Source organism: Pseudomonas sp. QL9, from assembly GCF_041409665.1.
GTDB lineage: Bacteria > Pseudomonadota > Gammaproteobacteria > Pseudomonadales > Pseudomonadaceae > Pseudomonas > Pseudomonas knackmussii.
The window spans coordinates 5,885,141-5,998,976 of the sequence record NZ_CP166971.1; the positions used below are offsets into that span (position 1 = coordinate 5,885,141).

The window sequence follows — 113,836 nt, forward strand, 5'->3', positions numbered from 1 at the left end:
GTGCGGCGTATTCCCGTAGGAGCGGATTCATCCGCGATCTTTTTCGCGGACAAGGGCTAGGCGCACCCGTCACTCCTGCACGCCGCCACCCACGTCTTCCCCGCGAACGCGGGACAGCGCTTGCGCTGAACGCGCTTTAGCGCGGCCCGAAGGGCGAGCGGAGCGAGTCATCCAGAAACGTCTTGTGTGGTGTAGCGCGCCGCTTCGGCGTGTTCGGATGTTTCTTGTTTCGCCCCCTCGGGCGACCCACTTTGTCAAACGACACAAAGTGGGCAAAAGTCTTGCCCCGACATACGGGTCCGGCAAGCCGGACTTCCCTCGCACATCCCCACGCACCCGGAGGCCCGCCGTCGAGAGCACATCCCTGTACTCACGACGGCTCTTGCGACATCCATCTCGCATGACCTCCTCTGCGTGGGCTTTGCTCGGCCTTCTGTAAGGGGCGGTCCGGAGTGCGTGGATGTTCCTGCACTTCGTAGGATCGAGGGGGACGCCTAGTCCTTGCTCGCGAACCGCACGGCACAAATGCCGACCCTGTAGGGCGAATAACCCCGAAGGGGTTATCCGCCGTTTTCGTTCCAGGTAACGGCGCATAACCGCGAACGCGGTTATGCGCCCCACGGTTGGAATTGGCGCGGGGATTTTCGCGGATGAATCCGCTCCTACAGGATTGCGTCTATCTTCGCCGCGCACGTCGAACAGTTCCCTCTCCCGCTTGCGGGAGAGGGAACGGAGTCACACCGAAACGCCTGCGCACCCGGCCGGCGCCGACCATCCATCGCCCACCGCCCTGCCCCTGTCGATCCTCCCCCGCTCCACTCGACCAATCAGTGAATGGCACCCACGCGGGCGCCCTCACACCCATTCGCAATGGAGATACGACCATGAACTACATCGTTGGCTTCGTCCTCGCCGTGCCCACGGCCAAGCGCGAGGAGTACACCCGGCTGGCCCGCTCGGCGGCGGGCGTGTTCAGGGAGCATGGCGCGCTGAATGTCGTCGAGTGCTGGGGCGATGACGTGCCCGACGGCAAGCTCACTTCCTTCCCCATGGCCGTGAAGCGCCAGGAGGACGAGACGGTGGTGTTCTCCTGGATTACCTGGCCCTCGCGCGAGGCTCGCGATGCCGGCATGCAGAAGGCCATGGAGGACAAGCGCCTATGGCCCGAGGGCCAGACGATGCCCTTTGACGGCAAGCGCATGATCTATGGCGGCTTCCAGGTGATCCTCGACCATTGATGGCCGGAGGCGCCGGCACTGCCGGCGCCTCAACGAAACGCCATAAAGACATTCATCCAATATTTACGTATCGCTTTACTCGGCAACCGTTCGTCTCCCTGCTTCCCCCTACACCCTCGCAGCCGGCCTCCCGGATTGAGGCAAGCGCGGTCTATAAATCCGCACAAATCCTGCAAATAACCTCACGTTCTGCGAACTTTTGCGCAAACAAGACGCACAACTGCGCTCACGCCGCTGTTTACCCGGCGCCCCCTCAATGCCAAAGCGACACAAAAACACATACGACACACTATTTAGTGTTAGACATTAGATTCTGTATCATTTAAAAATACACCCATGGCCAAGGCCTCCCCCACAACAGAACAAAGGCTGGAGACACAGCATGTACGCACAACTGGTTGAGACCGGCGTGAAGCGCGTCAAGGCGCTGGACGAGATGTCCGCCGAGGAGCGCGCCTTCCAGGAGAAGATCGACGCCGAGATCAAGATCGAGGCGAAGAACTGGATGCCCGACGCCTACCGCCAGACCCTGATCCGGCAGATCTCCCAGCACGCCCACTCGGAAATCGTCGGCATGCTGCCCGAAGGCAACTGGGTGACCCGCGCACCGACCTTGAAGCGCAAGCTGCAGCTGATGGCGAAGATCCAGGACGAAGCCGGCCACGGCCTGTACCTGTACAGCGCCATGGAGACCCTGGGTGCCGACCGCGACGAGGAAATCGCCAAGCTGCATTCGGGCAAGGCCAAGTACTCCAGCATCTTCAACTACCCGACGCTGAACTGGGCCGACATGGGCGCGGTGGGCTGGCTGGTGGATGGCGCCGCGATCGTCAACCAGGTGGTGCTGCAGCGCACCTCCTACGGCCCCTACTCCCGCGCCATGATCCGTATCTGCAAGGAAGAGAGCTTCCACCAGCGCCAGGGCTACGAAATCCTCCTGACCATGATGCGCCACGGCACCCAGGCGCAGAAGGACATGGTCCAGGACGCCATCAACCGCCTCTGGTGGCCGGCGCTGATGATGTTCGGCCCGAGCGACGAGCACTCCCCCAACAGCGCCCAGTCCATGGCCTGGAAGATCAAGCGGCAGAGCAATGACGAACTGCGCCAGCGCTTCATCGACCAGACCGTGCCGCAACTGGAGCTGCTCGGCTGCACCGCCCCCGATCCGCACCTGAAGTGGAACGAGGAACGCGGCCACTACGACTTCGGCGAGATCCAGTGGGAAGAGTTCTACGAGGTGCTCAAGGGCAATGGCCCGTGCAATGCCGAGCGCGTCGCCACCCGTCGCAACGCCATCGAAAGTGGCGCCTGGGTCCGCGAAGCCGCGGTCGCCCATGCCCGCAAAAAACAACAGAAACGTGACGCTGCCTGAGCCGCGAGGAGACAACCACCATGGCTGAATGGACCCTTTTTGAAGTCTTCGTGCGCAGCAAGCACGGCCTGAACCACAAGCACGTTGGCAGCGTTCACGCCGCTGACGCCGCCATGGCCATCGAGAACGCCCGCGAGCTCTATACCCGCCGCAACGAAGGCGTGAGCCTGTGGGTCGTGCCCTCGGCGCTGATCACCGCCTCTTCGCCGGACGAGAAAGACCCGCTGTTCGACCCGGCTCAGGACAAGGTCTACCGCCACGCCAGCTTCTACGAGCTGCCGCCCGAAGTCGGCCACATGTGAGATCGCGTGCATGAACCCGAACAACGACAAGATCGAATACCTGCTGCGCCTCGCCGACAGCGCCCTGATCCAGGGTCAGCGCCTGTGCGAATGGTGCGGCCGTGCCCCGGCCCTGGAAGAAGAGCTGGCGCTGATGAACGTCGGCCTCGACCTCGTTGGCCAAGCGCGCAACTGGTACGAGTACGCCGTGGAGCTTCTGGATGACGGCCGCGATGCCGACCAGTTGGCCTTCCGCCGCGACGAGCGCGCCTTCCGCAACCTGCTGCTGGTCGAGCAACCCAACGGCGACTTTGCCGTGACCATGACCAAGCAGTTCCTCTACGACGCCTGGCACTTCCACGTGCTGCGCGCCCTGAGCGACTCCAGCGACGCGCGCATCGCCGCCATCGCCGCCAAGGGTCTGAAGGAAGTCACCTACCACCTGCGCCGTTCCGGCGAGTGGGTCGAGCGCCTGGGCGACGGTACCGAGGAAAGCCACCAGCGCATGCTCGCGGCCATCCCGCAGGTGTGGCGATTCACCGTCGAAATGACCAATGCCGACGACGTCGAGCAGCGCCTGTTCGCCGAGGGCGTAGCGCCGAATCCGGAAGAACTGGCCGCCGCCTGGCGCGCCAAGGTCGCCGACATCTTCGCCAGCGCCACCCTGCCGCTGCCGGAGCCCGCGGTGAACTTCTACCTCAGCGGCCGCCGCGGCCTCCACACCGAGCACCTGGGCATTCTCCTGGCCGAGATGCAATTCCTTCAGCGAGCCTACCCCGATGCGACCTGGTGAGCTGATCGCCAGCGACCGTGGCGCGCGCGCAGGCTCCGCTGACGACCTCAGCCAGGCCTGGAGCGTGCTCGGCCAGGTGATGGACCCGGAAGTGCCGGTGGTCAGCGTCGTCGACCTCGGCATCGTCCGCGGCCTCGACTGGCGGGACGGGCACCTGCACGTGGTGGTCACCCCCACCTACTCCGGCTGCCCGGCCACCGAGGTGATTGAACAGGACATCCAGCACGCCCTGGAGCACGCCGGCTTCGCCGCGCCGCAACTGGAGCGCCGCCTGGACCCGGCCTGGACCACCGACTGGATCAGCGAGCACGGCCGCGAAGCGCTGCGCGCCTACGGCATAGCGCCGCCGGCCGGCAGCACCAGCAAGCGCAGCCTGCTTGGCGAGAGCCCGGAAGTGTGCTGCCCGCAATGCGGCAGCGCGCACACCGAGCAGCTCAGCCAGTTTGGCTCGACCGCCTGCAAAGCGCTGTACCGCTGCATCGACTGCCGCGAACCATTCGACTATTTCAAGTGCATCTAGGAGGACGAAGACAACCTGCTGCGCTCGGCCATGCGTCGTTGGAAACGACTTCGGAATGCTCATTCACACACGTGAACTGCGCTTCCAGAGTCGCTTCCGCCTAGCCTGACCATCGCTCGCGACGTTTGTATTCGCCCCCCAAGCGGCGCCGCCGCCGGAGAAGAACAATGAGCAAGTTCCACAGCCTGAAAATCAAGGAAGTGCGCCCGGAGACCCGCGATGCGGTGTCCATCCTCTTCGAGGTGCCGGCGGACCTGGCCGACAGCTTCCGCTTCACCCAGGGCCAGCACCTGGTGATGCGCACCCAGATGGACGGCGAGGAAGTGCGCCGCTCCTACTCCATCTGCAGCGGCATCAACGACGGCGAGCTGCGCGTGGCGATCAAGCGCGTGGCCGGCGGCCGCTTCTCGGCCTACGCCAACGATTCGCTCAAGGCCGGCGCCAGCCTGGAAGTGATGCCGCCGTCCGGCCACTTCCACGTCGAACTGGACCCGGCGCGCCACGGCAACTACCTGGCGGTGGCCGCCGGCAGCGGCATCACGCCGATCCTGTCGATCGTCAAGACCACCCTGGAAACCGAGCCGCACAGCCGCGTCACCCTGATCTACGGCAACCGCTCGAGCAACGCGGCGATGTTCCGCGAGCAGTTGGAAGACCTGAAGAACCGTTACCTGCAGCGCCTGAACCTGATCTTCGTGTTCAGCCGCGAGCAGCAGGACGTGGACCTGTACAACGGCCGCATCGACGCCGACAAGTGCGGCCAGCTGTTCAGCCGCTGGATCGACGTGAAGCACCTCGACGCCGCCTTCATCTGCGGCCCGCAGGCGATGACCGAGACCGTGCGCGACCAGCTCAAGGGCAACGGCATGCCGGCCGAGCGCATCCACTTCGAGCTGTTCGCCGCCGCCGGCAGCGAAAGCAAGCGCGAAGCCCGCCAGGCCGCCGCCGCGACCGACAGCGGCAAGAGCCAGATCACCGTGATCAGCGATGGCCGCGAGCTGTCCTTCGAGCTGGCCCGCAACAGCGTCAGCGTGCTCGACGCCGGCAACGCCCAGGGCGCCGAACTGCCCTACTCCTGCAAGGCCGGCGTGTGCTCGACCTGCAAGTGCAAGGTGGTTTCGGGCGAGGTGGAGATGGACAGCAACTTCGCCCTGGAAGACTACGAAGTGGCGGCCGGCTACGTGTTGTCCTGCCAGGCCTTCCCGCTGAGCGACAAGGTGGTGCTGGACTTCGACCAGCTCTGATTCTCAGCTCTTCGTAGGAGCGAGCTTGCTCGCGAACCCGCCTGATCCTGGCGAAACGCGGACGAGGTCCGCTCCTACGAAAGCCGTGTCCCCCTGTAGGAGCGGACCTTGTCCGCGATCAATACCTCCGCACAACCTGAAACCCCGGTGGCATGCGGTTCGCGAGCAAGCTCGCTCCTACAGGTAACGCATCACGCTGTACCGCCATCGACCCACAAGGCCCCTGGCGTCCCAATCCGGCGGCTTCGTACCGCCCCTTTTCACGCGCCGCCGACGCCCACCCGGCGCGGCGGTCAACCGGCCACGGGCCGGCACCCTTGCGTAGCGATTTGGAGGAATAAGCGATGGCCCAAGAGCCCATCCTGCAAAGTTTCATCGGCGGCCGCTGGATCGGCCAGCATGGCGCCCAGGCGCTGCGTAGCGCACTCAACGGCCAGTTGGTCGCGCAGACCCACGAAGAGTCCCTGGACTTCGCCGAAGCCGTGGCCCACGCCCGCCAGCAAGGCCTGGCCGAGCTCATGGCCATGGACTTCCAGCAGCGCGCCCAGCGCTTGAAGGCCCTGGCGCTGTACCTGATGGAGCGCAAGGAACAGCTCTACGAGATTTCCCGCCACACCGGCGCCACCCGCGCCGACAGCTGGATCGACATCGAAGGCGGCGCCGGCACCCTGTTCGCCTACGCCGGCGTCGGCGGCCGCGAGCTGCCCTCGGGCAACGTGGTCCACGAAGGCCCGGCCATCCCGCTGGGCAAGACCGGCAAGTTCGCCGGCAGCCACATCCTGGTCCCGCGCGGCGGCATCGCCGTGCACATCAACGCCTTCAACTTCCCGATCTGGGGCATGCTCGAGAAGTTCGCACCGAGCTTCCTCGCCGGCATGCCCTGCATCGTCAAGCCGGCCACGGCCACCAGCTACGTGACCGAAGCCGCCGTGCGCGTCATGCACGAGTCCGGCCTGCTCCCGGCTGGCAGCCTGCAGCTGATCATCGGCGGCACGGGCGACCTGCTGGACCGCCTGCAAGGCCAGGACATCGTCACCTTCACCGGCTCCGCCGACACCGCCGCCAAGCTGCGCGTGAACCCCAACCTGATCCGCAACTCGGTGCCGTTCAACGCCGAGGCCGACTCGCTGAACTGCGCCATACTCGCGCCGGACGTCACCCCGGACGACGAAGAATTCGACCTCTTCGTCAAGGAAGTGGCCCGCGAGATGACCACCAAGGCCGGGCAGAAATGCACCGCCATCCGCCGCGCCATCATCCCCGCCAAGCACATCGACGCCGTTGCCGAACGCCTGCGTGACCGCCTGGCCAAGGTCGTGGTCGGCGACCCGTCGGTGGAAGGCGTGAAGATGGGGGCGCTGGCCTCCCACGCCCAACAGGCCGACGTCGCCGAGCGCGTCGAGGCCCTGCTGAAATCCAGCGATCTTCTGTTTGGCGCGAAGGATGGTTTCGCCCCGCGCGGCGAAGGCGTGAACGAAGGCGCCTTCTTCGCCCCGACCCTGCTGCGCAGCCGAGATCCGCACGCCGAAGGCGGTGCACACGACATCGAGGCCTTTGGCCCGGTCAGCACCCTGATGGGCTACGACGACATCGACGAAGCCATCGCCCTGGCCGCGCGCGGCAAAGGCAGCCTGGTAGCCAGCCTGATTACCCGTGATCCGCAAGTGGCGGCCAAAGTGGTTCCGGCTATGGGCGCGCTGCATGGCCGCCTGCACATCCTCGACCGCGAGTCTGCCGCCGAGTCCACCGGCCACGGCTCGCCGCTGCCGGTGCTCAAGCACGGCGGCCCGGGTCGCGCCGGCGGTGGCGAAGAACTGGGCGGCCTGCGCGCCGTCAAGCACTACCTGCAACGCACCGCGGTGCAGGGTTCGCCGACCATGCTGATGGCCGTCACCGGCGAATACGTGCGCGGCGCCAAGGTCTACGAGACCGAAGTGCATCCGTTCCGCCGCTACTTCGACGACCTGCAGATCGGCGAGTCGCTGCTGACCCACCGCCGCACCGTCACCGAAGCCGACCTGGTCAACTTCGGCTGCCTGTCGGGCGACCACTTCTACATGCACTTCGACGAGCTGGCGGCGAAAGACTCGCAGTTCGGCAAGCGCATCGCCCACGGCTACTTCGTGCTCTCCGCGGCCGCCGGCCTGTTCGTCTCCCCCGGCGTCGGCCCGGTGCTGGCCAACTACGGCCTGGACACCCTGCGCTTCATCAACCCGGTGGGCATCGGCGACACCATCCAGGCCCGCCTGACCTGCAAGCGCAAGATCGACCAGGGCAAGAAGAGCCCCAAGGGCGAGCCGCAAGGCGTGGTCGCCTGGGACGTGGAAGTCACCAACCAGAACGGCGAGCTGGTGGCCAGCTACGACATCCTGACCCTGGTGCTCAAGCGCGCCTGATTCCGCATTTACTCCGGTGTCACCCTCGACCGGCCTTCGGGCCGGTCTTTTTTTGCCTGGAGCAAACCCGGGAACTGCGCGAGGGATTGCGTTTCGTGGGAGCGCGCTTGCTCGCGATCCCTTAACCCGCTGCGAGGCGATTCGCGAGCAAGCTCGCTCCTGCAGCAATGGCGTTGCATCCGCGCGTGTTTGCGTATTTCTGATATCGCCCCAAGCCCTCCCTTCGTACCTTCTGCCCTGCCCCGCGCTTGAGAGCCGGGCGCGTGCAGTTCCCCCTACAACAACAAAAGAAGGGTTCGCTCCATGCTCAAACAAGGCGTTCTTCGCTGGCCCCAGGTCGCCGGGCTCGGCATCTCGCTGGTCATCGCCGGCCAGTTCTCCGGCTGGAACTACGGCCTGGCCGGCAACGGCTGGACCAACATGCTCCTCGCCACCCTCTTGATGGCCGTGCTCTGCGGCGGCCTGGCGCTGTGCATCACCGAACTTTCCACCGCGCAGCCACACGCCGGCGGCGTGTTCGCCTATGCGCAACTGGCCTTCGGGCCCTTCGTCGGCTACCTGGTCGGCGCCGCCTGCGCGCTGGCCCTGACCATCGGCACCGGTGCCGCCGCCAACTTCCTCGCCGCCTATATGGAGTCGGTTTTCGGCTTCGGCGGCTGGCCGGTACGCATCGGGCTATTCATGCTGATCATCGGCATCCATATCGTCGGTGTCGGCGAGGCCCTGGGCCTGACCCTGCTGGCCGGCGCCGTGGCTGCGGTCGCCCTGCTCGCCTTCGGCGGCGCCATGCTGCCGCACGTGCAGTGGGGCAACCTGGTCCCGGCTTCCGGCGACCTGCTGCAGAACGCCAGCCTGCACGGCATCTTCGCCTGCGTGCCCTTCGCCATCTGGATGTTCATCTGCCTGGAGCAGGTCAGCTCCGCCGCCGAGGAAGCCGCCGACCCCGGCCGCAACATGCCGCGCGGCATCCTCGCCGCCGTCGGCACGCTGCTGCTGACCGCCCTGCTGGTGGTGATCGCCGCACCGGGTGCAGCTGGCGTGGAGGCCGTCGGTAACGCAGCCGACCCGCTGTACGCCGCCATGACCCACGGCGGGCTCTACAGCGAACACGACTGGCTGCCGCTGCTGGTCGGCTCCGGTGCCGTGTGCGGCCTGCTGGCGACCTTCTTCTCTGTGGTCTTCTCCGCCTCCCGCCAACTCTATGCCCTGGCCCGCGACGGTTTCTTCCCCGTCGCCCTGACCCGCACCAACCGCCGTGGCTCGCCCTACGTTGCCCTGCTGGTGCTGAGCGTGATCGGCTTGCCGCTGACCCTGGTACCGCCGGAAAACCTGCTGCTGTGCGTCGTCCTGCTGCTGGGCAGCTGCCACCTGGTGCTGTTCGCCGCGTACCTGCGCCTGCGCCGCAGCCAGCCGCAACTGGCCCGTCCCTTCCGCCTGCGCGGCGGCCCCGTGGTGGCCGTGGTCGGCATGGGCCTGACCCTGATCGTCATCGCCGCCTGCTTCCAGCTCGAACTGGCCATGCTCAGCGCCCTCGCCGTCGTGGTCGCGCTGCTGGTCCTCAACTACCTGCTGCGCACCGGCAAACCCCTGGAGAACCCCGAACATGTCTGAAGCCACCCTCCTGCAACGCCGCCACCGGGTCATGGGCGACGCCTCGCCGCTGTTCTACGACGAGCCTCTGGAACTGGTGAAGGGCGAAGGCGTCTGGCTCATCGACGCCAACGGCCAGCGCTACCTGGACTGCTACAACAACGTGCCCTGCGTCGGCCACTGCCACCCCAAGGTGGTGGCGGCAATGGCCGAGCAGGCAGCGACCCTGAACATCCACACCCGCTACCTGAACGAGCGCGTGGTGCGCTACGCGGAGAACCTCACCGCGACCTTCGCCGCGCCGCTGGACGCGGTGATGTTCACCTGCACCGGCAGCGAAGCGAACGAGCTGGCGCTGCGCATGGCCCGCTACTTCAGCGGCAACCGCGGGGTGATCGTCAGTGACTACAACTATCACGGCAACACCACCAGCCTGGCCGCGGTGACCACCGCCCTGCCGAGCTCCGAGCCGTTCTCGCTGCACGCTCGCGCGGTGCCGATCCCCTGCCTGTACCAGGCCGACGGCAGCCCCGAGGCCGTTGCCGAGCGCTATGTCGCTCGGGTCGCCGCGGCCATCACCTCGCTGCAGGCGGCCGGCGTCGGCCTCGCCGCCATGCTGATCGACACCCTGTTCGCCAACGAAGGCATCCCGCGCCTGCCGGCCGGCTACCTGGAGCGCGTAGCGAAACTGGTGCGCGACGCCGGCGGCCTGTTGATCGTCGACGAAGTGCAGTCCGGCTTTGCCCGCACCGGCGAACACATGTGGGGCCATCAGGCGCACCCGGTGGTGCCGGACTTTGTCACCCTCGGCAAGCCGATGGGCAACGGCTTCCCCCTCGCCGGCGTGATCGCCAACCGCGAGCGGGTCGAAGCATTCGGCCGCAGCAACCTGTACTTCAACACCTTCGGCGGTTCACCCGTGGCCGCCGCCGTCGGCCAGGCAGTACTCGACGTGATCGCCGAGCAGGACCTGCAAGGCAACGCCCTGCGCCAGGGCGCCAAGCTGGACGCCGCGCTGCATCGCCTGGCCGAGCGTCATTCGATCATCGGCGACGTGCGCGGCAAGGGCCTGTTCTTCGCCGTCGAGCTGGTGCGCGACCGTTCAAGCCGCGAGCCGGCCGGCGCCGAGGCGCGGCGCATCGTCAACCAGCTGCGCCAGCGCGGCGTGCTGATCAGCAAGATCGGCGCCCACGACAACATCCTGAAGATCCGTCCGCCGCTGGTGTTCGAAGCCGAGCACGGCGAGCTGTTCATCGACCGCCTGGACCAGGCCCTGAGCGAACTCTGAGGAATTGCCCATGACCGATTTCTCCCATCTCGACCACGACCAGCAGGTCGCCCGCCTGCACGCCCTGGCGCAGGACGCGCTGCGCCACTGGGACGGCGACTTCGTCGGCCTGGAGCTGATCAAGTACCGCGAAAACGCCGTGTTCTGCGCCACCCGCAGCGACGGCACCCGCAGCGCCCTGCGCGTGCACCGCGACGGCTACCACAGCGAAGCCGAGCTGCGCTCGGAGCTGACCTGGATGGAGCAGCTCGCCGCCGGCGGCATTGGCGTGCCGCAAATCATCCGCACCCGCAACGGCGAGCACCTGGCTGAAGTGCGCAGTGCAGCGCTGGCCGAGCCACGCTTCGTCGACATGCTCGGTTGGCTCGCCGGCGCCACCCTGGGCTCCGCCGAGCAAGGCCTGCAAACCGAAGGCGACATCGAGGCGCTGTTCTTCCAGGCCGGCGCCGTGGCCGCGCGCATCCACCTGAACTCGGCGCAGTGGCGCCAGCCCAACGAGTTCACCCGACATGCCTGGGACGAAGAAGGCCTGATCGGCGCCAACCCGTTCTGGGGCCGCTACTGGGAGCTCGATCTGCTCAGCACGCAAGAGCGCGACCTGCTCCAGCGCGCCCGCCAGGAAGCCCGCCACGACCTGCGCCGCTATGGCCGCCAGCTCGGCAACTTCGGCATGATCCACGCCGACCTGGTGCCGGAAAACCTGCTGCTGGACGGCGGCAAGCTGCAACTGATCGACTTCGACGACGCCGGCTTCGGCTGGCACATGTTCGAGTTGGCCACTGCGCTCTACTTCTGCCAGGACGACCCACGCCTGGCGGATATAGAAGCAGCGCTGCTCGCCGGCTACGACTCGGTGAAACCGCTGACCGCCGAAGACCGCGCCAGCCTGCCGCTGTTCCTCGCCCTGCGCGGCACCACCTACCTCGGCTGGGTGCACACCCGGCGCAACAGCCGCACCGCCGAGGAGCTGGCGCCAATGCTGATCGAACGCGCCTGCCAACTGGCCGAGGCGTACCTGGCCAGCCGCGCCTGAGGTCGCGCATCTGGCAGACAGGGCAAGGCCACTGGCACGCTGCGCAAGCCGTGTACCGGTGGCCTCACCGATACTCCCCCTGGCGCCACCGCGACGAGGTCAACCCGATGCCCGGCATTGCCCGCTACCAGGCGAACGACTCCGACGAACTGGCCCGCGCCCTCACCGGCTGGAGCCAGTCCTATACCCAGCTTGGCCGCGGTCGCCTCCAGGCCGAACTCCTGCACGTACAACTGCCGGAGGCCACGCTGTTCTACGAGCACTCCAACCTGCACCTGCGCGAGAACATGGCGCCGCCGGCCGGCCAGATCGTCGTCGGCATCCCGCTGCGCGCCTGCGCCGACTCGCGCTTCAACGGCCAACCCTTGCAGGACGACACCCTGCTGGTGCTGCCCGGCGGCGAGGAAATGGAAATCTGCGCGCCCGGCGAGATCCACATGCTCGGCCTGGGCCTGTCCATGACGATGCTCGATCGCCTGCTCGGCGCGCAGGAGCAGGAGCGCTTCGAGCGCGCCCTGCAGCAACGCCGCCTGCGTCTCTCGCAACGCGCCGCCACCTACCTGCGACAGAACCTCACCGACTCGCTCGGCGCCTTCTTCCGCGCCAGTTGGTGCCCGGACGACCCGGCCCACGCCGGCACCGCCATCCACTCGGCACTGAGCTGCCTGCTGCAAGCCCTCGACGACTCCCCGGAAAACTCGGTGGCCAAGGCCCCGCGCTCACTGGAACAGCACCGCCGGCTGGTCCTGGCAGCGGTAGAACGAATGCAGGCGGACCTCGCCCAGCCGCTCTCGCTGGTCGACCTCAGCCGCCAGCTCAACACCAGTCAACGCACCTTGCAGTACAGCTTCCGCCAGCTCTGCCAAGCCACCCCGCAACAGGTCCAACTCGCCCTGCGCCTGAGCGAAGCCCGCCGCCGCCTGAAACTCGAAGCCCCGCAGAGCATCACCCACCTGGCCCTGGACCTCGGCTTCGCCAGCTCCAGCCACTTCTCCGCGCTGTACAAGCGCCTGTTCGACGAACAGCCGTCGCTGACGTTGCGCCGGCGCTAGGTCGCCGACGCGAGTCACGGTCATGTTCGTGGGTTCGTTCGGCCCCGGGGGCACACCCTGACAACGTGTCTGGTGACCTTGGGTCTTTCCTGCTGAGCTCTGACTATCTGTAGCAGCGGCCTCTGGATCGCGGCCCCCATCGCAGACGGACAGCACCATCCCTTACAGCCAGGCGCCTCCCAACTTAAGCCTCACCGAGCATCACCCATCTGACGTATTCGGGGTCTTTGATGACCTTGTCCGGCAACGGCCAGATTCGGCTGATGCGCCGCTCGATCACCGCGGTGGGCATGCGCTCACCCTGCTTGAAGCGGCGAATGGTGCTGCCTTCGACGATCGACCAGTAACTGTCGACGCCGATGATCTGCCAGTAGCCGCTGTGTGGGCAGGCTTCGCCACTGTTGCAAATGGGCTCCGGCGAACGGGCGCGAACGAAGGCGGGCGAGCCGGGCATGGGGCGACCGGTCTTCGGGTCGAGCAGCTTGGCCTTGGCCAGTTCCTGGATCAGCGAGTCGCTGGGTTTGGGCGGCTGGACGTTGGCCTTGCGTTCCTCCACCCACTTCAACTTGCCATCCCACGGCGGCAGCTTGGCCGGCGGTAGCGGGACGATTTCGTTGATCTCGGGGACTTTGGGTTGGGCGTAGGAGTAGCCAGAAAGTATCTTGCCGATTTTCTTGTAACGTTCGGAGCGCTCGAGGTCTTCCTGTTGACCTAGATAGTCCAATCGATTATCGGGGCTAGGGCCAAGGAAACCATGCTCCAAGAAGGAGGCTGATGTTTCGTGTCCAGCAGCAACTCCAAGTTGGTAGGCTTCGAGTGCCTCTTGGTAATACCCTTCATCTTGAAGGTAAATCCCCAAGGACATAGAAGCTTTCCCATGTCCCTGTTCGGCAGCGCACCGGTACATCTTTAGTGCGACTTGAGGAGCAATATCAATTGGTTCAAGTTTGTCGCCAACGTAGTACTGAGCTTCTGCATTGCCTTCGTCGGCAGCCTTTCGGAAGTAACGCAGGGCCAATGCTGGGTCCTTTTGTAGCCCAGCCGAACCCTGTTGCAGGAAGTAGCCGATGAAGAAATAACCCCGGGCGATCTTCGCATCTATCAGTTGCTGGCTCATGCGTAGGTGCTCAGCCCCTTTGAGCTTGTAGTGCCCGCTCATGGCGCCGTTCTGGAGATTGATATTGACCTTGAAATGGCCGTTTTCGCTGGCAATGCGGTATAGGCGTTCGATCTCTCCATACACGCTTGGCTCTTGTTTGAGCTGATTGTTCTTTTCCAGCCAGCGGCCGTACTGGAACAGCACATCGCTGTCCGCCGAGGGCGCGGGAATAGTCTCGTATCTGCAGGTAAAGGCCAGGTTGGCCTCAACTCGGGAAAGCCTGTCGAGCGAGACTTTCCCGGATTGATTGCCACCGCAGCCGGTCAGCACGATGCAGGCTATCCACGTGAGGTATTGCTTACGCATCGCCGTAAAGTACCCATCTCACGGATTCGGGACCTTTCGTGACCTTGTCCGGCAGGGGCCACAGGCGGGTGTAGCGACGTTCGATCACCGGGGTGGGCATGCGCTCGCCTTGTTGGAAACGGCGAATGGTTCTGCCTTCGACGATCGACCAGTAATTGTCGACGCCGATGATCTGCCAGTAGCCGCTGCGTGGGCAGGCTTCGCCACTGTTGCAAATGGGCGCCGGTGAACGGGTGCGAACGAAGGCGGGCGAGCCGGGCATGGGGCGACCGGTCTTTGGGTCGAGCAGCTTGGCCTTGGCCAGTTCCTGGATCAGCGACTCGCTGGGTTTGGGCGGCTGGACGTTGGCCTTGCGCTCTTCCACCCACTTCAACTTGCCGTCCCATGGCGGCAGTTTGGCTGGCGGTAGCGGGACGATTTCGTTGATCTCGGGGACTTTGGGTTGGGCGTAGGAGTAGCCAGAAAGTATCTTGCCGATTTTCTTGTAACGTTCGGAGCGCTCTATATCGATCAATAATCCTAGGTACTCGGGATCGCTTTCTGCTTTTTCATCACGAAAACCCTTCTCCAATACATATGCGGCAGTTTCATCACCTCCAGCGACGCCCATTTGAAATGCCTCGAGCGCCTCCTTAACTTGCCCCTTACCTTGCATGTTAATTCCCAGTTCCAAGGCAGCCTCGCCATGTCCTTGTTCGGCAGAACAGCGGCGCATCTGGCGGGCAATGTCTGGGGCAATATCGGTTGGTGACAACATATCCGCGACCTGGTACTGCGCCTCCGCATTGCCCTCGTCGGCAGCCTTACGGAAGTAGCGCAGCGCCAATTCTTCGTTTTTCTTCAAACCGGCCGAGCCTTGCTGCAAGAAATAGCCGATGAAGAAATAGCCCCGGGCGATTTTCGCATCGATCAGTTTCTGGCTCATACGTAGGTTCTCGGCGCCTTTAAGCGTGTAGTGCCCGCGCATCGCACCGTTCTGCAGATTGATATTGGCCTTGTAATGGCCACTTTCGCTGGCGATGCGGTATAGGCGTTCGATCTCCCCATACACGCTTGGCTCTTGTTTGAGCTGATTGTTCTTTTCCAGCCAGCGGCCGTACTGGAACAGCACATCACTGTCTGCCGAGGGTGAGGGAATAGTCTCGTATTTGCAGGTAAAAGCTAGGTTGGACTTGATCTGGGAAAGACGATCCACATGAAATTCCTTCTTCGAATAGGTATCTGGACTGCTGGCGCTACAGGCAGCCAGTAGCAAGCTGGAAATCAGCAAGAAGCGGTGCATTAGTCGAGATTCCAGAGAGTGGATTTGCCGTAATGGAATTCCACAATAGGGGCGTACGGCATCGATTTGTCTTTCTTGTTTTTTTGGCGCTCCTTGTTCCTTTTTATGATGTCACTCCACTCCTTAAATGCTTCTTCCGAATCATCCTGCGCCCCCTTTTTCCCCGTATGCAGCTCCCACAACCGCCGCCGCAGCGCCTGAGTCACGCTCGCCCACTCGTGGGCAATGTTCAGTTCGCTATCCACTTCCATGCTGCGGGTATTGAGGTTGGCCGAGCCGTGGGTGGTGAAGACGTCGTTGACGATCATCAGCTTGGAGTGGATGTACACCGGCATCCACGGCTTGCTCGGCGGGGAGTCGGGAGCTACCAGCGAGCAGACGTGGACCTTCAGGCCGGGGATGTCCTGCGAGTGGACGGTGCTCTGTTCGATGGCCTTGATCTCCTCGCCATAGCGAGCCTCCCACTCGGCGAGCTGCCACTTGCCATAGAAGTCCTTGGGCCCATCCGGGCGCGGCTTCGGTGGCGCCGCTTGCTTCGCCTCGTCGATGAGCATCTGCTTGGTCACCTCGGGGATGGTGTCGGCGCGGCCCAGGCATTCGAGCATGCGCTGGGTATTGACTGTGCCCTTGCCCATGCCCTCGTCGGTGTCGTTGGTGACCACGAACAGGTGCACGTTGCCGTGCTCTTCCGGCTTGCGGCCCATGCGCATCTGCGCGTCGACCGTTTTCTTCAGCGCCTCGGCGAACGGTGGCCAGCGGAAGTACTGGTTCTCGACGTAGACGAATTGCGTGGTGTTGTTGACGGTTTGCAGATAGAGCTTCTCGATGTCGCGCACGCCCACCTGCGCCTGGGTGCGCAGCAGTTGCGCCATCAGTGCGGTGCCGTCGTCCTGGTTGCCGCCGCGGAAGGGGAAGCGCTTGGCCGACTCATGCAGGTCCGAGTGCAGCGCGGGCAGGGTTTCGCCGGTTTCCTTCTGCCAGGCCTGGGCGAAGTTGCGGTGGAGGTATTCCAGGATCGGCCCGGTGACCCGGCAGGAGATGTCCTGGCGCGGGGTGAAGCCGCGCGGGCCACGGTTGGGAGCGGGCTTGTCGATCTTCTCGCGGCGCAGGGCGGAGTGCGCATCGGTGTCCCAGTATTCGTCGAGCATGTTGTGGCCCATGACGAAACCCACCGTATCCGCTGGCAACTCGTAGTCGACCAGGACCATCTTCTGGTGGTGGGTGGCGCTCTTGGCCATGGTCCAGATCGAGCTGTCGCTCAACGCCTTGTCCACGCCGTGCTCGCGCAGGTGGCCCTTGATCCGCTTGCGTTCGTCGCCATCGAAATCGCGCCCAACGAACAGCGGCCGGTGGGCCGCCGCCAGTCCCGCTGCCTCGCCGTCGGCGACCGCGTACTCGGAGAACCAGCGGTGGTCGAAGTCATGTTGCTCGGCCGTGGCGCTCTGCATCGTTGCGTCCCAGAAGTACGGGGCATTACCTGGCAGGTTGGCTTCGCCCGCAAGGCCGGCGAGGTTCCAGAACATCCGCCAGCCGAGCACACGCACTTTCACACCCTGTTTGGCCTTGCGCTCCAGCAGCTCACCAATGCACAGCTCGCTCAGGGCCTCGGGGTCATCTTGGTAACGGCGGTCGCGAACGAAATACATCGATGGCTGGAAGCCCCAGCAGATGATGTTCACCGACTGCTTGGCCTTGGCGATGGCCAGGTGCACGGCGGCGAAGGCTTCCTCGCCATTGACCAGCGGCTTGTAGCGCGCCTGCATCTGCGGGTATTCGCTGTCGGCCACGAACCAGGGGGCGGTGCAGGTGGCTTCGTTGGTGTACTTGAGGCAAAGAGGGACAACGATATCGCGTCGGCTCATGGCGCTTCTCCTTCCGGCGTCGAGGCGCTGTCGAGCACATCCGCGTAGTAGAGGCGTCGATAGTTTCGCAAAGCGTGCTTGTGCAGCCCCTTTTGCAAATGCACAGCTTTTGCATGCATGCAGAAGAACAGCGGGCGGATTTCGTTGGACAAAGTGAAACCTCCGTTTGGCAAATGACTCGAGCACCAATGACCTCTGTGAGATCTGGATGGGTGCTGCCAGGGAGGGGGCGAGGCAGATAACTCGGGGGTTAGATCAGGAAAAGGAACTGCCTTCTGAGGCAGCACGCCTGCTGTGCTCGAGGTCAGCGATGCTGCACGTACAGGGCGAATGAATCGCCGAGACACATCCGATCTATCCGTAAGGAATTTCGCACTTACTGCACCAACGAGCCGGATCGCCATGGCAAAGCGTGGAAGCCCCCGGCCCGCTCGCGCGCCTCATCTGGCAAGCACATCCAAGCACTTGGCAGACACACGCAAGGCCGGCACCGCCCATCGCCTTAGCATCCTCGGCAGTTTCGTCCCCCTGCCAACAATAACGATACGGATGCAAGCCATGACCCGACCCACCTTGCTTCGCCCGACGCTGCTCGCCCTGATGGTGGCCAGCGCAGGTTCCGCCCAGGCGTACTCGCTGTACGCGACCGACGACACCCACCTCGACGCCAATGTCTCGGCGGTCTATGCGCTGTTCCACAGCCAGGAGAACTACGCCCAGACCGGCACCAAGGACAAAGGCTCGTCGTCCTGGCAGGAAGGCTTCATCAAGTACGGCCTGAGCGGCGACCAGCGCCTGGGCGATGCCGGCACCGCTTACGGCGCCTTCGGCCTGCTCAGCTCGGGCACCTGGGGTGATGGCGACGCCGCCGGCTTCAGCGACGGCTCCGAGCGCACCACCAAGATCGAAGACGCCTACGCCGGCTGGCGTTCGGGCAAGCTGTTCCCGGTGCTGGGCGACGACGGCATCGACTTCTCCTTCGGCCGCCAGAACATCGTGGTCGGCGACGGCTTCCTGATCGACGGCGACGCCCTCAACCTGGGCAAGGGCCTGGCCGATGGCGAGTTCAACCGCGGCGGCGCCTACTACCTGGCCGGCCGGCGCAACTTCGACCAGACCGAAGTGCTGCGCATCGGCGGCAAGCAGGGTTGGCGTGGCGACATCATGCACCTGAAGTCGAACAACCGTGCCCAGGCCAACTCCGAGCTGTACGTCGGCACCCTGGAGCACGTAGCCGATGCCGGCACCGTCGGCCTGACCTACATCGACGTCACCGATATCGACGAGCAGTACGCATCCCCCCTGCAGCTCGACCGCAAGGACATGAAGACCTACAGCCTGCGCGCCCAGGGCAACGCCGGCGTACAGGACCTGTTCCTCTCCGGCGAGTACGCCGAGCAGGACAAGCGCCACGCCGACAACGAGAACGCCTGGTATCTCGAGGCAGGCTGGACCTTCTCCGACCTGCCCTGGAAGCCCTACGTGAGCTACCGCTTCAGCCGCTTCTCGGAAGGCTACGACACCCTGTTCTACGGCTTCAGCCGTGGCTTCGGCACCTGGTTCCAGGGCGAGGTGGCGGGCAACTACTCCGGCCCGTTCAACAACAACACCCGGGTCCACAACATCGGCGCCAAGGTCAACCCGGCGGACAACGTCGACATCGGCCTGCAGTGGTTCGACTTCCACACCCTGGACAACGACCTGGGCAACTTCAGCGGCCGCGAGCTGGACCTGTACGCCGACTGGATCGTGAGCCCGAACCTGACCATCACCCCGCTGGTCGGCCTCTACCAGCCGAAGAAGAGCGCCGAGGATGGCGGCACCCAAATCGGCAGCAACGACAGCAACCTGTATAGCCAGCTGATCTTCAGCACCACTTTCTAAACCACCCGCTGCAGACCCGCCCGCGCGCCACGGCCGTCCCCCATCACGGCCCTGGCGGGCCGGCGGGTTTCGCAGTTTCAAGGAGGCAATCCATGCGCAGCATCCAGTCCACCCTCCAAGGGCGCATCACCTGGCTGGCGGGCCTCTGCCTGCTGGGCGTGGCCGCCAGCCTGATCGGCCTGTCGCTCTACCAGGCGCGCCAAGACAGCCAGGTGATCAAGGACGACAGCGGCAAGCTGTTCGCCGAATCCGCCCGCGCCAGCCTGCAGACCCAGGGCCAGGTGCAGGCGCTGCAACTGCAACGCCAGCTGCAGGACAAGCTGCTGCTCGGCGAAGGCCTGTCGCGCACCCTGCAAGCCCTGCGCGAGCAGAACCACCAGGGCAACCTCGGCGCCGAGGCGCTGCGCCGCAAGCTGGTGGCGGAAATGGGCGGCACCCTGGCCGAACATTCCGAGCTGCTCGGCTTGTTCGTGGTCTTCGCGGTCGATGGCCTCGACGGCAACGACGCCGCCTTCAAGGCCCGCGAGGACCTGGGCAGCAACGAGAACGGCCGCTACACCCTCTATCTGCTACGCAGCGACGGCAAGCAGCAGAACGTGATCGGCACCGAGCAGGTGCTCGCCGACACCACCCCCGGCCCCAGCGGCCAGCCGTACAACGCCTTCTTCACCTGCTCGCGGGACAGCTTGAAGCCCTGCGTGCTCGACCCTTATTTCGACGACGCCTCGGGCCAGCGCCGGCTGGTCACCAGCATCACCCTGCCGGTGCTGGAGAACGGCAAGTTCGTCGCGGTGGTCGGCTTCGACATCGACCTCGCCGCCCTGCAGCAGAACAGCGTCGAAGGCAGCCGCCAGCTGTTCGACGGCCAGGGCCGCATCCGCATTCTCAGCCCCAACGGCCTGCTCGCCAGCGACAGCGCCAACGCTGCCGGCCTGGGCAAGCCGTTCAAGGACCCGGCGCTGCCGCAAGCGCTCGGCGACATGGCCCAGGGCCGCGCGCTGACCTACGACGAGGGCGCCGACGTCACCGTATTGAGCAGCTTGGTGCCGCTGCCCGGCGCGCACCCCTGGGGCATCCTGCTCAGCGTGCCCAAGCAGGTGCTGCTGGCGCCGGCGCAGTCGCTGAAGAACACCCTGGACGAGCAGCGCACCCACAGCACCTGGCTGGAGATCGGCCTGGGCGTGCTGGTCGGCGTGTTCGGCCTGTTCCTTGTGGCCCTCACCGCGCGCGGCATCAGCCGGCCGATCCTCGGCCTGGCGCGCATGCTCGAAGACATCGCCGACGGCGAAGGCGACCTCACCCGCCGCCTGGACTATCCGCGCGGCGACGAACTGGGCCGCCTGGCACGCGCCTTCAACCGCTTCCTCGACAAGCTGCAACCGAGCATCGCAGCGGTGCAGGCAGCCAGCGGCGAAGCACGCTCCGGCGCCGACCGCTCGGCCTCCATCGCCCGCCAGACCAGCGACGGCATCCAGCAGCAGTTCCGCGAGATCGACATGGTCGCCACGGCGCTGCAAGAGATGTCCGCCACCGCCAACGCCTCGGCGCAAAGCGCGGCCAGCGCCGCCGGAGCCGCCAGCGAAGCCGAGCGCGCGAGCCAGGAAGGCTACGCCACCATCGAGGCGACCAGCGCCGGCATCGACGCCCTGGCCGGCGACATGAACCAGGCGATGGAAGAGCTGCAGAACCTGTCGCGCAGCAACGACCAGATTGGCGCGATCCTCGAAGTCATCCAGAGCATCGCCGCGCAAACCAACCTGCTGGCGCTCAACGCCGCCATCGAAGCGGCCCGCGCGGGAGAGTCCGGTCGCGGTTTCGCGGTGGTCGCTGACGAAGTCCGCGGCCTGGCCAAACGCACCCAGGACTCGGTGGAAGAAATCCGCGGGGTGATCGAGAACCTGCAATCCCGCAGCTTGTCGGTGGCCGACGCCATGCACAGCAGCTACCGCCAGGCCCAGGACAACGTCCAGCAGGCCCGCCAGGCGATAGACGCGCTGCAACGCATCACCGGCGCGGTGAACCTGATCAGCGACATGAACCTGCAGATCGCCAGCGCGGCGGAAGAACAGAGCAGCGTGGCAGAAGAGATCGGCCGCAACATTGGCGCGATCCGCGACGTCACCCAGGCCCTCTCCGACCAGGCCGAAGCCTCGGCCCGCATCAGCCAGCAGCTCAACCAGAGCGCCGAACAACAGCATCGGCTGGTGCAGCAGTTCAAGGCGTGATGCATGGGCGTACAACCGTTCGCGGTTGTACGCCGCCCCATTCGCCGGAACTCCGGATTGACTCCCTTCCCTCTCCCCAACCCTCTCCCGCAAGCGGGAGAGGGAGCCGTTCGGAGTGTGCGGAAATCCCGGCGTAATCCTGTAGGAGCGGATTCATCCGCGAAGATCCCCGCACCAATACCAACCTGTAGGAGCGCGCCATGCGCGCGATTCGCGGCCATGGGCCGCTCCTACAAGGAAACACCGTGCCGTGCGGTTCGCGAGCAAGCTCGCTCCTACGAAGAGCGGATTCGCCTAGAATCTGCCCCCATCCGCCGCAAGGAAGCCCTGATGAAAAAATGGATTCTGCTGATCGCCGTGGCTGTGCTCGCCTGGCAATACATGGACAACCCGGCGTGGCAGGAGCGTTTCAGCGGCTCGCGAGCAACGACCGAAAGCGTCAGCCAGGAAGACGCGAGCGAGCCTACCGATCAGATGCTGCCCGCCTCGCCACCGCCCGCCGTAGCCTCACCTGCGTCGTCCCCGGTGGCCGTCACCTGCGATGGCCGGCAATACTGCTCGCAGATGCACTCGTGCGAAGAGGCAAAGGCATTCCTGCGCAATTGTCCGGGTATGAAAATGGACGGAGACAGGGATGGCGTTCCCTGCGAAGAGCAATGGTGTCGCTAGACATCGCCGCAGATCTTATCCACGAACCCTCGCCTCCCGGCACAATCGCCAACGGCGTATGACCGCGAACGGTTATACGCCCGATCAACGCACGATCCCGCAGGGTGCATAACCCCGAGGGGGGTTATGCACCGAAAGCGATTGGCCGGAGAACACCTGTAGGAGCGCGCCATGCGCGCGATTTCGCGGACCAGGTCCGCTCTCCTGCGAAGACGACGATCAGGCCGCCGCGCCTTCCAGTCGATGGAACAGGCGGTTGAAGTACACCAGGCTGTCACCCTGCTCCCGCACACCGACCTGCTCCAGCTCGACGAACAGCACCGAGTGCGAACCGACTTCCTTGCACTCGCTGATGCGCCCTTCCAGGGTGACCAGCGCGTCGCGCAGTACCGGTACGCCGGCGCTGCCTTCGTCCCAGAGGTCCCAGGCGAAACGCTCTTCCATGGGCACGCGGGTCATCCCGGCGAAGTGCCTGGCCAGCTCTTCCTGCTCGCCGCGCAGCACGTTGATGCAGAGCTTGCCGTTGGCGCGGAACGGGTCGTGGCTGGCGCTGCCGCGGTTGATGCAGACCAGCACCGTCGGCGGCGAGTCGGTGACCGAGCAGACCGCGCTGGCGGTGATCCCGCAGCGCCCGCCGGGACCGTCGCTGGTGATGATGTTTACCGCGGCCGGCAGCCGCGACATGGCGTTGCGGAAGTCGATCTGGGTCTGGCTCAGGTGGCTCATGGGACTGTCCTTGCGGCCGGTTGGCGATGACTCAAATCTACGCAGCCGCGCAAGCCCGGGGTATCCAGACGATTCCCATGCCGCCGGTGGCTGGCCTTTAGTCGTCTAGGGGGTTTCTTTATCGCCAGGTGCGGTCGGCCTGGGTATGCTGGCCCCAGGGTCGCGTTCAGGCGCTCCCGCCCTACGTGCGCCGCAGCAAAGACTGCGTGCTATTACAAGTATTAGAAAGACCGTGGCAACCCTGATGGATACCCGCAAACCCATTGTCTACATCGTCGACGACGACAAGGACCTGCGCACCTCGCTCGCCTGGCTGCTGGAGTCGGTCAGCATCCAGGCGCAGTGCTTCGCCGGCGCCGAGGAATTCCTCGCCCAGTACGACCCCAACCTCGCCGCCTGCCTGGTGCTTGACGTACGCATGCCGGAAACCAGTGGCTTCCAGCTGCAGGCCATGCTCAACGAGCGCGGCGCAGCGCTGCCGATCATCTTCGTCTCGGCCCACGGCGACATCCCGATGTCGGTGCAGGCGATGAAGAACGGCGCCCTGGACTTCGTCGAGAAACCCTACAACCCGCAGCAGATGCTCGAGCGCATCCAGGCCGCGCTCAAGGCGGCGGTGCAGGTGCAAGCCGGCGCCGAGCAGAAGCGCCAGTTGCAGCAGCGCCTCGATCTGCTGACCGGGCGCGAGCGCGAGGTGTTGGGGATGGTGGTCGATGGCAAGGCCAGCAAGGTCATCGCCCGCGAGCTGAACATCAGCGTGAAGACGGTCGATGTGCATCGCACCAAGATCAAGGAAAAGATGGGGGTTTCCAGCATCGCGCTGTTGGTGCGTGAGGTGCTGGATCTCGGAGCGCCCTGATCGCAGGAGCGCGCCATGCGCGCGAATTCGCGGCCATGGGCCGCTCCTACAGGTCTGCGCCGTACTTTCCTTCAACGTCATCCCCGCGAACGCGGGGATCCAGAAGCTTCGTGTTTCTGCGTCGCTTCGGCATGTTCGGATGTTTCTTGTTTCGCCCCCTCGGGCGAGTCACTTTCTCAAACGGTGGAAGGCCACCCCCGCAGAAAGTAACCAAAGCGCTTGCCCCGACATACGGGTCCGGCGGAGCCGGACTTCCCTCGCACATGCCCACACACCCGGAGGCCCGCCCCGAGGGTACGTCCCTGTAGCCCATCGGGGCTTTTGCGACATCCATGTCGCGCGGCCTCCTCTGCGTGGGCTTAGCTCGGCCTTCTGTAAGGGGCAGTCCGGAGTGTGCGGATGTTTCTCTGGAAGTCCGCTTTATGGGTCCCCGCGTTCGCGGGGAAGACGGAACTGCGTAGGAGCGAGCCTGCTCGCGAACGGTACGGCACGAATGTCGAACCTGTAGGGCGAATAACCCCGAAGGGGTTATCCGCCGCTTTCGTGCGGGGCTGCGGCGCATAACCGCGAACGCGGTTATGCGCCCTACGGGTGGATCGGCGCGAGGAATTTCGCGGATGAATCCGCTGCCGAACGCCCCTTCCCCCGCTTACGGGAGCGGGAACAGAACCACCCCCTAATACCTGCGTATCCGGGGTGGCTCTGTTCGCGAGCAAGCTCGCTCCTACAAGGGCTTCTCCAGATCAGAGATCCAGCACCAAGCGTGCCGATTTGGCGCGCGAGACGCACGCGCAGATCTGCTTGTTCGACGCCTTCTCCTTGGTCGACAGGCAGTTGTCGCGGTGTTCCGGCTCGCCTTCCAGGACTTCGACGATGCAGGTGCCGCAGATGCCTTCGCGGCATTCGGTGTCGATGTCGCAGCCGTGGGCCTGGAGGACGTCCACCAGGCTGCTGTCGGCCGGGACGTGCAGGACCACGCCGCTGTTCGCCAACTCCACTTCGAAGCTGCCGGCCGGTGCGCTGTTGGCGGCCGGGTCAGCCTGGAAGTGTTCCAGGTGGATGGCGTCTTCGCTGCGGCTGCGCTTGGCGACTTCCACCACCTTGTTCATGAACGGCGCCGGGCCGCAGGTATAGACGTGGGCGGCTGCAGATGCGTTCTCCAGGCAGGCCGCCAGCGCGGCTTCCAGATCGGCCGGTTCCACGCCGTAGTGGAACTGCACCTTGCCGGCGAACGCCGGACCGGACAGGAGCTCGACGAAGGCCGCGTGCTCGGGCGAACGGGCGAAGTAATGCAGCAGGTACGGCTCGCCCTTGGCGTTGAGCTTGTAGGCCATGCTCAGCAGCGGGGTCACGCCGATGCCGGCGGCGAACATCACGTGCTCGCGGGCTTCCGGGGCCAGGCGGAACAGGTTGCGCGGCGCGCCTATGTCCAGTTCCGTGCCCTCTTCCACGTCGTGCAGCGCACTGGAGCCGCCGCGCGAGGCGGATTCCTTCTTCACCGCCACCAGGTAGGCGCTGCAGTCGTCGGGCGGGCTGCAGAGGGAGTATTGGCGGGTCACTCCGGTGGGGCCGGTGACGTCGACGTGGGCGCCCGGCTCGTAGGCGTCGAACGGCTGGCCGTCGCTGCGCACGAGGCGGAAGGAACGGATGTCCTGGGCTTCGTCGACGATGCTTTGGATTCTTACCTTCATCATCTTGTTACCTACAAGGCATGGTGTATCGGGGTGGACTCGGCCGCCCTCTCCCCAGCCCTCTCCCTGATGGGAGAGGGGGTTGTACGGTGTGCGCGGGTAGTTCGGCGCCATCCGTCTCGATCAACGCATGAACAAGCCGCCGTTGATGTCCCAGCAGGCGCCGGTCACCGAGGTGGCGTTGTCCGCGACCAGCAGCAGCACGCTGTCGGCCACGTAGTCCGGATCGCCGAGGCGGCCTACCGGGATGGTCTTGAGGATCTGTTCCAGGCGCTCCGGGGCCACGGTTTCGCGCACCACCGGCAGGTCCAGGGGACCTGGGGAAATGCTGTTCACCGTGACGCCAGCCGGCGCCAGCTCGCGGGCGAAGACCTTGGTCAGGGTCGCCACGCCGCCCTTGGCCGCAGCGTAGTGGCCGCCGGTGGCGGTGCCGCCGTTCTGCCCGGCCAGCGAGGCGATGTTGACGATGCGGCCGAAGCCGCGGCTGGCGAAGTGCGCGCCGAACACCTGGCAGGCGACGAAGGTGCCGCGCAGGTTGACTGCCATGGACGCGTCGAAGTCTTCCGGGCTGATGTCCATCAGCGCAGCGACCTTCGACACCCCGGCGTTGTTCACCAGGATGTCGCAGCCGCCCCACTGCTGTTGCAGCAGGTCGCGGGCGCGCTCGAAGTCGGCCTTCTCACGCACGTCCAGCTCCAGCGCCAGGGCGCTTGCGCCGCTGGGGTCGAGCTCATCGGCCAGGCGCTGGGCGTCGTCCAGGCGAACGTCGGCCAGGGCCACGCGGTAGCCGGCGCCGTGAAGGCGCCGGGCGATGCATTCGCCGAGGCCGCGCGAGGCCCCGGTGACGAGTGCGGTACGGGTCATGGGCGGGTCCTCAGAGCAGGAAGCCGATGGCGCCGAGGGCGTCCTGGGCGTTGATCAGGCGCACCACCTTGCGCACCAGGCGCGGGCCTTCGGCGGTGAAGCGGATGCGGTGCTCCAGGTCCGCCACGAAGGGCGTGTGCACGCCGCGCTTGTAGGCGTAGAGGATCTGCGCCGAATGCACTTCGACGAGATCGCCTGCCGCTTCCACCAGGCGGAAGCGCGACACGCTGCGCACGGTTTTCGCCGCGTCCACCGCCGAGGGCGAGAAGCCGGCGCTCAGGCGTTCGATGCGCAGGGCACGCATGCGTGCGTCGTCGTAGGCGTAGTTCAGGTGGGCGTCGAAGTCATCGCCTTCGGCGATCGGCACCACGTAGATGCCCTCCTCGCTCCACAGGTCGCTCCACTGCGCGTAGTCCTTGCGGTCGAGCAGCTCGGCTTCGCGCCAGATGAATTCGATGGCCTGGGCCAGCGGGCCGGAGAAGCCGTTCAGGGTGTCGTTGCTCATTGGCTCATCATCCTTTTCCACATTTGGTAGGCCTCGCGCATACCGCCCTCGTCGGTGGCGTGGGAAACCTTGTCGCCGTTCTCGGCCACGATCTCGCGGTTCAGCCCGCGGTTGACCAGGATCGGCGCCTCGGGGCCGGCGTAGGAGCCGCGCTGCACGCGGTCCCAGGCTTCGGCGTCGTCCGGGCTGCCGAAGCCGAACGGACCCTGGAAGTGCTCGTGGATGCGCAGGCGTTCGCGGTTGGCGATTTCCGGGCCGCCGTCCATGCCGAGGGCGACGTGGCGGATTTCGGTTTCAGTGACCGAGACCGGACGCAGCACACGGAAGAACGACATCGACATGGCGACGTTGGGGAACAGGTTGAGGTTGAAGCCGGCGCCGTGCAGCGAGCGGACGATGCGGCGCACCTGTTCCGGCGGCATGGTTTTCGACAGTTCCTCGGTGACGTGGGCGAAGCGCTCCTGGAGCTGCTCGGTGCCGTCGTCGTGGTCGAGGTCGACGTGCTCGGGAACCATCACCATCACGCTGTGGCCGTTGCCCAGGGCGTGGGTCACCGCCTGCGGGTCGGTCATGAAAGAGAGCATTTCGCTGGTCTCGTCATCGACCGACGACATCCACGACTTGTGCACGATCGGGAAGTGGTAGCCGTCGGTGGTGTTCTCCAGCTGGATCTTCCAGTTGCCCTTGAAGGTGAACTTGTGTTCGCCCTGGGTCTTGATCGGGTAGCCGGCGCCCTGCTTCATGAACAGGTCCATCCAGTGCTTGGCGCCGCCGAGGAAGTCTTCCAGCGGCTCGATGTCGGCGTTGTAGCTGGCGAAGATCATGCCGGCGTAGCTTTCCACGCGCAGGCTGGTCAGCGGCAGCTCGGCCTTGTCGAGGATGTCCTCGTAGCCGTCCGGGTACGGCAGCGCGCGCAGCTTGCCGTCCAGGCCGTAGGACCAGCTGTGGTACGGGCAGGTGAAGCCGGTGGCGTTGCCCTTGTGCTTCTCGCAGACGGTGGCGCCACGGTGGCGGCAGCGGTTTTCCAGGACGTTGATGGCGCCCTTCTTGTCGCGCACCACGATGACCGGACGACGGCCGATCATGGCGGTCTTGAAGTCGCCGGGGTTGGCCACTTCGCTGACGTGCGCGACCCACACCCAGGTGCGGTAGAAGATCTTCTCCAGCTCGGCCTCTAACAGCGCCGGGTCGTGGTAGAGCGAGACGTCGACGCGGTCGGATTGGACCAGTTGCTCGGGGCTGCCCGTCTTGGCGATCAGCCGGTACTCGGGGGCACTCATGGGGTTCTCCTCATGCCATTTTCTTGTTCGTTGGCCGCTCGGCAGCCAAGGCTTGTTCCAGCTGCGCACCGAAGGCGCAGACGCGTTCGTCGTCGCCCTTGCGGCCGACGATCTGCAGGCCGACCTTGAGCCCGCCGTGTTCCAGTTCCACCGGCACGCTGAGCGCCGGGTGGCCGCTGAGGTTGAAGGGTCGCACCAGCGAGGTCAGCGCGGCGACGCTCTTGCCGTTGCGCGCCTCGGACAGCAGCGGCGGCAGGCTGGCGAGCGTCGGCAGCAGCAGCACTTCGTAATCCTCGAGGGCGGCGTCGATGGCGCGGCTGAAGCTCACCCGCACGCCTTGCGCATCCGCCAACTCCGCCGCGGTGGTGCGACCGGCGGCGAGCAGACGCTGCTCGACGTCGGCACCCAGCAGTCCCTTGCCAGTGAGCTGGCCGAGAGCCGCCCAGTTCTCGTGGTTGATGACGGTGAGCCCGGCGGCGAAGGCTGCTTCGAACTCGCCTAGGTAAAGGCTCGCCCGCCGCCAGCCGGCGCGGTCGGCGGCGGCGCCCAGGCAAGCCTGGATGTGCGGGTCGGCGGGCACTTCGAGGAAGGCCACGCGGGCGTTCGCGCCGGGCAGTTCGCGCGGGGCGAAACCGGGGCAGATCACCTGCATGGCTTCGATCAGGCTGGCCATGCCACGGGCGAAGGGCCCTACGCAATCAAGGCTGCTGTGTTCGGGGTGCACCCCTACGCGGCTGACGCGGCCATAGGTCGGCTTGAGCCCGGCCACGCCGCAGCAGGCCGCCGGCACACGCACGGAGCCGCCGGTGTCGGTGCCCAGGGCGATTTCCGCCAGGCCCGCCCCCACCGCTGCGGCCGAGCCGCTGGAGGAGCCGCCGGGTACGCGGTCGGGCGCCTGCGGGTTGACCGGCGTACCGCTCCAGTCGTTGATGCCAGTGACGCCGAAGGCCAGCTCGTGGAGGTTGGTCTTGCCGACGATCTGCCAGCCGGCGTCCAGCACGCGCTGCACCACCTCGGCGTGCCGCGTCGCCGGTGCGCTATCGGCCAGCGCACGGCTGCCGCAACGGGTCGGGTAGCCGGCGATGTCGATAGTGTCCTTGATGGCGACGCGCTTGCCGGCGCCGCCCAGTTCGAATTCGCTGACGAAGATGCTCATGCCTTGCCCTCCGCGAGCGCGCCCAGCGGCATGGCCAGCAGGCGCCGGGTACGGAAATGACTGATCTGCCAGGCCTCGCCGACGCGGCGGAAGTCGAGGTTCAGGCGGGTGCCGAAGAGTTCGCTGCGGCCGTCGGTGTAGGTCGACACTTGCTGCATCAGCCACTGGCCGCTGGCGGTATCGCCGCCCTCGCCCACTTCGATGGATTCGCTGCCGATGAAGTGCAGGTTGAGGGCGAAGTGCTCGGCCGGCGGCAGGTAGCCCGCGACGAACGCGGCGACCGCCTCACGGCCCTGGTGGCGGCCGAAGCTCTGCTCGGCGCGCGCGCCCAGGCCTTCCCAGACGGCGTCCTCGGTGAACAGCTCGGCCAGCTCGGACTGCAGTGCCAGGCTGTCGCGCGGCACGTCGCAGAGGTCCATGTAGCGGGCCATCAGGCGACGCACCGAGGCCTCGCCTTCCAGCCGCGCCAGGCGCGCTTGCAACTGCTCCAGGGCCTGGCTCATGGCTCAGCTCCGCGCCGCTTCAGGGATGGTCAGCGGACGGCCGATGCGCGCTTCGATCTTGGCGTACTTCCACAGGCTGTATTCGCCGACCGGCACGGTACGGAACAGGTTGCAGGCGTCCACCACGGTCTGGTGGCAGTCGACATCGGCCATGATGTAGACGGTCCAGGGCGAGGTGGTAGAAGCGCCGACCATCAGGCGGTCGTCGTCCAGCACACCGAGGACGTTCATGCCGGGCAGCGCGCCCAGCTCACCCATCATCTGGCTGAAGCCTTTCCAGACGCTGAGGCCTTCACCGGTGGGCAGGTCGAAGAAGTTCTGCGTGATGCCGATGCAGAACAGTACGCGCATGGGTTCGGCGGTGGGACGGGTCATGGTTGCTGGTCCTTGTGTCGATCAGAGGTAGCCGGGGAACGGCGGCGTATCGAGCAGCACCGCACCGGCGCCGTCGTACATGCCATCGCTGAGGAAGGCGTGCTGGGTCACCACCATGGCGTCGCGCAGGTAGCGCTGTAGCGGGTGGCGCAGGTAGATGGCGGTGGTGCCGGCCAGGCTGTAGGCGCGCTGCACGACTTCGGCGCCGGCGCGCGAGACATGCACGGCGGACAGGCGCAGCAGGCTGACCTGCTCAGGCGTGACCGGATTGCCGGCGAGGATCGAGGCCCAGACCTGCTCGGTGGCGTCGTAGAAGAAGCCGCGCGCGGCGTGCAGCTGGGCTTCGGCCTTGCCCATCTCGATGCGCACGTAAGCGCGGTCGGAGAGCTTCGGCGCGCCGGTCACGCCGCTGCCGGAGGCCATGCGGGCGATCTCGTCGAGGGCGGCGCGGGCCAGGCCGAGGTTGACCACCGCCAGCACCTGGGCGGCGTAGGCGATGGTCGGGTAGCGGTACAGTGGCTCGTCGATGTTGCTCTGGCCGCCGCGGATGAAGGTCCAGGCATCCGGCACGAATACATCGTTCAGGCGCAGGTCGTGGCTGCCGGTACCTTTGAGGCCGACCACGTCCCAGTTCTCGACGATTTCCACGTCACGGGCACGCAGCAGCGCGGTGCGCGGCTTGCCGCCCGGGCCGCCGATGCCGATGCCGACGCCGAGCACGTCGGCGCCCTTGCAGCCGCTGGCGAACTTCCAGGTGCCCTTGACCTTCCAGCCGCCCTCGACCTGCTCGGCCGGCTGGATCGGGAACAGACCGCCGGCGAACACCAGGTCCGGGCCGTCCTTGTACAGCTCAGCCAGGGTTTCGCGCGGCAATGCGGTGAGGTAGGTGCTGGCGCTGCCGAAGCTGGCGACCCAGCCGGCCGAGCCGTCGGCCTCGGAGATGCGTTCGACCAGGCGCAGAAACTCGACCGGCGGCAGCGCATCGCCACCGAAGCAGCGCGGGGTCGCGGCGCGGTAGATGCCGACTTCGATGAAGCGCTCGATCATGTCGCGCGGCACGTGGGAGCGGGCGTCGAACTCGTCGCGGCGCTGGCGGACTTCTTCGAGGACCTGCTCGAAAAGCGCGGCGCGGCTGGCGAGGGTCGAATCAATTTCGGCGGCGACTGAGCGCGACATGGGCGTCTCCCTGTGTTCTTGTGGGTCGACCGTCCGGGGAAGCCGGCGGTCGTCGATGGGGCCCAGTGTAGGGAGCGTGCCGAAGTGGCCTCTATTGGGGCGTGCCGCCCGCGTTCTAAAGGAATCCCCTATTCCCCGCCGGGTTGTTTCCTAGCGCCGACAAGCTAGGCTGCGCGCTATAAAGCCGCGACCCGCACTTTTGCGGAAACGCGCACCGCCACGAGTTGCCCGCCATGTTCCAGCCCGCCGAATCCGACTTCCACGCGCTCATCGAAGCCATGCCGCTGTGCATCATCCTGCACGACGCCCAGACCAAGGAGATCCTCTGGGCCAATGGCGCCGCGCTGCGCGTGCTGGGCTTCAGCCTTGAGGAACTGGTGCCGCTGAAAGCCCCGGACATGACCAGCCCGGCGCCCAAGTACCGCCGCTCCATCGGCCTGCGCTGGCTGGAAGGCGCGGCGCGCACCGGGCAGCGCACCATCGAGTGGTGCTACCGCTCCAAGCAGGGCGTGGACATCCTGTCCGAGGCCGTGGCCACCCTCGTCCACCTGGCCGAGCGCGACGTGCTGATGGTGCAGTTCCGCGACATCTCGAAAGAGGACAAGGTCAAACGCGAGCTCAAGCGCACCGAGAGCCGCCTGAAGGCGTTCATGCAGGACCTCGCCGAGGGCGTGGCGGTGCTCGGCCCGCACGGCGAGATCCGCTACATCAGCGACTCGGCCCTCGCCCTGCTCGGCGCCGCCGACCGCAAGGCACTGGGCCGCAACTTCCTCGACGCCTGCGACGAGCGTTCGCGCCAGCGCCTGCTCGAGCACCTAGGGCGCAACCCGGCCAGCCGCGAGCCCTACAGCGTGCATTACCACCTGCGCCGCACCGACGGCGAATGGCGCTGGCACCACGCGACCTGCCGCTACATCGAGCTGGAAGACGACCTGAGCGGGCACCTGCTGCTGTTCCGCGACGTCAGCGAACAGGTGCGTGCAGAAGAAGCCCGCCGGCAGAGCGAGCAGAAACTGGAGTACCTGGCGCGCTACAACGCCATGGGCGAGATGGCCGTGGCCATCGCCCATGAGCTCAGCCAGCCGCTGGCGGCCACACGCAACTTCATCGAAGGCACGGCGATCCGCCTGGGCCGCCAGGGCGAGGTCGATCCCTCCCTGGCCTGGGGCCTGGACAGCGCGGTGCGGCAGATCGAGCACGCCTCGCTGATCATCAAGAGCGTGCGCGAATACGTGGTGCGCCTGGAGCAGGCCGAGCAGCGCGTCGACCTCAACGAACTGCTCGCCGACGCACGCTATTTCATCGACCTCAAGGGCCAACCGGCAGGCGTGCGCCTGGAGCTGGCACCTTGCGCCGAGGCGCTGCCAGTGAGCTGCGAGAAAGTGCTGATCGGCCAGGTGATCCTCAACCTCGCCTTCAACGCCATCGAGGAGATGGCCGAGCTGCCCGCCGGGCGCCGTCGGCTGCGCATCCATACCTGGCGCGATGGCGACAACGCCGTGCTCTGCGTCGAAGACAGCGGGCGCGGCATCGACGCCGGTGCGCGCGAGCGCCTGTTCGACGGTTTCTTCAGCTCCAAGGTCAGCGGCAATGGCATTGGCCTGGCGCTGTGCCGCAACATCGTCTCCCGTCACCGGGGCGACATCTGGGCGCAGAACGTCGATTCCGGCGGCGCCATGTTCTGCTTCTCGCTGCCCTGCGCAGACCTCGCCGACCAGCGGTGAGGCAGGCCGCGCAAAGCGCGCCAATGCTTGTTCCGGCACGCTGGCGAAAACGCTGTCAGGGACACACAAGCGCTTGGCACGCAGAGCAAGTCAACGCAAGAACACCCGCGGCAGACTAGGACTGCAGTCTTTTGCCCAGAACCGATCCGCGATCCGACAGCCAACAAAAATCGAGGGAGCCTCCCCCCATGCGAATAACCAGGATCCTTGCCCGTACCATGCTCGCACTCGGCGTCTCGCTGGCGGCAGCAGGCGGCGCCTATGCAGACCTTCCGGCCGAAACCATCGGCCAGGAAACCCTGCCGTTCCCGCCCAGCCCGCACCGCGCCTACATCATCGACGTCGAGTTCGAGAGTTTCGTGATCGGTCGCGTGACGGTGGTCGACCCCGAGAAGAAGAAGATGCTCGGCATGGTCAGCACCGGCTTCGCCGCCCCCTCGACCCTGAGCAACGACAAGCGCTACCTGTACAGCGCTGACCTGTACTACTCGCGCGGCACCCGTGGCACCCGCACCGACGTACTGACCGCCTGGGATACCTCGACCCTGGCCCCGGCCTGGGAAGTGGTGATCCCGAGCAAGCGCTCCGAGTCGCTCACCCAGCGCTACGGCATCGGTTCCAGCAGCGACGACCGCTTCGTCTACATCTACAACTTCACCCCGTCCACCTCGGTGACCGTGGTCGACACCCAGTCCAAGGCCGTGACCAGCGAGATCGCCCTGCCCGGCTGCGTGCTCGACTACCCGGTCGGCAAGCGCGGCTTCGCCTCCATGTGCGGCGACGGCAGCATGCAGCTGGTGACCCTGGGTGAAGACGGCAAGGAAGTGGCGCGCAGCCGCACCCCGTTCTTCGACCCGAACAAGGAGAAGCTGGTGGAGCGCGGCATCGCCAATGGCGACACCTACTACTTCACCACCACCGAAGGCACCATCCACACCATCGACTTCTCCGGCAAGCAGCCCAAGGTCCTGCCGACCTGGTCGCTGACCACCGACGAAGAGCGCAAGGCTGGCTGGGCCCCGGGCGGCTGGCAGGAAATCGCCCTGGCGCCGAAGCTGAACCGCCTCTACGTGCTGATGCATGACAAGCACGAAGCGATGAAGTGGGAAGATCCGGCCACCGACATCTGGGTCTACGATCTGAAGACGCACAAGAAGATCGGCACCCTGAGCTCGCCCAACCCGATCTGGAGCATGACCGCCACCACCGATGATGCGCCGCTGCTGCTGGGCGCCGACGTCATGGGCGGGCTGAACGTCTTCGACCTGAAGACCGGCAAGCTGACCGGCACCATGGAGAAGATCGCCAAGACCCCCACCCAGGTCCTGACCCATTAAAGGGGCATGAGCATGCAACCCGATCCCATCTACGTGATCGCCGCCGCCGTCTCGGTTGCGGTGATCCTGGCCAGCGCCGCCAGCCACAAGTGGCGCGCGCCGGGGCGCTTCGTGCGCCAACTGGAGGACTATCAGCTGCTGCCGCAGGCACTGCTGAAGCCCGCCGCCCGGCTGCTGCCGCTGGTCGAGGGCGCTGTCGCCTTCGCCCTGCTGGTGCCGGCCAGCCGTTCGCTCGCCGCACTCGCGGCGGCGGCGCTGATCGCGCTGTACGCCGCCGCCATCGGTATCAACCTGTGGCGTGGCCGCCGCGACATCGACTGCGGTTGCGCCGGGCCCGACCAGGCCCAGCCGCTGCGTCCGGTGCTGCTGGCGCGCAACGCCGTGCTGGTCGCCCTGGCGCTGCTCGCCAGCGTGCATCCGCAGGCTCGCGAACTGGGCCTGTTCGACGGCTTCGTGACCCTGGCCGCCAGCGCCGTCGCCCTGCTCCTCTATGCCGCCGCCGATGGCCTGCTCGCCAACGGCCCCCGTCTGCTCAAACTCATTGGTAGGTGAACCATGGAAGCCATGATCGTTTCCAACGTACTTCTCTGGCTGCTGTTGCTCGCCCTGGCCTTCGTGGTCATGGGGCTGGTGCGGCAGATCGGCGTCCTCCACGGACGCATCGCCCCGGCTGGCGCGCTGATGGTCGACAAGGGCGTGGCGGTCAACGAGCCCGCTCCGCAAGTGACCGCCGCCGACCGTAACGGTCGCCCGGTGAACTTCGGCTACGCCGGCGACAAGGCCCAGCTGCTGTTCTTCCTCTCGCCGACCTGCCCGATCTGCAAGTCGCTGCTGCCGGCGATCAAGTCCATCGCCAAGGAACAGGCCGATCGCCTGGAAGTCGTCTACGTCAGCGACGGCGACCCGGAAGACCAGCTCAAGCTGATCACCGAGCACAAGCTCGAAGGCGCCACCTACGTGGTCGGCCCGGAAGTCGGCATGACCTACCAGATCGGCAAGCTGCCCTACGCAGCACTGGTCGACAAGGCCGGCGTGCTGCGCGCCAAGGGCCTGGTGAACTCCCGCGAGCACCTGGACAGCCTGTTCGAGACCGAGCACCTGGGCAGCGCCACCCTGCAGCAACACCTGCATGGCCAGCAGGCCCACGGTCACTCGCACTCGCACAGCCACTGACAATAAAAGGGATACCCGATGAAACTCCTCGACAAGTTCTTCGAGCGCTCCACCCGCCACGTGGCCGACACCACATCCCGCCGCAAGCTGCTGGCACGCATGGGCTCGCTGATGGTCGCCGGTGCAGCCGTGCCCCTGCTGCTGCCGATCGATCGCACCAGCAAGGCCCTGGCCGCCGACAAGCCGATGGCCGGCGACCCGGGCGATCCGAACAGCTGCGACTACTGGCGCTACTGCTCCATCGACGGCTTCCTCTGCTCCTGCTGCGGCGGCACCACCACCAGCTGCCCGCCGGGCACCGAAGTCTCCCAGGTGAGCTGGATCGGCACCTGCCGCAACCCGGCCGACGGCAAGAACTACATCATTTCCTATAACGACTGCTGCGGTAAGCACAGCTGCGTCCAGTGCGCCTGCACCCGCAACGACTCGGAAGAGCCGGCCTACCGTCCGTTCAACAACAACGACGTGAACTGGTGCCTGGCGGCCAAGTCGCACATCTACAACTGCACCGTCTCGGTGATCCGCGGCGTCGCGGTGTAGGTTCGCCATGAAGCGCACGCTGTCGAGCCTCGCCCTGCTCTGCCTGCTGGTCAGCCCGCTGACCCAGGCGCGCAGCATTCCCGATCCGCACCAGAAGCACGCACCGGGCAACGAGGCGCCGCAGACGCCGATCGCCCAGGCCGGCTACAGCAACGCGACCAACTACCAGTTGGCCTGCGCCGGCTGCCACCTGAGCAACGGCATGGGCTCGAAGTCCAACGACGTGCCGCGCATGCAGGGCTTCGTCGGCAACTTCCTCAAGGTCGAGGGCGGCCGTCAGTTCCTCGTGCGGGTGCCGGGCATGTCGATGTCCCCGCTCAACGATGCGCAGCTGGCCGACATGCTCAACTGGCTGCTGCGCAAGGACGGCATGGCCGGCGCCAGCATGCCGGCGCAGTACACGCCCTATACCGGCGAGGAAGTGGCGAGCATTCGCCACGAAACCCTGCTCAACCTGCCTGGAACGCGCGCCAAGCTGATCTCCGCCATGCGCGCCCAGGGCATCGCCATCACCGATGGCATGGGCGACTGAGTCTGCAACTCCTTTGGTTCCGCTTCGGCCCGCCTCTGGCGGGCCTTTTTTTGCCTGCGATTCGCCATTCCGTGGCGGCGCCTTGCTCTACCGCAAGGGTTTGCGCGGCCTCCGTGGAACCGCCCTTGCGGGCATGCGACAATGGCGGCATTTGCAGAATCAACGCTGCTGGAGCACCTATGCAGATCCTCGATAATCAAAACGACCTCGCCCGCTACCTCGGCCAGCTGCGCGACAAGAAAATCACGGTCGTCTCCGCCTTCGCCGCCGGTACCGAAGCGCTGGTCCAGAGCCTGCGCGACAACGGCAACCGCCTGGACATCGTCGTCGGCACGATCAACTCCTTCACCTCGCCGGACTTCATCGAGTTCTGCATCGCCGAAGGCGGCGCGGACCTCACCCTGCACGTGGACTTCCGCTACCAGAAGAGCATCCACTGGAAGCTCTACCTGGTCGAACCGGACATCGTCATCCTCGGCAGCGCCAACTTCACCGAGATCGGCGTCAGCCTGACCCGCGACAATGCCGTGGTGATCCAGGACGCCGCGCTCTACCAGGAGCAGCTGGCCCGCGTCGCGCAGCTCAAGGCCACCGAAGGCGTTCTGCTGGCCAGCGACAGCGAGGCCTTCGACGAGGAACTGGAAACCTACCGCTTCCACCACCGCCGCATGCAGGCAGGCCTGGCGCGCACCGCGCAGTACCTGGACGGCGAAAGCTGGCTGGGCGAGGACTCCAACCAGAGCATTCCGCTGTTCATCTGGTACAGCGACCACTCCGAGGATTCCGAAAGCGCTGCCGAAAGCCACCTGCGCGCCAGCAGCGGCGTGGACTGGGACGACGTACGGGAGTTCTTCACCTACGAATGCGCCGAAGGCGCCCTGCCCTACGAAGAAGGCGACGTGGTGCTGACCGCACGCTGCAACGGCTCGCACATTGCGTTCTACACCTTCGACCGCATCCTCTACCGCGACGGCACCTACTACATCTATTCGTACCGCAAGAAGCGCTACACCGCGCCCTTCAACCTGGACGACACCAAGGAAGGCCTGCGCGACGAGATCCCGCGCTGGTACGAGGAAGGCCGCACCGAGATGAACCGCGCGGACATCCTGCGCTTCATGATCTGATCCCCACCGCAAGATCCGCTCCCCGCAGGAGCGGATCTCATCCGCGAACCGCCCCGCACGCTGTATCCCCGCCGCAACACACGAATCCCCTGTAGGAGCGGCCCATGGCCGCGAATCGCGCGCATGGCGCGCTCCTACACAATGGCATCGGTGCGGGGATTTTCGCGGATGAATCCGCTCCTACAGAGTTACTCCAACCATTGCGCCCGCGCCGAACAGCCCCCTCTCCCGCTTGCCGGAGAGGGTTGGGGAGAGGGAGCGGAGCTGACCATGGATGCCAGAATTTCGCGGATAAGCTCCGCTCCTACAACGGCCTCAGGTTGTCACTTCTTCAGCGGCACCAGTGGCGGAGCCTTTTCGTCCAGCAGCAGCCACACCAGCAACTTCGCCGGCTTGCTGTTGCTGGCATTGCGCGAGATCAGGTGTGGCGTGTTCGCCGCTTCATACCAGGAGTCGCCGGCCTTGTAGGTCACCGGCTGCTGCCCTTGCAGTTGCGAGACCACCGCACCTTCCAGCACGTAGGCGAACACCGCACCCTGGTGCAGGTGCGGAATCGAGACCTGGCCGGGCTTGTAGCTGACTTCCACCATCAGGCCCTTCTTGCCCGGGACATCCGGCAGCGCGTGCTCTTGCAGGGGGGTGATCTTCTCGTGCTCGCCACTCTCGTCATGGGCCAGCGCCGGCAGGGAAAACGCCAGGGCCAGGCCGGCGAACAACAGGTGGCGCGGGGTACGGATCGACATCGTGCATCTCCTCGGGCGCTGCGCCCCTTCAAGATCGGCGGCCGTGTCGCCGCGATGGGTCCAAGCTACGCCCGCCCTCCGCCGCGCCCAATAGCCAATCCCCGGCAAAAACGGGAGACCACTGGCGATGCCCCGCGCGCACGGCATAATTCCCGGATAGCAAACGGAGCGCAGGCATGGAACTTCACGTAGTCATCGAGGGCGACAAGGACCTGACCGGCCAGCTCTATCGCCAGCTGCGCGAGTCCATCGAAAGCGGTCGCCTGGCCGCCGGTACCCAGCTGCCGCCGACCCGCCTGCTCGCCGAGCACCTGGGGCTGTCGCGCAAGACGGTAGCCGAGGCCTACGCCCAGCTGACCTACGACAACCTGCTGGTCGGCAAGGTCGGCGTCGGCACCTTCGTCAACGCCCACAGCGCCCGCCAGCAGCACAAACGGCAGCCGACCGAGCTCGCCAGCGCCAGAGTGCTGGAGCATTGGCGCGGCATTTCCAGAGCGTTGCAGCACCCGGCCCTGGGCGTTCGCCTGCGCTATTCCTTCATCGGCGGCGCGACCTCCCCCAGCCACTTCCCGCAGGATGAATGGCGTCGCTGTGTGCAGTACGCGCTGCGCCAAAGCGCACAGGCGCGCGGTCTGTACAGCCAGGCCGAAGGGCTGCCGGCACTGCGCGAGGCCATCGCCCGCCACGCAACCTTCTCCCGCGGGCTGCGCTGCTCGGCGGACGACGTGGTGGTTTGCAACGGTGCACAGCAAGCGCTGGATCTCATCTCGCGGGTACTCCTCGAACCGGGCTGCTGCGTGGCCGTCGAGGAGCCCGGCTACCCACCGGCGTATCAACTGTTCGCCTCCCAGGGCGCCCGCGTGGTCGGCGTGCCGGTGGATGCCGAGGGACTGCGCGTGGACGCCATTCCCGACGATGCCCGGCTGATCTACGTAACCCCGTCGCACCAGTTCCCGCTCGGCATGCCGATGTCAGCCGCGCGCCGCCAGGCCCTGCTCGACCGCGCCTTGGAACTTGGCGCCATCGTCATCGAGGACGACTACGACTGCGAGTTCCGCTATGAAGGGCGGCCCAACGACACCCTGCACAGCCTGGACCGCCACGGCCTGGTGGCCTACGTCGGCACTTTCTCCAAGACCCTTCTGCCGGAGTTGCGCCTGGGCTACGCGGTGCTTCCGCCGGCGCTGCTGCAAGCGGTTGGGGCTGCCCGGCAGCTGACCGACTGGCACACCTCGACCCTGATCCAGTGGGCGCTGGCGCGCTTTCTCCAGGAGGGTCACCTGCTCAAGCACATCCGCCGCTGCCACACCATCTACGCCAGCCGCCGCGAGCGCCTGCTGCAGCGTTTCGCCGGCGACCTGGCACCCTGGTTCGAGCTGGTGCCGGCGGTGGCCGGCTTCCATCTCGCGGTTCTCGCCCGCCGGCCGCTGAACATCCCGCAGCTGGTGGAACTGGCGCGCAAGGTCGACCTCGACCTGCTCGGCCTGACACCGTTCTTCCAACAGCCGCCGACGCGCGACGGCCTGCTGATCGGTTACGGCGCCATCGAGACGCTGGATATCGACCCGGCGCTGGATCGCCTGCGCGACCTGCTGCAGACCCTCGCGCCGCTGCCCTAGCCAATGAATAGGCGGTAAGCCGGGTTGTCGCTCTCGTTCCAGTAGCGGTAGCCGATCTCGCCCAGCACCGCGTCCAGCTCACCCAATTCGTGATCGGGCACCTGCAGGCCGGCCAGCACGCGACCGTCCGCAGCGCCGTGGTTCCGGTAGTGGAACAGGCTGATGTTCCAGCGCCCGCCGAGCTGGTTGAGGAAGTTGAACAGCGCGCCCGGCCGCTCGGGGAATTCGAAGCGGAACAACCTCTCTTGCTCCACCTGCGGCGCGCGTCCGCCGACCATGTGGCGGATGTGCAGCTTGGCGGTCTCGTTCTCGGTCAGGTCGAGCACCGGGAAACCCTGGTCGCGCAGACGCTCCACCAGCGCCGCGCGCGGATCGTTCTGCGGATGGGTCTGGATGCCGACGAATATCTGCGCTTCCTCGCTACGGTCGTAGCGGTAGTTGAACTCGGTGATCTGCCGCTTGCCCACCGCCTCGCAGAACGCCTTGAAAGCGCCCGGCCGCTCGGGGAGGGTCACCGCGAGGATGGCCTCGCGTTTTTCGCCCAGCTCGGCGCGCTCGGCGACATGACGCAGGCGATCGAAGTTGATGTTGGCACCCGAGTCGATGGCCACCAGCGTTTGCCCGGCGACGTCTTCGCGCTCGACGTACTTCTTGATCCCGGCCACCGCCAGTGCGCCGGCAGGTTCGGTGATCGAGCGAGTATCGTCGTAGATATCCTTGATCGCCGCGCAGATTTCGTCGCTGCCGACGGTGATCACCTCATCCACGTAATGCCGGCAGACTTCGAAGTTGTGCGCGCCAACCTGCGCCACCGCCACGCCGTCGGCGAAGATCCCCACCTGCGGCAGCACCACGCGTTCGCCGGCGGCCAGCGCGGCCTGCAGGCAGTTGGAATCGTCCGGCTCGACGCCGATGACCTTGGTTTCCGGGCGCAGGTACTTCACGTAGGCGGCGATGCCGGCGATCAGGCTGCCACCGCCGACCGGAACGAAAATGGCATCCAGTCGCCCCGGATGCTGGCGGAGGATTTCCATGGCCACCGTGCCCTGCCCGGCGATCACTTCCGGATCGTCGTAAGGCGGGACGAAGGTGTAGCCGTGCTCTTCGACCAGGGTGAGCGCTTGCGCCAGGGCCTCGGGGAAGGCGTCGCCATGCAGTACCACCTTGCCACCGCGGGACAGCACGCCCTGCACCTTAAGCTCCGGCGTGGTGCGCGGCATGACGATGGTCGCCGAGACGCCCAGCTTCTTCGCTGCCAGGGCCAGGCCCTGCGCATGGTTGCCGGCGGACGCGGCAATCACCCCGCGCTGGCGCTCGGCAGCGGAAAGCTGCGCCAGTTTGTTGTAGGCGCCACGAATCTTGAAGGAGAACACCGGCTGCAGGTCCTCGCGCTTGAGCAGCACCTGGTTGCCCAGGCGCTCGGACAGCTGCAGCGCGGGTTGCAATGGAGTCTCGATAGCCACGTCATAGACCGGCGCGGCGAGGATCTTGCGTACGTAGCTTTTCAGCAGCGCATCCTGGCTCATGCGGTCATCCCCCGGGTTCGGCTGCCAGTGGGCGCGCCATCGAGAAGGTCGCTGCCGTAGGAGTTGTCGACCGCGCAACGCCATTGGCCGTCGGCTTCGCGACGGAACACGTAGGTCGCCTTGCGCGCCTGCACCTGCGGGCCCTCTTCGGTTTCGCCAGCCACCAGGGTGCGCGCCAGGACGAGCGCGGTGTCGCCCGCCTCCAGCACTTCCATGGCGGCCTGGCGGACCTGCAGGCAACCGTGGAAGTACAGGTCGATGGCGTCGAAGGCACGGCGGATCTGCGCCTTGCCGCAGACGCTGAGGCCCGGGCGCAGCACCAGGGTGGCGTCGTCGGTATAGAAATCCATTAGGGGGTCGAACTGCCGGGCGTTGATCAGTCGATCCGCCTGTTCGATGGCCTGGGTGACGCTGTGGGGGCTCATTGCCTGTCTCCTGCTGGGCGCTTCGTTCGGGGCCCGGGAGACAGTCTCAGAAAGAACCCGCCTCCAGGGCGGGTTCGGTGGACGTCGGCTAACCCGCCAATTGCGTAATGGCGGTAATAATGATCTGGCGGACGTTCAGGGATGTGCGATGCATGGCGGTTAACTTAGGCGAAGCGCAGGAGCGCCGTCAAGCCTCCGCGTCTACCAGCGCATTCTCTGCTTCTTGTCGGAACATTCGCTCTTGTTCGAGCGAATAAGCTCAGCACACGATTGCCAAAGGCCATTACAAGGCGACAAAATTACGGCGATTCTTAAGCAAGCCAAATAAAACAGGTCATTGACGCCAATTTAATGGCTCACGAAGCCCAAAAGGCTTGCAGCGCCCCTTCGGGCCATACCTGGACCCCGCATATGGAGATGCCGCCTTGCAAAACTTCCTGCACCACTACCGAACCGCCTACCGAAAATTGCGCGGGCTGCATTGCAACGCGGCGACCTCGAGCCACCGCGCCTTCCGCTACGCCGCCTTCGGTAGCACCGGTCGCTTCGTCAACGGTTATACCCAGATGCGCATTCATCTGAGCCGCTGAGAGAATGCCGGGCACCAGGGCCCGGCGAATTGCTTCAGGTCGACAGCAGCGCGCTCAGGTCGAGGACACCGGCATTGCACGGCGCGCACCAGTAGTAACCGCCCGTGAGCGGCCGGCTGAAGCGGTAGAGGGCGTCGACGATGCCGTCTTCCAGGCCGCTCATGCGCCGCAGTTGCACCTCGAAGGCATCTAGGGTGCAACCGAAGGCCAGGAACATCAGCCCTGCGTCGTTGCCTTCGGTCCAAGGCATCGAACGGCGTACCACGAAGGCCTCCGGCTCGAAGCTCTCCTGGGCGGTGCGCTTGACGTGGGCCGACTCCGGCGCCTCTTCCAGTTCCTCGTTGTCGCTCTTGCGCCGGCCGATGATGTCGTCCTGCTCGGCCTGCGGCAGGGCGGCGAACATCTGCAGCTGATGCCGCCATTTCTGGATCGCGGCGAAGCTGCCGCCGTCGAGACCACGACCGCTGCCGGCGACTATCGCGGCGCCGATCGCATCTTCGTCTTGCGGGTTCTCGGTGCCGTCTTCATAGCCGGTCAGATCATGGCCGGCTCCGTGACGGAAGCCTTCGGTCGCATCCACCAGTTCCAGTGCCGGCGCCAGTTCGCGCTGCAGTTCATGGGTGCGCAGCAGCAACTCGCCACGCTCGGTGCCGCGCAGCCAGATCCACAGCGCGTGCTGGGTGGAGGGGTTGTCGACGCCAATTCCGGAGATTGCCGGGAAATCGCGCAGGCCTTCGATTCGTTGCCCCAAGGCACGCACCAGGGACTCGCCGAAGCCGACCACGGCGCCCATGCCATCGACCAGGCGTTGCAGACGGTCGAGGGCGGCCGGCAAATGCTCGACAGACTGCAGGTCGAAGAACAGGTGACGGGCCTGGCTGGGAACCGGGGTGGCGAGAATGCCGGGCTGGTAGTGGCTCATGGGGCGTCCTTGTGCGCAAAACCGCGATTCTACTGGCTGCGGGCGGTTTTCCATACCCGCCGGCGCGACAAACCCCAGCGGCATCCCGCAGGCCAGAGCCGCCGGACAATCGTTCTTCTTATCGAACACCCACTGTAAAAAGTTTCCGACCACTCAGCTGCCGATAAAGCGCTAAATCAACCACTTATCGGAATCAAGCCCGTCCAGCTGTCATTTTTTTCATTCAGACCCTTTGTAATTGTTTGACATATTTTACGTCTTTGGCAGACTGCTCGCCCGTTGCGAACCGGGGGCAGGCCACATCACTGCCAACCGGGTTCCGGTGCGAGCCGGGACGCCATGTCCAAAAACAAAAACGTGCCAGCTGTGTCGCCCTACCCTGCGTGCCTGGCCAGCCAATGGAAGAAACGAAACCATCATGTTGATCTGGTTTGTCTCGATCTACCTGCTGATCACCGTCATCGTCGGCATCTACGCCGCCACCCGTGTAAAGAACGCCGCCGACTACGCCTCCGCCGGCCGTAGCATGTCCTTCCCGCTGGTCGTGACCATGGTGTTCGCCACCTGGTTCGGCTCCGAAGCGGTTCTGGGCATTCCCGCCACCTTCCTCCAGGAAGGCTTCGCCGGGATTATCGAAGACCCGTTCGGCTCCTTCGGTTGCCTGATGCTGGTCGGCCTTGTGTTCGCCCGTCCGCTGTACCGCATGAACCTGATGACCATCGGTGACTTCTTCCGCAAGCGCTTCGGCCAGCACGTGGAAATCTTCACCAGCCTGGTGATCATCATTTCCTACATGGGTTGGGTTGCCGCCCAGCTGACCGCCCTGGGCGTATGCTTCAGCGTGCTCTCCGACGGCGCCATCACCACCACCCAGGGCATGCTGCTCGGCACCGTGATCGTGTTGCTGCACACGCTGTTCGGCGGTATGTGGTCCGTGGCCCTGACCGACTTCCTGCAGATGATCATCATCGTCTGCGGCCTGTTCTACCTGGTCTGGCTGATCGGCGACCTGGCCGGCGGCCCGCAAGCGGTGATCAGCCATGCGGCGGCCGAAGGCAAGTTCCACTTCCTGCAAGGCACCTCGGCCAAGGACATAGTGGCGTTCATCGGCGCGGCTGTGACCATGATGTTCGGTTCGATTCCGCAGCAGGACGTTTATGCCCGCGTGATGTCGGCCAAGACCGAGAAGATCGCCTCGCGCGCCACCATGACCGGTGCCACCTGCTACCTCGCCTTCTGCATGCTGCCGATCTTCCTGACCTACGCCGCGTCGATGATCGACCCGGAGATGGTCAAGCATTGGCTGAACGAAGATGCCCAGCAGATCCTGCCGCACCTGATCATGGAACGTACCCCGATGTTCGCCCAGATCATGTTCTTCGGCGCCCTGCTCTCGGCGATCATGTCCTCGGCCTCCGGCGCCCTGCTGGCCCCGTCGGTGACCCTGACCGAGAACATCCTCAAGCCGATGCTGCCGCACCTGAACGACCATCAGGCCCTGAAGCTGATGCGTATCAGCGTACTGGCCATGACCGTCGCCACCTGCGTGTTCGCCCTGTACTCCAACGCCAGCATCTACGAGATGGTCGGCAACGCCTACAAGGTGACCCTGGTCGCCGCCGTGGTGCCGCTGTTCTTCGGCCTGTTCTGGAAGCGCGCGACCACCCAGGGCGCCCTGACCGCCATCGCCTTCGGCCTGATCGGCTGGGTGTCGCTGGAGATGGGCTACCAGGAAGGCGACTTCTGGCCGCCGCAACTGGTCGGCCTGCTGTGCAGCGCCCTCGGCATGGTCATCGGCTCCCTGGCCCCGCAGTTCAGCAAGAACCACGGCGACCACACCGAGACCCTGACCGAGCAGGCAGCCGCGGCTGCAGCCGGCAACTGAGCCGAGCGTTCGCTATATAAGGAAGCCCCGCCTAGCGCGGGGCTTTTTCATGGCTGTAGAGAAAGCGCGGACGGAATCTGTAGGAGCGGCCCATGGCCGCGAATCGCGCGCATGGCGCGCTCCTACAGGTGAGATTGGCGCGGGAAGTTCGCGGACAAGGTCCGCTCCTACGGGATGACGCCGGTATCACCACCAACGCCGTATGGCTCCCTCTCCCGCTTGCGGGAGAGGGCTGAGGAGAGGGAGCGGCGTTCAACGTGGGTACGAGGGGTCGGAGTATTCGCGGATAAGATCCGCGCCTGCTGCGGCACGCGCTACTCCTGATTCCAAATCAAATATCCTTTGTCGCTACCGGCGTTTTTCTCAGCAGTCGAGATCCGGATACTGCGCCCCAGTGAACCCCCTTCCACTGGAGCGAACCATGCCCCTCGCCTTGCTGGCGCTTACCTTGAGCGCCTTTGCCATCGGCACGACGGAATTCGTCATCGTCGGCCTGATCCCGACCATCGCCGGGGACCTCGGCGTCACCCTACCCTCCGCCGGACTGCTCGTTAGCCTCTACGCGCTCAGCGTCGCCATCGGCGCGCCGCTGCTGACCGCGCTCACCGGCCGTGTGCCTCGCAAGCTGTTGTTGGTCGGCCTGATGGCGCTGTTCACCGCCGGCAACCTGGTTGCCTGGCAGGCGCCGACCTACGAGTCGCTGATCGTCGCGCGCATCCTCACCGGCCTCGCCCATGGCGTGTTCTTCTCGGTCGGTTCGATCATCGCCACCAACCTGGTGAGCAAGGACAAGGCCGCGAGCGCCATCGCCACCATGTTCAGCGGCATGACCGTGGCCTTCGTCACCGGTATCCCGCTGGGCACCTTCATCGGCCAGCACTTCGGCTGGCGTACCACCTTCCTGGTGGTCAGCGCCTTCGGCCTGGTGGCATTGATTGGCGCACTGCTGTTCGTGCCGAAGAACATCCAGCACAGCCCGCCGGCGCCGCTGCTGCGCCAGGCCCGTGTGCTGCTGCAACCGCGTCTGCTGCTGGTCTACGCGATGACCGCCGTGGGCTATGGCGGCTCGCTGATCGCCTTCACCTTCCTCGCGCCCATCCTGCAGGACGTCGCCGGATTTGCCCCGAACATGGTCGGCCTGGTGCTGCTGGCCTACGGTGTCTCGGTAGCGGTCGGCAATATCTGGGGCGGACGCCTGGCCGACAGCAAGGGCCCGGTGAGCGCGCTGAAGACCATCTTCCTGCTGCTCGCCGCCGTGTTGCTGGTGCTGACCTTCACCGCGCCGCACCCGGTGCTGGTGGTGCTGACCGTGCTGGCCTGGGGCGCCGTAGCCTTCGGCAACGTGCCCGGCCTGCAGGTGTATGTCGTGCAACAGGCCGAGCGCGTGGCGCCGGACGCGGTGGACGTGGCCTCGGGCTTCAACATCGCCGCCTTCAACCTCGGCGTGGCCGGCGGGTCCTGGGGCGGCGCCCTGGTGGTGAGCCACCTGGGCCTGGGCCATACGCCCTGGATCGCCGCGCTGGTCACCCTCGGCGCCTTCGCCCTGACCGTCCTCAGTGGCCGACTCGACCGCCGCAACGAAGCTACCGAAGCCGCCCTGGCGGCGAACTGAAGCAAGACCCAAAGGAGATTTCCATGAACATTCCCGACCTCGGCCTCGGCACCTTCCGCCTCAAGGACCAAGTGGTCATCGACTCGGTATCCAACGCATTGGAGCTGGGCTATCGCGCCGTCGACACCGCGCAGATCTACGGCAACGAAGCCGCCGTCGGCCAGGCCCTGAGCGCCAGCGGCGTGGCCCGCAGTGAGCTGTTCCTGACCACCAAGATCTGGACCGAGAACCTCTCCCGCGACAAGCTGATCCCCAGCCTGGAAGACAGCCTGGGCAAGCTGCAGACCGACCACGTCGACCTGCTCCTGATCCACTGGCCCTCGCCCAATAGCGCGGTGCCGGTCGGCGAATACATGAGTGCCCTCGCCGAAGCGCAGGAGCGCGGCCTGGCCCGGCAGATCGGCGTATCGAACTTCACCGTCGCCCTGATGCAGGAAGCCCTCGACGCAGTCGGCAGTGGCGTCATCGTCACCAACCAGGTGGAACTGCACCCCTACCTGCAGAACCGCAAGGTGGTCGAGTTCGCCCAGCGCCACGGCATCCACATCACTTCCTACATGACCCTTGGCTACGGCAAGGTCCTGGGCGACGCAGTGATCGGCGAGATCGCCCAGCGCCACGGCGCCACACCGGCGCAGGTGGTGCTCGCCTGGGCGATGCAGCTGGGCTGTGCGGTGATCCCGTCCTCGACCAAGCGCGCCAACCTGGCCAGCAACCTCGCTGCCCGCGAACTGCGCCTGAGCGAGGCGGACATGGCCGCCATCGCCGCGCTGGAGCGCAACGAGCGCATCACCAGCCCGGCCGGCCTGGCCCCGACCTGGGACTGAGGCGAAGCCGCTTGCACGGCGACGACGGCACGGGTAAATGGAAGACCCGGCCGTCTTGGCCGCACTCTCAACCGATTTGGAGAAGTCCCATGGATCTCGGTATCGCTGGACGTTGGGCGGTGGTCTGCGCCGCCAGCAAGGGCCTCGGCAAGGGTTGCGCGAAGGCGCTGGCCGGCGAAGGCGTGAACCTGGTGATCAACGCTCGCGGCGCCGATGCGCTGGAAGCCACCGCCGTGGAACTGCGCCAGCACAACCCGAACATCGAAGTACGCTGCGTCCCCGGCGACGTCGGCCAGGCGGACGTACGCGTCGCGCTGCTGGCGGCCTGCCCGCAGGTCGACATCTTGGTCAACAATGCCGGCGGCCCGCCGCCCGGCGATTTCCGCGACTGGGGCCGCGAAGACTGGCTGGCCGCCCTGGAGCTGAACATGCTCACGCCCATCGAGCTGATCAAGGCCACGGTGGATGGCATGGCCGAGCGCGGTTTCGGCCGCATCGTGAACATCACCTCCTCGGCCGTGAAGGCGCCGATCGACATCCTCGGCCTGTCCAACGGCGCCCGCAGCGGCCTCACCGGCTTCATCGCCGGCCTCGCCCGGCAGCCGCGCCTGGCCGCGCGCAACGTCACGCTCAACGCCCTGCTGCCCGGCTCGTTCGACACCGATCGCCTGCGCAAGGGCATGGGCGACGACAACGCCAAGGTCGGCGAATGGCTGCAGGCGATCCCCGCCGGACGCTTCGGCCACCCGGACGAGTTCGGCGCCTTCTGCGCCTTCCTCTGCAGCGCCCACGCCGGCTACCTCACCGGGCAGAACCTGCTGCTCGACGGCGGCGCTTATCCGGGGACGTTCTGAGAAACCGCCACTCCTACGAAAAGCGCATACGCGCTTCGCTCTTGGGACTTCCAGAGAAACGTCCACGCACTCCGGAACGCCCCTTACAGGAGGCCGAGCAAAGCCCACGCAGAGGAGGTTGAGCGACATGGATGTCGCGAGAGCCCCGAGGGCTACAGGGACGTACCCTCGGGGCGGGCCTCCGGGTGCGTGGGAATGTGCGAGGGAAGTCCGGCTTGCCGGACCCGTATGTCGCGGCAAGCGTTCTTGGTTACTTCTTTGGCGTTTGAAAGAAGTGACTCGCCGAGAGGCGAAACAAGAACTCTCAGAGCACACAGAAGCGGCGCGCTACACCGAACAAGGCGTTTCTGGGTCCCCGCGTTCGCGGGGATGACGAAATTAGCAAAGGAGCGAGAGGACTGTTCGCGAGCAAGCTCGCTCCTACGCAAAGCATCCGTCCCAAGGGCCACGATGAAAGTCCAATCCGACGAACTCCGCACCTTCACCACCGTCATCGACAGCGGCTCCATCACCGCCGCCGCCGACCAGCTCGGCCTCACCGCTTCGGCGGTCAGCCGCACGCTGGCGCGGCTGGAAGAGAAGCTCGGCACCACCCTGCTCAATCGCACCACGCGGCGCATGAAGCTTACCGAAGAGGGGCAGTTCTTCCTGGACAGCGCGCGGCACATCCTGGCGCAGATGGAAGACCTCGAGGAGCGCCTGGCGCTGCGCCAGCAGCGCCCCTCCGGGCGCCTGCGGATCAACGCCGCCTCGCCCTTCATGCTGCACGCAGTGGTGCCGCATATAGATGAGTTCCGCCAGCTCTACCCGGACATCGAACTGCAGCTGAACACCAACGACCTGAACATCGACCTGCTGGAACAGAGCACCGACGTCGCCATCCGCATCGGCGCGCTGAGCGATTCCAGCCTGCACGCCCGGTCGCTGGGCAGCAGCTGCCTGAACCTGCTGGCGAGCCCGGCCTACCTGGAGCGCCATGGCACGCCCAAGAGCGTCGAGGCGCTGGCCGGCCACAGCCTGCTCGGATTCACCCAGCCGGAAACCCTGAACGTCTGGCCGCTGCAGCATGCGGGAGGCGATACCCTGGCGATCACCCCCGACCTCTCCGCCTCCAGCGGCGAAACCCTGCGCCAGTTGGCCCTGGCTGGCCAGGGCATCGTCTGCCTGGCCGGTTTCATGACCTGCGCCGACATCACCGCCGGGCGCCTGGTCAAGGTACTGCCGCAGGCCATGCGGGAGGCTCGCCAGCCGATCAACGCGGTGTACTACCGGAACTCGCAGCTGGCGCTGCGCATCCAGTGCTTCCTCGACTTCATCCAGGAACGCCTGCGCGGGCACCTGGACGCCTAGCCCCGGCGCTGCGGTCAAGGCAGCACGTCATTCCTTCCTGCATCCAACGATACCCCGCGACACCGCGGGTATCGTCGCGTGTGCCTTCGGATGCAGGAGCCCTTGGCGGACCGGCATTCGTGAACCTGTCTCAAGACTCATTTGCCGTAGCTAGCGTTTTTCGCACGAATCGACGACGGAATAATGCGCCCATGCCTTCCCGCCAGCGTCGCCGCCACAGCGCCGGCCGGCCCCTACAGGAGATTGTCGCCATGCTGTTCCGTCCTTTCGAACTCGGCCAACTGCAACTGCCCAACCGCATCGTCATGCCGCCGATGACCCGCTCGCGCGCGGCCGCCGGCGAAGTCGCCACGCCCCTGATGGCCCGCTATTACGCGCAACGCGCCAGCGCCGGCCTGATCGTTTCCGAAGGCACCCAGATCAGCCGCCAGGGCCAGGGCTACGCATGGACCCCGGGTATCTACAGCGCCGAGCAGGTCGCCGGCTGGCGCCAGGTCACCGAGGCCGTGCATGCCGCCGGCGGGCGCATCTTCGCCCAGCTCTGGCACGTTGGCCGGGTGTCGCATGAGTCGCTGCAGCCGGACAACCAGGCGCCGATTTCCTCGACCAGCCGGAGCGCCGAAGGCGTGAAGGTCTTCATCGATCCGCAAGGGCACGGCCCGCAAGCCGGGGCCGGCGAGATGATCCAGCACTCGGCGCCGCGCGCCCTGCGCACCGAAGAGATCGCCGGGATCGTCCAGGACTACGCCCGCGCTGCGCAGAACGCACTGGACGCCGGCTTCGATGGGGTCGAGCTGCACGGCGCCAATGGCTATCTCATCAACCAGTTCATCGATTCGCAGGTAAACGACCGCAGCGACGAGTACGGCGGTTCGTTGAGCAATCGCCTGCGCTTCCTCCGCGAAGTGGTCGAAGCGGTAACGGCGGTGGTCGGCAAGGAGCGCATCGGTGTGCGTCTGGCGCCGTTGACCACGCTGCAGGGCGCGGTGGACGATACCCCGCAAGCCACCTACCTGGCGGCCGCGAAGCTGCTCGACTCGATTGGCGTGGCCTACATCCACATCGCCGAAGCCGACTGGGAAGACGCGCCGCACATGCCAGCTGCCTTCAAGGAAGCACTGCGCATCGCCTACGGCGGCACGCTGATCTACTCCGGCGCCTACACCAAGGACCGCGCCGAGGAAGCCCTGGCCAAGGGCTGGGCGGACCTGATCGGATTCGGCCGGCCGTTCATCGCCAACCCTGACCTGCCCGAACGCCTGCGCCACGACCTGCCCTTGGCCGCTGGCGATCGCAGCAAATACTTCGGCGGCAGCGAGGCCGGCTACACCGACTACCCACGCGCCCGGGAGGCCACGCCGGCCTGAGTCAGTCCGGCGCCGGCGCGTTCAGCACCGGCTGCGCGGGCTGGCTGCTGAGGGTGGTGCCGACCGAAGCGACGATGATCGCGGCGATTGCCAGCCATTGCAGGAAGGTCAGTTGCTCGCCGAGGAAGATCAACCCGGAGAGCGCGCCGAAGGCCGGCTCGATGCTCATCAGGGTGCCAAAGGTGCGCGCCGGCAGACGAGTCAGGGCGACCATTTCCAGGGTGTAGGGCAAGGCGCTGGAGAGCACTGCCACGCCGAGCAGCGCCGGCAGCAGATGAAGATCGAGCAGCGCGGTGCCGGCATGCACGATGCCGATGGGTGCGATGAACACCGCAGCGATGGTCACGCCCAGGGCCGCACCCTGGGTGCCGTGGTCGGAGCCGGCGCGCTGGCCGAAGATGATGTACAGCCCCCAGCACACGCCTGCCGCCAAGGCCAGCGCGGCGCCAGTGGGGTCGACGCCCTGCCCCAGGTTGCCGATGGGCAACAGCAGCCAGAGGCCGAACACGGCGATGGCGATCCACAGGAAGTCGAGCGCCTTGCGAGAGAAATACAGCGCCACCGCCAGCGGCCCGGTGAATTCCAGGGCTACTGCAACGCCCAGCGGCACCGTGCGCAGCGCCATGTAGAACATCAGATTCATGCCCCCGAGGGTGATGCCGTAGGCCAGCAGCGAAGCCCAGGACTTGCGCGCGATGGGCTGGCGCCATGGGCGCAGCAGCACCAGCAGGATGATCGCGGCGAAGGTCAGGCGCATGGCAGTCACGCCCTGGGCCCCGAGCACCGGGAACAGGCTCTTCGCCAGGGACGCTCCGCTCTGGATCGAGGCCATGGACACCATCAGCACGGCGACCGGGTAGAACAGCGAGGCAAAACGGGAGCGAGGCATGGAAGGCGACCAAAAGGGTTGAACCGTAGCCAGTGTCCTGGCGTATGCTTATGTGCAACATAATGCGCAAAATCGGACCAATGAGCAATATATTGCCCAACTCTACCGAACGCCCCAGCGTGCTGGTCCACGTCGCCGACAACGTGAAGAACCTGCGCCGCGCTGCCGACCTCAGCCAGGACGCGCTGGCCAAGAGCAGCGGGGTCAGCCGACGCATGCTGGTCGGCATCGAGGCTGGCGACACCAATGTCAGCCTGGCCACCCTCGACCGCATCGCCGCCGCGCTCGACGTCACCTTCGCCGACCTGGTGCGGCCGCCGCAGACCGTCGACCTCGCCCGCGTCGATGCTGTGGCCTGGGTCGGCCGCTCGCCGCAAAGCCGCGGCACCCTGCTGGCCAGCACCCCGGCCAGCCGCCAGGCCGAGCTCTGGCACTGGTCGCTGGCGCCGGGCGAGCACTACCGCTCCGAGCCTGACGCCGAGGGCTGGCACGACATGGTCTACGTCATCGAGGGCAGCCTGACCCTGGAGATCGACGGCGAGCGCGTGCAAGTCGAAGCCGGGGGCTTCCACGTGTTCAAGAGCAACCGCCCCTTCGCCTACCACAACCTCGGCGACCGCCTGCTGCGCTTCGTGCGCAACGTGGTGAACTGATCCACTGCCGACAAAAAAGCCCGCTCCGGGGGGCCGCAGCCGCGTCGCCGCAGGACGCTAAACGATGCGGCCCTGATCGAGCAGATCAAGCAGGCCGTCGGCGCGTTGCCCAGCTATGGCTATCGCCGGGTCTGGGGGTTACTGCGTCGCCAGCATGAGCAGCAGGCCCAGCCACCGGTCAACGTGAAGCGGGTGTACCGCGTCATGCGAGACCACGATCTGTTGCTGGAACGCCGGCGCAAACAACCGGAGGTGGCGCGGCGTCACAAAGGTCGCGTCGCCGTGGACACGAGCAATACCCGCTGGTGTTCGGATGGCTTCGAGTTCCGCTGCGAGGACGGTGAAAAACTGCGCGCGACCTTCGCCCTGGACTGCTGCGACCGCGAGGCCATCAGTTGGGTCGCCAGCCCAAACGGCTACAGCGGCGACGATGTCCGCGACGTGATGCTGGAGGCCATCGAGCAACGCTTCGGCAGCTAACTGCCGGCGTCGCCGGTGCAATGGCTGAGCGATAACGGCTCGGCCTATACCGCCGAACAGACCCGGACCTTTGCCCGGCAGATCGGCCTGCTGCCCCTGACAACACCGGTGTGCAGCCCGCAGAGCAACGCCATGGCGGAGAGCTTCGTGAAGACCATGAAGCGCGATTACATCCGCCATATGCCCAAGCCCGATCGAGTGACGGCCCTGCGCAACCTGGCCATCGCCTTCGAGCATTTCAACGAGGAACATCCGCACAGCGCACTGAACTACCGATCACCTCGCGAGCTCAGGCGCCTGGCTGAGGCATCAACTTAACGGGGTAACGGTGTCCGGTTTGATAGGGGCAAGTCCACGCAAGTGCCCCCAGTTCGGATGCATCCATTTCGTGAATTTGCCAGCATGAGGTTCCTATCAACCAAAGGAACCGCCATGCGAAGAAAACCCTACCTCCCCTCCTTCTGGAACTCCCCGACCTCGCAGTCCGGCTACCTTGCCCTCATTGCTTGGATTCCGTGCCAGGTACTCCTGAATTTGTGGTGCCAAGGCCTGCTAAATCTAGCCACGTTCATATCGACGATCTTTTTGTTTGGATGCTTTTGCTTCGCTTTGCCCTGGCTCCAGGGATCTGGAGTCCTGAGATGGATTGAACGCGAGTTCCACAGGATCGACAGCAAAATCGTCGATGCATTAGCGAATTCTGCCCTCAGTGCAGAGGAGCGAAGCGACCTTCCACATCAACGGCCGGTGTTGTGGGAGCGCTACCTGAATCGCCCCAGGTTTCGTGGAGGCCGCTTCGTTCAAGCCAGGCCGCCATGGCCTGATTTCTTTGCTGCCGGTGGATTTGCCTCAGCCTCCGCAGGTGGGATAGAGCCGATCGAGCTCAGCGGACGGTCATGGTTGTGCCGGCGCCCCCATCTCAAGGTCGCCATCTCGACAGCCTCGCAGTTTTTCCACGTTTGACTTCCAGACTCAGCAGCTCATCACGCCGGACACGACAGATCGACTCGCCCTCGAGACGGACACGATAGTGATCGAAAAACGCCTTCAGGACTTCATACGGCGGTCGAGCGCCGCCTGGGCAAAATACGCACTGGCCAGGCGCAGGGTCTCGTTCGCTTTGCACAGCTCGCGATTTTCTCGCTAAAGCACCTTGATGCATTCACGCTCTTCGGTGGTCGCGCCAGGGCGCTGCCCAGCGTCGGTCTGATGCCGGCGAATCCAGCCACGCAGGGCTTGCGCAGCGCAGTCAATCCTGGGGGCTATGGCCTCGATGGCCGCCCACTCCGAGGGGGACTCATTCAGGTGTTCCAGAATCATGCGTACAGCATGCTCGCGAATTTCGGGGGAATAGGTCGTGATCTTGCTCATGACCTCATCTGCTCAAGAGTTGAGGCCTCCACGAAACCCGGGGCGACTCACAATGCCGAAGTGCCCGGCCAGGTCATCGGCAATAATCCGGGCGTAAAAAATATCGCCGAATGCTGTAACAGGCGATTGCGCGATGCCTCTCTCCGCTCTGCTCCACGATGCCTCGAAAAGAGGCGAAAACACCTTCCGGACAAACGGCGTTTTCCACCCTGCGCAAACCAGGACGCTACGGGAATCGGCCCTTACGCGGGATATCAAAAAGCCACAAACGCACGTTCCTGGCGGGTTCCGGTCTCGCCGAGAAATTGACGGAGCCAGGCCCCGGTCCTATACCAAGTCCCAAGTTGTAGGACGGGCTCGCGACACTCCACAGAGGGATCTGGCCCATGATCGCTGACGCAGTCGAGTTCATCCGCAAGGAAGTGCGCCGCCACCTTGGTGTGGCCAATGGCGACGTCATCGCCAACTCGGCGCGCAAGCTGGCGGAGGAAGCCAGCGCCTTCGGCGCCTACATCTCGATGATCAACATTGAGGAAGAACCGGTCCTGCGCAACACGCCGCATGTCGAGAAGCGCCTAGGCAAGTCCCGCTACATCGAGCCACCAGTGTTCCTCAATCTCTACCTGCTGATCGCCTTCAAGTTCGACCCCTACGAAACCAGCCTCATCCACCTCTCGAAGACCATCGAGCTGTTCCAGTCCAGACGCTGGTTCTCCGCCGCGTCTCAGTCCGGGCCGGGCGCTACGCCCTTTCCGCCGTCGCTGGAAAAGCTGGTGTTCGAGATGGTCAACATGAACTTCGAACAGCTCAACAACCTCTGGGGCGTGCTCGGCGACGCCTACTTCCCCTCGGTGGTCTACAAGGTGCGGATGCTCAGGGTGCAGCGCGACGAGATCGAGGATGCGCCGGAAGTCACCACCATCGTACTGAACCAGGTGATCGAATGAGCCGCCCCGCCCTCTCCGCCCGCGCATCGCTGACGGCACCTGGCCGACGACGATCCTGAGAGCCTCACACCCGCAATCCTTCGCTCCGCCCGGATACAGCAGTCCCAATCCACCCCAACGAAGGGACACATCATGCCCAGCTACAGCACCCCAGGTGTCTACGTCGAGGAAATTCCCGTCTTTCCGCCCTCGGTCGCTCCGGTCGCCACGGCGATTCCCGCCTTCATCGGCTACACCGAGAAAGCTGTCGGCAAGCAGGGCGAAGACCTGACCAAAACCGCCGTCCGCCTCACCTCCCTGTTGGAATACGAAGCCTGGTTCGGCAAGCCGCCGGTGCAGGACATGGCGATCAGCGTGAACAAGCGCGTCACCGCCGGCGGCCAGCTGCTCGGCGTGGCGGTGAGCTGGACCAGCAAGCCGGCAGTGCCCGCGCAGTTCCTCCATTACGCCATGCAGCTGTACTTCGCCAACGGCGGCGGGCCCTGCTACGTCTACTCGGTGGGTGCCTACGGCAACGCCAGCAAGAGCGCCTTCACCGATGCAATCACCGCGCTGGAAGCGGTGGACGAGCCGACCCTGCTGGTGTTCCCCGACGCGGTGAAGCTGGCCAACGACGGTGACTACGGCTCGGTAGTCGACGCCGCCCTGACCAGCTGCAACAAGACCCAGGACCGCTTCACCATCGCCGACGTGCGCAACGCAGTGGTCGGCGGCACCGACGACAATGCCAAGGTGACCACCAACTTCCGCGCCAAGGTGACCAAGAACACCGTGGAGTTCCTCAAGTACGGCGCCGCGTACTTCCCCTACGTGAACACCAACATCCCGTTCGCCAGCGCCGATGCCAATGTCACCCTCACCGCCTTCAACACGGTCACGGTGGCCGACAATGGCGGCGAGACCTCGACGCCGGTGACCAACGCCGCCGGCAAGAAGCTCAATGACGGCACCCTCGACATCAAGGGCAAGGAAACCGCCGTCTACTCGGCGATCCAGGCCTTCATCGCGGAAGCCTACGTGACCCTGCCGCCATCCGGCGCCATCGCCGGCGTGTATGCCCAGGTGGACCGCACCCGCGGCGTGTGGAAGGCGCCGGCCAACGTCGGCTTGAGCCTGGTGCTCGGCCCGGCGGTGAATGCCACCAACGACCTGCAGGATGGCCTCAACATCGATGCCACCACCGGCAAGTCGGTGAACGTCATCCGCGCCTTCTTCGGCAAGGGCACGCTGGTCTGGGGCGGCCGCACGCTGGCGGGCAACGACAACGAGTGGCGCTACATCAACGTGCGGCGCTTCGCCAACTTCGTCGAGGAGTCGGTGCGCAAGGCGGTCGGTGTGTTCGTCTTCGAGCCCAACGACGCCAACACCTGGGTCAAGACGCGGACCATGATCGAGAACTTCCTGATCAACCAGTGGCGCGACGGCGCGCTGATGGGCGCCAAGCCGGAGCAGGCGTTCCGCGTGGTGGTCGGGCTCGGCCAGACCATGAGCGCCGACGACATCCTCAACGGCCTGATGATCGTCGAGGTGCACCTGGCCATCGTCCGCCCCGCCGAATTCATCGTCCTGCGCTTCATGCAGAAGATGCCTGAAGCCTAACGCCTGGAGGGATACGTAATGAGCGATTACCCGCTTCCAAAATTCCACTTCCAGGTCCAATGGGGTGGCGCGCGCATCGGCTTCACCGAAATCTCCGGGCTCGACGTGGAGACCGAGGTCATCGAATACCGCGACGGCGCGCTGCGCGAGTTTTCCAAGCTGAAGATTCCGGGCATGCAGAAGTACCCCAACGTCACCATGAAGCGCGGCGTGTTCAAGTCGGACAACGACTACTTCAACTGGTGGAACACCGTGTCGCTGAACACCGTGGAGCGCCGTGACGTGATCGTCAGCCTGCTCAACGAGGCGCACGAGCCGGTGATGGTGTGGAAGATCAAGAACGCCTGGCCGACCAAGATCGGTTCCACCGACCTCAAGGCCGACGGCAACGAGATCGCCATCGAGTCCATCGAACTGGCCCATGACGGCCTGTCCATCCAGAACGAGTAGCGGCGCCATGAGCGTCTACCTGCCACCGGTCGGCTTCCACTTCAACGCCCGCTTCGACGTGCCCGGGGCGACGGAGCGCGATGTGCGCTTCCGCGATGTTTCCGGGCTGACCATGGAGCTGGAGGAGTTCGCCTACAACGAGGGCGGCGAGAACCGCTTCTCGCACAAGCTGCCGGTACGCGGACGCTATCCCGATCTCGTCCTCAAGCGCGGCCTGCTGGTGGACTCCGGGCTGCGCAAGTGGGTGCTGGACGCCGTGCACAACCTGGTGGTGCAGCCGGTGACGGTGTGGGTGACGCTGCTCGACGAAACCCACGCGCCGCTGCAGACCTACACGGTGGTCGGCGCCTGGCCGAAGAAGTGGGTGATCTCGGACTTCAGCGCCGAGTCCTCGGAGATCGTCGTGGAAACCCTGGAGCTCGCCTACCAGTACTTCCGCGTCGACTAAGGAAAGAGCGATGCCAGTCTTCATCAATGAGGTGGTGATCCGCAGCACCGTCGATCAACCGTTGCCGGCTTCCGGGCAACAGCCGGCGCAGACGACCGGCACGCCGGTGGATCGCGAAGCGCTGGTGGCCGAAGTGACCCAGCGGGTGATCGACTACCTGGAACGCGAACTCGACCGGATCGGGGAGCGCTGACCCATGGACGGCGCGCTGCTCAAGCTGACCATCATCCCCTTCGAGGATTCCGAGGGCGCCATGGGCCCACCGGCCGGGCCGCCCTTCATCGTGCAGTTCAACCCGGAAACCTATACCGACACCACCGAATTCAAGTACGGCCCCGACGAGCCGCCACAGGGTTCGGCCGGATCGGAAGCGAAGTTCGAGCGGGTCAATCCGAAGAAGTACAGCTTCGAGCTGCTGCTCGACGGCACCGGCGTCTCCCCCGCCCCGCCGCCGGCCGGCGCGTTGGATGCGGTGGCGCCCTCCACCGGCCTCTCGGTGGTCGCGCAGATCGAGTTGTTCAAGCTCACCGTCGGCTTCGCCGGCAACGTGCACAGGCCGCGCTTCCTCATGCTGGTGTGGGGACGGCTGCTGGTGACCACGGTGCTGGAAAGCTACTCGGTCGCCTACAAGCTGTTCTCCCCCGCCGGCCTGCCGCTGCGCGCGAGCATGTCGGTTACCTTCCGCGAGCACACGCCGAAGGGCTTCGGCGAACTGCTGAAGAACCTCGCTTCGCCGGACATCGAGCACGCCCATCAAGTGCGTGAGGGCGAGCACCTGTCCAAGCTGGTCTACGACGTCTACAAGGACCCGGCACACTACCTGAGTGTCGCCGAAGCCAACCAGCTCGACACCGTGCGCCGGCTCGCCCCGGGCAGCGCGCTGTACCTGCCACCGGTGAGGTGACGCGATGCCCGGACTGCCCGAGTTCGATACCCGCGCCACCAACCTCACCACCTTCACGGTGAAGGCCGACGGTACCGCGCTGGGCGCAGAGTACGAGATCGTCTCGGTCGAGATCCGCCGAGAAGCGAATCGCGTGCCGAAGGCAACCGTCGTGCTGCTCGACGGTGATGCGGCCAAGCAGACCTTCGCCCGCTCCGAGGAAGCCACGCTGATCCCCGGTGTCGAGGTGGAAATCCTCGGCGGCTATTCCTCCGAAGAAAGCACGCTGTTCAAGGGGCTCGTCGTCCGCCAGCGCATCGAGGTCGACCAGCGTGGCGGCTCGCGGCTGACCGTGGAACTGCGCGACCCGGTGTTCCGCATGACCCTCGGCCGACGCTCGCGGAACTTCAGCGACCTCACCGATTCCGAGGTGATGGAGCAGGTCATCGGCCTGAACGCAGGACTGACCGCCGACGTCACCTCGACCAGCCTCAAGCATCCGCAGGTGGTGCAGCATCAGGCCAGCGACTGGGACTTCCTGGTGATGCGCGCGGAAATGGCCGGTTTCGCGGTGATCTGCGTCGACGGCAAGGTCAGCGTCGCGCCACCCGCCGTCGCCGGTGCGGCGGCCGTCTCGGCGGTATTCGGCCAGGGGCTGTTCTCCGCCGAACTGGAGCTGGACGCGGAAACCCAGTTCAGCGCCGTCGAGACCGGCGCCTGGGACATGGCCAACCAGGAACTCGTCACCAGCCAGTCCGACGACGTGGCCACCCCCGGCCCCGGCGACATCCCCGGCAGCGACCTCGCCAATACCGGCGGCGTGGGCTCGGCGCTGCGCCACCCCGGCGCGCTGGACCAGGCCATGCTCGACCAGTGGGCCGCCGCCGGCATGGGCCGCGCGCGGCGGGCTGCGGTGCGCGGCCGCGTGCGCGTACAGGGCAACGCCGACCTGCTGCCCGGCGTGCTGATCGACCTCGGCGGCTTCGGCAGCCGCTTCAACGGGCTGGGCTTCGTCTCCGGCGTGCGTCATCGCCTCGGCCGGGGCGACTGGGTCAGCGAAGTGCTGATCGGCTCCGATCCGAAGGCCCACGCCGAACGCTACCCGGTGGCCGCCCCCGCTGCCGGCGGCATCGCCCCGCCGGTGCCAGGGTTGCAGATCGGCGTGGTGGCCGCGCTGGAAAGCGACCCGGCCGGCGAGGACCGCATCCAGGTGCGCCTGGCCACCATCAGCGAAACCGACGGGCTGGTCTGGGCACGGCAGGCGCTACTGGATGCCGGCAACAAGCGCAGCACCTCGTTCCGCCCGGAGCTGGACGATGAGGTGGTGGTCGGCTTCCTCGACGGCGACCCGCACCACCCGGTGATCCTCGGCGCGCTGCATTCCAGCGCCAAGCCGAATCCGCTGAGCGGTTCCAACGACAACCACGAGAAGGCCATCGTCACCCGCGCCGGCATGCGCATCCACTGGGACGACGACAAGGTGATCGCCACCATCGACACCCCGGCCGGCAACAAGATCGTGCTCTCCGAGGACGGCAAGTCGATCCTCGTCGAGGACCAGAACGGCAACAGGATCGAGCTGAATTCCGACGGCATCGCCATGGAAAGCCCCGGCGATATCACGCTCAAGGCCACCGGCGACGTGAAGATCGAAGGCACCAACGTCGAGCTGTCGGCCAATGCCAGCTTCAAGGCCAAGGGCTCGGGCGGCGCGGAGGTCAGCTCCAGCGCCAGCACCGTGGTGAAAGGCTCGCTGGTGCAGATCAACTGAAGGGGGAAATGCCATGCCACCCGCCGCGCGCATCAACGACCTGCACGTCTGCCCCATGGTCACCGGCACCGTGCCCCATGTCGGCGGCCCGGTGCTCGGCCCCGGCGTCGCCACCGTGCTGATCGGCGGCCTGCCCGCCGCGGTAGTGGGCGACAGCGCCAGCTGCTCCGGCCCGCCGGACAGCATCATCGCTGGCTCCGCCACGGTGATGATCGGCGGCAAGCCGGCAGCGCGGATGGGAGACAGCACGGCCCACGGCGGCAGCATCGTGCTCGGCGACTTCACCGTGATGATCGGCTAGGAGCAGCGCTATGGCATTGGAAGATCCCTTCATCGGCAGCGGCTGGAGCTTTCCGCCGGCCTTCGACAAGAAGGCCGCCAGCGTGAGCATGAGCAGCGGCATCCGCGATATCGAGGAAAGCCTGCGGATCATCTTTAGCACCGCCCTCGGCGAGCGGATCATGAACCCGCTGTTCGGCTGCGCGCTGGACAGCTCGGTGTTCGAGGTGATGAACGCCTCGCGCATCGCCTGGCTGGAGAACCTGATCCGCACCGCGATCATCTACCACGAGGCGCGCATCGACGCCGACCAGATCACCGTCGAGCCGGACCCGCTCGCCGGCCGCCTGCTGATCGCCATCGGCTACAAGGTGCGCGGCTCCAATTCGCGCTTCAACTTCGTCTACCCCTACTACCTGAACGAGGGCTGAGACCGTGACCTGCGCGAAAGGGAATCCGCTGGTTCGCTCCGGCACGACCCAGGACGGCCGCATCCGTGCCGAACTCGCCACCGACCACTTCCTTCCCGACGAGCGCGACCTGCCCGACCTGATCCTGTTCGGCCAGCGCTTCGCCAAACACATCCAGTACTACGACGCCGGCAATGCGAAAGCCGGCGACTGGACCGCGTTCTTCGAAAGCGACGTCACCGCCAGCCTCGCCGCACTGGCCAAACTGCCGGTGGACGCCTTCCGCGGCACCCAGCTCGATCTGGAGAACTGGTTGAAGGCCGACCCCGCCCGCGACTCGGCGCAACTCGCCACGCACATGCGCCTCGCCTTCCACCTGCCGCTGGTGCTGCTGCAGATCGCCGGCCGCCACCATGAGCGCCTGCCCGCCGACCATCCATTCAGTGCCACCCTGATCGAACTCGCCGCCCGCGACCTGGCCGAGCCGTTGGGCGGGCTGATCGGCTGGTACAAGGGCGGCTTCGACGCCAGCCTCGGTATCGGCAACGAGGTGTTTGCCGACGACCCGCTGTTGCCGGCCGACTACAACATCGACGGCGCTGCGGGCGACAAGCGCCTGCGCCTATCCGCCACCATCGCCGCGGCCATCGCCGGCCAGCCGGAGTTTTCCGTGGCGCCGCTGCCGGTTTCGATTCTCGCCAAGGTCGATGCGGCCGGCTGGGCTGCCCTGTACGCCGCCACCGCCGCCGATCCGTCGCCCTATGTGGACGCCATCGGCCAGTCGAACCAGCGGTACGAGCAGATCTACGACGCCCTCAGCTACAACCTGCTGAGCACGGCGGTGGAGCACGTCTACCAGGCGCTGGAGCGCATCCGCCGCGACGCCGTCGCACACCTTGAGGAGTCGCTGGCGAGCTTCGCCGGACATGCGCCGAACTACGGCCTGTGGCTGGCCTTCCTCAAGCTGTTCCAGCACGCCCGTGGCGAAATGAACCGCTTCACCGAACGCCATCTGGACTTCTACTTCCGTGAAGTGCTGCGCCTGGACAACCGCGCCGCGCAGCCGGACCGCGTGCACCTGTTGTTCGAACTGGCGAAAGGCGTGGAAGCCCACCTGCTGCGCGCCGGAACGCTATTGCGCGCCGGCAAGGACGCACTGGGCAATCCGGTGTCCTACGCGCTGGACAACGATATCGTCGTCAACCGCGCCAGCGTCGCCGAACTGCGCGGCCTGCAGGTGCTGGCCGGCGGCACGTCATCGGCGCCGACCCGCCTACCGCTGGCCGCGCTGGTGGTGCGCTCGCGGGATGGCCTTGGCGAAGTGGAACTGGCGAAGGACGAGCCGAGCTGGCCGCCCTTCGGCCCATCAGTCAGCCCCGCCGCGCGCATCGGTTTCGCCGTTGCCGACCGCAAGCTGTTCCTGCGCGAAGGCACCCGCAGCATCAGCATCCGTGCAGAACTGAAGAGCCCGCTGGCGAGCACCTCCATCAGCCCGCGCTGGGTCGTGCGGCTGACCGGGGAAAAGGGCTGGTTCGAACTGAGCGGCACGGCACAGATCAGCACGGTGCTGGACAACAGCTTCAGCGAGCCGGCGGAAGAGGCAGCGACCCGACCTGAGAGCAAGGCCCAGTCGAAGGCCGCCGCCAGCAATGCGCGGAAGAAGAAACCCAACGCCTTCGCCGACAGGAAGACCGGCAGCCAGGACCTGCATATCCTGGAGATCACCCTCGACCTCGATCCCGACGATCCGCCCATCGTCCCGCTCGACGCCAAGCTGCACGGCGGCGACTACCCACCGGGCGTGCCGGTGGCGGAAATCACCTTCGACTTCGCCGCATCCTCCAGCGCCCGCGCCTTCGCCGTGCTGCGCGACATCCGTGCCAGCCGCCTGACCCTCGCCACCGAAGCCTCCGGCCTGAAGAACCTGATGGTGATCGCCGGTGGCGGCGTGGTCGATGTGGCCAAGCCGTTCGCCCCATTCGGCGCGCAACCGCTGGCCGGCGCGCAGTGGATCGTCGGTTCGGCGGAAATCTTCTCCAAGTCCATCGACGACTGGGCGCTGAGCCTCGACTGGGCGACCAGCTACAGCAGCACCGGCTACTTCTGGAACCGCTCGGCCGACAGCTACAACCCCGGCGAGGCGGTGCTCAGCGGCGGCAAGTGGATCGCCGTGCCGGGCAGCGTCAGCAAGACCTCGCGGCGTTTCGGCCGGGGACGAAAGCCGACCAACAACACCGATATCGGTCTCGGCGAAACCGGCGTGGGAATCGCCATGAAGAGCGCCGACCTGATCGACGGCCTCACCGAACAGACGCTGGAGAACCAGCCGCTGACCGCCACCTCGCTGAACGGCTTCGTGCGTCTGCGCCTGCCGGTGGACTTCGGCCACAATGCCTTCGTCCGCGAGAACACCCGTGCGCTGATCGGTCTTTCCGGCGGCGCCGCGTATGTAGCGAGCACGTCGGTCAACCTCACCACCCAGAGCCTCCCGCGCGAGCCCTACAACCCGCTGATCACCCGCCTCGAAGCGGCCTACGCGACCACCCGCGACCCGGTGGAGGACTTCACCCTGCTGCACCCGTTCGGCTTCTCCGATGGCACTGCCGACGGCCGCCTGTTCCCCGCCCTGCCGTTCGCGGGCGCGCTGCTGATCGGCGTGCAGGACTTCGCCGCCCCCGCCCGCCTGACCCTGCTGGTGCAGGTGGCGGACGGCTCCGGCGATCCGTTGAAGCAGGCGCCGCCACTACAGTTCCACTACCTCGACGGCGACACCTGGCTGGCGCTGGACGAGCAGGACATCGACGACAAGACGCACAACTTCAGCAGCTCCGGCGTGCTCGGGCTGAACCTGCCGGAAGCGGCGGACCGGAATCACCGCGTGCTGCCCGCCGGCCTGCACTGGATTCGCATCGCCGCCAGCCACGACGCCGACGCGCTCAACCGCCTGCTCTCGGTGGACGCCCAGGCCGCCCGCGCCAGCTTCATCGACAGCGGCAACGACCCGGCCTTCCTCGCCACCCCGTTGCAGGCCGGCAGCATTGCCAAGCTGGCGACGCCGGAACTGGCGATCAAGAAGATCACCCAGCCCTACAGCTCCTTCGACGGCCGCCCGCGGGAAGGCAATCGGGCCTTCGCCACCCGCGTCAGCGAGCGGCTGCGGCACAAGGACCGCGCGGTGACCCTGTGGGATTACGAGGCGCTGGTGCTGGAGGCCTTCCCCCGGCTGTACCGGGTGAAGTGCCTGAGCACCACCGAACTGGAGCGCAATGCGCAGAACGTGATAGTCGCCGACAACGAGCTGATGCCCGGTGCCGTGACCGTGGTCACCGTGCCCTGGACCCACGGCCAGAACGCCCGCGACCCGCTGCGTCCATACACCGACCAGGCAACCCTGACGGCGGTCGATGCCTTCCTGCGCCGGCGCATCTCGCCGTTCGTGCGGCTGGAGGTGCAGAACCCGAAATTCGAGGAGGTGCAGGTGGATTTCAAGGTGAAGTTCATGCCCGGGATCGGCGACATCGCCTTCTACATCAACGAGCTGAACAAGGCGTTGATCGGCTTCCTCACGCCCTGGTCGCGTCCCGGCGGCGGCGAGATCACCTTCGGCGGCCGGCTGTGGAAATCCACCATCATCGACTTCGTCGAGGAGCTGCCGCAGGTGGACTACGTCACCGAGTTCCGCCTCTACCACAAGGTCGACATCGCCGCCCCCGCCGGCAGCTGGACGCCGGTGGACGTGGAGCTGATCGAAGCCACCACGGCGCGCTCGATCCTGGTATCCGCCGCCCGCCACAGCATCAGCGAGGTGCCCGGCAATGCCTGAAGCCTCCATCCCGCGCCAGCCGCAACTGGCCCCCGCGTTCGACTACAGCCACCTGCGCGCCGAGGGACTGGGGCATCTCCAGCGCCTGTCCGGCCTGCTGTGGACCGACCACAACCTGCACGACCCCGGTATCACCACGCTGGAAATCCTCTGCTACGCGCTGACCGACCTGACCTACCGCACGCGCTTCGCCACGGTCGACCTGATGACCGGACCGGATGGAAAAATGGACCCGGCCAGCCTCTCCGGCCTCGCCCCGGCCCATGAGGTGCTGACCACCGCGCCGCGCACGATCTTCGACTATCGCCGCCTGCTGCTTCGCATCGAAGGGCTGCGCAACGCCTGGCTCGACCCGATGCAGAACCCGGCTGAGCCGGCCAACTACCGCCTCGCCGAAGTGCCGCTGTACGCCGACTGCCTGGCCGACGCGCTGAGCTTCGAGGCGAAGAACGCGGCGAACCAGGCCAACCATCCGGTGAAACTTTCCGGCCTGTACAAGGTGCGGGTGGAACTGGAGATCGACGACCTGCTCGGATCGATGAACGAGTCGGCGCTGCTCTACCAGGTCCGCCGTGGGCCGCTGAAGGGTGCGGTGCTGGCCTTCGACTGCGCCGACCCGGCCTTCCTCGCCGGCAGCATCGACTTCGCCGCTGGCCTCGCCAGCCTCGATTCGCTCAGCGTGTCCTCGACCCCGGGCGGCTTCAACGCCACCCTCAACCTGACCCTCGACGGCGGCCAGACGCTCACCCTGAAGCCCTGCACCCTCCGCGTGATCGAGGACCGACCGCGCCCCGACCGCCCGGCGCTGAACATCACCGCCCAGGCGATCCGCGACGTGCTGCTGGCGACCAGCGCCGACGACGACCTGCTGCCGCTGTTCTGGCGCAAGCAGCAGCGCCGCGTCCAGTCCCTCGACGCGGTGCGCTGCGTGCTGCACGCCAATCGCGGGCTGTGCGAGGACTTCCTCTCCATCGCCACGGTGATCCCCTACCGCATCGGCATCTGCGCCGATATCGAGGTGACGCCGGACGCCGATCTGGAGCAGGTGCAGGCCCAGGTATTCCACGCCATCGAGAAATACCTGTCGGCACCGGTGCGCTACCGCACCCTCGAAGAGATGCTCCGCGAGGGCCGCCAACCCGACGAGATATTCAACGGCCCCTACGTCGATTTCGCCTTCACCTGCAACGGCCAGCCGGTATTCACCAAACCCGGCTTCATCACCGACGAGGACCTTGCCAACAGCGAGCAACGGCGCAAGGTGCAAGCCTCCGACATCATTAACCTGGTGGTGGACATCGACGGCGTGGAGGCGATCAGCAATCTGCAGCTGCGCGTCTATGGCAGCGATGGCCAGCCCGTCGGCAACGCGGTGAAGTGGACGCTGGCGGTGCCCGCCGACCATCAGCCGGTGTTCTACACGGAAGGCTCAAAGCTGCTCTTCCACAAGGCCGGCATCCCCTACCGTGCGCAGGTCACCGAGTTCCAGCGCACCCTCGACTACCTGCGCGGTCTCGACCGCCGCGAGCTGTACGTGCCGCCGGACCAGGTGCTGCCGGTGCCGCTGGGACGCTGGCGCAACACCGACGCCTTCTACAGCGTGCAACATGACTTCCCGGCCACCTACAAGATCGGCACGGCGCGCATCTCGCCCACCGAAGGTGCCGAGGGTGTCGAAGGCCCCGAGGCCGCCAAACTCATCGCCGCACGCATCGCCAAGGCGCGCCAGCTCAAGGGTTACCTGACCTTCTTCGACCAGATTCTGGCCGACTACCTCGGTCAACTGGCCAACCTGCGCCGCCTCTACTCCCTCGACAAGACTCTCGACCGCACCTGGTTCAGCCCACCCCTGAGCGGCATCGCCGGCTCGCTGGACGACTTCGACAGCGAGTTCTACATCGACGCCACGCTGGCCGACGACATCGCCCGCGTGCGCCTGAACGAAACCGAGGAAGGCTTCCTCGAACGGCGCAACCGCGTGCTCGACCACCTGATCGCGCGCTTCGCCGAGCGTTTCGCCGACTACGCGCTGCTGTCGTTCCGTCTCTCCGGCGACCGCCTGAAGACCTCGGACCAACTGATCGAGGACAAGATCGACTTCCTCGCCGAGTACCCGCGCCTGTCCCGCGAGCGCGGACAGGCTGCCAATATCCGCCCGGAGGACCCGGCGCGGGTGTGGGACAGCGACAACATCTCCGGCCTGGAACGCCGCGCCGGCCGGCTGCTCGGCATCGACGACCTGACCCGGCGCGATCTGCACTGCGCCGGGCACTTCGACAAGCTCTTCCGCACCCTGAAGGTCGGCGACGCATTCCAGGTGGTGATCCGCAACGCCGGCAACCAGCTGCTGTTCGCCTCCGAGGAAACCTTCGCCGATACCGACGCCGCGCTGGCCGCCGCAGCCGCTGTCTATCCGGGCCTGCGCGAGGAGTCCGCCTTCGAGATCGCCGAAACCCAGGGCGCCGCCACCTTCACCCTGCGCATCGTTTCCGGCCCGACACCACTGACCCACCGGACCGCCTTCGACACCGAGGCCGACGCCTACCAGGCAGCGCGGGCGATCGTCGACCGCTACGACGAGATTCTCGCCTCCGACCTGTGCAACTCGGAAGGTATGCACCTGATCGAGCACATCCTGCTGCGGCCGTTCGCCAAGGGCGACGAGCTGCTGCAGGTGTGCCTGGACGAAAACTGCCGGTTCTGCGGCGAACAGGACCCGTACTCGTTCCGCGTCTCGGTGGTGCTGCCGTACTGGCCGCAGCGCTTCCGCAACCTGAACTTCCGCTCGCTTCTGGAACGCACCATGCGCGAGGAAGCGCCGGCCCACGTGCAGGTGAAAATCTGCTGGATTGGCCAGCGGCAGATGATCGAACTCGACGCCGCCTACCACGCCTGGCTCGACGCCAAGGCCGCGCCGGGTCCCGATCACGCGCAGGTCAGCGACACGGCGCGAAAGCTGATCGAAATCCTCGAATCGCTCGCCACCGTCTACCCCGCCGCATCGCTGCACGACTGCGACGCGGGTGAAGAACAACCCATAGTCCGGCTGGGCTCGACGGCCCTCGGCATCTTCTAGGGAGCGCGGCAGATGGACATCCAGACCTTCTACCCGGTGTTCGAGACCGGCCAGGTGCTCACTTCCGAGCAACTGAACGACATCATCGAATACCTCGAACCGCAGGACCGCACCACCCGCGCCAACCTCACCGGCATCGGCATCCTCTGCGGCCTGCGTCCGGACTGGAGCCCCACGGCCGGCACCCTGGCGCTGTCGCGCGGCGTCGCCGTCACCTCGTTGGGGCACCTGATCCTCGAGGACCACACGCTGTTCGACCGGGTGCGCCCCTACACGGTGCCGATCCCCTCCTCTCCCAACGCCACGCCGGAAGACAAGGCGAAGGCGCGCTATCCCTTCCTGTTCGACGGCAATACCCAGCGCGAGGCCTTCGAGCTGCTGCCCACCGATTTCCAGCCGGCGCCCGGCGAGGCCGCGCCGACGCCGCTGACGGCCGCCTTCGTCGCCGACAAGACGGTGCTGCTGTTCCTCGAAACCAACCTCGAATCGCTGAAGAACTGCGACGTCAACGACTGCTCGGACAAGGGCTCGGAGATGAACCTGACCCTGCGCCGCCTGCTGGTATCGCGCAGCGTTGCCGACACCATCCTGACCCAGGAACAGGCCATCGCCGGCCGCCCGGTGGACCGCGCCAACCACCCGCGCGTCGGCCTGCCGCGCCTGACGATGGAGAAGGTCAATCCGGCCGGCAGTGCGCTGGTCGCCCTTGCCGACCTCTACGGCCGCTACCTCGCCTGCGTCGCCAAGGCCGCCAGCCAGGCAATGCCGGCGATGAACGCCGCGTGGAACGCCTACAAGCCGCTGCTGCAGGATATCTATCCGGACGCCCGCTTCCCCGACGGGCCGATCCCCAAATACCACCTGCTCAACATGTTCGCGGCGCTGGCCGAGACGCCGGTACTGCTGCAATACCTCTACGCCGGCATGCACGACATGTTGCTCGGCTACAACGAGTTCGTCGAATGCGCGGCAACGTTCGACGCCGAGTGCGCGCCCAACCCGGAACGCTTCCCCCGACATATCCTCGCTGGTGATGTGGAACCGCGAGCGCTGGCCTTCGCCGGCGCGCCGAAGACCCTCGCCGAATACGCCAAGTACGACGCCCTGGCCGCCAAGGGCGGGGCCGCTCCGGAAGGCGCGCCGGCACGCCGCCGCCATCATTTCGTACCCTCCCCGGCGCTGGACTCCGGCTACGACAAGGCCGCGGAGCTGCGCGCACTGTTCTCACGCCTGGTGCTGCTGGCGCAGACCTACGCCACGCGCGGCCTGCTCGGCGCGGACATCGAGCTGACCCCGTCCCGCGACGGCGCCGCGCCGCTGGGCGAACGCGCGATCCCCTTCTACTACCGCTTCGATACCGGCAGCGACCTGCTCGCCAACTGGTCGTGGCGCAAGGCGCGGGCCAACCGCTTCGGCACGATCCACTCCTGGCAGTTCAGCGCCAGCGCCAATCCGCATCCGTTGCTGCTGCGCCAGGACGAGCAGGACTTCATCCGTATCGAAGGCGTGCTCGGTAAGCCGCTCGGCTCGACCATGGCCGAGCTGATCCGCGAGAAGCGTCGGCTCGGCCTGTCGTTCTCCATCCAGCCGGTGTGGGTCGCGTTAAGCGCCGATCCCCGGCAGAACGACGCCGCCCGCCAGCGTGCGCAGGCCGCCATCCAGCAACTGCTGATGTGCCGGATGCGCGACCTCGACGTGATCTTCCTGATGATCATGGCGGCGATCTTCGCCTTCATGGTCTGGCTGGTGCAGGTGCTCGGCCGTCTCGACGCCACCAAGGCGACCAAGCGCACTCCCAGTACCGCACCACCAGCCGGTGGCGCCGTTGGTGGGCTGGTACTCAACGCCAACCTGGCGGTGCTCAATCTCGAACCGCAGGAGCAGCAGAAAGTCCGTCTGATCAGCGACCAGTTCCTCAGCACGGCGCGCAATCAGAAGATCTTCGCCAACGACACGGTGAAGGTCCTCGCCCAGAGCGCCGCCGAGCAGCCGCTGCAGACCGTGGCTGTCGCCAGCATCTTCGACAAGGTGCGCGACAAGGCCATCGGCGGCGAGCTGTTCGAGCGCGTGCGCGCCGCCAGCGACACCCTCGGCGTGGCCGGCGACAAGGAGGAGCTGAGCAAGGCCATCTACCCGTCCGTGGCGCTGATGGCGCGCGCCGAGGACATGATGAAGGTAGCCAGCGCCGACTCCCTGGCCGATTTCGACGCCGAGGCCTTCGACACCGCGCTGCGCGGCTTCACCGACGCCTACGCCAACTACGCGACGCAGGCGGAAACCGACTCTGCCAGGGCCAGCGCGGAGATCGCCAACGCCAACCTGGCCATCGTCGGCAAGCGCGACATGGTCAGCGCGGCAGCGACACAGTTATCCAGCACGACCATCACCCAGGAGCTGGCCAAGCGCCTGAAGTCGATGTTCGAGGAGATGACCTTCCCCGGCTTCGCGCAGAAGCATCCCGGCCTGGAGCACAAGGGCGGTACGCCGGTGGGCGGCACCTTCGTGCTGTTGTATGCCGGGCGCGAAGAGCTGGACGCAGGCATGCGCATCGCCCTGGAGAAACTGCGCGGCGACCTTGGCGACCTGTTCGCCAAGCTGCTCAAGGCCAATGCGCCGGACCTGTCCCCGGACCAGTCGATCAAGCAGCTGTTCGCCAGCAGCAAGCCGCGCAGCGACGACCAGCTCGACGACTTCGTGGTGCTCGGTGACTTCTGCCTGCCCTACTTGTGCTGCGACAACGACTGCTCGGATATCGTGGTGGACCGGCGGATCAACCAGGGCGTCGGCACCCTCAAGGCCAATCTGGTCAATCGCGCGGTGCTGACCAACGCAGTGGTGACGCCGGCTCCGACACCGACACCGGCTCCGACACCGGGCGGACCGGCCAGCGGACCGACACCGACGCCGACTCCCACGCCTACGCCGACCACCGGCAAGGTGGTGGTCAGCGTGACCTCTGGCGATCTGCGCCGTCCCGTACCGGTGCGGGGCGCGATCCTGCTGGTCACCGACCTCGCCACTGGCAAGAGCAGCGAGCACCGCATGCCGGAAGCGACCCTGACGCTGGACCTGCCTTCCAGCAAATACTCCTTCGTCGCCACCAGCGGTACGGCCAAGTCGGCGCCGGTGGATATCGGGCTGAAGGCGGGCGCCACCATCAACGTCAGCCTGCAGTTGGTCGCGGGATAGCGCGATGGCGGGCGCGGAGCATCGCATCGGCCGGCTGGTCTTCGACCTCGCCACGCCGGACGAGGCTGCCCACGGCGGCTTCAGCGCAGTGCTGCGCAACCGCTTCGACGCGCTGATCCTGCCCGCGCTGCAAGCCGCCCTCGACCGCATCGACCGCCCCGGCGAGCTGATCCGCTTCGACCGCGTGGAGATCGACCTGGGCGCCTTCGACCCGGCGCAGCTGGATGGCGACGAGCTGGCGCGGCGGCTGGCTGCGCAACTGGCCGCCGCGCTGGTTCCGCCGCCTCCGGGCGCCGATGAAGCGCCGGATACGAACGAGCTGATCGCCTTCCTGCACAGCGGCGAACTGCCCTGGGTCGAACCGGGCAAGGCACTGGCGCTGCTCGCCGCCAATCTGCTGGCCCTGGATACCCGCGCCCTGCGCCAACTGGCCGAACACCTGCGTCCGCTGCTGATCCGCCGGGCTGCCTGCTTACGGCTGGTGCGCCAGCTGCCCGCCGCGCTGCTACGCCGTCTGCTGCGCGCGCTGTTGCCGGAGGAACTGGCGCTGCCGCTGGCGGCGGCCTTCGGCGAGGATGCGGCGGAACCGGCAGCCTCCCTGAAGCCGCCGCCGGAAGCCCAGGTCGCTGCACTGGGCGAGCTGTTCCGCGCGCTCGCCGGCGGACTGCGAATGCCGGAACTGGGCGAGGTGATCGGCCTGTATGTGGCGCTGGACAACCGTATCGCCATGCCCGCGCTGACGACCGCCGCCATCCCCGCGCCCGCTGCGCCCGGCGCAACGGAAGCCGAGCCGGCCGAAACCGCGCAATCCGCTCCGCGCCCCGTACATGCCGCCGGCGCGGTGCTGCTGCATCCCTATCTCTCGATGTTCTTCGATCGCCTCGGCCTGCTCGCCGGCCCCGGTCGCTTCCGCGATCACGCCGCGCACTGCCGCGCGGTGCTGCTCGCCCATCACCTGGCCAGCGGCGCCGAGGACGCGCCGGAGCCGGAAACCCTGCTGTTCAAGCTGCTCTGCGGATTTCCCTTCGGCGAGCCGGTGCCGCACCGTATCGAGCTGAGCGAGCACGAACGCAAGGAGGTCGACGCCCTGCTGCGCAGCGTGATCGGCCACTGGCAACGGCTGGGCAATACCTCCCCCGCCGGCCTGCGCGAAGGCTTCCTCATGCGGCCGGGATGCCTGGAGCGTCGCGGCGATGGCTGGCTGCTCTGCGTCGAGTCGAGCGGCATCGACATCCTGCTGCAGGACCTGCCCTGGACGCTGTCGCGGGTACGTACGCCGTTCATGCAGTCGATCCTCAGCGTGGACTGGCGCTAGCCATGAAGACCGCCGCGTCGCCGCAACACAAGGCCTCCACCAGCGAGGCCAAGGGCGGCGGCGGTGCGCGCAAGCCGTTCTTCAGCAACGTCGCAACGCAAGCCAAGGAGGACGAGCTGCAGGCGCGCATGAAAGTCGGTCGACCCGGCGACCGCTACGAGCTGGAGGCCGACCGCGTCGCCGACCAGGTGGTCGACGGCAAGCGCGCCGGCGTCGGTCTGGCGGCAGGCGTCACCCCGCTGGCCCAGCGCGTCGCCGAGGAAAATGAGGAGCTGCAGGCCAAGGCTGGCGAGGAAGAGCAGGCGCCGGAAGAGAAGGAAATCCAGACGAAAGCCGAGGAGGAACCGGAGAAGGTCCAGGCCAAGACCGAGGAAAAAGAGCAAGTCCAGGCCAGGGAAGAAAAGGACGAAGCAGTACAAGCCAAGGCCGATGGCAAGGAAGAAGAACTGCAAGCCAAGGGTGAGCAGCCCGATGAAGAACTGGCCCAGGCCAAGGAAGAAGACGAGGAACTACAGGCCCGCTCCAACGGCGGCGGCACGTCGCCTTCGGCCGAAGTGGCGCGTCAGATTCGCGCCTCCCGCGGCGGCGGCAATCCCCTGCCCGGCCCGGTGCGCGAGAAGATGGAAGCGCAGTTTGGCGCCAAACTGGACGGCGTACGCATCCATACCGACGCCCCCGCCGTGCTGCTGGCCCAGTCGCTCAAGGCGCAGGCCTTCACCCGTGGCAACGACATCTTCTTCAACGAGGGCAAGTTCGCCCCGGACTCCCGTTCCGGCCAGCACCTGCTCGCCCACGAACTGACCCACACCATCCAGCAGGGTGCGGTGCAGCCCGAAGCTGAAGGCGGCGACAAGGACGTGGTCAGCCTCTCCCCCACTGAGAACGCCGACAGCTACCAGGTGCGACCGGAGATCATCGAGGCGATCCGCCTGGCGCGTGGCGAGATCGGCAAGGTCAATGCGAAAAAGTCCGGCGCCGATGGCAAGCGCGTCGGCTGGGAACGCCTGCGCGAATACTTCTCCACGGCGTTCGGCGGCCCGGTCGTCAGCGAGCAGGTGATCGATAAGATCACCACCATCGAGAAGACCGACAAGGACGGTAATAAAACCCGCATGGACGCGCTGCCCAGCTGGTGCGGCATCTTCACCTGGTGGGCGATGAAAAAGGCCGGCCTGCCGATCCCCAACTGGAAGCTCGGCGCGCCGGCCCTCGACGCTCTCAAGCTGCGCCCGGCCGGCGAGCTGCCGCGCAAGGGCGACATCGCCATCGACGTGCTACCGAACAACCACTTCGCCATGGTCACCGGCCTGGAGAGCCGCAAGGACGCCGAAGGCAAGCCGCAGAAACTGACCCGCGTCGCCACCATCAACGGCAACACCGCCGGCGAGGACAACCTCGGCGGCCAGGTGCAGGAACGCTGGCACGAACTGGAGCACTGGAACCACTTCCTCGACCCGGTGGGCAAGCTCAACCTGCCACCGGCGCCAATGGTTACGGTGGGCCGCGAGCCGACGGAAATCGCCGAGGCAGGCGCGGAAGCAGCACCGTCCGCCGAAGCGAAGAAGGAGGCGCCGCCGGCAGAAGACCGTGGCCCGACCGTGGACAGCGTCGATCTCGAAAGCGAAGTGCCGCCCCCGCCCGGCGATCTGATGGGCGAAGCGCTGCCCGAACCCGACCTGAGCCTGCCGCCGCCCGCCGATGCAGGTCCGGCCGAGCAGGTGGCGGTGGTGGAAAAAGCCGAGCTATCGGGCAGCTCCGACGAGGCAACGACGAAATTCATCGACGCCAGCCCGTCGGCCATGGCCGTCACCCAACCCGAGCTCGGCCCGACCATTGACGGCAAGATGAAGTCCGAGCAACAGGAAATCGTGGATAACCCGCCGGTGCTGGAGGCGAAGACCGCCGGCAGCGTCGATGTACCGCTGGCAAGCGCGGAAGAGATCCCGATCCCCGGCGATGCCGAGCTCGGCGATGGCGTCAGCGGGCCGGACCCGGGCGGCCTGCAGACGGTGTCCGAAGGCTCGCCGCAGCCGTTCCGGGGCAACGCCGAGCGCGAGAAGGAACTGGAGGAAGAGGATTCCGGCTCGTTCTGGGATCGCTTCATGAACTTCCTCAGGAAGTTCGTCAAAGGCATCCGCACCACCGACGACAACATCGACACCTCGGCCGGCGAGCGGCCCTCCGTGTCGCTCGCCGGCGAGGCCGACCCCGGGCGCATGGACACCCCACGCGAGGAAGCGACCACGGCGATGAAGGGCCAGCGCGACGCCCAGGTCACGGCGTTCCGCAATAATCCCGGACAGGCCAACATTCAGCCGCGGATGCTCGACGAGCAGCGCCCGGTCGCCGTCTCCCCGGAAGCGGCGGCGACCATCGACCCGCAGGTCGACGACAATGTCGCCGCTTACGCCGCCGCGCCGCTGCCGCAGGACGTGCGCGACAACGCCGACGCGCGGATTGCCAAGACCCTCACGCCGAACCTCGCCGAGGCACGCGGCCAGACGGTGGACGCCGCCACCACCCGCGACACCGACAAGGATCGCGAGATAGACACCGCGCAGGAGGCCGCCGCCCAGCTCAATGCCGATACTGACGCCGCCCAGCGCAAGCTGGTGATCGACAATCGCGGCAAGGTCGCCAAGCTGCAGGGCGACGGCATCGGCGAGGCCTACGAGCACGTCAACGCCTTCAACAAGGACGCCGCCGGCGAACAGGGCAAGGCGCGCAAGGAGATCGGCGAGCACGTCAAGAGCGAGGAAGGCAAGGCCAAGTCCGAACTGGAACAGGGCGAGAAGGACGCCGAGAAGGAGAAGGTCGAGGGCGAACGCCAGGCCGCCGAGAAGAAGAAGGAGCTGGAAAAGGCGCAGGAAAACGACAGCTGGTGGGACCGGGTCAAGAGCGCGATCAAGAAAGCGGTAAAGGTCATCACCGACGCCATCGACAAGGTCTTCACCGCCGTGCGCAACGCGGTGAAGAAGATCATCGAAAAGGTGAAGAACGCCGCGATCAAGCTGATCAACGATGCCCGCAACTGGGTGGTGGACAAGCTCGACAAGTTCCGCGACTGGGCCAAGGACAAGGTCAACACCTACCTGAAGGACACCTTCCCGGGCCTCGCCAAGCGCATCAACGACGGCATCGACTCGGTCACCGATGCCGCCATCGACGGCGTGAACACCGTCGCCGACGCGGCCATCGAGGGCATCACCAAGCTCGCCGATGCCCTCGCGGCCGCCCTCGACAAGATCCTCTCGACCTTCCAGACCGCGCTGAAAACCGCCGTGCGGGTGGCCGGCGCGGTGCTCCAGGGCGATTTCGCCGAGGCGTTGCGGGCGGCCATCGAGGGGGCCTGCGAGATCGCCGGGGTCGATTCCAAGCCGGTGTTCGACTTCTTCGACCGCGCTGGCAAGGCGATCACGTCGATCCTCAAGGACCCGGTGGGCTTCATCAAGAAACTGTTCGGCGCGGTCGGCGACGGCCTCGGCAACTTCTTCAAGCACATCAAGAAGCACCTCATCGACGGGGTAATCGGCTGGCTGACCGGCGCCCTGTCCGAGGTCAACCTGACCGGCCCGTTCGAATTCAGCCCGCGCGGCATCCTCAGCATCGTCCTGCAGGTACTGGGACTGACCTACGCCAACATCAAGGCGCGTGTGATCAAGAAGGTGCCCGCCGTCGCGCCGGTGTTCGAGCTGGTGGAAAAGGGCTATGAGCTGCTGCAGAAGGTGATCGCCGAAGGCCCCGGCGTGCTCTGGGAAGAGATCAAGACGCAGCTGTCCAACCTCAAGGAAACGGTGATGGCGGCAATCCGCAACTGGCTGATCGTCACCGCGATCAAGGAGGGCGTGGTCTGGCTGCTGTCGCTGACCAACCCGGCATCGGCCATCGTCAAGGCGATCAAGCTGGTGTTCGACCTGGTGATGTTCCTGGTCGAGCGCTACCAGCAGATCAAGGACTTCATCCTCTCGGTCTACGAGGCTGTCGCCGAGGTCGCGGCTGGCAACTTCGCCAAGGTCACCCTGGCCGTGGAGAACGCTCTGGCCAGTTCGGTGCCGGTACTAATCTCGCTGTTCGCCTCGGTGCTCGGCCTGGGCAACATCGCCAAGCAGATCAAGGGCGTCATTACCACCATCACCAAGCCGATCAACAAGGCCATCGACTGGGTGGTGGACAAGGTGGTCGCTTTCGCGAAGAAGGTGGTGGCGAAGGTCAAGAGCGGGGCGAAGAAGGTCAAGGAAAAGGCGAAGGAGAAAATCGAGGAACTGGTCTCGTGGTGGAAAGAACGCCGCAAGTTCCGCTCGAAGGATGGCGGAAATCACTCGATTTACTACCGGGGCGAAGGCAAACGAGCCGACCTGATGATCGCCTCCACGCCGGACACCATCGAAAATTTCCTCAACACCAAGCTGAAGGACACGAATGCCACTGCCGACCAGAAGAACATCGCCAATGAAGCGTTGGCCCAATACAAGCTCGTAGTGAAAAGCGAAGACGATCTGGAGCGACTGCGCGCCGCTCGTGAGAAGGTGTCCACCGCGGACAAGGCGGGCTACCGAGCCGCCACCAACGCGGTAAATTCGGAGATCCGAAACTTCCGCAACCAGCTCGATGCACTCAAGCGCATCCTCGAAAAAGCCAGCTTCGAAAATGAGGACGACTCCCTGGTGCGCACGGTGGTCGCCCACAATGCCGGCGGAGACAAGTCCACCAATGCCCTGCCGCTGACATACCTGTCCGGCAATACCAAAGGCTCCAGCCCGTATCAGAACCCGCCCGGCTGGTCACACGCCGTGGCCCTGGATACCAAACCCGATGGTTCCTCCTATCACCAGTGGGTGCGCGGCCATCTGCTCAATGACAACCTCCACGGTCCAGGTACTGCCGACAACCTGGTGCCGATCACCCAAGGCATGAACCGCAAGATGGAAGCCGAAGTGGAGAGCCCGGCCAAGGCCGCCATCAAGACCAAAGGCAAGCTTTTCTTCTACCGAGCGGTCACCACCTTCTGGAATATGCCGGCGCCGCTGGACGTCTTCCCACAACGGATTGTCGTGACCTGGGGCGACGCCGAGCGAGACCCTGCCGACAGGACCAGGTTCCGCGAGAAGACCGCTCACCCACCTGTCACGATCGAGATGGCCACTCCGCCCCCGGCCACAGCCAGCTCCTTCGTGCCGAGCATCAATGGCGGCAGCCCCGGTTTGCTGCTGAAGGCAATCGAGAAGCATGGCGAGGTGACCGCCTATTTCGTCAGTGAACTGCTGCTGGCGGAGTCCCATGACCACGGCAATTACACCTCCAAGTCCAACATGAAGGAGCGCCTATGGGAGAAAGGCCCGGCCGACCAGGCCAGCAAACGCCGACGGCATGTGAATTCGACCTACAACGCGATCACTGCCGGAGACGTTCGGGTATGAGCGAAGCAACAGGTGCAGACCGCTGGAGAAACCAGAGATGAACCAACCCGCTCCCTGCTCAAACGCCGCCAACCTCGACGCGGCATTCGACGTGCTGGTACGCCTGATCCGTGCCCGCATCAAAGGCGAGGAACTGGCTCCGGACGGCGAACTTCGCCTGACCTTCTTCGACGACGGCTCGCCACTAGGCACCTTCATCCGCGACCGGCAGCCACCATTCGATGAATACGTGCTGCTCCTGCTGGCCCTCGCCCCCCACGTACGCCCCACTCTACTGGACAACGAAATCCGCACCGCCCTGGCCCGCGAGGGCGACTTCCCGGAGATCGGCGGCGTGCGCGACGAGGCCAGTCGCACCTTTATTCCCACCGGAGAGACCGCCGCCTTCCTCCTCGCCGGCGACAACCTCGACGGGCGCTTCGAGGTGCAGCAGCTGTTCTCCCCTGAGCACTGGTTCGCCCGCGAAGGCGTGCTGCTCCTTGAGGAAGCCCGAGACGGCGCGCCGATCCTTTCCGGCTGCATCGTCATGGCCCGCGACTGGGTGGAACGCCTCACCCTCGGCACAGCCCAGGCCCCCGCCTTCGGCGCCGGCTTCCCGGCTCGACGCATCGGCACCGCGCTCGACTGGGACGACCTGATTCTCGAGACGGAAGTCCAGCAGCGCATCGCCGAACTGGAGCAGTGGGTGCGCCACCACCGCACCCTGATGCACGACTGGGGCATGGCCGGCCGCCTGCGCCCCGGCTACCGCGTGCTGTTCCACGGCCCGCCCGGTACCGGCAAGACCCTTACCGCGACCCTGCTCGGCAAGGCCACCGGCCGCGAGGTGTACCGTGTTGACCTGTCCAGCGTGGTGTCAAAGTACATTGGCGAAACCGAAAAGAACCTCGCCGCCCTCTTCGACCAGGCGCGCAACCGCGAATGGATCCTGTTCTTCGACGAGGCCGACGCCCTGTTCGGCAAGCGCACCAGCGTCAAGGACGCCCACGACCGCTACGCCAACCAGGAAATCAGCTACCTGCTGCAACGGGTGGAAGAATTCGACGGCCTGGTGATCCTCGCATCCAACTTCCGCGCCAACATCGACGAAGCCTTCCTCCGCCGCTTCAACGCGATCATCCGCTTCCCCTTCCCAGCCGTGGACGAACGACTCGCGATCTGGAACCGCACCCTCCCCGCCCAGACAGATCGTGAATGCCTGGCCGGGCAGTTGGCGCGGTTCGAATTGTCCGGGGGGAACATCGTCAACGTGGTGCAGTTCGCGGCCCTAGCGACTATCGCCAAAGGGCGCAATGCGATTCATCTGGACGAGGCATTGTTGGGGATACAGCGGGAGCTTGAGAAGGAAGGGAAGGTGTTCAGGAATCTGCTGGAAGAGCCGGGGGCTTGAACGGACGCAAGAGTCTCGAGCATTGCACCCGGCCCCATGCAGTGCTTGACCCGCCATGATCCGGGGCCACAGGAGCATCACATAAGCACTTCATTTACCAAGGAAGATTTGCCATTCCTTATCGAAGCAATAGACCGGAAGGTTGGGGCTCGCCCGATGGTCGCCACCTGTGAAGGCTTCTCCGGTCTGCTCAAGCAGAAGCGTATTTCCCATCAATCGCATGGGACTCGCGACGAAGCACGAGCGGATCTATTCGACTACATCGAGCGACTTCATAACCCACGAATGCGTCATAGAGTCGCCCTGCAAGATATGAAGTTCTCAGCCCTTTTCAAACCGTCCGTGGAAATGGGGTAGAACCCATGGGTCAAAATATGGGTCAAGAATCTTTCACAACTAAAAACCCAGATACCACCCGCGATAAAGAGCATAAAAGCCCGCTCACAGAGCGGGCTTTTTGCTGATGGGCTCAACGCAGCCCGGCGACTATCTCCAGCGAGCGCAGGCGCAGCGCGTGATCGTAGATGTCGCTGGTGAACATGATCTCGTTGGCGCCGGTCTGCTCGACCAGGATTTCCAGGCGGCTGCGCACCTTCTCCGGTCCGCCGATCACCGCCAGGCCGAAGAAATTGCCCACCGCTTCCTGCTCGTGCGGCAGCCACAGGCCAGTCATGCGTTCCACCGGCGGCTTCTGCTTCAGGCTCTCGCCACGGATCAGCGCCAGCACGCGCTGGAAGGCGGTGGTCGCCAGGTAGTCGGCTTCCTCGTCGGTGGGTGCGGCGATCAGCGGCACGCCGATCATCGCGTAGGGCTCGCCGAGGATCGCCGAAGGGCGGAAGTTCTGGCGATAGATGCGTAGCGCGTCATGCAGGTAGCGCGGCGCGAAGTGCGAGGCGAAGGCATAGGGCAGGCCCTTCTCCGCCGCCAGGCGCGCACTGAACAGGCTGGAGCCGAGCAGCCAGATCGGCACCCGCGTGCCCTCGCCCGGCACCGCCAGCAGGGTCTGCTGCGGACGGCGCGGGCCGAGCAGCATTTCCAGCTCGGCGACCTGTTCGGGGAAGTCCTCGCCATCGCCCATCAGGCGGTCGCGACGCAGCGCGCGCATGGTCGCCTGGTCGGCGCCCGGTGCACGGCCGAGGCCCAGATCGATACGCCCCGGATATAGGCTGGCGAGAGTGCCGAACTGCTCGGCGATCACCAGCGGCGGGTGGTTGGGCAACATCACCCCACCGGAGCCGACGCGGATGCGCGCGGTCTTGCCGGCGATATGGCCGATCAACACAGAGGTCGCCGAACTGGCGATGCCGTCCATGTTGTGGTGTTCGGCCAGCCAGTAGCGGGTGAAGCCGAGGCGCTCGACATGACGGGCGACATCGACGGCGTTGTTCAGCGCTTCGCTGACGGTGCCCTGGTCGCGGATGGGTACCAGGTCGAGCATGGAAAAAGCAGTTTGGGACAGGGACTTCATGGGTACTCCGGTCGGGGTCAGCGCACGGTGGGTGGCGGACATGGCTTTGAGCGCGACTCTAGCCCGATGCCCCGGCACTGGCCACGCGTCGGGATCGATAGTGCTCATGAAGGCCAGTGATGGAAGCCCGGCAGTTGCCTTCGCTGGCGATTCCTGCGAAAACGCCGGCCCAACAGCGGCCGTCCGGGCCGCCCGCATCACGAGAGACGAACATGAGCGACGAACTGCGCATCGAGGACATCCAGCTGGGCGACGGCAAGGCCGTGGTCAAGGGCGCGCTGATAACCACCCAGTACAAGGGCACCCTGGAGGACGGCACCGTCTTCGACTCCTCCTACGACAAGGGTCGGCCCTTCCAGTGCGTGATCGGCACCGGCCGCGTCATCAAGGGCTGGGACATCGGGCTGATGGGCATGCAGGTCGGCGGCAAGCGCAAGCTGTTCGTGCCGGCGCACCTGGCCTACGGCGAACGGCAGATCGGCGCGCACATCAAGCCCAACTCGAATCTGGTGTTCGAGATCGAGCTGCTGGAAGTGCTCACCCGCGACGACTGAGTCCGAGGAGGAAAAGGATGTCCACCCGTCCCGCTTCCGCCACCCGCCGCTGGCTGGTGCGCTGGCTGTACGCCGCTGCCGGCGCGCACCTGCTGGTCGGCCTGGTGCTGACCTGGCTCGGCGACGCCACGCTGTTCGAGCCCTATCACCGCAGCATCGAAGCTGCCTTCTGGGGCACCGCGGTGCCCGAGCCGGCGCGCGCCGAGCAGGTCTGGTGGATCGCGCTGTTCGGCGCCACCCTGCAGAGCTACGCGGTCAGCTTCATCGCCCTGGTCTACCTCGGCCACACCAGCGCCCGCCCGGCGGCCTGGGGCGGGCTGATCGCCAGCATCGTGCTGTGGGCCCCGCAGGACATGTGGGTGTCGCTGCAGCGCGGCATCGTTTCGCACCTGTGGGTCGACAGCATCGCCCTGCTAGTCCTGCTGCCGCCGCTGTTCTGGCTGTACCGGCACGACAGTCGCGCACGCTGATCCGCAAGAGATCGCCAGCGGCCGCGCAAGGCCTTAGACTTGCCCACCTCGAACAACCCCTGCCAAGAGAGTCACCATGGGCGCCCAGTGGAAAGCCAAACATAAAGAAGCCGCAGCCAACGCCAAGGGCCGCGTGTTCGGCAAGCTGTCGAAGGAAATCATGATCGCCGCGCGCAACGGCGCCGACCCGGACATGAACCCGAAACTGCGCCTGGTGGTCGAGCAGGCTAAAAAGGCCTCGATGCCGCGCGACACCCTGGAGCGCGCGATCAAGAAAGGCGCAGGCCTGCTCGACGGCGGCGCCAGCTTCGAGCGCGTGGTCTACGAAGGCTTCGCCCCGCACCGCGTACCGGTGATCGTCGAATGCCTGACCGATAACGTGAACCGTACCGTGGCGGAAATCCGCGTGCTGTTCCGCAAGGGCCAGCTCGGCGCCTCGGGCTCGGTAGCCTGGGACTTCGATTACCTGGGCATGGTCGAGGCCACTCCGGCCAGCGCCGACGCCGATCCTGAACTGGCCGCCATCGAAGCCGGCGCCCAGGACTTCGAGCCGGGCTCGGAAGACGGCGACACCCTGTTCCTCACCGACTCCACCGACCTGGACGCCGTCTGCCGCGCCCTGCCCGAGCACGGCTTCACCGTCGCCTCGGCCAAGCTGGGCTACAAGGCGAAGAACCCGGTCAGCCTGTCCGGCGCCGAACTGGAAGAAGTCGAAGCCTTCCTCGATGCCCTGGACGGCAACGACGACGTGCAGAACCTCTACGTCGGCCTGGCGTAACGCAATACGGGCAGACCTTGTCCGTCCTTCGCGGAGAAGCTCCGCTCCTACACCCGTGATCGGGCTTGGGCACAACCCTGTAGGAGCGGACCTTGTCCGCGATCCGCGCGCAAAGCGCGCCCAAATACCCCCGCCTTACCCCACCCGCCCCATCAACACCTCTTGGCTCGACTCGGCCTTCTCGCGAAGGAAGTCCCAGGTGGTGCGCATCCTCGCGATGTCCTTGAGCTCCGTGGGCATCAGCATCCAGAACGTCCGCACGAACTCGATCTCGCCCGCCAGCACCGGCTGCAGCGAAGGGTCTTCGCTCGCCGCGAAGGCCGGCAGGATAGCCAGCCCGGCGCCCTCCGCCACCGCGCGTTGCTGGGCCAGGATGCTGGTGCAGCGCAGGGCCATGTGCAGCGGTCGGCCGATCTCGTCGAGGTATTGCAGCTCCTTGCTGTACAGCAGGTCGTCGACGTAGCCGACCAGCGCGTGCTGGCGCAAGTCGTCGCGGGTGAGGATCGGGTCGTGCTCGGCCAGATAATCCTTCGACGCATAGAGCCGCAGCACGTAGTCGGTCAGCCGGGTGACCAGGTAGGGCCCGCGGTCCGGACGCTCCAGGGTGATCACGATGTCCGCCTCGTGGCGTGACAGCTGCAGCGCGCGCGGCACCGCCAACAGGTCGACGCCCAGGTGCGGGTGGCGGCGGTTCAGCTCCACCAACTGCGAGGTCAGCAGCGTCGAGCCGTAGCCCTCGGTGGCGCCGATGCGCACCTTGCCGGACAGGTTGTCCTCGGCGCCCGCCAGGCGCTTCTCGATGACCTTGCAGGCGCTCTCCATCGCTTCGGCCTGGGGCAGCAGGCCGTGCCCCGCCTCGGTCAGGCGGTAGCCCGAGGGCTCGCGCACCAGCAGCTGCGCGCCGATGCTCTTCTCCAGCGCCTGCAGGCGCCGCGCCACCGTGGTGTGGTCCACGCCCAGGCGCCGCGCGGCCACGGTGAGCTTGCCGGCACGCGAGAGTTCGAGGAAGAAACGCAGGTTGTCCCAGTCCATAGCGCGGCCTTCAATGTGCAAAAACGCAGAGCATGCTTGCACATCACCGCATTGAATTCATCAAAAATGCACTGCTAGGATCATTCCACAGTCCTTGAGGTACGCCCCGAGGCCCATAACAACAAACCGCCACAGGCTGGGAGTTCCGATGAGCACTACTACCGCTGCCGTCCCCACGGTCAAACTCTTCATCGACGGCAAGCCCGTCGAGTCCACCAGCAGCGAATGGCGCGAGGTGATCAACCCGGCCACCCAGGAAGTCCTGGCCCGCGTGCCCTTCGCCACCGCCGCCGAAGTCGATCGCGCCGTGGCCAGCGCCAAGGCCGCGTTCAAGACCTGGAAGAAAACCCCGATCGGCACCCGCGCGCGCATCTTCCTCAAGTACCAGCAACTGATCCGCGAGAACATGAAGGAGCTGGCGGCCATCCTCACCGCCGAACAGGGCAAGACCCTGCCCGACGCCGAGGGCGACGTGTTCCGCGGCCTGGAAGTGGTCGAGCACGCTGCCGGCATCGGCAACCTGCAGCTGGGTGAGCTGGCCAACAACGTCGCCAGCGGCGTCGACACTTTCACCCTGCTGCAGCCGCTAGGCGTCTGCGCCGGCATCACCCCCTTCAACTTCCCGGCGATGATCCCGCTGTGGATGTTCCCGATGGCCATCGCCACCGGCAACACCTTCGTCCTCAAGCCGTCCGAGCAGGACCCGATGGTGACCATGCGCCTGGTCGAGCTGGCCCATGAAGCCGGCATCCCGCCGGGCGTGCTGAACGTGGTCCACGGCGGCCCGGACGTGGTGAACGCGATCTGCGACCACCCGGACATCAAGGCCGTCTCCTTCGTCGGCTCGACCCGCGTCGGCACCCACGTCTACAACCGCGCCTCCCAGGCCGGCAAGCGCGTGCAGTGCATGATGGGCGCGAAGAACCACGCCATCGTCCTGCCCGACGCGAACAAGGAGCAGAGCCTCAACGCCATCGCAGGGGCGGCCTTCGGCGCCGCCGGGCAACGCTGCATGGCGCTGTCGGTGGTGATCCTGGTCGGCGAGGCCAACGACTGGCTGCCGGAACTGGTCGAGAAGGCCAAGACCCTCAAGGTCAGCGGCGGCAGCGAGCCGGGCACCGATGTCGGCCCGCTGGTTTCCTGCGCCGCCCTGGACCGTGTCAGCGGCCTGATCGAGCGCGGCATCCAGGAAGGCGCCAGCCTGGCCCTGGACGGCCGCAACCCGCAGATCGCCGGCTACGCCAAGGGCAACTTCGTCGCCCCGACCATCTTCGCCGGCGTCACCGCGCAGATGACCATCTACCGCGAGGAAATCTTCGGCCCGGTGCTCTGCGTGATGCACGCCAAGACCATGGACGAGGCCATCGAGATCATCAACGCCAACCCCAACGGCAACGGCACCGCCCTGTTCACCCGCTCCGGCGCCGCCGCCCGCCACTTCAAGGAAGAGATCGACGTCGGCCAGGTCGGCATCAACGTGCCGATCCCGGTGCCGGTGCCGATGTTCTCCTTCACCGGCTCGCGCGGCTCCAAGCTCGGCGACCTCGGCCCGTACGGCAAGCAGGTGGTTCAGTTCTACACCCAGACCAAGACGGTCACCGAACGCTGGTTCGACGAGAACGAAGTCGGCGGCGCGGTGAATACCACCATCCACCTCAAGTAATCCCCGCCAACCCGCGGGCCGGGCCACGGAAACAGGATGTTCCGCGGTCTCCGGCCATGCGGGCCCTATTCGCAGCGACCCTCCAACGACAAGCAGAACAAGGGGATATCCCATGCGTATCGGTTTCATCGGACTCGGCAACATGGGCGGCCCCATGGCCGCCAACCTGCTCAAGGCCGGCTTCGACCTGAGCGTCTTCGACCTCTCCCAGACTGCCGTCCAGGCGGCCGTGGCCCAGGGCGCCAAGGCGGTGAGCTCGCCGGCGGAACTGGCCCGCGCGGATGTAGAAGTCATCATCACCATGCTGCCGGCAGCGGCCCACGTGAAGCAGGTGTTCCTCGGCGACGACGGCCTGCTCGCCAACGTCCAGCCGGGAGTGCTGCTGATCGACTCCTCCACCATCGACCCGCACAGCGCGCGCGACGTCTCGGCAGCAGCCAAGGCCCACGGCAACCCGATGCTCGACGCACCGGTTTCCGGCGGCACCGGCGGCGCGGCGGCCGGCACCCTGACCTTCATGGTCGGCGGCGAGGCGGCCGACTTCGAGCGTGCCCGCCCGGTGCTGGCAGCCATGGGCAAGAACATCGTGCACTGCGGCGGTGCCGGCAACGGCCAGGTCGCCAAGGTGGCCAACAACCTGCTGCTGGGCATCAGCATGATCGGCGTGGCCGAGGCCATGTCCCTCGGCGTGAAGCTGGGCATGGACGCGGAAGTACTGGCCGGCATCATCAATACCTCCAGCGGTCGCTGCTGGAGCTCGGAAGTGAACAATCCGCTGACCGGCGCACCTGCTGCGCGCGGCTACAGCGGCGGCTTCGGCACCGATCTGATGCTCAAGGACCTCGGCCTGGCCAGCGAAGCCGCGCGCCAGGCACGCCAGCCGGTGCTGCTCGGCGCACTGGCCCAGCAGCTGTTCCAGACCTTCAGCAACCAGGGCAACGGCCAGCTGGACTTCTCCGCCATCGTGAAGCTGTATCAGGAAGGCTGAAAATTCGCGAGCAAGCTCGCTCCTACGAAGAGCGCTGCCACCTGTAGGAGCGAGCTTGCTCGCGAAGCAGCCTCCCCCTCCGTGGCACAGCCTTCTCGGCTATCATGCGCGACACCCGTGTGCCCCGCCTGGAAGCCCCCGCATGATCCTCCGCCCGCAAACCCCGACACTCTGGGTGCTGCTGTTTTCCCTCAAGGGTTCGATCGTTCCGGCTATCTGGCGCAAGGTTCTCTACACGGTGCTGCTCAGTTCGGCGGTGGTGGCCACTCACGGCACCTTCTACCACTACAAGGTGGTGCTCACCGCTACGCCCTTCACGCTCTGGGGCCTGACCCTGGCGATCTTCCTGGGCTTTCGCAACAACGTCGCCTACCAGCGCTTCTGGGAGGCACGCACGCTCTGGGGCGAACTGCTGATCGTGTCGCGCAACCTGGCGCGGCAGAGCCTGTCGCTGCTGCCCGGACTCGACGATAACGGGCGCCGGGCGCTCGGCAACCGCCTGGCCGCCTTCGCCTACGTGCTGCGCGACCAGCTGCGCGGCCAGGCGCAAAGCGACGATGCCCGCCGCCTGCTCGGTGCCGATGCCCAAGCCCTGGCGCAGACGCCCAATCCCTCCAGCGCCCTGCTCGCCCGCCTCGGCCGCGACTTCGCCGAGGCCGGTCGCCGGACCAACGCGAGCGACATGCTGCTGGCCAACCTCGACCAGCAGGTGAGCCGCCTGTCCTACGTGCTCGGTGGCTGCGAGCGGATCAAGGGCACGCCCATCCCCTACCCCTACATCCTCATGTTGCACCGCATCGTCCACGTGTACTGCTTCCTGCTGCCGTTCTGCCTGGTCGACAGCATCGGCTGGTTCACCCCGTTCGCGGTCTGCGTGCTGGCCTACACCTTCTTCGGCCTGGACGCCCTCGGCGACCAGATTGCCGACCCGTTCGACACCCAGCCCAACGACCTGCCGCTGGACGCCATGAGCCGCAACCTGGAGATCGCCGTGCTGGAGATCCTCGGCGAGCGCGAGCTGCCGGCGCCGCTGGAGCCGGTCGACGGCCTGCTGCTCTGACCTTCGAGGAATCCCGATGAACCACCTGCAAGACGTCCCCCTGGCCAAGGCCTACCTGTTGCTCAACCACGGCCCATCGACCCTCGTCACCAGCGAGCACGACGGCGTGGCCAACGTGATGGCGGCGGCCTGGGTGATGCCGCTGGACTTCGACCCGCCGAAGCTGATGCTGGTGCTCGACCGCAACACCTGGTCGCGCCACCTGGTGGAGGGCTCCGGCGCTTTCGTCATCCAACTGCCCTCGCGCCGCCAGGCCGAACTGACCCTGGCGGTCGGCTCGAACAACGGCGGCGAGATGGACAAATTCGCCCGTTTCGACATCACCCAGGGCCGCGCACGCAAGATCGCGGCGCCCATCGTCGAGGGCTGCCTGGCCTACCTGGAATGCAAGGTGATAGCCGAGCCGCACAACCAGGACAAATACGACCTGTTCATCGCCGAGGTGGTCGCCGCCTATGCCGATGAGCGGGCGTTCTCCAATGGCCGCTGGCATTTCCCGGATGATGAGCTGCGGACCATCCACTACCAGGCCGGCGGGGCTTTCTTCGCGACGGGCGAAGCGTTCCAGGTGAGCCGCGGCTGAAACGACGAAATCGCAACACCTGCGCCGCTAGGCTAGCCAGCTGTTTTTCCTCAGGGTGATAGACATGCTCGAACTCAAGGACCTGGACCTGCGCGAAGACGCCCAGGCCGGGCGCTACGTGAAGGACGAAACCGTGCAGGTGGCCTTCGCCGCCGAAAGCGGCGCGCTGATGAGCCTGGAAGGCGCCAACCGCTACGAGCGCGGCGACGCGCTGATCAGCAGCGCCACCGGCGAGCGCTGGGTGGTATCGCGCGAGCGATTCGACGCCAAGTACCTGCCGGCCGAGGCCGGGCTGGCCCATGGCGTCGACGGCGCCTACCGCAACCGCCCGAGCGTGGTGCTGGCGCGGCGCATGGACGAAGCCTTCCGCATCGCCCGCTCGGCAGCCGGTGACGTGCTGCAAGGCGAGGCTGGCGATTGGGTCATGCAGTACGCCCCGGGCGACTACGGCGTGACCCAGGCGCAACGCTTTGCGCGGGTCTATCGCCCGGCCGATTGAGGCGCGTCGGCTGCGTCCGGCAGAAAATGAAAAACCCGCCTTTGGGCGGGTTTTTCATTGGGGCGCTAGTCCGTTAGCGATGGGCTCCAACATACCCCTTCAATGTGAAATTGCCGTGAAGAATTGATGATCAGCTCGAATAGTCGAGCGCCGTCCAGACACGGCTCATGCCAGTGCGGATCTGGCACTGGGACAAGTCGCTCGCGCTGCTCTGCGCCGGCAGCAGCAATGTAGTGCCAGCATTGCTGCCCTCACCTTCGGTCAGCCACTGCAGGCGCCCGCAATTGGGCGTATCGATCACATAGCTGGCGGCGACCATCGAGCGCGAACGCGGCAGACGAATGGCATCGCGCACAGTGCCGTGTTCCTCGATGCGCTTGCCGTTGGCCACCAGCACGGCCCAGGCCTCATGTCCGTCGATGACCAGATAGGCGCCATTGGCCATCGGCTTTTCGGCCGGCGGTTCGGCGCAGCCGACGAGCAGGGACAGCACGGTGCACAGCAGCAACAGGTTGCCTCGGATCATCACGCGTTCCTCTTCTTCGCGGTGGCCGCCGAAGCGCGTCTGGGCGCGGGCATTCGGGCGACGACCATGGATTCAGTGAACCAGCGAAATCGATACTAGCCGCAAATACTGTTTATGCATACAGTATTTTTCGATTACCCTGTAGGACATGACGAAAGGCACCCTTAGAAAGGGCGCCGAGGCAGGAACCGGCAAGAGGAGCGCGCAATGGTCGACATCCGCCAGATGAAATACACCGTGAACCACATGGCCGTGGAGGAAGTCAGCGAGGCGGTGGCCGAGCTGCACCTCGAAGGCCTTGTCACCGAAGGCAAGACGCCCTTCTCCCGGGCCCACTTCAACACCTGCTTCGCCGAAATCGAGGCGCTATTGCAGCGCGCCGGTTACCACCGTCCGCTGGACGTGGTCGGCTACCAGGGCCAGGCATACGCCATGTTCGACCCCTCGCGCTGGGACGCCGTGGAAGTGCTGCGCTGGCTCAAGGAGTACGTGGAGGAGTCGCGCAGCGCCGCCGCCAACGCCTGAGCCCGGCTTGTCGGCGCTGTCGCTGCCGCCGAGAATGCGCTTTTCCCGCCCTTCGGAAACTCCAGATGCTCGGCAACCTGTCCGATATCGACCTGCGCCTGCTGCGCATCTTCTGCGCCATCGTCGAGGCCGGTGGCCTGACCGCCGCCCAGGGCCGGCTGAACACCAGCCTGCCGCGCCTGAGCGTGGCCGTGCGCGATCTCGAGGTACGCCTGGGCTGCAGCCTCTGCCGGCGCGGCAAGGGCGGTTTCCAGACCACCGCCCAGGGTCGCGAGATCTACCTCGCGGCGCAGGAGCTGTTCGCCGACCTCGAGAAGTTCCGCCTGCGCGTGAGCGCCGCCGCCCAGGACGGCGCCGAGCACCTGCAGGTCGGCACCCTGGACAACCTCATCAGCCTGGAAAGCTGCCCGCTGCCGCTGGCCATCCAGCTTTACCGCCAGGGCCAGCCCGGCGCCCAGGTCAGCCTGCAGATCATGCGCCCGGACGAACTGGAGCTGGAGGTGCTCGAAGGCCGTCTCGACCTGGCCCTGGGCAACTTCCGCCAGCACCTCTCCGGCCTGCACTACCAGATGCTCTTCGAGGAAGAACAGGACCTCTACTGCGCGGCGGAGCACCCGTTCTTTGCCCGCAAGGACGCGCCGCTGCTCGAAGAAATCCGCCAGGCCGACTACGTCGAGCGCGGCTTCTGGCCGGACAGCAAGCGGCCCCACGGCCTGGACTTCAAGCGCAGCGTCACCGCCTACTCCATCGAGGCCATCGCCACCCTGATCTTCTCCGGCACCTACATCGGCTACCTGCCCAGCCACTACGCCGCGGCCTGGCTCGCGCAAGGCCGCCTGCGCCGGCTCGGCGACGGCAGCCTGGCCTATGTCTCGCGCTTCGAGAGCATCACCCGCCAGGGCCAGGAGCACTCGCCGGCGCTGGAGCGCTTCGCCCACGCCCTGCAGCAGGCGCGGCAACGCCTGGCGAACGCCTGAGGTTCGCTTTCGCCGAAGCGCAAGTGAAGTTGCAATTCCGGTGATTCATCGTCTCGGCGCCGCTGCCTAAGCTCGCCGCTCCCATTCATTGCCGAGACGAGCCCATGCATCCCGTCCAAGACGAAGCCGCCCTGCGCCGCGACCTGGCCGCCGCCTACCGCCTGGCTGCCCACTTCCAGTGGGACGACACCATCTACACGCACTTCTCCGTGCGCCTGCCCGGCGCCGAGCCGCGCTTCCTGATCAACCCCTTCGGGATGATGTTCGAGGAAATCCACGCCAGCGACCTGATCGTCGTCGATATGCACGGCAAGGTGATCGGCGACTCGCCCTGCAACGTCGCCGGTTTCACCATCCATAGCGCCGTGCACATGGGCCGCGACGACGCGCACTGCGTGATCCACACCCACACCCTGGCTGGCATGGCGGTGGCCGCACTGGACGAAGGCCTGCTGCAGCTCAACCAGATCAGCGCCGAATTCCACGGCAACCTCGGCTACCACGACTACGAAGGCATCGCCCTGGACCTCGGCGAACGCGAGCGTATCGTCGCCTCGCTCGGCCAGCACCCGGCGCTGGTCCTGCGCCATCACGGCCTGCTGACAGTGGGCGCGACCGTCGCCGACGCCTTCTACACGATGTTCTACCTGAACCGCGCCTGCGAGATTCAGCAGGCGGTGCTGGGCATGAACCCGCACCCGCGGATGATTCCCGAAGCGCTGAGCTCCCATGCCGAACGTCAGTTCGCCAAGGCCGTGGGCGAACGCCAGATCCTCTGGCAGGCCTGGCTGCGCAAGCTGGAGCGGCTGGACCCGAGCTACAAGGAATGACGCTACGGTCATGATTTGGCTTGCAGAGGCCCGCCACGCCCACTAAGGTCCATGGCAGACGTTTCAAGCCTCAACTGAATCAAGGACGATTCCATGACCAAGAACAACCGCCAGGACTGGCTGTGGGCTTACCAGGAGCTACGCAGCCTCTCCGTCGGCCGCACCAGTTCGGCCTTCCTCGCTACCCTCTACCACCTGCGCGGCGATACCGGCCCCTTCTACTGCAAGGGCGGTATGCGCAAGTCACGCCTCGTCCGCAAGGAAACCTCGTAGGGCAACAGCCTTTTGGGTTATTCCCCTTCGGGCCAGCGCAAGCGCTGTTCGCGATGGAGCCGCGTCCCGCGTTCGCGGGAGTGACGGGATTAAGATTCGCCTTTCCCTGCGTCGTCCCCGCGAACGCGGGGATCCAGAAATTGATCTCATCCACGAAGCCGCCCTGTAGGAGCGCGCCATGCGCGCGATTCGCGGACAAGGTCCGCTCCTACGGCGACGGTCAGCCCCTCGTCAGGGATATGACTGCCTCTGGCTGTTCGAGCGCGTCGTCCCCGGCGTGACCTCGAACTGCACGCCATTGGGGTACTCGATGCTCTGGCGGATGCCGCCGTTCTGATCGCCGCTGTTGTCGATGATCACCGTGCTCGAACCCTGCTCATAGCTACGTGGCACCTGAGCGCCGCCGTAGCCGTCGTAGCTCTGCGAGCTCGACGAACTGTCGATGCTGCCGCTGGCGCCCGGGCTGACATAGATCCGCTCGATGCTGCGGGCCGGCGGCTGGCCAGCCATGACCGGCAGGCTCAGCAAGACGCCACACAGGGTGGAAACGACGAATCGAGCGTTCATGGGCAATGACCTCCTGCGGTCGCCGCACGAGCCGCCTACCGCTCGCGCCAGCCAAACTTAAAGTAATTTCTCAAGAACAATAAATCTTTAAATATCATAGAGTTACAATGATATTTAAAAGCCATTTATTAGATAAAGCCTCGACTCATCTTCGCATTCTACGCCTCGCTGGCGAAACAAGACCGGTACTTCCGCACAGCGCCTGAAAAGCCCGGAAACCCGCGCCATTCAGGGCTCAGCGGCTTCCTAAATCCCTCGTCATTTCCCTCATCACGGCTCCGACAAGCGCGTTGCCATTCGATTGCCACGATTGGCAGCTTCTTAAAGATCAGTAAGATGCGGCGTTTTCTGAATGAAATTTCTTATGAAAATTCGTCGCCACATTCTGACCCTGCTGCTTCTCGCCCTGCCACTGGCCGCCTCTGCGGAGGCCCCCCGCACCTTCCAGGAAGCCAAGAAGATCGGCTGGAAGCTCTATGCCCGGCAGTCGGTCGAGTTCTATTGCGGCTGTCACTACAAGGGCAACCACGTCGACCTGGCCAGTTGCGGCTACGTACCGCGCAAGAACCAGAAGCGCGCCGAACGCATCGAGTGGGAACACATAGTCCCCGCCTGGGTCATCGGCCACCAGCGCCAGTGCTGGCAGAGCGGCGGACGCAGCAACTGCTCGCGGCACGACCCGGTGTACCAGCGCGCCGAGGCCGACCTGTTCAACCTGGTGCCGAGCATCGGCGAGGTCAACGGCGACCGGAACAACTTCAGCTACGGCTGGCTGCCGAAGCAGCCGCCGCAGTACGGCGCCTGCCCGATGGTCGTCGACTTCAAGGCGAAGAAGGCCATGCCGCGCCCGCAGATCCGCGGGATGATCGCGCGCACCTACTTCTACATGAGCGAGCGCTACGGCCTGAAGATCTCCAGCCAGGACCGCCAGTTGTTCGAGGCCTGGAACAAGCAGTACCCGGTGGAGACCTGGGAGAAGCAGCGCAACCAGATGGTCGGCTGCGTCATGGGCTGGGGTAATCCCTACGTCGGCAAGGTCGACCTGCAGGGCTGCAGCGCCTCCCAACTCGCCGGCCGCTGAAAGTCCGCCGCGCCCAGGCGACGCTGCGCTGGCTTCGCAGTAGACTCCCCGGGCGCGCCGCAACGCGCAGGCCTCTTACTTCCTGTCTGGAGTACCTCGCATGTCCCTGTCGATCTACCAGATTTCCGTTCCCGTCTTCATCCGCATGCTCGGCAACCTCTCGGCCATCCTGGCCAAGGCCGAAGCCCATGCGCAGGCCAAGAACATCGACCCCAGCGTCTTCCTCAATGCCCGCCTGGCCCCGGACATGTTCGCCCTGACCCGCCAGGTGCAGATCGCCTGCGATGCCGCCAAGGGCTGTGGTGCCCGCCTGGCCGGCGTCGACATCCCCAGCTTCGCCGACGAGGAAAAGAGCTTCGCCGACCTGCAGGCACGCATCGCCAAGACCGTCGACTTCCTCAAGGGCCTGAAGCCCGAGCAGTTCGAAGGCGCGGAGAACCGCGACATCACCATCAAGACCCCGAGCCGCGAACTGCACTTCAAAGGCCTCGACTTCCTGCTGCACTTCGCCAACGCCAACTTCTACTTCCACGTCACCACCACCTACGCGATCCTCCGCCACAACGGCGTAGAGGTCGGCAAGATGGACTTCCTCGGCGCTGCCTGACGCCTTCCGGGTGCCGGCTCGCCCGGCACCCTTCCCGCCCTTCAGCGCCCCGGCAACGGCAGGCTGGTGGTCGACTTGATCTCCGAGAGCGCGACAATCGAGTTGATCTCCTGCACGCCCGGCACCTGCGACAGCCGCTCGAAGAAGAAGCGCTCGTAGGCCTCGATGTCCTCAGTGACGATGCGCAGCATGAAGTCCACCGACCCCATTAGCACATGACACTCCAGCACCTCGGGAAACTCGCGGATCGCCTCGGCGAACTCGGTGAGGTGATTGCGCCCGTGGGTGTTCAGCTTCACCTGGGCGAAGATTTGCGCATTCAGGCCGATCTTCTTGCGATCCAGCAGGGTCACCTGGCGGCGGATGACACCTTCTTCCTTCAGACGCTGGATACGACGCCAGCAAGGCGATTGCGACAGGCCGATGCGTTCGGCGATCTCGGCGGTGGACAGGGTCGCCTCTTCCTGCAGCAGGGCGAGAATGCGTTTGTCGTAGGCATCCAACTCGACAGGCATAGAAAATCCTCCATATAGCAATCAGGCGAATAGTTTATGCGCAGCTAGGTCTTTTGGGAGCGATTTGAGCAAAGCAAAACCTCGCAGCGGAATCGACAATGGCTTCACGCCCACCCTGTTGGTCCCGAGCCATGAACCAAGCCCTGTCCCTGCCTCCGCGCGAATCCACCCTGCCCGTCGAGTTGTTTGGCGCCGCCCCCGAGGAGCGTCCCGACGGCTGGACCTGCCGCCCCACTGATGCCGTCCGCGAAGCGCTGTTCGCCATCCGCGCCGAAGCCGAGGCCGACGTGCTGTGCAAGCTGCTCAACCTCTTCGCCCTGCAGGGTTGGTTGCCCTCGGAAGTGCATGCCGTGCAGGAGCAGGACTGGCTGCGAATCGAACTGCGCGTGCCGGGGCTGCCGGCCAAGCGCGCGGAGGTCCTGGCCGAACGCATGCGCTCGATGGTCAGCGTCGCCGAGGTTGAGGTGGGCGCCGGTATCGTCTGAAGGAAAAGTCTGTCCGTTCAGCGACACAAGCTGGCGTTCTCGCGTTAGCCGGAACAGTCAGGTCGGGCATAAAGTGCCAACCACCGCCGGCCCACCAGAGGCCGCGGGATTTGCCCCAAGCCCTTGCCCGAGATGATCGCCATGGCCCGTCCCCGTCTGCTCCCCGACAACTTCACCCTGGCGTTGGTCGCCACCGTGACCGTCGCCAGCCTGCTGCCCTGCCAGGGCACTGTGGCCGTCGCCTTCGGCTGGATCACCAACCTGGCCATCGGCCTGCTGTTCTTCCTGCACGGCGCCAAGCTGTCGCGCCAGGCGATCGTTGCCGGTGCCACCCACTGGCGCCTGCACCTGCTGGTGTTCGCCAGCACCTTCATCCTCTTCCCGATCCTCGGCCTCGTGCTCAAGCCGCTGTTGTCGCCACTGGTGACGCCGGACCTGTACCTCGGCCTGCTCTACCTCTGCGCCCTGCCGGCCACGGTGCAGTCGTCCATCGCCTTCACTTCGCTGGCCCGCGGCAACATCCCGGCCGCCGTGTGCAGCGCCTCGGCTTCCAGCCTGATCGGCATCTTCCTCACCCCGCTGCTGGTGCAACTGCTGCTGGGCGTGCACGGCGACACCGGCGTCTCGACTCTGGATGCCATTGGCAAGATCACGCTGCAGTTGCTGGTGCCCTTCATCGCCGGCCAGGTCCTGCGCGGCGCGATCGGCGGCTGGGTCGACAAGCACAAGCCGGTGCTGCGCTACGTCGACCAGGGCTCGATCCTGCTGGTGGTCTACACCGCCTTCAGCGCCGCAGTGATCCAGGGGCTCTGGCACCAGGTGCCGCTGACCGCGCTGGCCGGCCTGGTGGTCGCCTGCTGCGTGCTGCTGGCCATCGCCCTGTTCGCCACCACCCAGCTCAGCCGCCGCCTGGGGTTCGACAAGGAGGACGAGATCACCATCGTCTTCTGCGGGTCGAAGAAGAGCCTGGCCACCGGCGTGCCCATGGCCCAGGTGCTGTTCGCCACCGGCAGCATCGGCGTGATCCTGCTGCCACTGATGCTGTTCCACCAGATCCAGCTGATGGTCTGCGCGGTGCTCGCCCAGCGCTATGCCAAGCGGCAGCAGCAAACCGTCGCGGCGCCCGTTGCGCAGTGAACCTGGAATGAAAGAGGCCCGGTGCATGCACCGGGCCTCTTTTTTACTGGGTCCCCGCGTTCGCGGGGATGACGGTTGGCGCCGCGCCCCCTGCAGGCGTCAGGCCACCGGCGAACGCATGGTGACGAACTCCTCGGCCGCCGTCGGGTGGATGCCGATGGTTTCGTCGAACACCCGCTTGGTCGCCCCGGCGCGCAGCGCGATGGCGATGCCCTGGAGGATTTCGCCGGCTTCCGGGCCGACCATGTGGCAGCCCAGCACCTGGTCGTTATCGGCGTCGACCACCAGCTTCATCAGGGTCTTCTCCTGGGACTCGGTGAGGGTCAGCTTGAGCGCGCGGAAGCGGCTTTCGAACAGCTTCACCTTGTGCCCGGCGGCGCGCGCCTCGTCCTCGGTGAGGCCGACGGTGCCGATGTTCGGCAGGCTGAACACCGCGGTGGGGATCAGCTTGTAGTCCAGCGGGCGGTATTCCTCGGGACGGAACAGGTGGCGCGCAACCGCCATGCCCTCGGCCAGGGCCACAGGGGTCAGCGGCACGCGGCCGATCACATCGCCGATGGCGCGGATCGACGGCTCGCTGGTGCGGTAGGCCTCATCGACGCTAATGAAGCCGTTGTCGTCCAGCGCCACCGAGACGTTCTCCAGCCCCAGGTTGTCGAGCATGGCGCGGCGGCCGGTGGCGTAGAACACGCAGTCGGCTTCGAACACGCGGCCGTCCTTGAGGGTCGCCAGCAGACTGCCGTCGGCCTGCTTGTCGATGCGCGCGACGTCGGCGTTGAACTGCAGGTCCATGCCCTTCTTCGTCAGCTCGTCACGCAGGTGTTCGCGCACGCCACGGTCGAAGCCACGCAGGAACAGGTCGCGGCGGTAGAGCAGCGTGGTCTGCGCACCCAATCCCTGGAAGATCGACGCGAATTCCACGGCGATGTAGCCGCCACCGACCACGATCACCCGCTTCGGCAGGCGTTCGAGGAAGAAGGCCTCGTTGGAGGTGATCGCGTGTTCCTTGCCGGGAATCTCCGGCACCTGCGGCCAGCCGCCGGTGGCGATGAGGATATTGGCGGTGCTGAAGCGCTGGCCGGCGACTTCCACGGTATGCGCGTCGAGGATGCGCGCGTGGCCTTCCAGCAGGCTCACGCCGCTGTTCACCAGCAAGTTGCGATAGATGCCGTTGAGGCGGTGGATCTCGCGGTTCTTGTTGGCGATCAGGGTCGGCCAGTCGAAGCGCGCCTCGCCCAGGCTCCAGCCGAAGCCGCTCGCCTGCTCGAAGTCCTCATGATAGTGCGCGCCGTACACCAGCAGCTTCTTCGGCACGCAGCCGACGTTGACGCAGGTGCCGCCCAGGTAGCGGCTCTCGGCCACCGCCACGCGCGCGCCGAAACCGGCGGCAAAGCGCGCGGCGCGCACACCGCCGGAACCCGCGCCAATCACGAACAGATCGAAATCGAAAGCCATCGTCGTTCTCCACGTACAGATGCCCGGCAGCATACCTCATCGCCGCTGACCTATCCTTCAGGAGCAGCGAAGGAGGAAGCCGTCATGCGCCCGACCCTGACCCATCTGGCCCTGCATGTTCCCGACCTCGAGGCCAGCATCGCCTTCTACGAACGCTTCTGCGGCATGCGCGTGATCCACCAGCGCGAAGGCAAGGGCTCGCGCATCGTGTGGATGGCCGAGCCGGGCAAGGAGCACCAGTTCATCTTCGTCATCATGCCCGGCGGCGAATCCCGCCACCTGGCCAGCGACGACTACAGCCACTTCGGCTTCGCCGTGGACAGCCACGAAAAGGTCGACGCCATCGCCGCCGAAGCCGAGCGCGCGGGATGCCTGATCTGGCCGCCGCGCCAGGAGCCCTACCCGGTGGGCTATTACTGCGGACTATAATGCATTCTATACACGGATTAAGAAGTAACCAGCCATGCCCCTTGCGATTCCATACATCCGCTTCAGTACAAAGGAACAACTCTCCGGAAGCTCTCTGGCCCGCCAGGAGGAAAGGGTTGCCGAGTGGCTATCTAAAAATCCTGGCTATGAGCTGCAACCTAGCTACACAGACCTGGGCGTCAGTGGAACGGGCAAGCACATTGAGCTTGGCAACCTAGGGCGCCTATTGGGGGCTGTAGAGAACGGCATGGTTCCGCCCGGCTCCGTCATCTTGATTGAAGCCGTGGACCGATTCACTCGCCTGGAACCATTGAAAGCTGCCGACCCACTGAGAACGATTGTTGACGCGGGCGTTGCCCTGGTCGATCTGGAAGCCGGAGTGCGGTATGACCAAGAGACCTGTAAGGGCGATACCCTGCTGATGTTCCTCTTCCGCGCCAAGGCTGCCTATGAGTACTCCAGCCGCCTAGGCGATCGTATTGCAGCTAGCTACGAAGACCGTGCAAAGCGCATCAAGGAGGGCCAGACAATCAAGCGCCGCCACGGTTTCTGGCTAACTAGCCAGGGCAAGGAGATCCCTGATCAAGCCGATATTGTCAGAGACGTGTTCCGTAGCTTCCTGAATGGCGAACCTGTGCGCTCCATCGCCAAGCGCCATGGCAACACCTTCAAGACTCCAGCATCGTGCAAGAAGCTCCTGCGCAACCCTGCAGTCATTGGCAACTGGCAACGATTAAAAGCTGTAAAGGAAGGCACCAAGCGCAAGGTTGTCGAGGGGGAGCTAATCACGAAGGTGTTCGATGCAGTGGTTGAAGATGCCGACTACTACCAAGCTCAAGAACTGCTGAGACGGACGGCGTCCCCCGGCTTCACCAATGCTCGAAAGTTCTTCTTGGCTGGCTTAATCCGCTGCTCTCAATGTGGTAGCAAGATGGCAATAGTTCGAGCTGGCCCGAACACGAAGACCAATCGCGTCCGCTGCCCCAAGCGTAATAGTGGAGAACACTCCTGCACAAACGGAATGACGATCCCGACGCCCGTGCTGCAATACTTCTTTGCACAAACCTATCTGCCATACGCTTACAAGGGCTTCCAGGCTACCCGCCTACCCGAATTAGCCCGGAGGCGTATTGAGGTGCAGGGGCGCTTAGAGGCAGCCGAGAAAGCGCTGCGAGGGATTGCTGTTCGAATGGATATCGACCCGGAGAACACGGCCCATCATGATGCCTACCGTATCGGCGTGCAGGAGCGCAATGCACTCCAGGCCGAACTGGATGGCATGCAGGAGGCCCCAGAGGCCGCAGACTTGGACTATGCGACCCTCATTGCCGCCGGCTACGCTCATTTAACCGGAGAGGCTGATATTCCGTTAATGCAGGAGTTTGCTGCGTTCCACGCATCGCTGGACCTGCCTAGCTTAAACCGCCTCCTCCAGCTTGGTGGCTACAGCATTACCATTCACCCGGACGCCACCCTGACAGCGCCTGATCCGTCTTTGTATAGCAGCTTGCAGATAGCAGGGGGCGGGACCATGCGGTACCTGGGCTACGCCCGTAAGACGAAGACCTTCAAGGTAGCTGCCGGCGCCATAGTCCAGCTCATCAACGATGCTGGCTGGCCAGCACAAGAAGACGCCTAGCATCATCACACTGATTTGTATAGCTTTTTTCCAATATTTCACTTGACATTGTATACAATTCTGCTATAATAAAGATGAGAAAGGGAGGATTGTTCTTCTTCCTGTGGCAGTCCTCTTTTTCTCCCTTCCGATATGAAGTGAAGCCGAAGGCCCTTGTAAAGCCTGAACACCCTGCAAGCTGGTCAGGGCGGCTGAATCCAGCATTCTTCTCGAAAGCGCATTATGCGAACTCTTAGCCGACCTAATCGTCGGCTTTTTTATCCCTGATACAACTACCTACTTACCAATCTACTCACCAATCCCTTGGAGGGACAACTATGCCCGAGAAACAAACTAAACAAGTTAAGCGCTGCATCTGCCAAGAATGCGAGAAAGTCTTCTACGCCCTCTCGCTGAAAGCAAAGTGGTGCTCAAAGAAGTGCGAAAACGCCAACTATCGCAAGAACCGAAAACCGCAAGCCGAACTGGAAAAGCTCTACCTTCAACAACAAGCAATGCAGGAGAACAGCAATGCGCAACAACAAAGCTAAAACCTATTTCCTTCTTAATGAAGATCGCACGCATATCATCACAGCGGTAAAGCTATTCGCAGAGCCTGGAGCCGATAGCCTGTACATCGAGGCTTCAGACGCTGCAATGAATCGTTATGTCGGGCTGTACTGCGGCTACTCGCTGTCACTGGAAGAAGTGCAAAGCAAACCAGCCAGTAAGCCAGCCAGTAAGCCAGCCAGCAACAGCACGAATTCAAACTACGATGCAGTCTTGAATGATGAATCTCTCGCACCAGAAGACCTGGAGATTATCCGCAAAGCTCTGGCTTCACTTCCAGACAACAAGACTACTGCAAGTGCAGCGCCAGCTAAGCCGGTAGATACTCGCACTCTGGCACAGAAGAAAGAAGACAATCTCAAATGGATGCGAAAGGCTACACGCAAGCACTAACAGAACAACAGGAGAAGCAGAATGACAACTACATACAACTACGGCGATAATACGATCGAGTTCTTTTTGTTTAATCAGAACGAAGTCGATAGCATTATTGCCAAGCTAGAAGACAACTACATGGCGTCCAGCCATTCTTACAGCAACCCGAAGGGCGACCTAGCTGCAAATATCAACCTGAGGATCGGCCCAGTAGCCATAACTCTTCCGGTGCTGCTAGAACTGTGTTCGCAAGGCTACGTTCTACGTACGGACAGATATTGCAGCGTAGATGCCACTGGCACTCTAGACGTTACTGTCCGCAAACCCAGCGCAATGATTCAGGAAGATATCCGAGCTATTCGTGCTGTAGCACTGGAGCAATACGAAGCTGAGCGCTACAAGCGTAACGCTGAAGAAACGGAACGTCAGATTGCAATCACTCTAGAGCGCATCCAGCGAGAAGAAGACGCTAGAGCAGAAACTGCCAAGGCCAAAGCCTTGGAGAAAGCGAAAGCCCAAGCACTAGCCGATCTTCGCGAGGCCTACTCGGAATAAAGAAAGCGCAGCATGCTGCTAGTAAATAATCGGTTCCCCGTAATCTGAGCAATGCTTAGTCCTACGGGGCTTCCAGCCCATTCATGCATTGCACCATATCAACCTTACAAGAGGAACCACGATGATTAACTTACGGATCATCCCTGGCACTTACGAAGTGCTCAAGGAGCACGCCAAGGCAAGGGGCGTCAGCCCCGCAGCCTTCATTGCCAGGGTACTTGATGCCCTCGCCAGGGGCGAGCAGGTCACTCTGCCGTCAATCGAACTACTACACCTTACACATGAAGGAACCCACTATGCCGAAGAACTCAACTCCCAAGGTCAAGCGCCCGCTTGAATACATCTGCAAAGAGTGCCAAGCGCCTTACCAGCGTAAGAACTATGTAGCCCCAGCTAAACGCAAGTGCGATGCCTGCCAAGGCAAGGCGAAAGCTAGTAAGCGGGTAGCAGACAGGAAGGACAAAGTCGCAGTAGCCGATGAATTCCTCTGGATCGCCAGTGAGATTAAGCGCTCCGGGACGCTGGAGGTACTGCACTGGGTTGAATCAGCAGCCGACCTCCGCAGCCTAGTTGACTTCCATCTGTACTACTACAAGTGCTACGGCTGGGATGCTTCGCAAGGAATCGCCTACTACCATCGCAACCACATCCAACCTGTAGAGGGCGCAGATAGCATCGGCCTCCTGCATCCGCTGAACTTGTTTGTAGGGCGCTCATGGCACAATCAGAAGCAAGGCGTAAAGCCAGGGGCAAGTTACGCAGGCTTGAGCATCGCTAGAAGTTCACTGAAGGCGAAGTGGAAGCTTCAGGGAAACGAAACCCACGCCAAGATACTGGACAAAGTAAAGCTCTACCTGGGCCCTATTTTGGTCGAGTATCTTGATGCGCATTCGGTGAAGAAGTCTCAGCGTATAGCGGTAGCAGAGCGCGTGCATAAGCTCCAAGTGCAATACGTCTACGATGAAGCCGACTCCCACATGGAAATCTTCAAGGATGGACCAGTTTCAATGGAAGCCTTGCAGAAACTGCCGAAGGCGAAGCTAACCAAGATGGAGGCAACGATTACAGGCAAGCCGGCATTCAAGTTCGAACTCACCGCTAAGCGCAGCCTAGTCGTCTACTACGAAGAGCTACAGCGGATGATCCGCGATGCAGTAAACGAAGAGTATCGCAGCGTCTGCAAGGCTGTACTTCCAGTGGTTGAGCTTGTTGGTGCGTTCCTGGCAGTACTTAGCAAGCCCGGCCTGGATGTTCCCAGCGATTACTTTAGCGAGGGCCTGGAGCCATTCCTCGCAGGCGATCTACCAGCACAGCAATGGCAGTTCTTGACGCTACGCAGCGCCGATTGCGTTTACTTTGGCGAACTTCCCAAGGACGTTCACGAAGAGCTGTTAAGCAAACTACGGGACTGGATCGGCTGGGTAGCGTTCGATGCCCTACAAGGCAATCCAGTGAACGTGTCCGAAGTACTCGGGGCATTGAGTAAGAAGTTCAATCTTGGTGCCCTGGTTCCGCAAATCAGCCAGCATAACGGCTGGAGCCCTGAGCGTCGGTATTCCCTGGAGGACTACGAGCGCCTTGAGCAAGAGGTGACGCGCATCCATTCCCTGCTTCAGCAGACGGGGCTGGCCTCCGAGACTCTGCTACAGGATGCACAAGGGCAACTTCGTGCTGCTATTGAGGAAAGGTTCGCACCGCCAGCCAAGCAACCAATAGTCTTTGAGCAGGATGATGTCCTCCCCTGGGATTGCATCGAGCTTCCCATAGCCGCCTAGTAGCTAACTGCCATCTATCCCCGAACCCCGATTGAGCCCTGGCTGTTGCCGGGGGCTTCTTTTTGTCTACACCTCTGCAAGTGCCTATTTCCGGGGCATCCAGCCAGAAGGGACTAGGCCGCATGCCCTCGCCATACACCTACACCGTGCATTCCGCTGGGAATGGGCGACCAGCGCAGTTTTGCGTTTGTACTTTCCCTCAGTTCTGAGGAAAAGGGCGGAATTCCTGCCAATAACGATCAGCCGTGCTCCAGGCGCTGGTGGGTGTCCCGAGAATTCGGGAGTCCCCTACGATAGTAGCGCTCAAATCTGAGCACATCTCAGAGTGCCGCCCCAAAAACTGGGGTTGTCACTCTGTTTTACATCTCTTGATCGTTCGTTCTAGTGATGCAACACTCCAGTTACAGCCATCCAGGGAGCCAGATCATGCAAGTCATCGCCTACTACCGCGTTAGTACGAAGTCTCAAGGTGAATCTGGCCTTGGCCTTGAGGCTCAGCGTGACTACGTGCAGACAGCAGCCGCCCAACAGGGATGGGATGTAGTGGCTGAGTACGTGGAATCTGGTGTATCGGGCAGCATCCATCCCCTGGAGCGTCCAGAAGGTGCCAAAGCCTTCGCTCATGGCCTGCCTGTAGTGGTCGCCAAGCTGGATCGACTGTCCCGCGACGTAGAACACATCGCAGGCATGATGAAGCGCACCACCTTCCGAGTGGCCACCATGCCCAAGGCCGACACCCTGCAACTGCACTTGTTCGCCATGCTGGCTGAGCAGGAACGCACCTTCATCAGTCAACGTACCAAGGACGCTCTAGCCTCTCTCCAGGCGCGTGCTGATGCTGGTAATGCCGATGCTATTGCTAGCGTGAACAATCGCACTGAAGCGCTCGCCAAGGGGCGTACAGAGGCTAATCGGAAGAAGGGTAACGCAGTAGTAGCAGCTAACGCCCAAGCACTCGCTGAATCGGTGTCTGATGCCCTAGTTGCCTGTATGCATCGTCAGGGTGCCAGGACTCTCCAGGCTGTAGCCGACTGCCTGAATCAGCGTGGCATTGCCACTGCCAGGGGCAGCAAGTGGGCTCCGACCTCTGTTAAGCGCGTTATGGATCGCTTGTCCCTGGCATTCCCTGAATAAACCTTCAGGAAGGCCCCTGCGGCGTTCTGTATTGCACGATCTAAGCAGAGCGCTACGTATCAGCGCCAATCTGAATATTTCCAGCAAATAAGTTCCTGAGTGCCTTCCTGGGCGAAGCAGGGGTTAAGGAGCCCTCCACCTCAGTGCGATATTTACCAACTGCAAACTTCATCTGAGTTATCTGGCACCGGCGCTGCCTGCAGTAAGTTTATTGCCGGTCCGCTATCCTCGAATCTAGCCTTACCCCGAGAGCCAAAGCAGCAGCAAAGGCGGTGCGCTAAAATTTAGCGTCGTGCCTGCCAAAAGCGAGAATGTGCCAAATGGAGTCAGAACGTATCGCCCTGGGATTGTTATCGATAGCAGCCGTGACCGCCTACTTGATCTGCTGGCTTTTCGCTTTTATGGCAGAGCGCGACAGCTATCCACATCGCAAGTTACCGATATCAGCCAGTCCCTGGTGGTTTATCTCGACAAAAGTTCTGCCCAAAGGTAAGCGGCACATTCAACGTAATGCGGCAATTAGCTTTGTGGTATTCATCGTAAGTGTCGCACTTAACCAGTACATTCAGCGACACTTTTAACTACCGTCCACTGGCCTAATCGTCAAGCTACGGCCAGAAGCGGAGCCTCTCGAACGGACTAGTTTGCTAAACTCCTATCGGTCAAGCACCGTGCCGCCTTAGTTCAAAACTTTCTTGTATACGAACCAAGTAAGCAGGAGGCTTAGTACGGGCGAAGCAATGCAAGCTATTCCGAATGCAGCCATAAGCGGTTGATCGCAAGCTGGCTGATCTGACGGACAACTGAACAGCCTTGAAAGAATGGCGAATAATGCGATACCTAGCGGCCACAGCGCCAACAGGAATGTTAACGCCGACAGTGCGAGCTTAGTTACTCTGGTTGCCTTTATCATCTGGAGTGGGCCCCATAGACTTTTATTCATAACGGGCAGTATAGGTGCGCCGAGCCACCTCAGCTGGATATTCCCCCTAGTAGGAATATCAGTGCACTAGGACCAATGCTGATCGAGGATTGGAAATTATTCTCCATCTTCCTCATCCGCACTATTACTAACGCCACCTGGTGTTAATTTCTTCGCCCCTTGAATTGATCAACAAACTCCCACATTAAGCCTTTGTCTTTCTCTCCATCCAAACATCCTCTGCTAGCAAGCCATAACTTCCACCCTGGCCAGCCTGCACTTGGTGCCTCACTGGAGGTACTGAAATCCACATATCGAGCCAAGACCGTTCCATCCGAAATATCCACAAGTTCCTGCTCATGCCTCCAGCGATTGGGGAACAACTTGCCTTGCCTCCGGACAATCCAGGCAAATCGATCATTCAGTTTAAACTCAAGTCTAAAGTCATCATGATCGCGACTGTAATCCCCATGGGATTCGGAGTTATAAACCAATCCTTCAAATACACCGGGATTCTCTTTCCCCCACTGATCCAAAGTCTTGTATACCCAAAACCCAGCTTCGACTCTGCAGTAATATCGCTGAGCCAAGACAGTTGGAATCCAATCCCAGAACGGAATAATACTCATAACCAGAGTAACTACGGCACCCGAACGCCAAGCACTTTTACCATTGGACCGAGCGCTTTTGACTGCTATCACAACAACAATTACTGAAACAATAAGGTAGCCGCATGCCATTAGAAGAACTATCAATCCGAACATTGGTGCATCCCTCGCCTGCCAATATTCCCTCTGCGTTCGTCACCCCTGCACCCTGACTAATGCTGATCGACCATTGGAAGTTATTAACCTCCAGCATCTCTAGCATTAGTCAATTAGAGTCATGTAGCGCGACACATGAGAATAAACCAGTGCACATCCAACTGCCGATACACACACTCTCCCTTTCGCCAATTTTCAGGATAGCCAGTAAGATTTTGAAGTATTCGCTCCGCCGATCTCTCGTACGCCTCTTTAGTCTGCGGCCGCAATGGGATCCATGTTACTGGCGGCCATAGCTTTGAATCACTAGTTCGTGCCACTGCCGGTATATAGAAGAGACTCTTCCATATAAGGTAATCAAAAGGATATCGCAGCGCTACTTGTCTGTAGCGCCGATCTGACAAGTCAATTTGAAGCGCCCTGTATTGCTTCACAGCGAATCTATCTTCTGCATTGCGATAATTTACTCGACCTAGCCACTTAGCCCATTCCACTGAGTATGGGTCTGGCGGCCAAGGCCCGTGAGCTGGATGTATTCGTTCAATCCCAATGCGCGCTTCGAGCTTTTGCAGATTGTACGGAGCATCCCACGGCATTCCATCTTCAGCAGCGCCATAGTACGCACTGATAAGCACCTCAAGTTCCAGTCTGTTCTTCTGAAAGTAAGAAATTAGCTCATCGTCAGACGGAAGCGGGTTGATAAAGATAGATCGCCAGCCCCACGAGATCAGCAGCACCAGAGAAACTACGCCAACTCGATAAATACGAGACTTTCTCTTGCGGTCGCCAGGGTTATCGATGTAGCGCATCACAATCAATGCGATAAAGATTAAGAGGCCCAACCAGAATAACAAGGTCCGCGAAAACAGAGTATATGAAGTGATCTGCTCCAAGCTCATGAACTGGCCTCTCCCTCTGTCTTCATAGACTCTGCACCAGCTACGCGACTACTGACCAAATTTGTTATTCGGATTTCTTGTTTCCCAGGCAGTTCCATGCCTTGTATACTTCAAGCAACTCGTAATCATGGACTCGGGTCCGACTGGCCCTCTAAGAATGGAATTTAATTGTGGGTACGACAGTGATTTGTTTAGAGAATCAACCTGCTCTACGGTAAATAGTGAGACGCCCATTCTCTCTTTGGTAGTTGCCGGACCTGAAACTATTATATTTGGCCTTTTAACATACTCCGGAAGGTCTGCTAAAGCTATTTGCCCCCACTGGTCGCCTCTGTAGGCGTAGATGATGTATGGAGGATTGGGCATACCCCAGTAGCTGTATGTAATGCAGTTGATTGGCGACGAGACGATGTATGCAGTTTCTTTTTCAACCTCAACCGTAATCGGTTGAAGGCTCGTTCCACCCATGTCACTTTTGAAGGGTTCTTCCCAAGTGATTTCTTTCCCGGTTTCCGGCAAGGTGAACGTTATTGATTGTTCGGTGTAGTTGCTTGGATACATCACATTGTGCCCGCCGATTCGGACTGTTCGGCTCACCTCCATCACGCTTCCATCGTGCAGTAGCGCTTGTTCCTTCCACGAAACAACGCGCCCTCCAATGGAGTCAGCACAGGCGGATAAGCTGACTAGGGCGAAGATGCTTGCTGGCAGTACGAAGAGATTCCCTTTCATGCGCTTCATGCCGATCCCTGACAAGGCTGGTGATCCTGTCACACTAGTTCATTACCGCGAGCTGCGTGTCTTATAGATCAGCTTTTCGTCGTCCAGATCCAGTGAAGCGCCCTACTCCGTCCTTTACAGGCAGAACAGGTGTCAGCCATCAACAGAATCGCTCACCTGATATAGGTAATCGGCAGAAACCGGCCAGAAGCAGTCATATTACCCCGAGGAAAACCGGGGCGATTCACTCAACCCTGACGGCTAATGCTTTGAAATCTCGCTTGAATGCAGGATGCATAAGAGATTTAGTGCGGATTTTTACTAGATGATCTAGTGTTGGAGAGCGGAGCTGCCATTCTATGAGGGATATTAAGCGTATCTCCCATAGACATACTGCCAACGACTTCGTAACCTCAATGCAGGTCTTGTCGATTTTTCCCACGTCGCGTTTCTGGCTCGCGGAACAGATAGCTCAAGAGGTTACGCATGGACAAGGAACGTTAATTGTTAGAGGCACGCATGGCGACGCTGCGCATTGATTCATGGTCTGATGATCGGCGCTGGGCCGGGGAAAATAGCTGGCCACTTAAGGCTTTCGTATACCGCCTTGGACTCTGCACCCCGCTTAAAGGCACAGCATTAAAAAGAGCCGCGCGTAGCCTCATGAAAAAAGAGCTATTTGAAATAGCTGAAGTGAATCCTGAGGCGGCCAACGCATTAATTCATACGCTTGAGTCCTCGGGCGCAAAAATTACCATCCTTGAGTAGGACCTCTAGCAATGCGCTAATTTTCCGCTCAAGTCGCCATAGTTGCTAGCAGCGCTAAAGCTAGAATTTTGCTCATTACCAGCACTCCATTAGTGAACTTCACCACTCAAGAGCCAAGTTCCCGGATTTCAAATTGCAGTGCTGCTGGAACTTCCTGCAACAGTCGCTCCCTGTATCCCTTGGCAACTACAATCACCGGAACCTTCTGCGGAACTATCTGCACGCTTCCAACTAGGCGCCATTCGCGCTCTGTGTAGTAGCATTCTGGATGGTCAGTGCTTAGATTCGCATCATACGGCTTGATGTATGCAGCTACATCCCCTAGCAGCATATGCATCAGTTGCGAATTCTCGTGCTCCACCGATACAATTCGCTCTCCCTCTGAGTTCTCTGGATTGTGTAAGTTCTCGTAGTCTTCCACTACGTTGTAGAGCTTCTTTATCTCATTCGTCATGTTATCGAGAAGCCCACTCCCTCGATGGGATGTGCTAATCAGTCCGCGATGGCACGGAATGTATGTAACCGGTCGCGCCCCGACAAATGACAGGTATGCAGAAGAAACACCGAAACCAAACTGCCCGTACTTGGTCGTATGCAGTCCTAGGCTGCTAAAGGGGATGTCTGCATAACAGGTGATGCAACCCTTGACTAAGAATCCGTTGAAGTCCCCATTTCTCAGGTGGCCGGTGGAGTCAATGGAGTACTGAACATCCCCCTCCCTTAGTAGCAACTCGCCATTGTAGGCCCTAGCTGCAATATAGCTGGAGGCAAGCACTTGCTTAAGACGCTGGTAGCAATGTTCTGATTTGTCCTCTGGTGCAATACTGGCATCTCGGAGAATGCCGTAACCGATCATGTGCCAGAAAACGTCTGAAGTGTACGGTGAGTGCATATTCCCTCCGTGGCTGTAGTCCCTGAGTAAGCTTCAGGCGCTATGCGCACTATGAAACTAGGTAGCCTTTAATTCTGCTAATCAGCTTCCGCCACCTTCTTCGCCTCTGCCACTTTCTGCATTGCTTCAGCGTAGGTGTAGCCTGTTCGAAACTGCCAGTATGCATCGCGGAAGATATCGTAGGTATCTGCGATAGTTGACGGACCAGTGCTGCCGACGCCGCTAATCTTCATGCGCAAGTAGTTCGGATTTTGACCATGAATGCGCTCCAAGTACAGCGTAGCAACCCTAGCATCATCACCAGCAACGCACAGCCGGAGATAGTCCGTTAGTGCTTGCCCAACTTCCAGTCTCGGCTCATTGATGGCCGCTGCTAGCTCTCCCGCCAAGTAACTTAGAAATTTCTCGCTGTAATCCTGGCTTTCAATCTGCTGCATGAACATGAGTACGCCAACAATGCGCAATACAGAATTTTCTTTGGCAAAGCGCTCTTTTTCGGCAAAGGTTATATCTAGCGCTTCCTGTGCCGAAGTATCCGGCAGAAGCTCCAGGTTATTTTGCCAGGGTCGAGACTTCAGGAAGTGTTGCCCTACCCAGTCAGCAAGCGCAGCCGGATCGGCCAGAAGTTCACGGCCTGTCAGTTCTACTTCCTTGGGTTGCTCAATCTTTCCCTTGTGTTTAAACAAACTGAACATTAAGCGCCCCTCTCCATTGGTTGGCTATCGCGATATCCTAACAGCCATCATCAGCCAGATGGCAGCCAGCACCAGAGCAAGCGAGGGACACCCCGTTCAGGCGGCCATACTGGAACATCCGTCGGGAGCGCATAAGCAGTCCTGACTGCCTATCCTTCAGGAGCAGCGAAAGAGGAAGCCGTCATGCGCCCGACCCTGACCCATCTGGCCCTGCATGTTCCTGACCTCGAGGCCAGCATCGCCTTCTACGAACGCTTCTGCGGCATGCGCGTAATCCACCAGCGCGAGGGCAAGGGCTCGCGCGTCGTGTGGATGGCGGAGCAGGGAAAAGAACACCAGTTCATCTTCGTCATCATGCCCGGCGGCGAATCCCGCCACCTGGCCAGCGACGATTACAGCCACTTCGGCTTTGCCGTGGACAGCCACGAGAAGGTTGACGCCATAGCCGCCGAGGCTGAACGCGCCGGCTGCCTGATCTGGCCACCACGCCAGGAGCCCTACCCGGTAGGTTATTACTGCGGCGTTCGTGACCCTGGAGGAAATTACGTAGAGTTCAGCTATGGCCAGCCGCTGGGGCCAGGGTCGGAGGCGATGCCAATACCGTAGGGGCGATAGGAGACTCAGACCGCCGTACCGAAGCACCCATCGATATTTTCCATGTATTTATCGAACTACAGTGGACTGCGCGATCCAGCGGGGAATTACGTGGAGTTCAGCTACGGCCAGCCGCTGGGACCGGGGTCGGAGGCGATGCCGATTCCGTAGGAGCGGACCTTCTCCGCGCGCCGATTTTCACCTGTAGGAGCGCGCCATGCGCGCGATTCGCGGCCATGGGCCGCTCCTACAGGGAGAACACCGAGTCGTTTGGGCAGAAACGAAAAAACCACCCGAAGGTGGCTTTTTCGATGAACCGTCAGAGCGCTGGGATTACCAGGCTTTACCGGTCTTGTAGAGGTTCTCGTAGCAGAAGTTGGTCGCCTCGATGTAACCCTCGGCGCTACCGCAGTCGAAACGCTTGCCCTTGAATTTGTAGGCCAGCACGCAACCGTCCTGGGCCTGTTTCATCAGGGCGTCGGTGATCTGGATCTCGCCGCCTTTGCCCGGCTCGGTCTGTTCGATCAGGTCGAAGATGTCCGGAGTCAGGATGTAGCGGCCGATGATCGCCAGGTTCGACGGGGCTTCTTCGGGCTTGGGCTTCTCGACCATGGTGTTCACGCGGTAGATGTCGTCGCGGATCATCTCGCCGGCGATCACGCCGTACTTGTTGGTCTCTTCCGGCGGTACTTCCTGGATCGCAACGATGGAGCAGCGGAACTGGTTGTACAGCTTGACCATCTGCTTCAGGACGCTGTCGCCTTCCAGGTTCAGGCAGAGGTCGTCCGCCAGGACCACGGCGAAGGGCTCGTCGCCGATCAGCGGGCGGCCGGTGAGGATGGCGTGGCCCAGGCCCTTCATCTCGATCTGACGGGTGTAGGAGAAGGTGCACTCGTCGATCAGGCGACGGATACCGACCAGGTATTTTTCCTTGTCGGTGTTACGAATCTGGGTTTCCAGCTCGTAGCTGATGTCGAAGTGGTCTTCCAGGGAGCGCTTGCCGCGACCGGTAACGATGCCGATCTCCGACAGCCCGGCTTCCAGCGCCTCTTCAACGCCGTACTGGATCAGCGGCTTGTTGACGATCGGCAGCATTTCCTTGGGCATGGCCTTGGTGGCCGGGAGGAAGCGGGTGCCGTAACCGGCAGCCGGGAACAGACATTTCTTGATCATGTGAGTCCTTCGACAGGAACGAGGGTATGAATGGCGCGCAGTCTAATGAGGCCGCGTGCGGCTTACAATGCCCGGCCCTTACTCCCTTGGGGGCGTCCGGACGAGGCGCAGAAGCCTGAACACGGCATCTCTGACCGGCTTTTCGCCGGCAAGTTCGATCAGTAATAGCAAAAAGTCAGCATCGACACATCGCACAACCCCGCCCGATCAATTCCTACAGACTCCTAAGAGCATGTCCGACGGACGGTCAGGCTGCGCGCCGCGCCCCTGCGTTGGCCGCCACGCCCCGCCGTGCGGCGATATTGACCCGTGGGCAGAGGTCGACCGATACTGTATTTCCATACAGTATTTTCTGACATCCCCATGACGCCTTCATCCCTTCCCTTCAGACACATCCTCCCGGTGCGGACATGGGCGTCGCGCTAGCCCTGGGCGAACTGCTCGACCAGCGCCGCGTCTGGAAAGGCCCGTCGCTCGCCGCGCCGGCCGGCGCCCAGCCCACTGGCCATGCCCGCCTGGACGCCCTGCTGCCCAGCGGCGGCTGGCCGGAAGCGGCGCTCAGCGAGATCCTCCATGCCGCCGAGGGCATCGGCGAACTGCAGCTGCTCTGGCCGACCCTGGCGCGCCTGAGTGCCGCTGGCGAGCGCCTGGTGCTGGTGGCTCCGCCGCATGTGCCCTACCCGCGCGCCTGGCTGGACGCCGGTGTCGATCTGCGCCAACTGATCTGGGTCGAGGCCGACGGCCGCGACGCGCTCTGGGCCGCCGAACAAGCGCTGCGCTCGGGTTGCTGCGGCGCCGTGCTGTGCTGGCCGCAGCAGGCCGACGACCGCGCCCTGCGCCGCCTGCAGGTGGCGGCGGAAAGCGGCCAGACCCTGGGCTTCGCCTTCCGCCCGCTGCGCGAGGCAGTCAACCCCTCCCCCGCGGCCCTGCGCCTGGCGGTCGAGACGCGCCCGGCGCAGCTGCGCGTGCTCAAGTGCCGCGGCGGGCTGGCCCCGGCCAAGCCGCTGCCTTTGGCGGCGCTGCACTGAGGCCGACATGCTCTGGGCCTGCATCCTTTTGCCACAGCTGGCGATGGACGCCGCGTTGCGCGGCCGCGCCGATCCCGAAGCACCCCTGGCCCTGCTCGGCGGCCCGGCGCAGCGCCGTGTCATCCAGGCGCTCAACCTGGCGGCCCGCCAGCTCGGCCTGCGCCCCGGGCAATCGCTGACCGCCGCGCGCGCCCTGAGCGGCGATTTCGCCTGTGCCGACTACGACGCAGAGGAAATCCAGCGCTGCCACGACCTGCTCGCCGCCTGGGCCTACGGCTTCAGCTCACAGGTCAGCCAGCACTATCCGCGCGCCCTGCTGCTGGAGGTGCGTTCCAGCCTCGGCCTGTTCGGGCCCTGGCCGCGCTTCGAGGCACGCCTGCGCGCCGAACTGGACGCCCTGGGCTTTCGCCAGCGCATCGGCCTGGCGCCCAATCCGGTCGCCGCGCGGGTGCTGGTCAACGCCGGCGACGGCCTGGTCGTGGAAGACCCCGGCGAGCTGCGTGAAGTCCTCGGCCGCCTGCCGCTGGATCGCTGCGGCCTGCCGAAAGAAGCCCTTTCCAGCCTGGCGCGCATGGGCTTGCGCAGCCTGCAGCAGGTCCTCACCCTGCCCCGCGACGGCCTGGCCCGGCGCTTCCCGCCGACGCTGCTGCAGCACCTGGACGCCCTGCTCGGCCAGCGCGCCCTGGCCCTGGACTTCTACCGTCCGCCGGAGGTCTTCGAGTCGCGTATCGAGCTGAACTTCGACGTCGAATCGACCCAGGCCCTGCTCTTCCCGCTGCGCCGCCTGACCGGCGACCTCGCCGCCTTCCTCGCCGGGCGCGACAGCGGCGTGCAGCGTTTCGAGCTGCACCTGGAACACCACGGCCGAGGCGACACGCGCATGCCGGTCGGCCTGCTCAGCGCCGAGCGCGACCCGGCGATGCTCTTCGAGCTGACCCGTGGCCGCCTGGAGCACCTGCAGTTGCCCGCCCCGGTGT

Annotated in this window: 102 protein-coding genes, 5 pseudogenes and 1 other annotated feature (1 of these 108 only partly in view); of the genes and pseudogenes, 76 read left to right on the forward strand and 31 right to left on the reverse strand. The window is 64.4% G+C overall.

Features of this window, described 5'->3' with window-relative positions; all coding sequences use genetic code 11:
• The first annotated feature begins 884 nt into the window (after positions 1-884).
• The 11 genes from ACA097_RS27330 (at position 885) to ACA097_RS27380 (ending at position 12,810) form a co-directional block, all read left to right on the forward strand.
• Positions 885-1,238 (forward strand): DUF1428 domain-containing protein, encoded by a 354-nt coding sequence (locus tag ACA097_RS27330; RefSeq protein WP_371367422.1) that lies wholly within the window; start codon positions 885-887, stop codon positions 1,236-1,238.
• Positions 1,239-1,620: 382 nt separating this feature from the next.
• On the forward strand, positions 1,621-2,613 hold the full coding sequence (paaA, locus tag ACA097_RS27335) for a 1,2-phenylacetyl-CoA epoxidase subunit PaaA (RefSeq protein ID WP_043252382.1): 993 nt from the start codon (positions 1,621-1,623) through the stop codon (positions 2,611-2,613).
• 20 nt (positions 2,614-2,633) lie between these two features.
• Positions 2,634-2,915 (forward strand): 1,2-phenylacetyl-CoA epoxidase subunit PaaB, encoded by a 282-nt coding sequence (gene paaB, locus ACA097_RS27340; RefSeq protein WP_009622486.1) that lies wholly within the window; start codon positions 2,634-2,636, stop codon positions 2,913-2,915.
• A 10-nt stretch (positions 2,916-2,925) separates the two neighbouring features.
• Entirely contained in the window at positions 2,926-3,687 is a 762-nt protein-coding gene (paaC, locus tag ACA097_RS27345) for a 1,2-phenylacetyl-CoA epoxidase subunit PaaC (RefSeq protein ID WP_371367425.1), read from the forward strand.
• On the forward strand, positions 3,674-4,207 hold the full coding sequence (gene paaD, locus ACA097_RS27350) for a 1,2-phenylacetyl-CoA epoxidase subunit PaaD (RefSeq protein ID WP_043252377.1): 534 nt from the start codon (positions 3,674-3,676) through the stop codon (positions 4,205-4,207). Before paaC ends, paaD begins: the two co-directional genes overlap by 14 nt.
• Positions 4,208-4,374: 167 nt before the next feature.
• Entirely contained in the window at positions 4,375-5,451 is a 1,077-nt protein-coding gene (gene paaE / locus ACA097_RS27355; RefSeq protein WP_371367427.1) for a 1,2-phenylacetyl-CoA epoxidase subunit PaaE, read from the forward strand.
• Positions 5,452-5,795: 344 nt separating this feature from the next.
• On the forward strand, positions 5,796-7,847 hold the full coding sequence (gene paaZ, locus ACA097_RS27360) for a phenylacetic acid degradation bifunctional protein PaaZ (protein WP_371367429.1): 2,052 nt from the start codon (positions 5,796-5,798) through the stop codon (positions 7,845-7,847).
• Between the two features lie 303 nt (positions 7,848-8,150).
• Positions 8,151-9,458 (forward strand): amino acid permease, encoded by a 1,308-nt coding sequence (locus tag ACA097_RS27365; protein ID WP_371367431.1) that lies wholly within the window; start codon positions 8,151-8,153, stop codon positions 9,456-9,458.
• The gene (locus ACA097_RS27370; protein WP_371367433.1) at positions 9,451-10,725 is read left to right on the forward strand and encodes an aspartate aminotransferase family protein; all 1,275 of its coding nucleotides are present in this window, start codon (positions 9,451-9,453) and stop codon (positions 10,723-10,725) included. Before ACA097_RS27365 ends, ACA097_RS27370 begins: the two co-directional genes overlap by 8 nt.
• Before the next feature lie 10 nt (positions 10,726-10,735).
• The gene (locus ACA097_RS27375; protein WP_371367435.1) at positions 10,736-11,758 is read left to right on the forward strand and encodes a phosphotransferase enzyme family protein; all 1,023 of its coding nucleotides are present in this window, start codon (positions 10,736-10,738) and stop codon (positions 11,756-11,758) included.
• A gap of 107 nt (positions 11,759-11,865) precedes the next feature.
• Positions 11,866-12,810 (forward strand): helix-turn-helix domain-containing protein, encoded by a 945-nt coding sequence (locus tag ACA097_RS27380; RefSeq protein WP_371367437.1) that lies wholly within the window; start codon positions 11,866-11,868, stop codon positions 12,808-12,810.
• Between the two features lie 184 nt (positions 12,811-12,994).
• On the opposite strand, the gene ACA097_RS27385 is transcribed toward ACA097_RS27380, so the two are convergent.
• The 4 genes from ACA097_RS27385 to ACA097_RS27400 are packed head-to-tail and all read right to left on the reverse strand — an operon-like array spanning position 12,995 to position 17,571.
• Positions 12,995-14,275, reverse strand: coding sequence for a sel1 repeat family protein (locus tag ACA097_RS27385; protein ID WP_371367439.1), 1,281 nt, complete (start codon positions 14,273-14,275; stop codon positions 12,995-12,997).
• Positions 14,268-15,557, reverse strand: coding sequence for a sel1 repeat family protein (locus ACA097_RS27390; protein ID WP_371367441.1), 1,290 nt, complete (start codon positions 15,555-15,557; stop codon positions 14,268-14,270). Before ACA097_RS27390 ends, ACA097_RS27385 begins: the two co-directional genes overlap by 8 nt.
• Entirely contained in the window at positions 15,557-17,419 is a 1,863-nt protein-coding gene (locus ACA097_RS27395) for a phospholipase (RefSeq protein ID WP_371367443.1), read from the reverse strand. The genes ACA097_RS27390 and ACA097_RS27395 overlap by 1 nt, the downstream gene beginning before the upstream one ends.
• Positions 17,416-17,571 (reverse strand): hypothetical protein, encoded by a 156-nt coding sequence (locus tag ACA097_RS27400; RefSeq protein ID WP_156958031.1) that lies wholly within the window; start codon positions 17,569-17,571, stop codon positions 17,416-17,418. The genes ACA097_RS27395 and ACA097_RS27400 overlap by 4 nt, the downstream gene beginning before the upstream one ends.
• A 406-nt stretch (positions 17,572-17,977) precedes the next feature.
• On the opposite strand from ACA097_RS27400, the gene ACA097_RS27405 reads away from it, so the two are divergent.
• From ACA097_RS27405 to ACA097_RS27420, 4 genes and pseudogenes are all read left to right on the forward strand, one after another.
• A complete protein-coding gene (locus ACA097_RS27405; protein WP_371367445.1) occupies positions 17,978-19,303 on the forward strand; it encodes a hypothetical protein in 1,326 nt (441 codons plus the stop codon).
• Positions 19,304-20,283: 980 nt separating this feature from the next.
• Positions 20,284-20,670 (forward strand): annotated as a pseudogene (locus ACA097_RS27410) (HAMP domain-containing protein); the annotation flags it as partial.
• Between the two features lie 129 nt (positions 20,671-20,799).
• Positions 20,800-21,528: a methyl-accepting chemotaxis protein gene (locus ACA097_RS27415; protein WP_371370582.1), complete on the forward strand. Its 729-nt coding sequence runs from the start codon at positions 20,800-20,802 to the stop codon at positions 21,526-21,528.
• Between the two features lie 330 nt (positions 21,529-21,858).
• Complete coding sequence (locus ACA097_RS27420) at positions 21,859-22,197, forward strand: excalibur calcium-binding domain-containing protein (protein WP_371370583.1); 339 nt, start codon at positions 21,859-21,861, stop codon at positions 22,195-22,197.
• Positions 22,198-22,416: 219 nt separating this feature from the next.
• Here ACA097_RS27420 and hpaC read toward each other — a convergent pair whose 3' ends face one another.
• A complete protein-coding gene (hpaC, locus tag ACA097_RS27425; RefSeq protein ID WP_371367447.1) occupies positions 22,417-22,923 on the reverse strand; it encodes a 4-hydroxyphenylacetate 3-monooxygenase, reductase component in 507 nt (168 codons plus the stop codon).
• Between the two features lie 244 nt (positions 22,924-23,167).
• On the opposite strand from hpaC, the gene ACA097_RS27430 reads away from it, so the two are divergent.
• Positions 23,168-23,782, forward strand: a complete 615-nt coding sequence (locus ACA097_RS27430; RefSeq protein ID WP_371367449.1) for a response regulator transcription factor — start codon at positions 23,168-23,170, stop codon at positions 23,780-23,782.
• Positions 23,783-24,525: 743 nt separating this feature from the next.
• Here ACA097_RS27430 and ACA097_RS27435 read toward each other — a convergent pair.
• The 8 genes from ACA097_RS27435 to ACA097_RS27470 form a co-directional block, all read right to left on the reverse strand.
• Entirely contained in the window at positions 24,526-25,476 is a 951-nt protein-coding gene (locus ACA097_RS27435; protein ID WP_371367451.1) for a 2Fe-2S iron-sulfur cluster-binding protein, read from the reverse strand.
• A 120-nt stretch (positions 25,477-25,596) separates the two neighbouring features.
• Positions 25,597-26,337, reverse strand: coding sequence for an SDR family NAD(P)-dependent oxidoreductase (locus ACA097_RS27440; RefSeq protein ID WP_043252343.1), 741 nt, complete (start codon positions 26,335-26,337; stop codon positions 25,597-25,599).
• A gap of 10 nt (positions 26,338-26,347) precedes the next feature.
• Positions 26,348-26,842 (reverse strand): aromatic-ring-hydroxylating dioxygenase subunit beta, encoded by a 495-nt coding sequence (locus tag ACA097_RS27445; RefSeq protein WP_371367453.1) that lies wholly within the window; start codon positions 26,840-26,842, stop codon positions 26,348-26,350.
• Positions 26,839-28,122, reverse strand: a complete 1,284-nt coding sequence (locus tag ACA097_RS27450; protein ID WP_371367456.1) for a Rieske 2Fe-2S domain-containing protein — start codon at positions 28,120-28,122, stop codon at positions 26,839-26,841. Before ACA097_RS27450 ends, ACA097_RS27445 begins: the two co-directional genes overlap by 4 nt.
• Before the next feature lie 10 nt (positions 28,123-28,132).
• Positions 28,133-29,278, reverse strand: coding sequence for an amidase (locus ACA097_RS27455; RefSeq protein ID WP_371367458.1), 1,146 nt, complete (start codon positions 29,276-29,278; stop codon positions 28,133-28,135).
• On the reverse strand, positions 29,275-29,781 hold the full coding sequence (locus ACA097_RS27460) for a nuclear transport factor 2 family protein (protein WP_371367460.1): 507 nt from the start codon (positions 29,779-29,781) through the stop codon (positions 29,275-29,277). The genes ACA097_RS27455 and ACA097_RS27460 overlap by 4 nt, the downstream gene beginning before the upstream one ends.
• A 3-nt stretch (positions 29,782-29,784) precedes the next feature.
• Complete coding sequence (locus ACA097_RS27465) at positions 29,785-30,156, reverse strand: hypothetical protein (protein ID WP_043252335.1); 372 nt, start codon at positions 30,154-30,156, stop codon at positions 29,785-29,787.
• 21 nt (positions 30,157-30,177) lie between these two features.
• Positions 30,178-31,332, reverse strand: coding sequence for an acyl-CoA dehydrogenase family protein (locus ACA097_RS27470; RefSeq protein WP_371367463.1), 1,155 nt, complete (start codon positions 31,330-31,332; stop codon positions 30,178-30,180).
• A gap of 233 nt (positions 31,333-31,565) precedes the next feature.
• On the opposite strand from ACA097_RS27470, the gene ACA097_RS27475 reads away from it, so the two are divergent.
• The 7 genes from ACA097_RS27475 (at position 31,566) to ACA097_RS27505 (ending at position 37,765) form a co-directional block, all read left to right on the forward strand.
• Positions 31,566-33,056: a PAS domain S-box protein gene (locus ACA097_RS27475; protein ID WP_371367465.1), complete on the forward strand. Its 1,491-nt coding sequence runs from the start codon at positions 31,566-31,568 to the stop codon at positions 33,054-33,056.
• Between the two features lie 188 nt (positions 33,057-33,244).
• A complete protein-coding gene (locus tag ACA097_RS27480) occupies positions 33,245-34,393 on the forward strand; it encodes an amine dehydrogenase large subunit (protein ID WP_371367467.1) in 1,149 nt (382 codons plus the stop codon).
• 12 nt (positions 34,394-34,405) lie between these two features.
• Positions 34,406-34,945, forward strand: coding sequence for a MauE/DoxX family redox-associated membrane protein (locus ACA097_RS27485; RefSeq protein WP_043257282.1), 540 nt, complete (start codon positions 34,406-34,408; stop codon positions 34,943-34,945).
• 3 nt (positions 34,946-34,948) lie between these two features.
• On the forward strand, positions 34,949-35,566 hold the full coding sequence (gene mauD, locus ACA097_RS27490; RefSeq protein WP_160287089.1) for a methylamine dehydrogenase accessory protein MauD: 618 nt from the start codon (positions 34,949-34,951) through the stop codon (positions 35,564-35,566).
• An 18-nt stretch (positions 35,567-35,584) separates the two neighbouring features.
• Entirely contained in the window at positions 35,585-36,106 is a 522-nt protein-coding gene (locus tag ACA097_RS27495; RefSeq protein ID WP_043252323.1) for a methylamine dehydrogenase light chain, read from the forward strand.
• Positions 36,107-36,113: 7 nt separating this feature from the next.
• Positions 36,114-36,638 carry a cytochrome C gene (locus ACA097_RS27500; protein ID WP_371367470.1) on the forward strand — a complete coding sequence of 175 codons (525 nt, stop codon included), beginning with the start codon at positions 36,114-36,116 and terminating at the stop codon, positions 36,636-36,638.
• Positions 36,639-36,817: 179 nt separating this feature from the next.
• Complete coding sequence (locus ACA097_RS27505) at positions 36,818-37,765, forward strand: phospholipase D family protein (protein WP_160287087.1); 948 nt, start codon at positions 36,818-36,820, stop codon at positions 37,763-37,765.
• 323 nt (positions 37,766-38,088) lie between these two features.
• Here the strand turns inward: ACA097_RS27505 and ACA097_RS27510 are convergent, their stop codons facing one another.
• Complete coding sequence (locus ACA097_RS27510) at positions 38,089-38,508, reverse strand: cupin domain-containing protein (RefSeq protein WP_160287086.1); 420 nt, start codon at positions 38,506-38,508, stop codon at positions 38,089-38,091.
• A 176-nt stretch (positions 38,509-38,684) separates the two neighbouring features.
• Here ACA097_RS27510 and ACA097_RS27515 point away from each other — a divergent pair, with 176 nt between their 5' ends.
• Positions 38,685-40,127: a PLP-dependent aminotransferase family protein gene (locus ACA097_RS27515; RefSeq protein ID WP_371367472.1), complete on the forward strand. Its 1,443-nt coding sequence runs from the start codon at positions 38,685-38,687 to the stop codon at positions 40,125-40,127.
• On the opposite strand, the gene ilvA is transcribed toward ACA097_RS27515, so the two are convergent.
• Together ilvA and ACA097_RS27525 are read right to left on the reverse strand one after the other, a co-directional pair.
• Positions 40,124-41,638: a threonine ammonia-lyase, biosynthetic gene (gene ilvA / locus ACA097_RS27520; RefSeq protein ID WP_371370584.1), complete on the reverse strand. Its 1,515-nt coding sequence runs from the start codon at positions 41,636-41,638 to the stop codon at positions 40,124-40,126. The genes ACA097_RS27515 and ilvA overlap by 4 nt on opposite strands.
• An 11-nt stretch (positions 41,639-41,649) precedes the next feature.
• Positions 41,650-42,078, reverse strand: coding sequence for a DUF4440 domain-containing protein (locus ACA097_RS27525; RefSeq protein WP_052355273.1), 429 nt, complete (start codon positions 42,076-42,078; stop codon positions 41,650-41,652).
• A gap of 425 nt (positions 42,079-42,503) precedes the next feature.
• Between ACA097_RS27525 and ACA097_RS27530 the strand changes: the two genes are divergently transcribed.
• On the forward strand, positions 42,504-42,668 hold the full coding sequence (locus tag ACA097_RS27530) for a hypothetical protein (RefSeq protein WP_156958030.1): 165 nt from the start codon (positions 42,504-42,506) through the stop codon (positions 42,666-42,668).
• Between the two features lie 34 nt (positions 42,669-42,702).
• Here ACA097_RS27530 and ACA097_RS27535 read toward each other — a convergent pair whose 3' ends face one another.
• The gene (locus tag ACA097_RS27535) at positions 42,703-43,590 is read right to left on the reverse strand and encodes a Dyp-type peroxidase (RefSeq protein ID WP_371367475.1); all 888 of its coding nucleotides are present in this window, start codon (positions 43,588-43,590) and stop codon (positions 42,703-42,705) included.
• Between the two features lie 418 nt (positions 43,591-44,008).
• Between ACA097_RS27535 and ACA097_RS27540 the strand changes: the two genes are divergently transcribed.
• From ACA097_RS27540 to ACA097_RS27565, 6 genes are all read left to right on the forward strand, one after another.
• Positions 44,009-45,475, forward strand: a complete 1,467-nt coding sequence (locus tag ACA097_RS27540; RefSeq protein ID WP_043252315.1) for a sodium:solute symporter family protein — start codon at positions 44,009-44,011, stop codon at positions 45,473-45,475.
• 421 nt (positions 45,476-45,896) lie between these two features.
• Entirely contained in the window at positions 45,897-47,087 is a 1,191-nt protein-coding gene (locus ACA097_RS27545; RefSeq protein ID WP_371367477.1) for an MFS transporter, read from the forward strand.
• Between the two features lie 23 nt (positions 47,088-47,110).
• Positions 47,111-47,914 carry a 2,5-didehydrogluconate reductase DkgB gene (dkgB, locus tag ACA097_RS27550; RefSeq protein WP_371367479.1) on the forward strand — a complete coding sequence of 268 codons (804 nt, stop codon included), beginning with the start codon at positions 47,111-47,113 and terminating at the stop codon, positions 47,912-47,914.
• Between the two features lie 89 nt (positions 47,915-48,003).
• Positions 48,004-48,768, forward strand: a complete 765-nt coding sequence (locus ACA097_RS27555; protein ID WP_371367481.1) for an SDR family oxidoreductase — start codon at positions 48,004-48,006, stop codon at positions 48,766-48,768.
• A 450-nt stretch (positions 48,769-49,218) separates the two neighbouring features.
• A complete protein-coding gene (locus ACA097_RS27560) occupies positions 49,219-50,118 on the forward strand; it encodes a LysR family transcriptional regulator (protein WP_371367483.1) in 900 nt (299 codons plus the stop codon).
• Positions 50,119-50,369: 251 nt separating this feature from the next.
• Entirely contained in the window at positions 50,370-51,485 is a 1,116-nt protein-coding gene (locus ACA097_RS27565) for an alkene reductase (protein ID WP_371367485.1), read from the forward strand.
• Between the two features lies 1 nt (position 51,486).
• Here ACA097_RS27565 and rhtA read toward each other — a convergent pair whose 3' ends face one another.
• The gene (gene rhtA / locus ACA097_RS27570) at positions 51,487-52,374 is read right to left on the reverse strand and encodes a threonine/homoserine exporter RhtA (protein WP_043252306.1); all 888 of its coding nucleotides are present in this window, start codon (positions 52,372-52,374) and stop codon (positions 51,487-51,489) included.
• Between the two features lie 50 nt (positions 52,375-52,424).
• Between rhtA and ACA097_RS27575 the strand changes: the two genes are divergently transcribed.
• Both ACA097_RS27575 and ACA097_RS27580 read left to right on the forward strand, forming a co-directional pair.
• On the forward strand, positions 52,425-53,027 hold the full coding sequence (locus ACA097_RS27575; protein WP_371367487.1) for a helix-turn-helix domain-containing protein: 603 nt from the start codon (positions 52,425-52,427) through the stop codon (positions 53,025-53,027).
• 42 nt (positions 53,028-53,069) lie between these two features.
• A pseudogene (locus ACA097_RS27580) lies at positions 53,070-53,825 on the forward strand (IS3 family transposase); the annotation flags it as partial.
• 656 nt (positions 53,826-54,481) lie between these two features.
• Positions 54,482-54,600: a sequence feature (AL1L pseudoknot), on the reverse strand.
• Here the strand turns inward: ACA097_RS27580 and ACA097_RS27585 are convergent.
• Positions 54,499-54,878, reverse strand: a pseudogene (locus ACA097_RS27585) (transposase); the annotation flags it as partial. It overlaps the preceding feature by 102 nt.
• A 386-nt stretch (positions 54,879-55,264) precedes the next feature.
• Between ACA097_RS27585 and ACA097_RS27590 the strand changes: the two are divergent.
• From ACA097_RS27590 to ACA097_RS27665, 16 genes and pseudogenes are all read left to right on the forward strand, one after another.
• Complete coding sequence (locus ACA097_RS27590) at positions 55,265-55,825, forward strand: DUF4255 domain-containing protein (protein ID WP_160287074.1); 561 nt, start codon at positions 55,265-55,267, stop codon at positions 55,823-55,825.
• Between the two features lie 132 nt (positions 55,826-55,957).
• Positions 55,958-57,424, forward strand: a complete 1,467-nt coding sequence (locus ACA097_RS27595) for a phage tail sheath family protein (RefSeq protein ID WP_371367489.1) — start codon at positions 55,958-55,960, stop codon at positions 57,422-57,424.
• Between the two features lie 18 nt (positions 57,425-57,442).
• A complete protein-coding gene (locus tag ACA097_RS27600; protein WP_043252302.1) occupies positions 57,443-57,874 on the forward strand; it encodes a phage tail protein in 432 nt (143 codons plus the stop codon).
• Positions 57,875-57,881: 7 nt separating this feature from the next.
• Complete coding sequence (locus ACA097_RS27605) at positions 57,882-58,322, forward strand: phage tail protein (RefSeq protein ID WP_043252300.1); 441 nt, start codon at positions 57,882-57,884, stop codon at positions 58,320-58,322.
• A gap of 10 nt (positions 58,323-58,332) precedes the next feature.
• Positions 58,333-58,515: a DUF5908 family protein gene (locus ACA097_RS27610; RefSeq protein ID WP_160287072.1), complete on the forward strand. Its 183-nt coding sequence runs from the start codon at positions 58,333-58,335 to the stop codon at positions 58,513-58,515.
• A 3-nt stretch (positions 58,516-58,518) separates the two neighbouring features.
• Positions 58,519-59,226, forward strand: coding sequence for a hypothetical protein (locus ACA097_RS27615; protein WP_043252297.1), 708 nt, complete (start codon positions 58,519-58,521; stop codon positions 59,224-59,226).
• Between the two features lie 4 nt (positions 59,227-59,230).
• The gene (gene vgrG / locus ACA097_RS27620; RefSeq protein ID WP_371367492.1) at positions 59,231-60,976 is read left to right on the forward strand and encodes a type VI secretion system tip protein VgrG; all 1,746 of its coding nucleotides are present in this window, start codon (positions 59,231-59,233) and stop codon (positions 60,974-60,976) included.
• A gap of 13 nt (positions 60,977-60,989) precedes the next feature.
• Positions 60,990-61,277, forward strand: a complete 288-nt coding sequence (locus tag ACA097_RS27625) for a PAAR domain-containing protein (protein ID WP_371367494.1) — start codon at positions 60,990-60,992, stop codon at positions 61,275-61,277.
• A gap of 10 nt (positions 61,278-61,287) precedes the next feature.
• The gene (locus tag ACA097_RS27630) at positions 61,288-61,686 is read left to right on the forward strand and encodes a GPW/gp25 family protein (RefSeq protein ID WP_201752572.1); all 399 of its coding nucleotides are present in this window, start codon (positions 61,288-61,290) and stop codon (positions 61,684-61,686) included.
• Positions 61,687-61,690: 4 nt separating this feature from the next.
• Complete coding sequence (locus ACA097_RS27635) at positions 61,691-65,488, forward strand: hypothetical protein (RefSeq protein ID WP_371367496.1); 3,798 nt, start codon at positions 61,691-61,693, stop codon at positions 65,486-65,488.
• Complete coding sequence (locus ACA097_RS27640) at positions 65,481-68,564, forward strand: hypothetical protein (protein WP_371367498.1); 3,084 nt, start codon at positions 65,481-65,483, stop codon at positions 68,562-68,564. The genes ACA097_RS27635 and ACA097_RS27640 overlap by 8 nt, the downstream gene beginning before the upstream one ends.
• Before the next feature lie 12 nt (positions 68,565-68,576).
• Positions 68,577-71,753, forward strand: coding sequence for a hypothetical protein (locus ACA097_RS27645; RefSeq protein ID WP_371367500.1), 3,177 nt, complete (start codon positions 68,577-68,579; stop codon positions 71,751-71,753).
• Positions 71,754-71,757: 4 nt separating this feature from the next.
• Positions 71,758-73,068 (forward strand): contractile injection system tape measure protein, encoded by a 1,311-nt coding sequence (locus ACA097_RS27650; RefSeq protein WP_371367502.1) that lies wholly within the window; start codon positions 71,758-71,760, stop codon positions 73,066-73,068.
• Between the two features lie 2 nt (positions 73,069-73,070).
• Positions 73,071-78,485, forward strand: coding sequence for a DUF4157 domain-containing protein (locus ACA097_RS27655; protein WP_371367504.1), 5,415 nt, complete (start codon positions 73,071-73,073; stop codon positions 78,483-78,485).
• Positions 78,486-78,522: 37 nt separating this feature from the next.
• Entirely contained in the window at positions 78,523-79,875 is a 1,353-nt protein-coding gene (locus tag ACA097_RS27660) for an ATP-binding protein (protein WP_371367506.1), read from the forward strand.
• A gap of 162 nt (positions 79,876-80,037) precedes the next feature.
• Positions 80,038-80,232 (forward strand): annotated as a pseudogene (locus ACA097_RS27665) (IS3 family transposase); the annotation flags it as partial.
• A 112-nt stretch (positions 80,233-80,344) separates the two neighbouring features.
• Here the strand turns inward: ACA097_RS27665 and ACA097_RS27670 are convergent.
• Positions 80,345-81,343 (reverse strand): LLM class flavin-dependent oxidoreductase, encoded by a 999-nt coding sequence (locus tag ACA097_RS27670; RefSeq protein WP_371367508.1) that lies wholly within the window; start codon positions 81,341-81,343, stop codon positions 80,345-80,347.
• Positions 81,344-81,555: 212 nt separating this feature from the next.
• On the opposite strand from ACA097_RS27670, the gene ACA097_RS27675 reads away from it, so the two are divergent.
• The 3 genes from ACA097_RS27675 to ACA097_RS27685 all read left to right on the forward strand — a co-directional run bounded on the left by ACA097_RS27675 (position 81,556) and on the right by ACA097_RS27685 (position 83,145).
• Entirely contained in the window at positions 81,556-81,897 is a 342-nt protein-coding gene (locus ACA097_RS27675) for an FKBP-type peptidyl-prolyl cis-trans isomerase (protein ID WP_043252271.1), read from the forward strand.
• A gap of 17 nt (positions 81,898-81,914) precedes the next feature.
• Positions 81,915-82,367, forward strand: coding sequence for a hypothetical protein (locus ACA097_RS27680; protein WP_371367511.1), 453 nt, complete (start codon positions 81,915-81,917; stop codon positions 82,365-82,367).
• A gap of 76 nt (positions 82,368-82,443) precedes the next feature.
• The gene (locus ACA097_RS27685; protein WP_043252265.1) at positions 82,444-83,145 is read left to right on the forward strand and encodes a YebC/PmpR family DNA-binding transcriptional regulator; all 702 of its coding nucleotides are present in this window, start codon (positions 82,444-82,446) and stop codon (positions 83,143-83,145) included.
• 135 nt (positions 83,146-83,280) lie between these two features.
• Here ACA097_RS27685 and ACA097_RS27690 read toward each other — a convergent pair whose 3' ends face one another.
• Complete coding sequence (locus tag ACA097_RS27690; RefSeq protein ID WP_371367513.1) at positions 83,281-84,177, reverse strand: LysR family transcriptional regulator; 897 nt, start codon at positions 84,175-84,177, stop codon at positions 83,281-83,283.
• Between the two features lie 148 nt (positions 84,178-84,325).
• Between ACA097_RS27690 and ACA097_RS27695 the strand changes: the two genes are divergently transcribed.
• From ACA097_RS27695 to ACA097_RS27715, 5 genes are all read left to right on the forward strand, one after another.
• A complete protein-coding gene (locus ACA097_RS27695; protein WP_043252261.1) occupies positions 84,326-85,840 on the forward strand; it encodes a CoA-acylating methylmalonate-semialdehyde dehydrogenase in 1,515 nt (504 codons plus the stop codon).
• A gap of 112 nt (positions 85,841-85,952) precedes the next feature.
• Positions 85,953-86,828 carry a 3-hydroxyisobutyrate dehydrogenase gene (gene mmsB, locus ACA097_RS27700; protein ID WP_371367516.1) on the forward strand — a complete coding sequence of 292 codons (876 nt, stop codon included), beginning with the start codon at positions 85,953-85,955 and terminating at the stop codon, positions 86,826-86,828.
• A 142-nt stretch (positions 86,829-86,970) separates the two neighbouring features.
• Positions 86,971-87,888 (forward strand): bestrophin family protein, encoded by a 918-nt coding sequence (locus ACA097_RS27705; protein ID WP_371367518.1) that lies wholly within the window; start codon positions 86,971-86,973, stop codon positions 87,886-87,888.
• Positions 87,889-87,904: 16 nt separating this feature from the next.
• Positions 87,905-88,471: a flavin reductase family protein gene (locus tag ACA097_RS27710; RefSeq protein WP_371367520.1), complete on the forward strand. Its 567-nt coding sequence runs from the start codon at positions 87,905-87,907 to the stop codon at positions 88,469-88,471.
• A 64-nt stretch (positions 88,472-88,535) separates the two neighbouring features.
• Entirely contained in the window at positions 88,536-88,970 is a 435-nt protein-coding gene (locus ACA097_RS27715) for a PGDYG domain-containing protein (protein WP_160287060.1), read from the forward strand.
• Positions 88,971-89,100: 130 nt separating this feature from the next.
• On the opposite strand, the gene ACA097_RS27720 is transcribed toward ACA097_RS27715, so the two are convergent.
• Entirely contained in the window at positions 89,101-89,496 is a 396-nt protein-coding gene (locus tag ACA097_RS27720) for a hypothetical protein (protein ID WP_043252252.1), read from the reverse strand.
• A 207-nt stretch (positions 89,497-89,703) separates the two neighbouring features.
• On the opposite strand from ACA097_RS27720, the gene ACA097_RS27725 reads away from it, so the two are divergent.
• The 4 genes from ACA097_RS27725 to ACA097_RS27740 all read left to right on the forward strand — a co-directional run bounded on the left by ACA097_RS27725 (position 89,704) and on the right by ACA097_RS27740 (position 92,101).
• Entirely contained in the window at positions 89,704-90,021 is a 318-nt protein-coding gene (locus ACA097_RS27725; RefSeq protein ID WP_043252251.1) for a hypothetical protein, read from the forward strand.
• A gap of 65 nt (positions 90,022-90,086) precedes the next feature.
• Positions 90,087-90,998, forward strand: a complete 912-nt coding sequence (locus ACA097_RS27730) for a LysR family transcriptional regulator (protein WP_371367523.1) — start codon at positions 90,087-90,089, stop codon at positions 90,996-90,998.
• Between the two features lie 104 nt (positions 90,999-91,102).
• Positions 91,103-91,828: a class II aldolase/adducin family protein gene (locus ACA097_RS27735; RefSeq protein ID WP_371367525.1), complete on the forward strand. Its 726-nt coding sequence runs from the start codon at positions 91,103-91,105 to the stop codon at positions 91,826-91,828.
• Positions 91,829-91,921: 93 nt separating this feature from the next.
• Entirely contained in the window at positions 91,922-92,101 is a 180-nt protein-coding gene (locus ACA097_RS27740) for a hypothetical protein (RefSeq protein ID WP_160287056.1), read from the forward strand.
• 231 nt (positions 92,102-92,332) lie between these two features.
• On the opposite strand, the gene ACA097_RS27745 is transcribed toward ACA097_RS27740, so the two are convergent.
• Positions 92,333-92,668 (reverse strand): hypothetical protein, encoded by a 336-nt coding sequence (locus tag ACA097_RS27745; RefSeq protein ID WP_043252245.1) that lies wholly within the window; start codon positions 92,666-92,668, stop codon positions 92,333-92,335.
• 364 nt (positions 92,669-93,032) lie between these two features.
• On the opposite strand from ACA097_RS27745, the gene ACA097_RS27750 reads away from it, so the two are divergent.
• Positions 93,033-93,749, forward strand: coding sequence for an endonuclease (locus ACA097_RS27750; protein ID WP_371367527.1), 717 nt, complete (start codon positions 93,033-93,035; stop codon positions 93,747-93,749).
• Between the two features lie 100 nt (positions 93,750-93,849).
• Positions 93,850-94,356, forward strand: a complete 507-nt coding sequence (locus ACA097_RS27755; RefSeq protein WP_043252242.1) for a DUF1993 family protein — start codon at positions 93,850-93,852, stop codon at positions 94,354-94,356.
• Between the two features lie 41 nt (positions 94,357-94,397).
• On the opposite strand, the gene ACA097_RS27760 is transcribed toward ACA097_RS27755, so the two are convergent.
• Positions 94,398-94,871 (reverse strand): Lrp/AsnC family transcriptional regulator, encoded by a 474-nt coding sequence (locus ACA097_RS27760; RefSeq protein ID WP_043252241.1) that lies wholly within the window; start codon positions 94,869-94,871, stop codon positions 94,398-94,400.
• Positions 94,872-95,002: 131 nt separating this feature from the next.
• On the opposite strand from ACA097_RS27760, the gene ACA097_RS27765 reads away from it, so the two are divergent.
• Entirely contained in the window at positions 95,003-95,356 is a 354-nt protein-coding gene (locus ACA097_RS27765; protein ID WP_371367531.1) for a hypothetical protein, read from the forward strand.
• A gap of 141 nt (positions 95,357-95,497) precedes the next feature.
• Entirely contained in the window at positions 95,498-96,493 is a 996-nt protein-coding gene (locus ACA097_RS27770) for a bile acid:sodium symporter family protein (RefSeq protein WP_371367533.1), read from the forward strand.
• A gap of 99 nt (positions 96,494-96,592) precedes the next feature.
• On the opposite strand, the gene gorA is transcribed toward ACA097_RS27770, so the two are convergent.
• Positions 96,593-97,948: a glutathione-disulfide reductase gene (gorA, locus tag ACA097_RS27775; protein ID WP_371367535.1), complete on the reverse strand. Its 1,356-nt coding sequence runs from the start codon at positions 97,946-97,948 to the stop codon at positions 96,593-96,595.
• A gap of 84 nt (positions 97,949-98,032) precedes the next feature.
• Here gorA and ACA097_RS27780 point away from each other — a divergent pair.
• The 7 genes and pseudogenes from ACA097_RS27780 to ACA097_RS27810 form a co-directional block, all read left to right on the forward strand.
• A pseudogene (locus ACA097_RS27780) lies at positions 98,033-98,374 on the forward strand (VOC family protein); the annotation flags it as partial.
• Between the two features lie 37 nt (positions 98,375-98,411).
• Positions 98,412-100,016: a recombinase family protein gene (locus tag ACA097_RS27785; protein ID WP_371367537.1), complete on the forward strand. Its 1,605-nt coding sequence runs from the start codon at positions 98,412-98,414 to the stop codon at positions 100,014-100,016.
• 317 nt (positions 100,017-100,333) lie between these two features.
• Positions 100,334-100,546: a hypothetical protein gene (locus ACA097_RS27790; RefSeq protein WP_371367539.1), complete on the forward strand. Its 213-nt coding sequence runs from the start codon at positions 100,334-100,336 to the stop codon at positions 100,544-100,546.
• Positions 100,527-100,958, forward strand: coding sequence for a hypothetical protein (locus ACA097_RS27795; RefSeq protein ID WP_371367541.1), 432 nt, complete (start codon positions 100,527-100,529; stop codon positions 100,956-100,958). Before ACA097_RS27790 ends, ACA097_RS27795 begins: the two co-directional genes overlap by 20 nt.
• Positions 100,959-100,979: 21 nt before the next feature.
• Positions 100,980-101,495, forward strand: coding sequence for a hypothetical protein (locus tag ACA097_RS27800; RefSeq protein ID WP_371367543.1), 516 nt, complete (start codon positions 100,980-100,982; stop codon positions 101,493-101,495).
• A 296-nt stretch (positions 101,496-101,791) separates the two neighbouring features.
• Complete coding sequence (locus ACA097_RS27805; protein ID WP_371367545.1) at positions 101,792-103,270, forward strand: hypothetical protein; 1,479 nt, start codon at positions 101,792-101,794, stop codon at positions 103,268-103,270.
• Between the two features lie 426 nt (positions 103,271-103,696).
• Positions 103,697-104,404 carry a recombinase family protein gene (locus ACA097_RS27810; protein WP_371367547.1) on the forward strand — a complete coding sequence of 236 codons (708 nt, stop codon included), beginning with the start codon at positions 103,697-103,699 and terminating at the stop codon, positions 104,402-104,404.
• 1,086 nt (positions 104,405-105,490) lie between these two features.
• Here ACA097_RS27810 and ACA097_RS27815 read toward each other — a convergent pair.
• From ACA097_RS27815 to ACA097_RS27825, 3 genes are all read right to left on the reverse strand, one after another.
• Entirely contained in the window at positions 105,491-106,090 is a 600-nt protein-coding gene (locus ACA097_RS27815) for a hypothetical protein (RefSeq protein ID WP_371367549.1), read from the reverse strand.
• A 119-nt stretch (positions 106,091-106,209) separates the two neighbouring features.
• On the reverse strand, positions 106,210-106,989 hold the full coding sequence (locus tag ACA097_RS27820) for a hypothetical protein (protein WP_371367551.1): 780 nt from the start codon (positions 106,987-106,989) through the stop codon (positions 106,210-106,212).
• Positions 106,990-107,037: 48 nt separating this feature from the next.
• On the reverse strand, positions 107,038-107,730 hold the full coding sequence (locus ACA097_RS27825; protein ID WP_371367553.1) for a hypothetical protein: 693 nt from the start codon (positions 107,728-107,730) through the stop codon (positions 107,038-107,040).
• Positions 107,731-108,228: 498 nt separating this feature from the next.
• On the opposite strand from ACA097_RS27825, the gene ACA097_RS27830 reads away from it, so the two are divergent.
• A complete protein-coding gene (locus tag ACA097_RS27830; RefSeq protein WP_371367555.1) occupies positions 108,229-108,477 on the forward strand; it encodes a hypothetical protein in 249 nt (82 codons plus the stop codon).
• A 106-nt stretch (positions 108,478-108,583) separates the two neighbouring features.
• Here ACA097_RS27830 and ACA097_RS27835 read toward each other — a convergent pair whose 3' ends face one another.
• Both ACA097_RS27835 and ACA097_RS27840 read right to left on the reverse strand, forming a co-directional pair.
• Positions 108,584-109,369, reverse strand: a complete 786-nt coding sequence (locus ACA097_RS27835) for an abortive infection system antitoxin AbiGi family protein (RefSeq protein WP_371367557.1) — start codon at positions 109,367-109,369, stop codon at positions 108,584-108,586.
• 77 nt (positions 109,370-109,446) lie between these two features.
• Complete coding sequence (locus ACA097_RS27840) at positions 109,447-110,064, reverse strand: hypothetical protein (RefSeq protein ID WP_371367559.1); 618 nt, start codon at positions 110,062-110,064, stop codon at positions 109,447-109,449.
• Positions 110,065-110,247: 183 nt separating this feature from the next.
• On the opposite strand from ACA097_RS27840, the gene ACA097_RS27845 reads away from it, so the two are divergent.
• On the forward strand, positions 110,248-110,670 hold the full coding sequence (locus tag ACA097_RS27845; RefSeq protein WP_371367561.1) for a VOC family protein: 423 nt from the start codon (positions 110,248-110,250) through the stop codon (positions 110,668-110,670).
• Positions 110,671-110,991: 321 nt separating this feature from the next.
• On the opposite strand, the gene galU is transcribed toward ACA097_RS27845, so the two are convergent.
• On the reverse strand, positions 110,992-111,831 hold the full coding sequence (gene galU, locus ACA097_RS27850; protein ID WP_043252236.1) for a UTP--glucose-1-phosphate uridylyltransferase GalU: 840 nt from the start codon (positions 111,829-111,831) through the stop codon (positions 110,992-110,994).
• A 410-nt stretch (positions 111,832-112,241) separates the two neighbouring features.
• Here galU and imuA point away from each other — a divergent pair, with 410 nt between their 5' ends.
• The gene (gene imuA / locus ACA097_RS27855) at positions 112,242-112,859 is read left to right on the forward strand and encodes a translesion DNA synthesis-associated protein ImuA (RefSeq protein ID WP_043252235.1); all 618 of its coding nucleotides are present in this window, start codon (positions 112,242-112,244) and stop codon (positions 112,857-112,859) included.
• Between the two features lie 7 nt (positions 112,860-112,866).
• Positions 112,867-113,836 carry the 5' portion of a DNA polymerase Y family protein gene (locus tag ACA097_RS27860; RefSeq protein WP_371367564.1) on the forward strand. The gene runs 446 nt beyond the window's last position, so the window shows 970 of its 1,416 coding nt (coding positions 1-970); its start codon is at positions 112,867-112,869; the stop codon falls past the right edge of the window.

Bases quoted from the DNA above. Each gene is read 5' to 3' on its own strand.
- ACA097_RS27440 (WP_043252343.1), bottom strand. From the start codon at position 26,337: ATGACCCGTACCGCACTCGTCACCGGGGCCTCGCGCGGCCTCGGCGAA.
- ACA097_RS27485 (WP_043257282.1), top strand. From the start codon at position 34,406: ATGCAACCCGATCCCATCTACGTGATCGCCGCCGCCGTCTCGGTTGCG.
- ACA097_RS27835 (WP_371367557.1), bottom strand. From the start codon at position 109,369: ATGCACTCACCGTACACTTCAGACGTTTTCTGGCACATGATCGGTTAC.
- ACA097_RS27575 (WP_371367487.1), top strand. From the start codon at position 52,425: ATGTGCAACATAATGCGCAAAATCGGACCAATGAGCAATATATTGCCC.
- ACA097_RS27610 (WP_160287072.1), top strand. From the start codon at position 58,333: ATGCCAGTCTTCATCAATGAGGTGGTGATCCGCAGCACCGTCGATCAA.
- ACA097_RS27800 (WP_371367543.1), top strand. From the start codon at position 100,980: ATGACAACTACATACAACTACGGCGATAATACGATCGAGTTCTTTTTG.
- ACA097_RS27845 (WP_371367561.1), top strand. From the start codon at position 110,248: ATGCGCCCGACCCTGACCCATCTGGCCCTGCATGTTCCTGACCTCGAG.
- ACA097_RS27735 (WP_371367525.1), top strand. From the start codon at position 91,103: ATGCATCCCGTCCAAGACGAAGCCGCCCTGCGCCGCGACCTGGCCGCC.
- ACA097_RS27790 (WP_371367539.1), top strand. From the start codon at position 100,334: ATGCCCGAGAAACAAACTAAACAAGTTAAGCGCTGCATCTGCCAAGAA.
- ACA097_RS27445 (WP_371367453.1), bottom strand. From the start codon at position 26,842: ATGAGCAACGACACCCTGAACGGCTTCTCCGGCCCGCTGGCCCAGGCC.
- ACA097_RS27535 (WP_371367475.1), bottom strand. From the start codon at position 43,590: ATGAGCCACTACCAGCCCGGCATTCTCGCCACCCCGGTTCCCAGCCAG.
- ACA097_RS27415 (WP_371370582.1), top strand. From the start codon at position 20,800: ATGGTCGCCACGGCGCTGCAAGAGATGTCCGCCACCGCCAACGCCTCG.
- ACA097_RS27370 (WP_371367433.1), top strand. From the start codon at position 9,451: ATGTCTGAAGCCACCCTCCTGCAACGCCGCCACCGGGTCATGGGCGAC.
- imuA (WP_043252235.1), top strand. From the start codon at position 112,242: ATGGGCGTCGCGCTAGCCCTGGGCGAACTGCTCGACCAGCGCCGCGTC.
- ACA097_RS27730 (WP_371367523.1), top strand. From the start codon at position 90,087: ATGCTCGGCAACCTGTCCGATATCGACCTGCGCCTGCTGCGCATCTTC.
- ACA097_RS27650 (WP_371367502.1), top strand. From the start codon at position 71,758: ATGGCGGGCGCGGAGCATCGCATCGGCCGGCTGGTCTTCGACCTCGCC.
- ACA097_RS27630 (WP_201752572.1), top strand. From the start codon at position 61,288: ATGGCATTGGAAGATCCCTTCATCGGCAGCGGCTGGAGCTTTCCGCCG.
- ACA097_RS27500 (WP_371367470.1), top strand. From the start codon at position 36,114: ATGAAGCGCACGCTGTCGAGCCTCGCCCTGCTCTGCCTGCTGGTCAGC.
- ACA097_RS27430 (WP_371367449.1), top strand. From the start codon at position 23,168: ATGGATACCCGCAAACCCATTGTCTACATCGTCGACGACGACAAGGAC.
- ACA097_RS27615 (WP_043252297.1), top strand. From the start codon at position 58,519: ATGGACGGCGCGCTGCTCAAGCTGACCATCATCCCCTTCGAGGATTCC.
- paaZ (WP_371367429.1), top strand. From the start codon at position 5,796: ATGGCCCAAGAGCCCATCCTGCAAAGTTTCATCGGCGGCCGCTGGATC.
- ACA097_RS27480 (WP_371367467.1), top strand. From the start codon at position 33,245: ATGCGAATAACCAGGATCCTTGCCCGTACCATGCTCGCACTCGGCGTC.
- paaA (WP_043252382.1), top strand. From the start codon at position 1,621: ATGTACGCACAACTGGTTGAGACCGGCGTGAAGCGCGTCAAGGCGCTG.
- gorA (WP_371367535.1), bottom strand. From the start codon at position 97,948: ATGGCTTTCGATTTCGATCTGTTCGTGATTGGCGCGGGTTCCGGCGGT.
- ACA097_RS27810 (WP_371367547.1), top strand. From the start codon at position 103,697: ATGCAAGTCATCGCCTACTACCGCGTTAGTACGAAGTCTCAAGGTGAA.
- ACA097_RS27330 (WP_371367422.1), top strand. From the start codon at position 885: ATGAACTACATCGTTGGCTTCGTCCTCGCCGTGCCCACGGCCAAGCGC.
- hpaC (WP_371367447.1), bottom strand. From the start codon at position 22,923: ATGAGCCACCTGAGCCAGACCCAGATCGACTTCCGCAACGCCATGTCG.
- ACA097_RS27640 (WP_371367498.1), top strand. From the start codon at position 65,481: ATGCCTGAAGCCTCCATCCCGCGCCAGCCGCAACTGGCCCCCGCGTTC.
- ACA097_RS27380 (WP_371367437.1), top strand. From the start codon at position 11,866: ATGCCCGGCATTGCCCGCTACCAGGCGAACGACTCCGACGAACTGGCC.
- ACA097_RS27840 (WP_371367559.1), bottom strand. From the start codon at position 110,064: ATGTTCAGTTTGTTTAAACACAAGGGAAAGATTGAGCAACCCAAGGAA.
- ACA097_RS27420 (WP_371370583.1), top strand. From the start codon at position 21,859: ATGAAAAAATGGATTCTGCTGATCGCCGTGGCTGTGCTCGCCTGGCAA.
- ACA097_RS27680 (WP_371367511.1), top strand. From the start codon at position 81,915: ATGTCCACCCGTCCCGCTTCCGCCACCCGCCGCTGGCTGGTGCGCTGG.
- ACA097_RS27695 (WP_043252261.1), top strand. From the start codon at position 84,326: ATGAGCACTACTACCGCTGCCGTCCCCACGGTCAAACTCTTCATCGAC.
- ACA097_RS27540 (WP_043252315.1), top strand. From the start codon at position 44,009: ATGTTGATCTGGTTTGTCTCGATCTACCTGCTGATCACCGTCATCGTC.
- ACA097_RS27755 (WP_043252242.1), top strand. From the start codon at position 93,850: ATGTCCCTGTCGATCTACCAGATTTCCGTTCCCGTCTTCATCCGCATG.
- ACA097_RS27515 (WP_371367472.1), top strand. From the start codon at position 38,685: ATGGAACTTCACGTAGTCATCGAGGGCGACAAGGACCTGACCGGCCAG.
- ACA097_RS27375 (WP_371367435.1), top strand. From the start codon at position 10,736: ATGACCGATTTCTCCCATCTCGACCACGACCAGCAGGTCGCCCGCCTG.
- ACA097_RS27545 (WP_371367477.1), top strand. From the start codon at position 45,897: ATGCCCCTCGCCTTGCTGGCGCTTACCTTGAGCGCCTTTGCCATCGGC.
- ACA097_RS27740 (WP_160287056.1), top strand. From the start codon at position 91,922: ATGACCAAGAACAACCGCCAGGACTGGCTGTGGGCTTACCAGGAGCTA.
- ACA097_RS27795 (WP_371367541.1), top strand. From the start codon at position 100,527: ATGCGCAACAACAAAGCTAAAACCTATTTCCTTCTTAATGAAGATCGC.
- ACA097_RS27805 (WP_371367545.1), top strand. From the start codon at position 101,792: ATGCCGAAGAACTCAACTCCCAAGGTCAAGCGCCCGCTTGAATACATC.
- ACA097_RS27660 (WP_371367506.1), top strand. From the start codon at position 78,523: ATGAACCAACCCGCTCCCTGCTCAAACGCCGCCAACCTCGACGCGGCA.
- ACA097_RS27450 (WP_371367456.1), bottom strand. From the start codon at position 28,122: ATGAGTGCCCCCGAGTACCGGCTGATCGCCAAGACGGGCAGCCCCGAG.
- ACA097_RS27555 (WP_371367481.1), top strand. From the start codon at position 48,004: ATGGATCTCGGTATCGCTGGACGTTGGGCGGTGGTCTGCGCCGCCAGC.
- ACA097_RS27830 (WP_371367555.1), top strand. From the start codon at position 108,229: ATGGCGACGCTGCGCATTGATTCATGGTCTGATGATCGGCGCTGGGCC.
- ACA097_RS27685 (WP_043252265.1), top strand. From the start codon at position 82,444: ATGGGCGCCCAGTGGAAAGCCAAACATAAAGAAGCCGCAGCCAACGCC.
- ACA097_RS27825 (WP_371367553.1), bottom strand. From the start codon at position 107,730: ATGAAGCGCATGAAAGGGAATCTCTTCGTACTGCCAGCAAGCATCTTC.
- ACA097_RS27510 (WP_160287086.1), bottom strand. From the start codon at position 38,508: ATGTCGATCCGTACCCCGCGCCACCTGTTGTTCGCCGGCCTGGCCCTG.
- paaE (WP_371367427.1), top strand. From the start codon at position 4,375: ATGAGCAAGTTCCACAGCCTGAAAATCAAGGAAGTGCGCCCGGAGACC.
- ACA097_RS27560 (WP_371367483.1), top strand. From the start codon at position 49,219: ATGAAAGTCCAATCCGACGAACTCCGCACCTTCACCACCGTCATCGAC.
- ACA097_RS27605 (WP_043252300.1), top strand. From the start codon at position 57,882: ATGAGCGTCTACCTGCCACCGGTCGGCTTCCACTTCAACGCCCGCTTC.
- ACA097_RS27675 (WP_043252271.1), top strand. From the start codon at position 81,556: ATGAGCGACGAACTGCGCATCGAGGACATCCAGCTGGGCGACGGCAAG.
- galU (WP_043252236.1), bottom strand. From the start codon at position 111,831: ATGATCAAGAAATGTCTGTTCCCGGCTGCCGGTTACGGCACCCGCTTC.
- ACA097_RS27820 (WP_371367551.1), bottom strand. From the start codon at position 106,989: ATGAGCTTGGAGCAGATCACTTCATATACTCTGTTTTCGCGGACCTTG.
- mmsB (WP_371367516.1), top strand. From the start codon at position 85,953: ATGCGTATCGGTTTCATCGGACTCGGCAACATGGGCGGCCCCATGGCC.
- ACA097_RS27495 (WP_043252323.1), top strand. From the start codon at position 35,585: ATGAAACTCCTCGACAAGTTCTTCGAGCGCTCCACCCGCCACGTGGCC.
- ACA097_RS27475 (WP_371367465.1), top strand. From the start codon at position 31,566: ATGTTCCAGCCCGCCGAATCCGACTTCCACGCGCTCATCGAAGCCATG.
- ACA097_RS27600 (WP_043252302.1), top strand. From the start codon at position 57,443: ATGAGCGATTACCCGCTTCCAAAATTCCACTTCCAGGTCCAATGGGGT.
- ACA097_RS27590 (WP_160287074.1), top strand. From the start codon at position 55,265: ATGATCGCTGACGCAGTCGAGTTCATCCGCAAGGAAGTGCGCCGCCAC.
- ACA097_RS27745 (WP_043252245.1), bottom strand. From the start codon at position 92,668: ATGAACGCTCGATTCGTCGTTTCCACCCTGTGTGGCGTCTTGCTGAGC.
- ACA097_RS27690 (WP_371367513.1), bottom strand. From the start codon at position 84,177: ATGGACTGGGACAACCTGCGTTTCTTCCTCGAACTCTCGCGTGCCGGC.
- ACA097_RS27525 (WP_052355273.1), bottom strand. From the start codon at position 42,078: ATGAGCCCCCACAGCGTCACCCAGGCCATCGAACAGGCGGATCGACTG.
- ACA097_RS27390 (WP_371367441.1), bottom strand. From the start codon at position 15,557: ATGCACCGCTTCTTGCTGATTTCCAGCTTGCTACTGGCTGCCTGTAGC.
- ACA097_RS27715 (WP_160287060.1), top strand. From the start codon at position 88,536: ATGCTCGAACTCAAGGACCTGGACCTGCGCGAAGACGCCCAGGCCGGG.
- paaC (WP_371367425.1), top strand. From the start codon at position 2,926: ATGAACCCGAACAACGACAAGATCGAATACCTGCTGCGCCTCGCCGAC.
- ACA097_RS27770 (WP_371367533.1), top strand. From the start codon at position 95,498: ATGGCCCGTCCCCGTCTGCTCCCCGACAACTTCACCCTGGCGTTGGTC.
- paaD (WP_043252377.1), top strand. From the start codon at position 3,674: ATGCGACCTGGTGAGCTGATCGCCAGCGACCGTGGCGCGCGCGCAGGC.
- ACA097_RS27470 (WP_371367463.1), bottom strand. From the start codon at position 31,332: ATGTCGCGCTCAGTCGCCGCCGAAATTGATTCGACCCTCGCCAGCCGC.
- ACA097_RS27595 (WP_371367489.1), top strand. From the start codon at position 55,958: ATGCCCAGCTACAGCACCCCAGGTGTCTACGTCGAGGAAATTCCCGTC.
- ACA097_RS27765 (WP_371367531.1), top strand. From the start codon at position 95,003: ATGAACCAAGCCCTGTCCCTGCCTCCGCGCGAATCCACCCTGCCCGTC.
- ACA097_RS27705 (WP_371367518.1), top strand. From the start codon at position 86,971: ATGATCCTCCGCCCGCAAACCCCGACACTCTGGGTGCTGCTGTTTTCC.
- ACA097_RS27460 (WP_371367460.1), bottom strand. From the start codon at position 29,781: ATGAGCCAGGCCCTGGAGCAGTTGCAAGCGCGCCTGGCGCGGCTGGAA.
- ACA097_RS27815 (WP_371367549.1), bottom strand. From the start codon at position 106,090: ATGTTCGGATTGATAGTTCTTCTAATGGCATGCGGCTACCTTATTGTT.
- ACA097_RS27720 (WP_043252252.1), bottom strand. From the start codon at position 89,496: ATGATCCGAGGCAACCTGTTGCTGCTGTGCACCGTGCTGTCCCTGCTC.
- ACA097_RS27710 (WP_371367520.1), top strand. From the start codon at position 87,905: ATGAACCACCTGCAAGACGTCCCCCTGGCCAAGGCCTACCTGTTGCTC.
- ACA097_RS27435 (WP_371367451.1), bottom strand. From the start codon at position 25,476: ATGATGAAGGTAAGAATCCAAAGCATCGTCGACGAAGCCCAGGACATC.
- ACA097_RS27625 (WP_371367494.1), top strand. From the start codon at position 60,990: ATGCCACCCGCCGCGCGCATCAACGACCTGCACGTCTGCCCCATGGTC.
- ACA097_RS27405 (WP_371367445.1), top strand. From the start codon at position 17,978: ATGACCCGACCCACCTTGCTTCGCCCGACGCTGCTCGCCCTGATGGTG.
- ACA097_RS27455 (WP_371367458.1), bottom strand. From the start codon at position 29,278: ATGAGCATCTTCGTCAGCGAATTCGAACTGGGCGGCGCCGGCAAGCGC.
- ACA097_RS27465 (WP_043252335.1), bottom strand. From the start codon at position 30,156: ATGACCCGTCCCACCGCCGAACCCATGCGCGTACTGTTCTGCATCGGC.
- vgrG (WP_371367492.1), top strand. From the start codon at position 59,231: ATGCCCGGACTGCCCGAGTTCGATACCCGCGCCACCAACCTCACCACC.
- dkgB (WP_371367479.1), top strand. From the start codon at position 47,111: ATGAACATTCCCGACCTCGGCCTCGGCACCTTCCGCCTCAAGGACCAA.
- ACA097_RS27785 (WP_371367537.1), top strand. From the start codon at position 98,412: ATGCCCCTTGCGATTCCATACATCCGCTTCAGTACAAAGGAACAACTC.
- ACA097_RS27395 (WP_371367443.1), bottom strand. From the start codon at position 17,419: ATGAGCCGACGCGATATCGTTGTCCCTCTTTGCCTCAAGTACACCAAC.
- rhtA (WP_043252306.1), bottom strand. From the start codon at position 52,374: ATGCCTCGCTCCCGTTTTGCCTCGCTGTTCTACCCGGTCGCCGTGCTG.
- ACA097_RS27655 (WP_371367504.1), top strand. From the start codon at position 73,071: ATGAAGACCGCCGCGTCGCCGCAACACAAGGCCTCCACCAGCGAGGCC.
- ACA097_RS27750 (WP_371367527.1), top strand. From the start codon at position 93,033: ATGAAAATTCGTCGCCACATTCTGACCCTGCTGCTTCTCGCCCTGCCA.
- mauD (WP_160287089.1), top strand. From the start codon at position 34,949: ATGGAAGCCATGATCGTTTCCAACGTACTTCTCTGGCTGCTGTTGCTC.
- ACA097_RS27505 (WP_160287087.1), top strand. From the start codon at position 36,818: ATGCAGATCCTCGATAATCAAAACGACCTCGCCCGCTACCTCGGCCAG.
- ACA097_RS27670 (WP_371367508.1), bottom strand. From the start codon at position 81,343: ATGAAGTCCCTGTCCCAAACTGCTTTTTCCATGCTCGACCTGGTACCC.
- ACA097_RS27760 (WP_043252241.1), bottom strand. From the start codon at position 94,871: ATGCCTGTCGAGTTGGATGCCTACGACAAACGCATTCTCGCCCTGCTG.
- paaB (WP_009622486.1), top strand. From the start codon at position 2,634: ATGGCTGAATGGACCCTTTTTGAAGTCTTCGTGCGCAGCAAGCACGGC.
- ACA097_RS27365 (WP_371367431.1), top strand. From the start codon at position 8,151: ATGCTCAAACAAGGCGTTCTTCGCTGGCCCCAGGTCGCCGGGCTCGGC.
- ACA097_RS27725 (WP_043252251.1), top strand. From the start codon at position 89,704: ATGGTCGACATCCGCCAGATGAAATACACCGTGAACCACATGGCCGTG.
- ACA097_RS27385 (WP_371367439.1), bottom strand. From the start codon at position 14,275: ATGCGTAAGCAATACCTCACGTGGATAGCCTGCATCGTGCTGACCGGC.
- ACA097_RS27645 (WP_371367500.1), top strand. From the start codon at position 68,577: ATGGACATCCAGACCTTCTACCCGGTGTTCGAGACCGGCCAGGTGCTC.
- ACA097_RS27565 (WP_371367485.1), top strand. From the start codon at position 50,370: ATGCTGTTCCGTCCTTTCGAACTCGGCCAACTGCAACTGCCCAACCGC.